Genomic DNA, 111518 nt, shown 5'->3' with positions numbered 1-111518 from the left:
CCTCGGCCATCCCCAGCTCGCGGGCGATCATCGCGGAGGCCTGGCCGACCCGCTCGCTGTGGCCGCGCGTGTAGCGGTCCTTGATGTCGACGGCCTGGACGAGGGCGCGGATGGTGGCCCGGTGGGCGGCGCGCTCGCGGTGGTACTGGGCGAAGACCCAGCAGGAGATGTACATCGGCAGCAGGACCAGGAGCGCGGCCGTCAGCCCGTACGGGCTGCGCCACAGGACGGCCATCATCAGCCCGGCCAGGCCGTGCACGCAGTGCGGGGCGAGGGACCGGGCCAGCGGCCCGCGCCAGACCGTGGCGGCGGAGCGGCGCTCCGCGGTGACCAGGACGCCGGTGTCGAGGGCGGTGAGCACGAGGCAGAAGACGACGACGGCGGCCGCCGCGGGGACCAGGACGTACGGGAAGTCCGCGAGCCACACGCCCGCTTCGGAAGCCGCGGCGGACACGGCGGCCCCGGGTGCGCCCGGAGGCCCGCCCCGCGAGCCGAGCGCGTCCGGCCCGCCCAGCAGCGCGAACGCCTGCCCGGCGGTCCAGGCCGCCATCGCCTGCTGTGCGCCGTGCCAGGCCCGGCGCACCCGGACGGGCGGCTCGGCCACCGTCCCGGCGAGCCCGCCGGGCAGGGCGACGAGCGCGGCGGCCGCGGGCGGCAGCAGGAACACGGCGGCGAGCAGGACGGGGAAGAAGGAGCCGATGCCCTCGGGGACCCGGGAGCCCAGCAGCGGGCAGAACCTGACGAGTTCGCAGCCGAGGTAGAGCGCCGACAGCAGGACCACCGCCGGCCACGGGGTGCCGGCGCCGGTGAATGCGGGCGTGATGCAGGCGAGTGCCGCGAGGACGCCGCAGAGGATGTATCCGCGCGCCGCCGGCGGAAGTGCCCGCATGGCGCTCTCCTCCCGTGTGGCGTCCGAGCCGGGTACCGAATCCGACCGGTACCGAATGGGGAGAATAAGTGGGGCCCCGATGCCGGTGGGCCACATTTCCGCATTGCGCCAAGCGGACGCCCCCGGATTAGCACCTTCGGGTGAACGAAGTGCCCTTCCGGGGGCGGTCGTCGAAACGGGGCCGGGGGCCCGGGACCGGCCGGGTCAGCCGGTGGCCGGGTTGTCGGCGGTGACGTCGTGGTCCGGCACCGCCTGGCCCGACCGGATCAGCTCGATCCGGCCCATGACCTTCGAGCGCAGGTCGCTCGGCACGTCGTCGGACCCGCAGCAGCGCTTGACCAGCTTCTTCACGGCCTGCTCCAGGCCGTACTTCTCCAGGCAGGGGTTGCACTCGCCGAAGTGTGTCTCGAACTTCGTGCAGTCACTGTCGGGCATCTCGTGGTCGAGGAACTCGTACAGGTGGTCCAGGACCTCAGCGCACTCCGTCTCGTGCGGCTCTCCGCAACTCATGAGCCCGAGCCTTTCCTGTCGTTCGACTCTCCCCCGCCGGCGGGTACCAGCCCGCGCTCACGGGCATAGTCCTCCAGCATTCCGCGGAGTTGACGGCGGCCACGGTGCAGTCGCGACATGACCGTACCGATGGGTGTACCCATGATGTCCGCGATCTCCTTGTACGCAAAGCCCTCTACGTCGGCGAGATAGACCGCGATGCGGAACTCCTCCGGAATCGCCTGGAGGGCTTCCTTCACGTCCGAATCGGGCAGGTGGTCGAGCGCCTGCGACTCGGCCGAGCGCAGTCCCGTCGACATGTGCGACTCGGCGCGCGCCAGCTGCCAGTCCTCGATCTCCTCCGCGGCGCTGCGCTGGGGCTCGCGCTGCTTCTTGCGGTAGGAGTTGATGAACGTGTTGGTCAGGATCCGGTAGAGCCACGCCTTCAGGTTGGTGCCCTCCCGGAACTGGTGGAACGACGCGTACGCCTTCGCGTACGTCTCCTGGACCAGGTCCTCGGCGTCGGCCGGGTTGCGCGTCATGCGCAGCGCGGCCGAGTACATCTGGTCGAGGTAGCCGAGGGCGTCCCTCTCGAAGCGCGCGTTGCGCTCCGGGGTCGTCTCCTCCGCGTGGCCTTCGTCGGTCCCGGCGACAGGACCCACCTCCTCCGACAGCGTGGCGGCTCCGAAAGCGGATCCGCTCGAATCGGAGAATAGTCGACCTTCCCGGCCCTCCGCCGCTCGGAGCGAGCTGCGCTTGGGCCCGGGCAGTACCGTCCAGTCCAGGTCAGCGGCCTGCCTGCGGTTCTGGCTGATGGCCTGGGTCATGCGCTTCCTCTCCTGCCGACGAATTGCCGTGCGTTCCGACATCCGGGACAACAGAAGGGCCGTACGGCGCATTCCCCGGCGGGCGGCGGGGTTTCGCACCCCCGTCGCGCCACGGGGCGGCGGGGTGCCGCTCCGCCGCCGCGATCCGCCGCGCGAATGTGTCAGGTCGCGGTCAGGGGGCGAGCCCCTCCAGCCAGGCGCCCACCGCGTCGGTGATCACGTCGAGGGCCTGCTGCTGGGTGGTCGGCGCCCGCTTGGGCACCGCGAAGCCGTGGTCGCCGTCGGGCACCTCGACGAGCTCGTACGGGTCCTGCGCCCCCGGCGCCGGGAACTCCCCGGGGCGGCCGAAGGCGTCCCGGCCGCCCTGGACCACGAGGGCGGGGCGGCCGGCGCCGAGCAGCTCGTCGGCGCGGGACTTCTCGGGGCGGCCAGGCGGGTGCAGCGGGAACGCCAGCGCCAGCACCCCGGCGGCGCCGAGGCCGGCGGCGGTCCGGCAGGCCACGCGTGCGCCGGCGCTGCGGCCGCCCGCGACCACGGGCAGTCCGGGGCGCGCGAGCACCGGCCAGAGCCCGCGCCAGCCCTCGTCCAGCACCTTGGGCGCGGCGGCCACCTTCTTCCCGGCGACCCGCCAGGGCTGCTCGACCAGGGCCACGGTGATCCCGCGCGCGGGCAGGGCGGCGGCCAGCGCCCGGAGGTCGCGGGCCTCGATGCCGCCGCCGGCGCCGTGGCCCACGGCGAGCACGAGGCGGGCGGAGGCGGCGGGGTGCCAGGTCACGCGGGCCTCGCCCGGCGGGGTGTCGACGCTTTCGGTACGCGGGGTCATGGGCCGATCATGCCGGGTCGGCGCCGGTCAGAAGAGCGTCGCCTCCTCCGGCGCGGCCAGCTCGTCCAGCAGTTCGGGCCCGTTGTTGCGGACGTTGCTGACGGCGGTGGAGACGGGGTAGGCCCGCATCAGCCCGCCCGGCGGCGGCGCCAGCAGTTCCCGCAGCCCGTCGGGGTCGGTCCGGGCCGGGTCCAGCCAGGCGTCCCACGTGTCGGGGGCCAGCATGAGCGGCATCCGGGGGTGGATGTCGGCGAGCGAGGCGGGCCCCTCGGCGGGGGCCACGCCCAGCGGGCCGGTCTCGGCCTCGGTGGTGATCACGGAGCAGGTCGCCCACCAGGACCGGGGGTGGTCGGCGGGCAGGGTCGCGTCGCGCCAGAACTCGTATATCCCGGCCATGGCGAAGACGGAGCCGTCGGCGGGGAGCACGAAGTACGGCTGCTTGCGGGCCCGCTTCTTCTTGCCCTCGACCTCCAGCTGCCGCTCGTCGTGGGCGGTGACCCACTCGTAGTAGCCGTCGGCGGGGACGATGCAGCGGCGCTGTGCGAACGGCCGCCGGAAGGACGGCTTCTCGTGCAGGGTCTCGGACCTGGCGTTGATCATCCGGGCGGCGCCGTCGGGGTTCTTGGCCCAGGACGGCACCAGGCCCCACTTCAGGACGCGGAGCTGGCGAACCGGACGCGGATCCGGAGCGTCCTTCACGGGACGGTCGAGGACGACGAGGACCTCCTTGGTCGGCGCCACGTTCCAGTCGGGCTCCGGGGACTCCTCCGGCTCCCACTTCTCGACGCCGAAGGCCTCCACCAGGTCCTCGGGGCTACGACTCGCTGCATACCGTCCGCACATGGCTGCCACACTGCCATGGCACCCGACCACCACCGCAAGGAGTCCGCCACTTCATGGACAGCAGCTCTACGGCCGGCCTCTGGGACCGGCTCACGGGGATACAGACGGCGCCCGACCTGTGGCTGGTGATCGTGACGGGGCTGGCGGCGCTGGCCGCCGTGGGGCCGCGCCCGCTGTGGCGCCTCTCGCGCAACGCGGTCACCATCGCCCACGAGGGCGGGCACGGCCTGCTGGCGCTGCTCACCGGGCGGCGCCTGGACGGCATCCGCCTGCACTCCGACACCAGCGGTGTCACGGTCAGCCGGGGCAAGCCCTCGGGCCTCGGCATGGTCCTGACGGCGGCCGCCGGGTACACCGCCCCCTCGCTGCTCGGGCTGGGCGGGGCCGCGCTGCTGTCCGCGCACCGGATCACGCTGCTGCTGTGGGCGGCGACCGCCCTGCTCGTCGTGATGCTGGTGATGATCCGCAACGCGTACGGGGCCCTGACGGTGATCCTGACCGGCGGAACCTTCCTGCTGGTGTCCTGGCTGGCCCCCGCGGAGGTCCAGGCCGCCTTCGCCTACGCCGTGGTGTGGTTCCTGCTGCTCGGCGGGGTGCGGCCGGTCTTCGAGCTCCAGGCCAAGCGCCGGGGCGGCGCCGCACCGGATTCCGACGCCGACCAGCTGGGGCGGCTCACGCACGTCCACCCGGTGGTGTGGCTGGTCCTCTTCCACGTCGTCGCGCTCTGCTCCCTCGTCGGCGGCGGCCGCTGGCTGCTCGGCCTCTGAGACGGCGTCGCGATCAAGATCCGGCACCGGGCGGAGCCACTAAAGTGGGGGCCATGACCGATTCCCCCGCGCTCCCCGCCCTCTGGCCCGCTCCGCTCGCCGAAGCGGCCGTACACGCCACCGTCACGGTGCCCGGGTCCAAATCGGTCACCAACCGGGCCCTGGTGCTGGCCTCCCTCGCCTCCGAGCCCGGCTGGGTGCGCCGTCCGCTGCGCTCGCGGGACTCCCAACTGATGTCCGACGCCCTGCGCGCGATGGGCGTCGGCATCGAGGAGACCGTCTCCTCCAGCTCCGCCGGCGACGGCGCGAGCGGCGAGGCCTGGCGGGTCATCCCGGCGGCGCTGCACGGTCCGGCCACGGTCGACGTCGGCAACGCGGGCACGGTCATGCGCTTCCTGCCGCCCGTCGCCACCCTCGCCGCGGGCGACATCCGCTTCGACGGCGACCCCCGCTCCTACGAGCGTCCGCTGGGCCAGGTCATCACCGCGCTGCGCACGCTCGGCGCCCGCATCGACGACGACGGCCGGGGCGCGCTGCCGCTGACCGTCCAGGGCGGCGGGGCGCTGGAGGGCGGGGTGGTCGAGATCGACGCGACCAACTCCTCGCAGTTCGTCTCCGCCCTGCTGCTCTCCGCCCCGCGCTTCAACCAGGGCGTCGAGGTGCGGCACGTGGGCACCAACCTGCCGTCCATGCCGCACATCCGGATGACCGTGGAGATGCTGCGCGCGGCGGGCGCCCAGGTCGACACCCCCGAGGCCGGCGGCGAGAAGAACGTGTGGCGGGTCTCCCCCGGCGCCCTGCTGGGCCGCGACATGGTCGTGGAACCGGACCTCTCCAACGCGCAGCCCTTCATGGCGGCCGCCCTGATCACCGGCGGCACGGTGACGATCCCCGACTGGCCGCGCCGCACCACGCAGCCCGGTGACGCGCTGCGCCGGATCTTCACGGAGATGGGCGGCTCCTGCGAGCTGACCGACGACGGCCTGGTCTTCTCGGGCACCGGCAAGATCCACGGCATCGACGTGGACCTCGGCGAGGTCGGCGAGCTCACCCCGGGCATCGCCGCGGTGGCGGCCCTGGCCGACTCGGAGTCCGTCCTGCGCGGGGTCCAGCACCTGCGGCTGCACGAGACCGACCGGCTGGCGGCGCTGACCAAGGAGATCAACGCGCTCGGCGGCGACGTCACCGAGACCGCGGACGGGCTGCACATCCGGCCGCGCCCGCTGCACGGCGGCACCTTCCACACGTACGACGACCACCGGATGGCCACCGCGGGCGCGGTGATCGGCCTGGCGGTGGACGGCGTGCTCATCGAGAACGTGGCGACGACCGCCAAGACCCTGCCGGACTTCCCGGCGATGTGGGCGGACATGCTCGCCGGGGCCTCCGGCGCCCCCACGGCCTCCGCTGCCCCCGCGGCCTCCGGCGCCCCGGGTGCCCGTACGGGCGCGGGTGCGTCCGGGACGTCCTCCGGCGGCCCCTCCCGGGCCGGAGCGGGTGCGGGAGCGTAGGGCCCGTCATGCGCAGGTACGGCAAGAACACCGACGAGGACGACATCCGGTCCCGCCCCAACCGCAAGGGCAACCGGCCCCGGACCACCATCCGGCCCAAGCACGAGGACGCCTCGGAGGGCTTCGTCCTCACCGTCGACCGGGGCAGGCTGACCTGCCTCGTCGAGGACCGCACCGTGCACGCGATGAAGGCCCGCGAGCTGGGCCGCAAGGCGGCGGTGGTCGGCGACCGGGTCTGGATCGTCGGTGACCTGTCGGGCAAGAAGGACACCCTCGCCCGGATCGTGCGCATCGAGGAGCGCCGTTCCGTCCTGCGGCGCACCGCGGACGACGACGACCCGTACGAGCGGGTGGTCGTCGCCAACGCCGACCAGCTCGCGATCGTCACGGCCCTGGCCGATCCGGAGCCGCGGCCGCGCATGATCGACCGCTGCCTGGTGGCGGCGTACGACGCCGGGCTGGAGCCCCTGCTGGTGCTCACCAAGTCCGACCTCACGTCCGCCGACAAGATCCTGGAGATCTACTCGACGCTCGGCGTGAACTACGTGGTGACCAACCGCGAGGAGCTCGCCACGGGCGACGCCGCCGACCGGGTCCGCGAGCGCCTCAACGGGCGGATCACCGCCTTCGTCGGGCACTCCGGCGTCGGCAAGACCACCCTGGTGAACTCGCTGGTCGCCGAGGGCCGCCAGCGCGCCGTCGGACACGTCAACGCGGTCACCGGCCGCGGCCGGCACACCACCACCTCGGCGCTCGCCCTGCCACTGCCCTCGGGCGACGGCTGGGTCATCGACACCCCGGGCGTGCGCTCCTTCGGCCTGCACCACGTGGACCCGTCCCGGGTCATCCTGGCCTTCCCCGACCTGGTGCCCGGTACGGAGGGGTGCCCGCGCGCCTGCAGCCACGACGAGCCGGACTGCGCGCTCGACAAGTGGGTGGAGGACGGCCACGCGGACCAGGCCCGGCTGTACTCGCTGCGGCGGCTGCTGGAGACCCGCGAGCGCCGCGACGGCGACTGACGGGCCCGCTCGCGGGCTGCCCGCGGCCCTCGGCGCGGGCGGCTGCGGCGCGTCCGGCGGGGTTTGCGGACGGCCGCGCCTGGTAAATGCATACTCGCACCGAGTGGCGCGCAGGCCGGGGCCCGGACTCCGGCCCCCGGCCGCGCCACGTGAGGCGGGGAGGCATTCGACATGGCGTGGCTGCTGGTCGTGGTCGCGGGGATCCTGGAGACCGGTTTCGCGGTCTGCCTCAAGCTGTCCCACGGGTTCACCCGGCTCTGGCCGACCATCGCCTTCGCGTGCTTCGCGCTCGGCAGCTTCGGCCTGCTGACCCTGGCGCTCAAGAAGCTGGACGTGGGCCCGGCGTACGCGGTGTGGACGGGCATCGGAGCGGCCGGGACGGCGATCTACGGCATGGTCTTCCTCGGCGACCTGGTCTCCACCCTCAAGCTCGTCTCGATCTCGCTGGTCATCCTGGGCGTCATCGGGCTCCAGCTGTCCGGTTCGGCTCACTGAGCAGGCGCAGCATCTCCCGCGCGTCGGGTTCCTCCCCGGGGGCGACCACGTAGGAGAGGGCGAGCCGTACGACGAGCTCGCACCGCCGGGCGTCCTCCCGCGGGGCCAGTGCTCCGGCGGCCCGGTCGCGCACGGCGCGGGCCAGCTCGCCCGGCCCCGGCGCCCGCCCGGCCGCGGGCAGCGCCGCGTCCCAGGCCCCGGTGAGCAGGGCCCGTACGAGGGGACGGGTGCGCGCCGCCCGTACGGTCCACTCCGCGACGGCGGCGAGCCGTTCGGCGTCCGGGGCCGGCGCGGCCAGGACCCGGTCCACCCCGTCGAGGTAGCGCTCGGCCTCCCGGCGGACCAGGGCGCGGCCCAGCCCCGCCTTGCCGCCGAACTCGTTGTAGAGGGTCTGGCGGGACACTCCGGCGGCCGCGGCCACCTCGACCATCCGGACGGCGGGCCAAGGACGGGCCGAGAGCGCCGCTCCCGCCGCGTCCAGTAAGGACTCCCGGGCTGCCGGCATGGGTCGCCTCCCCCTCCGGGCGTCCCGACGGGCTTTCCCGCCGGACCCCCTCCGCCAGAGTTGACGGGGCGCCAGATCCTGTCAAGGGCGCGTCCCGGGCGCGGAGGCGGCCGCGATACTGTTCGGCCATGTCCGAGTATGACGATGACCTGCGCCTTGCCCTCGACCTCGCCGACGCGGCGGACGCCGCCACGATGGAGCGTTTCCGTGCCCTCGACCTGGTGGTCGAGACGAAGCCGGACATGACGCCGGTGAGCGAGGCGGACAAGGCCGCCGAGGAGATCATCCGGGCCGGGATCGCCGCCGCCCGCCCCGACGACGCGATCCTGGGCGAGGAGTACGGCCTGGAGGGCACGGGCCCGCGCCGCTGGGTCGTGGACCCGATCGACGGGACGAAGAACTACGTGCGCGGGGTCCCCGTGTGGGCCACCCTGATCTCCCTGATGGCCGAGGGCGCCGACGGCGTCTTCCGCCCGGTGGTCGGCGTGGTGTCCGCGCCGGCGCTGGGCCGCCGCTGGTGGGCGGCGCAGGGCGGCGGCGCGTTCGCGGGCGGCGCGCTCGGCGCGACGACGGCGATCGGCGTCTCGAAGGTGGCCGGACTGGGCGACGCCTCGTTCGCGTACTCCTCGCTGTCCGGCTGGGAGGAGCAGGGCAGGCTGCCCGGCTTCCTGGACCTGACCCGGGCCTGCTGGCGCACCCGCGGCTACGGCGACTTCTGGCCGTACATGATGGTCGCCGAGGGCTCGCTGGACCTGTGCGCCGAGCCGGAGCTGAACCTGTGGGACATGGCGGCCATCGCGGTCGTCGTCCAGGAGGCGGGCGGCCGCTTCACCGGCCTGGACGGTGCGGAAGGCGTGCACGGCGGGAACGCGGCGGCCTCGAACGGACTGCTCCACGACGAGATGCTGGACCTGCTGCGCCCGCGCGCCTGATCCCCGCTCCGGCGCGGGCCCGCGGGCCCGGTGCGCGCTACGCGCCTCCTTGCTGACCCTCCGTGTCCGTGGGAATCTAAGGATCCGCCCGCTTGTGCCTTTGTGAACGATTTCTCGATCGGCACCCTTCCAGGCGGGCGGACTCACCCCAGGAGGTGGCTCTCTTCATGCTCGTCCGCGACGCAATGAGCTCCGTGATCCTCACCCTCGGACCAGCGCACACCCTCCGGCAGGCGGCCTGCCTGATGTCCGGCCGGCGCGTGGGCGCGGCCGTCGTACTCGACCCCGAGCACAGCGGGGTCGGCATCCTGACCGAGCGCGACATCCTCAACTCCGTCGGCGCGGGACACGATCCCGACCGCGAGTCCGTGGGGGCGCACACGACCAACAACGTCGTGTTCTGCACCCCGGAAGCCACCGTGGAGGAAGCCGCCGAGGCCATGGCGAACGGGGGCTTCCGGCACCTCATCGTGCTGGAGGACGGCGGCCCGGTGGGCATCGTCTCCGTGCGCGATGTGATCCGCTGCTGGGTCCCGAGCCGGCGCCGCACGGCCGAACTGGCGGGCTGAACGGCGGGAGGGCCGGATCCCGTCGGGGATCCGGCCCTCCTGCTTTTCGACGAGCGGCGGGGTTCTAGCCGCGGAGGGCCTGGACCGCGACGTCCAGCCGCTTGCCGAAGTCGGCGTCCGCCTGGCGGAAGTTGTTGACCGCGCGCTCGACGATGTCGTCGCGGGAGACCTTGGCGATGAAGCCGGCCAGGTTCTCCACCAGGCGGGACTTCTCGTCCTCCGAGTACAGGCGGTACAGGTTGCCCGCCTGGACGAAGTCGTTGTCCTCGCGGTGGACCGGTGCGGCGTGGTTGCCGGTGCCGCCGGTGAGCGGGACGGGCTGCCACAGCGGGCGGTCCGTCTGGTGCGGGCCGCCGAAGCTGTTGGGCTCGTAGTTCTTCGCGCCCTTGTGGCGGCCGTCGTACAGGTGGCCGTCGCGGGAGTGCGTCCGCGCCTCGGTGGCGTGCGGGCGGTTCACCGGCAGGTGGTCGGCGTTGATGCCGACGCGGTAGCGGTGGGCGTCGCCGTAGCCGAACAGGCGGCCCTGGAGCATCTTGTCCGGGGACGGGCCGATGCCGGGCACGAAGTGCGCCGGGGAGAAGATCGACTGCTCGACCTCGGCGAAGACGTTCTCCGGGTTGCGGTTGAGCTCCAGCTTGCCGATCTCGATCGGCGGGTAGTCCTCGTGCGGCCACACCTTGGTGAGGTCGAACGGGTTGAAGCGGTACTCGGCGGCCTCGGCGGCCGGCATGACCTGGACCTGCACGGTCCAGCTCGGGAAGTCGCCGCGCTCGATGGACTCGCGCAGGTCGCGCTGGTGCGAGTCGGGGTCCTCGCCGGCGAGCCGGTTGGCCTCGGCCTGGGTGAGGTTCTTGATGCCCTGGTCGGTCTTGAAGTGGTACTTGACCCAGAAGACCTCGCCGGCCTCGTTGTTCCACTGGAACGTGTGCGAGCCGAAGCCGTTCATGTGGCGGTAGGACGCCGGGATGCCGCGGTCGCCGAACAGCCAGGTCACCTGGTGGGTCGACTCGGGCGACAGACCCCAGAAGTCCCAGACGTTGTCCGCCTCCTGCGAGCCCGTGTACGGGTCGCGCTTCTGGGTGTGGATGAAGTCGGGGAACTTGATGGCGTCCTTGATGAAGAACACCGGGGTGTTGTTGCCGACGAGGTCGTAGTTGCCCTCTTCGGTGTAGAACTTCAGCGCCCAGCCGCGGGGGTCGCGCACCGCGTCGGCGGAGCCGAGGTTGCCGGCGACCGTGGAGAAGCGCAGGAAGGTCTCGGTCTCCTTGCCGACCTCGGACAGGAACGCCGCCCGGGTCCACTGCGAGACGTCGCGGGTCAGCGTGAAGGTGCCGTACGCACCGGCGCCGCGGGCGTGGACCACGCGCTCCGGGATCCGCTCGCGGTTGAAGTGCGCGAGCTTCTCCAGCAGGAGCTGGTCCTGGACCAGAACGGGGCCGCCGACGCCGGCGGTCTCGCTGTTCTGGTTGTCGGCGACCGGGGCTCCGGCCTCCGTGGTGAGCGGTCCCTGCGTCACGTGCGCCTCCTGCGTGGTTCCGGTGTCCTGTCCCTGGCCTGAGCCGTAACCGATCCTACAATGGACATTGTCTAAGTCAAGCAAGCATCCAAGTTCACACCGGTTCGGGAGTTACACGGAGTTCCCCCGCTGTTAGGCTGGCGCTCATGAGTGACCTGCTGGAACGACTTCGCGGACGCGGCTGGCGCATGACGGCCCAGCGACGCGTCGTGGCCGAGGTGCTCGACGGTGACCACGTTCACCTGACGGCCGACGAGGTGCACGCGCGCGCCGTGGCCAAACTTCCCGAGATCTCCCGGGCGACCGTCTACAACACCCTGGGCGAGCTCGTCACCCTCGGCGAGGTCCTGGAGGTGTCCACGGACCGCCGCGCCAAGCGGTACGACCCGAACGCCCACCGGCCGCACCAGCACCTGGTGTGCGCCCAGTGCGGAGCGATCCGCGACGTCCACCCGGCGGGCGACCCGCTGGCCGACCTGCCGGACACGGAGCGCTTCGGCTTCACGGTCTCGGCGGTCGAGGTGACGTACCGCGGGGTCTGCCCGAACTGCGCGGGCGCCTGAACGCGAGACTGACGGAGAAGGGGCCCGGAGCGCATGCTCCGGGCCCCTTCTCCGTCGGACTCACGCGCCCGGAAACGACTCGAGGCCCGGATCCATGGGATCCGGGCCTCGGGCCTTCAGTAGCGGGGACAGGATTTGAACCTGCGACCTCTGGGTTATGAGCCCAGCGAGCTACCGAGCTGCTCCACCCCGCGTCGGTAAACCCGACTCTACGGGGACGCGGACGGCAGATGCAAATCGGTTGGCGGGCAGCCCGCCGATCGCCGCAGGCCGGGCGGCTGCGGACCGTCCCCGGCGGCTCAGGCCGACAGTTCCTCGGCCAGCGCCTCCCGCAGGCGGGCGGCCCGCTCCGAGACCTCGGCCGGGCCCAGCTCCATGGCGCGTACGCACCACTTCTGGCCCTCCGCGAGGTCGCCGTGCCGGGCCGCCAGCAGGCCCAGCCGCAGCGCGGCGCGGCCGTGCCCGGCGACCGCCGCACGGGTCCACCACAGCGCCGCCTCGGGCTCGCTGCCCTCGCGGGCCAGCAGCAGCCCGAGGTTGAACGCCCCGTTGCGGGAGCCCGCCTCGGCCGCCTCCCGGTACCAGCGCGCGGCGACCGCCAGGTCACCGCGGGCGGCGGCCAGCATGCCGACCCGCACCTGCGCCCGGCGGTGCCCCAGCTCGGCGGCCCGCTCGTACCACTCCTCGCTCTCGGTCCGCTCGGTGCCGCCCGCCGACTCGCCCAGCGCCAGCGGCTCCGGCGGCGGGGCCAGCGACTCCAGCAGCGAGGCCAGCCGGAAGGCCGCCTCCGCGCTGCCGCCGCCCGCCGCGCACCGCAGGTGCCGCTCGGCGGCCCGCTCCTCGCCGTCGCGGACCAGGGCGATGCCGACCTGGAGCGCGGCGTCGGTGTGCCCCGCCGAGGCGGCCCGCTCGTACCACTTCAGGGCCGTGCGGTCCTCGTCGCGGCTGGCGAACAGGATGCCGAGGTTGAACGCGGCGTCGACGCTGCCCGCCTCGGCGGCCTTGGAGAACCACGGTTCGGCGCCCTCCGCGTCCCCGCCCTGCAGCAGCAGGATGGCCAGCGCGTTGGCCGCCTCGCGGTGCCCCGCGTACGCCGCCCGCCGGTACCACTGCTCGGCCTGCGCGGTCCGGTCCTGTGCGACGCACAGCAAAGCAAGGTTGTACGCCCCGTTTTGATCGCCCGCGTCCATCGCGGACCGGTACCAGCGCTCCGCGGTCTGGGTCTCCCCGCGCGCGGCGTGCAGCGCGCCCAGCGCGTTGGCGGCGTTGCCGTCGCCGTCCCGCGCGGCCCGGTTCCACCAGGCGGCCGCGCTCTCCTCGTCCCCGGCGTCGCGCAGCAGGAAACCGAGGGCGCACGCGGCGCGCGCCTCCCCCTGCTTGGCGGAGGTGAGGTACCAGCGGCCGGCCTCCTTGAGCTCCCCGCGCGCCTCCAGCAGGGCGCCCAGGTGCAGCGCGGCACGGCGGTGCCCGCGCGCGGCGGCCTGGCGGTACCACTGCTCGGCCTCGGCGGGGTCGCCCTTGCGCAGGTGGCGCGCCAGCCGGTACGCGGCCTCGCGGTGCCCCTGCTCCGCGGCGGCCCGGAACCAGCGCTCGACTCCCTTGTCCCCGCGGTGCTCCAGCAGGTCCGCCAGCCCGTACGCCCCCAGGGCGTGGCCGGATTCCGCCGCCTGGCGGAGCCAGTACTCGGCGGCGGGCTCGTCCCCGCGCTCGCGGAAGTGGCGGCCCAGGGCGTGCGCGGCCGGAGCGGATCCGGCCACGGCCGCGACCCGCCACCAGCCGGCGGCCTCGTCCGGGTAGCCCCGCTGGTGCAGCAGTACGCCGAGGTTGTTCGCAGCGGCGCGGTCGCCCTCGCCGGTCGCCCCGCGCAGGTACGGCTCGGCCCCGTCCAGGTCTCCGCGGCGCAGCAGGAGGGCGCCGAGCACGCTCATGGCCCCGGGGTCGCCCTTGTCGGCGGCCACCCGGTGCCGGGCTTCGAGCTCGGCGTCGCTCGCCGCGTCGGTCTCGGCGAACATGTCCTCCGCGAAATCCGCATCGGTCAGCACGGTCTGCGCGTTGACAGCGGGAACCGTCTCGCCGGCTCCCGTATCCGGCTCGGCCTCCGCCCTCACAAACCGCCCTGTCTCCAGCAGAGTTGACCTGTCCCCCATAAATCCCATCGTCGCATCACCTGCTACCCGCGTACACCTGGTATGTCGCAGCCAGTGAGGTCACTACAGCGTTTTGTCGACATGCCCACAGTTAGCCAAGTCAAACACGCTCCACCCCCAACTCACCCGTCTCAGCGACCCGCGTGTCCCGCCGGACCGCCCCCACGGACCCCGGACGGACCGCAACCGGACCACAGGCGGGCCCGGACGCGACGAAGGCCCGGATCCCATGGATCCGGGCCTTCGTTTTCAGTAGCGGGGACAGGATTTGAACCTGCGACCTCTGGGTTATGAGCCCAGCGAGCTACCGAGCTGCTCCACCCCGCGTCGGTAGACAAACAGTACCACGGACGGGGGACGGTCCCGTACCGACGGTCCGGCCGCGCGGGGGCGCCGCGCGGCCGGACCGTACGGGCTAACCGCTCGGCTGGGGAGTCGTCAGCTTCGCCTCGGCGTCGATCGCCCGCTTCAGCGCCGCCTTGATGTCCTCCTGGGCCTTGCCGAAGGCGGTCCAGTCGCCGGCCTGCCTGGCCTTCTCGGCGTCCTCGATGGCCTTCTGCGCGTCGCCGAGGGCGGCCTTGACCGTCGGGTCCTGGACGACGGGCGGCGTCACCGTGCCCTCGCCCGGGGGCTGCTCCGGCGGAACCGGAACGGTCGGGGCCTCGGCCCCGAAGACCACGTTCAGCGCCTTCTCCAGCGTGTCCTCGAAGGCCGTCTGGCCGCCGTAGGTCACGAGCACCTTGCGCAGCAGCGGGTACTTCAGCCCGGAGCTGCGCACGTAGACCGGCTCGACGTAGAGCATGCCGCCGTCGAGCGGGACCGTGAGCAGGTTTCCGTACTCGACCTCGGAGTCGCCGCCCCGCAGGAGGCGGATGGACTCGGCGATCTTCGGTTCGGACTGGAACTTGCTCTGGACCTGCTTGGGGCCGTCGACCGGCTTGCTGGTCGGCAGCTTCAGCAGGCTGATCTTGCCGTAGTCCGGGGTGCCCGGATCTGCGTTGACCGCCATGAAGGCGCTCAGGTTGTCCCGCTCGTTCGGCGTGAACGTCGTCGTGAGCGAGAAGACCTGGTCCTTCTCGGTCTGGCCCGGCATCTTCATCGACAGGTAGTACGGCGGGACCGCCGTGCCGGCCTTGGTGGTCGGGTCGTCGGGGACGGCCCAGGCCTCACTGCCGCTGAGGAAGGTCTGCGGGTCGGTGACGTGGTAGCGGGTCAGCAGCTCGCGCTGGACCTTGAAGAGGTCCTGCGGGTAGCGCATGTGGTCCATGAGCGGCTTGGAGATGTCGCTCTTGGGCTTCACCGTGCCCGGGAACGCCTTCATCCAGGTCTTCAGGACCGGGTCCTGGGTGTCCCACTGGTACAGGTCGACCGTGCCGTCGTACGCGTCGACGGTGGCCTTCACCGAGTTCCGGATGTAGTTGACCTGGTTCTCCTGGGCCACCACCGCGCGCTGGCTGTTGGTCAGCGAGTCCGCGGTGCTCTGGCCCAGGGTCGTGCGCGAGGCGTAGGGGTAGCCGTTGGTCGTCGTGTACGCGTCGACGATCCACTTGACCTTGCCGTCGACGACCGCCGGGTAGGGGGCGCCGTCGATGGTCAGCCACGGGGCGACGGCCTCGACGCGCTCCTTGGGCGTGCGGTTGTACAGGATGCGCGAGCCGTCGCCGATGGCCCCGGAGTAGAGGATCTGCGGCTCGCTGAAGGTGAGCGCGTAGGCCGCCCGGTTGATCGGGTTCTGCAGGCTGACGCCGGAGTTGCCCTGGTAGCTGGTCTCCTTCTCGCCCTGGTCGTCCGAGTAGTCGAGCTCCTTCTGCGGTCCGCCGACGATCGAGTACTGCTTCGTCTGCTCGCCGTAGTAGATGCGCTGCTCGAAGTCCGTGCCGAACATGCCCTTGGAGGGCAGGTCGGACTGGGTGAAGTCCGGAGCTCCCTGGTCACCGACGGTGGTTCCCTTGGCGGCGACCACGCCGTAGCCGTGCGTGTACTTGAAGTGGTCGTTGATCCAGTTGTTCTTGGGGATGCCGCCGATGTTCAGCTCGCGCAGGCCGATCACCGTGTCCTGGCCGCTGTACCGGTCCACGGCCAGCGTGGACGGGAAGGCGTAGTAGCCCTTGACCTGCTGGAGCTGCTGGAACGCCGGCGAGACGATGTTCGGGTCGAGCAGGCGCACGCTGGCGGTCGTGTCGGCCGCCTGGCGCAGCTTGGCCTTGTCGGTCCCCGCGGCCGGTACGCCGGGGTAGTCCTTCACCTCGGAGTCGGCGACGCCGTAGGCGTCGCGCGTGGCCTTGATGTTCTTCTGGACGTACGGGGATTCCTTGGCCTGCTCGTTCGGCTGGACCTGGAACTTCTGCACGATCGCCGGGTACAGCCCGCCGATCAGGATCGCCGAGAGCACCATCAGGCCGAAGCCGATCACCGGCAGCTGCCAGGTGCGGCGCCACAGCGTCGCGAAGAACAGCACGGCGCAGATCGCGGCGATGGCGACGAGGATCGTCTTGGCCGGCAGGTAGGCGTTGGCGTCGACGTACCGCAGGCCGGTCCAGTTGTCCGCCGCCTTGAAGTCGCTCGACTTCACCGCGAGGCCGTACCGGTCGAGCCAGTACGCGACCGCCTTGAGCGTCACGAACAGGCCGAGCAGCACCGACAGGTGCCCGGTCGCCGCGGCGGTGGCCCGGGCGCCCGGGCTGGTCACGCGCAGTCCGCCGTACAGGTAGTGGACGACGGCCGCGGCGATCACCGAGAGCACGACCGCGGCGAAGCCGAAGCCGAGCATGAAGCGGTACCAGGGCAGGTCGAAGGTGTAGAACGACACGTCCAGGTTGAACTGGGGGTCCTTCTGGCCGAAGGCCACCCCGTTCACGAACATCAGCCAGGTCTTCCACTGGCCGGCCGCCGAGGCGCCCGCGATCAGGCCGACGAGGACGGCGATGCCCAGCAGCAGCCACTTCTTGAACGGGGCGATGCTCATCCGGTAGCGGTCGAGGCTCTGCTGTTCCATCGACATCGCGCTGAGCGGCGGCCGCAGCCGGTGGGCCAGCCAGATGTTGAATCCGACGGCCCCCGCCATCAGCAGACCGAAGACGGCGAAGAGGCCGATCTTGGTCCACAGCGTGGTGGTGAAGACGCTGGAGTACTTCACGGAGCGGAACCAGAGCCAGTCCGTCCAGAAGCCCGCGAACATGATGAAGAGCATGGCCAGGACGGCCAGTACGCCCAGGGTCATGAGGAGAGTGCGGGCTCGCCGGGACGGGCGGCCGACTCTCATCCGTGGCCCCGAAGGGCCTCCGCCGCGGTCCGGCATCTGGAAAGCCAAGGTGCGCACCTCGAAAGTCGCTGTCTGGTAATGAACGGGCCCCCGATCGTAGAGCCCACTCATTGAACTTACTGAGGCTTTAGTCAGTTCCCGGTATCCGGTGGAAAGGAGGCAGGATGTTGCCCATGTCCAACCTTTCTCCTTCCCCCGGCACTCCCATGGCGGCCAGTCCGCTGACCCGTGCCTGTCTCGAGATCGACGAGTACGCGGCCGGACTCGGCTGGGACAGGCCCGCACGGCTGTTCGCCCTCGTCGACACGGCCCGGCTCAAGAAGCAGGAGCCGCGCCTGGCGGGCCAGCTCGGTCTCGACCAGGACGACGCCGGCAAGTCCTCCCTCACCCCGATCGAGCAGGACGAGGTCCCGGCCGGGACCCCGCTCGACAAGTTCCTCGGCACCATCGCGTGGCCGGACGCGGTCGTCGGCTGCGCCCTGACGGTGGAGCGGCTGATGCTGCCGCCGTCGGCGGAGGCCTCCGTGCCGGAGGGGCTGAGCGACAAGCAGCTGTCCCGCTGGGTCGCCGGTCACCCGGAGCGCCAGGAGGTGCGCCTCACGGTGGCCGTGCTGCGCGACGGTTCGCGCGAGTCGGCCGTACGGCTGCGGGAGAAGGACTCCTCGACCGAGGTGCTCACCGGCGGGGGCCTGGTGCCCGGGCTGGCCGAGGCGCTGGCGGCGACCTTCTCGTAGCGGAGCCGGACGGGGGGCCGGTCAGGGCGTGGCGTCGCAGCGCGTGAGCCCGGCCGTGTCCCCCTTGCCGATCTTCTCCAGGGCGGCCGTGGCGTCGCCGATGGTGGAGACCTTCACCAGCGTCAGGCCGTCGGGCACGTCGCGGGCCGCGGCGGCGCAGTTCTCGGCGGGCGTCAGGAAGAACCGGGCGCCGGCCTGGCGGGCGCCGATGGTCTTCATCTGGATGCCGCCGATCGGGCCGACCTTGCCCGCGTCGTCGATGGTGCCGGTGCCGGCGATGAACTTCCCGCCGGTCAGGTTCCCGGGGGTGAGCTTGTCGACGATGCCGAGGGCGAACATCAGGCCGGCGCTGGGACCGCCGACGTCGGCGAGCTTGATGTCGATGGCGAACGGCAGCGTGTGGTCGGTGCCGGCCCGGATGCCGACGATCGCGTGCCCGTCCTCCTCGGCCTTGCCCGCGGTGACGGTGACCTTGGTGGCGCCGGTGGGCTCGCGGTTCGCCTTGGCCGCCTCGGCCGCCTCGGCGGCGGGCACGAGGGTGAACTCGACGGGCTCTCCGGGCTTGTGCTTGGTGACGAGCTTGGCCACGTCCCCGGGGGCCGTGACCGGCGTGCCGTCGACGGCCTTGACCACGTCGCCGGCGTGCAGCCGGCCCTCGGAGGGGCTGTCCTTGACGACCGAGGAGACGATCACGCGGGCGGTGACCGGGATGCCGAGCTCCTTCAGGGCGGCCACCTTGGCGCTCTGCTGCGACTGCGTGAACTCCTCGGCGTTCTCCTGGGTGGACTGCTCGTTCGTCTTGCCGTCGGGGTAGAGGTTCTCGTGCGGCACGACGATGTTGTCGTCGGCCAGCCAGCCGTACACCGCTTCCAGCAGGTTCATGTTGAAGTCCGCGCTGGTCACGCGCACCGTCGTCATGTTGAGGTGGCCGCTGGTGGGGTACGTCTTGCGCCCCGAGATGTTGAGCACGGGCTCGCCGTGCGAGTCCCCCAGTGTGTTCACCGTCGGACCCGGGCTCATCTCCGAGTACGGGACCTTGATGAAGACGCCTGCGCAGAGCAGCGCGAACAGCACGAGGGTGGAGGCGAGCATCGTCGCGGTGCGGCGTGGCATGGATCCGACAGTACGTGACGGGCCTGTCGGGCGGCCCGTGGGGCCGGGCCGTACGGGGGCCCGGCGGGGAAGTCTCAGGGGATTCTCACGGGACGCGTCACACGGCGTCCGAACCGGAGTGGGCCTCCGCCTTCACCCTCGCCCGGTCGGCCGTGCCGGCGGGACCGGCTGCGCCCGTGTGGTCGGTCCTGCCCATGGCCTCGCGGAACCGCGCGTAGCCGGCCAGTTCCGATATGTCGCCTTGGGTGCGGTCGCGTGCCGCCCAGCTGCCCCATATCGCCGCTCCGATCGCGGCGAACAGCGGAATCAGCAACCACGCCAGTGACGCCATGGGCGTGCCTCCCTACCCCGGTGATGCGTGTCGTTGGTGGCTTCAACGCTCGTGCCCGGAAAGGGGTTACGCAAATCGAGGGCGTGTTGCGCGGCCGAACGGGTGCGACGTTACCCCCTGCCGGGGACGGCCCCCCATCCGGGGCCCCGCCCGCGCGGGAGGGGCCCGGGACGGTCGGCGCGGAGCCGTCTCAGCAGGCGCCGACCCACTCTTCCGTGCCGTCCGCGAAGGTCTGGTGCTTCCAGATCGGCACCTCGTGCTTGAGGTCGTCGATCAGCATCCGGCAGGCCTCGAAGGCCTCCCCCCGGTGCGGGCAGGACACGGCGACGACGACCGCCAGGTCGCCGACGGCGAGGTCGCCGACGCGGTGCACGGCGGCCAGGGCGCGGACCGGGTACTTGGCCACGACGCGCTCGGCCACCCGGCGCATCTCGGCCTCGGCGGTCGGGTGGCAGGAGTAGCCGAGGGAGTCGACGTCCGCCCCGCTGTCGTGGTTGCGCACCGTGCCGACGAAGAGCGTCGTACCGCCCGTCGCGTCGTCGCCGACGGCCTGGAATACCTCGTCGATCGAAAGCGGGGTCTCACGGATCCCGAGCAGGCGGATCGGGTCCTGAGCGGCCTGCTCGCCGGGGTGGTCGAAGTGCGGTGCCATGCCGTCCATCGTGCCCTAGGTGCCGACGCGGCGGAATAGCCGATTCGCCCGGGGCACCGCTCCCGCGTTGGGAGCCTCCTACAGGAAACCGCTGGTGGCGGCCGTGTCCGTCCCCCGGCCGGAGGACGGACACGGGACGGACGGGTCCGGGCGGGGCGTCAGATGCCGCGGCGCTTGCGGGCGCGGCGGACCGCCGCCGCGGCGCCCAGCAGGGCCACGGTGGCGCCGGCGGCCCCGGCCGCCGTGGCCGCGTCCTTGCGGCCCAGGCGCCGGCCGGCGACGGTGTGCCGCCCCGCGACCTCCTGGAGGAGCTCGGCGAGCACCTCCTCGTTGGTCCAGCGCGGCCGCCAGCCGGCCGCGTGCAGCCCGCTGACGCTGACCACCCACGGGTGCATGGTGTACGCCAGGTCGCCCGCCGGGGACGGCGTCAGGCCGATCCGGTGCAGCCGGGCCGCCGCGCCCAGCGCGACCGCCGAGGGGAGCTCCATGCGGCGGATGCCGCTGAGCTCCTCGACCTCCTCCTGCTCCAGCCAGCCCTCGCAGCCCACCGCGAGCTCGCCCTCGACCTTCTCCAGGGCGGCGTACTCCAGCGCGCTGACCAGGTCCTCCACGTGGCAGAACTGCCAGGTGGGGCGGGAGCCGGCCACCACGAGCAGCCGCGGGGACTCGAAGTACCGGGTCAGCGCGGTGTCCGTGCCGCCGACCAGGACCGCCGGGCGGACCACGGTGACGTTCAGGCCGGGGTGCGCGCGGGGCGCCCGGCGGCCGAGCCGCTCGATCTCCAGCAGGTCGCCCACGCCGGTGGCCTCGGCGGTGGCCCGCAGCTCGGAGTCCTCCGAGAGCGGGATGTCGTTGTCCGGCAGCGCCCCGTAGACCATGGCGGAGGTGCAGAGCACCACCCGGTGCACGCCGGCCGCCGCGGCGGCCGTCAGCACGGTCTGCGTGCCGCGCACGTTGTACGCGGTGCGGGCCGCCGGGTCGGTTTCGAGGTCGAGGTCCAGGGCGAGGTGGACCACGACGTCCGCGCCGCGCAGCTTTTCGGCGATCGCGGGGTCGCGCACGTCCAGCACGTGCCACTGCGCGTCCGCGCAGTCCCCGCGCCGTTCGTCGATCGCGACGACCTGCTTGACCTCCTCGGAGGCGGCCAGCCGGGTCACCAGGGCCGCGCCGACACCCGACGCGGCGCCGGTGACGGCGATCACGGGGCCCCGCGCGGCGGGGTTTCGCGGCCGGCGAACGCCGTGGGCGCTGTCGCCTGGCTCGGGGCGGATGTCGGCGTCGTCGGTCGCGCGAACCTGTGGATCTGGGGAACTCACCGGGCGTCTCCAGCGGTTGTCTTCAGTGGGGACGCGCCGTGACGCGTACCCACCAGGTGATGTCCATCCTGCCGCAGCCCAGGAGTCGGCGGAGCACCGAGCCCGTAAGCGGCTGTGGTGTCTACGCTGGGTGGTGTTGTCGGACCATTGCCCGTCGGCTCCCGCCGGCGGCCCTACGAGCCGAGGAAACCCGTGAGCGACACCCCATTCGGATTCGGCCTTCCGCCGGAGGAGCCGGAAGACGGCGACGAGGGCAAGAAGAAGGGCAATCAGGGCGGCCAGGGCGGCCCGCCGAATCCGTTCGGGTTCCCCGGCATGGGCCTGCCGGGCGGCGTCGGCGGCCCGGGCGGGGCGGACAACCCGTTCGCCGCCATGTTCGGCTCGATGGACCCGAACGACCTGGGCGCGGCCTTCCAGCAGCTCGGCCAGATGCTGAGCTACGAGGGCGGTCCCGTGAACTGGGACATGGCCAAGGACATCGCCCGCCAGACCGTCGCCCAGGGCACGGCGGACGGGGTCAAGGACACCAGCGTCGGCCTCGCCGAGAAGTCCGCGGTCGAGGAGGCCCTGCGCCTGGCGGACCTGTGGCTGGACGGTGTGACCTCGCTCCCCTCGGGCGCGAACACCGCCGTGGCCTGGAGCCGCGCCGAATGGGTCGAGGCGACCCTCCCGGTGTGGAAGGAGCTCGTCGACCCGGTCGCCGAGCGCGTCGGCGCGGCCATGGGCGGCGTCCTGCCCGAGGAGATGCAGGCCATGGCGGGCCCGCTGCTCGGCATGATGCGCTCCATGGGCGGGGCCATGTTCGGCCAGCAGATCGGGCAGGCCGTGGGCACGCTCGCGGGCGAGGTCGTCGGCTCCACCGACATCGGACTGCCCCTGGGCCCGGTCGGCCGGGTCGCGCTGCTCCCGCTGAACATCGAGGGCTTCGGCAAGGACCTGGGCGTCGCCTCGGACGAGGTGCGGCTGTACCTGGCGCTGCGCGAGGCGGCCCACGCCCGGCTCTTCGCCCACGTGCCGTGGCTGCGCTCGCACCTCTTCGGCGCCGTCGAGGCCTACGCCCGCGGCATCAAGGTCGACACCTCGAAGCTGGAGGACGTGGTCGGCCAGCTGGACCCGTCGAACCCGGAGCAGCTGCAGGAAGCGCTCCAGGGCGGCATGTTCCAGCCCCAGGACACGCCCGAGCAGAAGGCCTCGCTGGCCCGCCTGGAGACGGCGCTCGCGCTGGTCGAGGGCTGGGTCGACGCGGTGGTCCACGAGGCCGCCAAGCCCCGTCTGGCCTCGGCCGACGCCATGCGGGAGACCATGCGCCGGCGACGCGCCTCGGGCGGCCCCGCGGAGCAGACCTTCGCGACGCTGATCGGTCTGGAGCTGCGCCCGCGCCGGCTGCGCGACGCCTCGCGGCTGTGGGCCTCGCTGACCGACGCGCGGGGGGTGGACGGCCGCGACGGCCTGTGGGAGCACCCCGACATGCTGCCGACCGCCTCCGACCTGGACGACCCGGACGGTTTCGTGCACCGCGAGCAGCTGGACTTCTCCGAGATCGACAAGATGCTCGGCGAGGCCGCCCGGAAGCGCGGCGGCGACGCCGGTCCGGCGGACCCGTCCGACCGCGCCGACGGGACCGAGGGGACCGAGGGGACCGACGGGACGGACGGGACCGGGGACGAGACCGGGGGCGAAGAGAAGAAGTGAGCCTGCACGACGAAGCGGTCCTCGCCCTGAAGCGGTACGAGGACCAGCCCGAGCTGCGCGACGTGTACCTGGAGCACCTGGCCGCCCACCCGGACGGGGTCTACAAGCCCTGCACGGCCGGCCACCTCACGGGCAGCGCGCTGGTGGTCGACCCGGACCGCGGACGCGTCCTGCTGACCCTGCACAGGAAGCTGGGCATGTGGCTGCAGATGGGCGGCCACTGCGAGCCCGGTGACGCCACCCTGGCCGACGCGGCGCTGCGCGAGGCCGTGGAGGAATCCGGCATCGCCTCCGGGCTGACGCTGCTGCCCGGCGGCCCGGTGCGCCTGGACCGGCACGCGATCCCGGCCCCGTGCCACTGGCACCTGGACGTGCAGTACGCGGCGCTGGCCCCGGCCGGTGCGGTGGCGGAGATCAGCGAGGAGTCGCTGGAGCTGCGCTGGTTCCCGTACGCGGAGGTGGCGGAGGTGGCCGACACCTCGGTCGTGCGGCTGCTGGAGGCGACCCTGGCGCGACTCGGCGGCCCGGGCCGCTGAGCACCCCCGCCGGGGTGCGGCGAAGGGGCGGTCCCGTGCGGGACCGCCCCTTCGCCGTCGTACCCGGGACGGCTAGTTCCAGGCGTTGTTCTGGTTCTGCGCGTGCGCGCCCTGCTGGCCCATGCCGAACTGCGCGGCGGCGCCCTGTCCGAGCTGGGCGTTCTGCGGCGGCAGCACCTCGCTGGGCTGCACCAGCGCGAAGCCGGTGCCGAGGAAGCTGAGCTCCCAGCCCTCGCCGGTGTTGCCGCGGCGCCGCCAGACTCCGGTGGAGTGGGTCTGGGCCTGCATCTGGACCCGCAGCGACGTGGACCAGGCGACGATGGCGTCCGCGTCGGCGTTGACGTACTTGTCCGGCGTGACCTGCATCATCAGCGGCTGGCCGGAGGTCATGAGGGCGACCTTGCCGCGGCCGGTGATGTTGAGCTGGTACTTGCCGGACCCGGAGATCCCGTACTGGCTGTCCACCGCGATGGCCTCGGTGTGCAGCGTGGAGTCCAGGGCGAGCACGTAGCTGCTGTCGACGGTGAGGCCCTCCTGGTCCACGTCCACGACGTGGACGTACTGGGCCAGGTTGGCGAGGTAGACGGTGCCCTGCCCGGAGCAGCGCATGAGGTCGAGGCCCTCGCCGGTGCGGGCGCGCGCGTTGCGCTGGGTGGAGCTCTGGTACTCGCCGTCGAAGTCGATGATGCCCTGGTAGGCGACCATGGCGCCCTTGCGGGCGAGGACGTCGTCGGTGCCGGTCAGCGAGACCCGCAGCAGCTGCGGGTTCTGGACCGCGTACCGCTCCTGGGACTGTGCCTCGGCGTGGGCGAAAAGTGCGCTCTGCATGATGTGTCCGCTCCCCCTCAGCCCCGGGCCCGGAGCCGGTCGGTGCTGTCCTCGCTGGGCTGTACGACGACGATGCCCTGGCCGGAGAAGGCCATCTGGTAGGCCTCCCCGCTGCCCCGGCCGATCATCGACGAGGCCTTGAAGCTGCGCTTCCCCTTGACCTTGAGGTTCGGGGACCAGGCGACGAGTGCGTCGGGGTCCACGTACGTCTCGTCGTCGCCGCGGCCGCAGTCGACCACGATCGGCGTGCCGCGGGAGGTGATGGCGACCCAGCCGGTGCCGGAGACCTGCACGTTGAACAGGCCCTGGCCGGCGAACTTCGCCATGCCCTTGACCCGCTCGACGCCCCACTGGAGGTGGGCGTCGAAGGCGAGCAGGTTGCTGCCGTTGACCGACAGGGCGTCGTTGTCGAGGTTGATGACGACGACGTCCGCGCCGTAGTCGGCCAGGTAGAGCAGGCCGTCGCCGGTGCACTTCATCAGCGGGGCGCTCTCGCCGGTGAGCCACTGCGAGGCCATCTGGCGCACGGCCGGCGGGTTCGGCTCGTACTGGACGAAGCCCTCGTACGCGACCATCGAGCCGGTGCGCGCGAAGAGGTCCTGGCCGCTCTGCATGGCGACCTTGAGCATGGCCCGGCCGTGGTTCTCCATGCGGGCCGTGACGGGGGTCGGGGCGTAGCCCGCGAGCTGCTGGTTCATTGCGTTCATGTCGGGCTCCCTCAGACCTCGTACGGCTGGACGACGATGAAGTTGCCGGGAGCGCCGCGGAACTGGAGGTTCACGGTCTCCCCGCTGTGACCGGGGTAGGCGTTGCGCCGGAGCCGGACCTGGCTGGAAAGGATGACCTGCGAGGCCGCGGACCAGGCGACGATGGCGTTGCTGTCCGCGAACGTGGTCGGGGTGACGGGCAGGACGACCGGGACGCCGTGCGTCTTGACGATCACCGTGCCGGTGCCCTGGAACTGCATGGTGAACAGGGCGCCGCCGGGGATGCCGTGGCCCTCGATGCGGCGGACCTCGTGCTGCAGCGACTCGTCGAAGGCGAGGACCGCCTCGGCGGAGACGCAGATGGCGTCGCCCTGGAGCTCGATGGCGTGCAGGTGGGCGCCGTTCTCGGCGAGGAAGACCTGGCCGCGGCCGGTGCAGCGCATGAGCTGCATCTCCTGGCCGGTGGCGTTGCCGACGATGCGCCCGGCGAAGCCCGCACCCTTGTAGCTGAAGTCCACCTTGCCCTGGTACAGCACCATGCTGCCCTGGCGGGCGAGGACGGCCTGGCCGCCCATCGACAGGTCGACCCGCATGAGCTGCTGGTTCTGCGGGGTCCAGCGGGCGCCGGTGGGGGCTTCCTTGTACGGCTGGAGCGCGGCGGCCAGTCCAGCTCCGGCGCGCTGCGCGGGGGCGGGCTGCTGGCCGTGGCCGGGGGGCTGGCCCGGGACCTGTCCGTAGCCGGGGGGCTGGCCGTGCCCCGGCTGCTGGCCGTAGCCCGGCTGCTGCCCGTAGGGCGCGGGGGCCGGGGCCGGCGGGGGGACCTGGCCGTACGAGGGCTGCTGCGGCTGCCCGTACGGCGCGGGGGCCGGCGGGGCGAGCGGCGCGGCCATGGTCGGCGCGGCGTGCACCGGGGCCGGGGCGGCGGGCTGCTGGTAGGGCTGCGGCTGGTGGACCGGGGCGGGGGCGGGCGCGCCGAAGGACGGCGCGGGGGCCGGGGCGGCCGGGGCCTGGTGGGCCGGGGCGCCGAACGAGGGCGCGGGGGCGGCGCCCTGCGGGGGCGGGGCGAAGCCGGGGGCGGCGCCGCCCTGGGCCGGTACCTGCTGCTCGGGCTGCGCCTCCTCGGCGACCTCGCCGCCGAAGTTCCGCAGCAGCGCGTCGAGCCCGCCGTCGAAGCCCTGGCCGACGGCGGCGAAGCGCCACACGTCCTTGAGGTAGAAGTCACCGAGCATCACGGCGCGCTCGGTGGTGAACTCGGAGCCGGTGAACGCGTACCGGACGACCTCTTCGCCGCCGGCCACGACGCGGATGTAACCGGGGCCGATCTGCGACATCTGTCCGGCGCCGTCGATGGTGGCGGTGAAGGACAGCTTGTGGATCGAGGCCGGGATGCGGTCCAGCGTCACCCGGAAGGATTCGCTGTCGCCGGCCTGGGCGCCCAGCTGCTGGATGGACTCCTCCGGCGACTTCGGCTGGTTGAAGAAGACGAAGTAGCGGTCGTCCGAAAGCTGCTCGTTCGCGTCGAGGCCGAAGCAGCTGATGTCGAAGGCGAGTCCGGGTCCGGAGATCTGGACGCCCACGTACAGGTCGGTGCCCGCCGTCAAATCACTGATCTTGGCCTTGTGGCCGCGTTGGAATTCCCTGGCCATACGTACGACCGTCCCCCATCCCGACTGTGAATGCGTGCCGCTCAGGCTAACGGCAACGACGGACATCCGGCCAAGTCGGTACCGACCCGGTACATATCACCGTGCGTGACGTCCGGAGGGGTCCGCGTCACTCCTCGGCGTCGGCGGGGACCTTCGGGAGGCGCTCGGCGGCGACCACGCCCTCCAGGTACCCGCGGGCCCGTTCGGTGCGGGGGTAGGCCTCCAGCAGCTCCCAGAACCGGGGGCCGTGGCCGGGTACGAGCAGGTGCGCCAGCTCGTGCAGGAGCACGTAGTCGACGACGTACTCCGGCATCCCCTGGAGGCGGTGCGAGAGCCGGATGCTGCCCTCGGACGGGGTGCAGGAGCCCCAGCGGGTGTTCTGGTTGGTGACCCAGCGGACGGTGCGGGGACGGGCCCGGCCGCCGAAGTACTGCTCGGACAGGCGCTCGGCGCGCGCGGTGAGCTCGGCGTCCCCGAGGGTGCGCCGGCCCTCCTGGGCGGCGAGCTTGTCGAGCATCACGCCCACCCAGCGCTGTTCCTCGGCCTCGGACATCCGGGCAGGGATGAGGACGACCGTACGGTCACCCTCGCGGTAGGCGGATACGGTCCTGCGGCGGCGCGCGCTCCGGCGGACTTCGACGGCGCGCTGCGGTGGATCGGCGGACACGCCACGACGGTACCCGCTCGCCGTCGTGGAAGTCCCGCAGGTCCGGCGTTCGAACAGGACCGATTCGCGGGCCGCGGCCGGAACGCTCCTTTTTCCTGCTCATATGCCTGATACCCCCAGCCTGTGGACGAACTTCCGCAGCGTTCGCGGCGGGCGGGCACTGTGGGTGACGAGACGGGACGTGGGTGCGGGAGCGAATCGAGGGGGCGGCGATGTATCCGAAGGTGAAGCCGGCGCTGGCGCGGGCGTGGCGGGATCTGCGGACGGTGCAGTTCGGGGTGACCCCGGCGCACGCGGTGGTCTTCGGCCCCGTGGACACGGCGACCGGTTCGCTCATCGACCGGATCGACGGGACCCGGGGGATGGACCTGCTGCGGGCCGAGGCCTCGGGGATGGGACTGCCGGCCGGCCGGGCCGACGAACTGGTGCGGCGGCTGGCGGGGGCCGGACTGCTCGACGACGCGACGGCCGGCGGGCCGCGGGCGCAGGCCGTGCGGGGGCGGCCGGAGGAGCTGGAGCGGCTGGGTCCCGATCTGGGCTCGCTGTCCCTGGTGCGCCGGGAGCCCGGCGGGGACCTGCGGGGCGTGGCCGCGCGCCGGGCGGTACGGGTCCAGGTGCGCGGCGGCGGCCGGGTGGGGGCCGTGATCGCCGCGGTCCTGGCGGGCGCGGGCGTGGGCCGGGTCGAGGTGCTCGACGGGGGCCGGGTGGAGCCGGCGGACGTGGCGCCGGGCGGGCTGGGGGCGGCGAGCGTGGGCCGGCTGCGCGCCGAGGCCGCGGGCCGGCTGGTGCGCGAGTCCGCCCCGGGGCGGACTCCGCGGGCCGGGGAGCGGGACGGACCGGAGGCGGGGCTGGCGCTGGTGGTCGTGGCCCCGCGGGACGGCTTGCACGCCTGGGCACCGGACCCGGAGACGGCGGCCGGCTGGGTCGCCTCGGGAGTCCCGCACCTGTACGCGGGGGTGCTGGAGGGCACCGGGCTGGTGGGCCCGCTGGTGCTGCCGGGGGTCACGGCGTGCGCGGGGTGCATGGAGCGCGACCGGGTGGAGCGGGACGGGGCCTGGGCCAGGATGCTGGTGCAGTGGCGCTCCGCCCACCGGCGGCGCGCGACCGCCGCCTGCGACCTGGGGCTGTCGACGGCGACGGCCGGCTTGGCCGCGGCCCACGCGTTGTCCTTCCTCGACGGGGAGCTGCCCGCTTCCACGGGCGCCCGCTGGGAGGCCGCCCTCCCGTCGCTCCACTGGGAGCGCTCCGCGGTCGGCCCCCGGCCCGACTGCCCCTGCGGTGCGGCCGCCGGCCGTCCGGCCGTGCTCGAGCGGACGGGAGGAGGATCGGGAGCCGGCCGGGCCGAGGGGCCATGACAGGATGCCTTGGGTCCGAGGGGTCTTCGCGAACCGCCGCTTGCGGCGCAGCTGTCTGGGAACAGGAGGGGCGCATGTCTGATCTTCCCCGGAAGGCGGTCACCCGCACCGTCAAGCTGGCCGCGCTGCCGCTCGGCATCGCGGGACGGGCCACGTGGGGGCTGGGCAAGCGGATCGGCGGCAAGTCCGCGGAGATCGTGGCGCGCGAGCTCCAGCAGCGCACCGCCGAGCAGCTCTTCAAGACGCTCGGGGAGCTGAAGGGCGGGGCGATGAAGTTCGGCCAGGCCCTGTCGGTCTTCGAGTCCGCCCTTCCCGAGGAGGTCGCGGGGCCCTACCGGGCGGCGCTGACGAAGCTCCAGGAGGCGGCCCCGCCGCTGCCCGCGGCGACGGTGCACCAGGTGCTTGCGGAGCGGCTGGGCGAGGACTGGCGGGAGCTGTTCGAGGAGTTCGAGGACAAGCCGGCCGCGGCTGCCTCGATCGGGCAGGTCCACCGGGCGGTGTGGCACGACGGCCGGCAGGTGGCGGTCAAGGTCCAGTACCCGGGGGCGGGCGAGGCGCTGCTCTCGGACCTGAAGCAGCTGGGGCGGTTCGCGGGGCTGCTGGGTCCGCTCATCCCGGGCATGGACATCAAGCCGCTGATCAAGGAATTGCGCGACCGGGTCTCCGAGGAGCTGGACTACGAGCTGGAGGCCGAGGCCCAGCGCACCCACGCGGACGCGTTCGTGGACGACCCGGACGTGGTCGTGCCGGACGTGGTGCACCAGGGCGACCAGGTGCTGGTGACCGAGTGGATGGAGGGCACCCCGCTGTCGGAGGTGATAGCCGACGGCAGCCGGGAGGAGCGCGACCGCGCGGGTCAGCTGCTGACCCGTTTCCTCTTCTCCGGCCCCGCGCGCACCGGCCTGCTCCACGCGGACCCGCACCCGGGCAACTTCCGGCTGATATCGGGCCCGGACGGCCGGACGCGGTTGGGCGTGCTGGACTTCGGCACGGTCGACCGGCTGCCCGGAGGCTGGCCGGGGCCCATCGGCCGGTCGCTGCGGATGACCGTGGACGGCGACGCCGAGGGGGTCTACGGGCACCTGCGGGCCGAGGGGTTCGTGAAGGAGTCCATCGACCTGGACCCCGACGCGCTGCTGGCGTACCTCAAGCCGATCATCGAGCCGGCCGAGGCCGAGGAGTTCACCTTCACCCGGCCGTGGCTGCGGGGCCAGGCGGCGCGGATCGCCGACCCGCGCTCCCCCGCGCACCAGTTGGGCCGGCAGATCAACCTGCCGCCGTCCTACCTGTTGATCCACCGGGTGACGCTGAGCACCATCGGCGTGCTGTGCCAGCTGGGCGCGACGGTGCGGCTGCGGGACGAACTGGACTCCTGGCTGCCGGGGTTCGCCTCCGCGGAGTGACGCCGTGACGGCGGCTGCGCCGCGGGCGCGGCGGAGGCGGCGGGCGGGTCACCACCAGGAGGAGTCGAGCCGGCCTTCGATCGCCCGGAGGTTGGCCCGGGCGCAGTCGTCGCAGAAGTAGAGCCGGTCGCCGTTCTCCACGGAGCAGGTCCAGGTCGGCGGTGCGCCGTCCGGGGACCGGGCGGCGCAGCTCGCGCAGACGACGGGCTGGGCCTCGGGTCCCCGCGGGGCGGGGTGGGGGGTCGGCTGGTCCACCTCCGGACGATATCCCCGTACCCGGCGGCGGCCGCGCGCAACGCACCGGGGGGACCGGTCCGTTCGGACCGGTCCCCCCGGGACGTGGTGGAGCTCCGTACCGGCCGTCAGTGCATGACGGCCATGGCCAGCGCGCGCCGGGCGCGCAGCGAGACGCGCTCGGCGCGGCGCTGCATCCGGCGGGCGGCGACCAGGCGCAGGGCGTGACGCTCGGCGTCGGCCTCACGCATGCGGTCGTCCATATGGGCACGGGCCAGGGCTTCTGGGATGAGTTGCATTTCGCGGGTCCTGTTCTGACGCGAGGTCATCGCGCCGGCGGTGATGAAGTCTGCGTGGGCGGCGCCGTGCGGCTGCTCGCTCGTGGTGTGAGGGGTCATGGGGGCCTGCTTCAGGGGGTCGTGCGTGAGGGGGCGGTCGATGGTTCCGTGGGCGGTCATGCCGAGACGACCGGGTTCTTGCGGGGACGGCCACGGGGACGCTTGCGGGCGACGACGACGCCCTGGACGAAGAGCTCGCCTCCCCAGACACCCCAGGGCTCGCGGCGCTCGGACGCCCCGGCGAGGCAGGCCTCGACGAGCGGGCAGGTCCGGCAGAGGGACTTCGCGTACTCGACGTCCGCCGGGGACTCGGCGAAGAAGACCTCGGGGTCGAAGGTGCGGCACGGAACGGGTACGCCGAGGTTCTCGATGGCGTCGTCGAGCGCGGTCAGCGCGGTGAGCGGGGTCAAGGCGTGGTCCTCCGGGACTGCGGGCGGGGAGATCGTGTGGGTCTGCGGTACGGACGGGGCGTGCGCTTCGAGTTGCACGGTGGTTTTTTCCTCGTCTTGGTGGCTAGTCGTTCCGGCCGGTCGGCCGGGTTCGGCTGGTCTGCCCTCACACCGACTGGTTCTGCCAGTCCCGAGGCCCCTTCGCTGCGTCGTCCCCGTTCGGGGACAAACAAAAGGGCCGCGGATCCCGGGTGGGGTTCCGCGGCCCTGAAGGCGCCGGCCTGACACAGGTCAGGCTGGATCACTCCAGGGTTCGAGCCCGCGGAAGGCCCACATCAGGTGGTGCTGCTGCTTCTTCGTCTGCGTCGTCTTGGATCCGGCACCGGCCGCGGCGGCAAACCCATAGGCGCCATGTGCCTGGGCTTCCCTTACTGCCGCCAGTGCCTTGATCGGTCGCTCATTGCGCTCACTGACCGGAAGGGTCGCCAGCAGGGCGGCGGGGCTGCCGGCGGAAATCGCAGACAGACCGGTACCCAGGAGCGAGACGGAACCGAGCAGGCAGGAAGCGTCGACCGAGCGATCGGTCATTTTGGTGAAGGTCATGAAGCTGGTCACTGGTCTCGCCTCCTCTCGGCGTCTCGGGGACCGGCCCGGAGGCCCGTCCCATGCGTATTCGGATAAGTACAGCACGGATCAGGGGCTTCGGAGAAGCCACCGTTTCCGTTGCTAAGAACCTATGGGGCTTCGCTGGGCATGTGCAAACTATTTTTCCGACGATTTTCTACGCGTCGTCAGATTCTCCGGTGCCGGGCTCTTGACCTGCACAGATGGCCAGGACATCGGCTCCGTACCGGTCGAGCTTGCGGGCGCCGACGCCGGAGATCATCGAGAGCTCTCCGCCCTCGGACGGCGCGGCCTCCGCGATGGCCATCAGCGTCTTGTCCGTGAAGACGCAGTACGGGGGCAGGCCCTGCTCCTTCGAGCGGGCCGCGCGCCAGCCCCGCAGCCGCTCGTAGAGCCCCTCGTCCATGTCGGAGGGGCAGTCCTCGCAGCGCATCAGTTTCAGCTCGCCGGCCTCGGTCAGCGTCCTCCCGCAGACCCGGCACAGCACCGGCCCGCGCCGGCCGCGCTTGCGGGGGCCGCGCTCGGCCGCGGAGGCCGTCCCGGCGCCCGGGGCCGCGGAGCCCGGCCGCAGGCCGTTCAGGAAGCGGCTGGGGCGCCTGGAGGGCCGTCCGCCCGGAGCGCGGGAGAGCGACCAGGAGAGGTTCAGGTGGTGCCGGGCCCGGGTGACGCCGACGTAGAGCAGCCGGCGCTCCTCCTCGACCTGCTCGTCGGTCTTCGCGTACGTGATCGGCAGCATGCCGTCGGTGAGGCCCACGAGGAACACGGCGTCCCATTCGAGGCCCTTCGCCGCGTGCAGCGAGGCGAGGGTCACGCCCTGCACGGTCGGGGCGTGCTGGGCGGCCTTGCGCTCGTCCAGCTCGACCGTCAGGTCGGCCAGGGTGGCGCCGGCCCGGGCGCGGGCGAAGTCCTCCGCGAGGCGGACGAGGGCGGCCAGCGATTCCCACTGGTCGCGCACGGCGCCGGAGCCGGCGGGCGGCTCGGCGGTCCAGCCGGTGGAGCTGAGCACGGCCCGGACCTGGGAGCCGAGCTCGACGACGTCGTCGAGCAGGGGGTCGTTCCCCCCGGAGCGGGCGGCGCCGCGCAGGGCGAGGATCGCCTTCTGGACCTCGTTCCGCTCGAAGAAGCGCTCGGCGCCGCGGAGCTGGTAGGGGACCCCGGCGTCGGCGAGGGCCTGCTCGTAGACCTCGGACTGGGCGTTGATGCGGAAGAGCACGGCGATCTCGCCGGCCGGCACTCCCGCCGCGATCAGGTCCCGGACGCGGCGGGCCACACCCTCGGCCTCGGCGGGCTCGTCGGGGTACTCGGCGTACACCGGGTCGGGGCCGGCCTCGCGCTGGGAGACGAGCTCCAGGCGGTGCTCGGCGGCCCGGCCCTTCGCCTGGTTCAGCAGTCCGTTGGCGAGGTGGACGACCTGGGGGGTGGAGCGGTAGTCGCGGACCAGCTTGACCACCGTGGCCTGCGGGTAGCGGGTGCGGAAGTTCAGCAGGTGGTCGGGGGTGGCTCCGGTGAACGAGTAGATCGTCTGGCTGGCGTCGCCGACCACGCACAGGCTGTCGCGCTCGCCGAGCCACAGGTCGAGCAGCCGCTGCTGGAGCGGGCTGACGTCCTGGTACTCGTCGACGACGAAGTGCTGGTACTGGGCGCGGATCTGCTCGGCGATGTCGTGGCGGTCCTGGAGGATGGCGACCGTGAGCAGCAGCACGTCCTCGAAGTCGATCATGCCGCGGTCGCGCTTGAGCTGCTCGTACATGGCGTAGATCTGGGCGATCTCGGCCGTGTCCCGGGGGGCTTCGCGGCCGGCCTTCAGGACGGCGGCCGGGTAGTCGGCGGGCACGGTCTGGGTGACCTTGGCCCACTCGATCTCGCCGGTGACGTCGCGCAGCTCGCCCCGGTCGAGCCGGACGCGGCAGCGCGCGCCGGCCTCGGCGACGAACTGGACCTTGCGCTCCAGCAGCCGGGGCATGTCCCCGCCGATGGCTTTGGGCCAGAAGTAGTGGAGCTGGCGCAGGGCGGCGGAGTGGAAGGTCCGGGCCTGGACCCCGCCCGCGCCGAGGCCGCGGAGCCGGCCGCGCATCTCGCCGGCCGCGCGGTTGGTGAAGGTGACGGCGAGCACGCTGGCCGGCATGAGCTGGCCGGAGTGGACGCCGTAGGCGATGCGGTGGGTGATCGCGCGGGTCTTGCCGGTACCTGCGCCGGCCAGCACGCACACCGGCCCGCGCAGGGTCGTCGCGACCTCGCGCTGCTCCGGGTCGAGGCCCAGGAGGACCGCGTCGGCCGGGTCGGCGGCGGCGGGGAAGGACGGGGAGTGCGTTGCTGCTGTCACCCCGCCATGCTGCCAGGTCCGGTGGGGCGGGCGGGAAAGCTGTCCACAGGCGGTCCGTATCCGTCGTACTTACGGGAATGACCGGGCGGTCGCGTACGTTCGACTACTCGGACTCTCGGACCGCCGGGGCCGCACGAAGGAGAGCGCAGCATGCAGGAGACGGGCACCGTCACGATGTACAGCACGACCTGGTGCGGCTACTGCCGCCGGCTGAAGAGCCAGATGGACCGTGAGGGCATCGCGTACAACGAGATCAACATCGAGCTCGACCCGGAGTCCGCGGCGTTCGTGGAGAAGGCCAACGGCGGCAACCAGACGGTTCCCACCGTGCTCGTGAAGTCCTCCGCCGGCAAGGAGTCCGTCATGACGAACCCGAGCCTGGCGCAGGTCAAGCAGGCCCTCGCCGTCTGAGTGCCCCCGCGCCCACCAGAAAGGCCCCCGCCGAGGCGGGGGCCTTCTGCTGTCACGGGCCCGCTGTGAGATGCGTTACGGAGCCCGCGCCCCGGCCGGAGCCGGACCGGGCGCCGGCTACGCGACCGGCCGCGGCAGCGGCTCGCCGTACCAGAGCTCGACGAGGCGCGCCGCGATGGAGACGCCCGACGGGGGCAGCACCTCGCCCTTCTCGATCGCCTCGCGCAGGTCCGCGCGGGAGAACCAGCGGGCCTCCTGGATCTCCTCGCCGTCCACCGTGATCTCGGAGGTGGTGGCGCGGGCCGTGAAGCCCAGCATCAGGCTGTACGGGAAGGGCCACGGCTGGCTGGCCACGTAGGCGACGTCGCCGACCTTGACGCCCGCCTCCTCCCACACCTCGCGGACGACGGACTGCTCGATCGACTCGCCGGGCTCCACGAAGCCGGCCAGCGTCGAGAAGCGGCCCTCGGGCCAGTGCACCTGGCGGCCGAGCAGCGCGCGGTCCTGCGCGTCGGTGACCAGCATGATCACGGCCGGGTCGGTGCGGGGGTAGTGCTCGGCGCCGCAGCCCGGGCAGCGGCGGATGTGCCCGGCGGCCGCGACCACGGTGCGCTCGCCGCAGCGGGAGCAGAAGCGGTGCATGCGCTGCCAGTTCTCCAGCGCCACCGCGTGGACCATCAGGCCGGCGTCGCGCTGGGACAGCAGCAGCCCGGCCTCGCGCAGCCCCGCCGGGCGCGCCGACTGGTCGATGCGGCCCGGCAGCGAGTCCTTCTGCAGCGCGAAGTACCGTACGCCGTCCTCGTCGGTGCCCAGGAAGTAGCGGTGGGTCTCGGTGACCGGGGCCTCGAAGGCCGGGGTCATCACGATCGCGGTGCCGCCGTCGGGGGTGTCGTCGATCAGGACCTGGCCGCCGGAGACCACGAAGACGCGGGTGCTCGGGTGGCTCCAGGCCGCGGCGAGCCACGCCTCGTCCAGGCGGTGGTGCGCCGCGCGGTCGATGCCGCTGGGTGCGGCGAGCGAGATCGGGCGCTCGGGCTCGGTACGGGTGCTCACAGGTACTTCCAACTCCCCCGGTGGTAGGGCATGGCAGGCTCGGCAGGGCGGTGCGACGGGCGCCGGGGCGGCGGGTGCGCCGGGCGCCGGGCCGCGGGTGGCGGGCCTCAGGCGGGTGTGCGGTGGGTGGCGGCCAGGTCGGCCCAGAGGTAGGCGGTCGTCTCGACGCCCTTGAGCAGGAGGTCCAGCTCGACCTTCTCGTTCGGGGAGTGCCAGCCGTCGGAGGGCACCGAGATGCCGAGGAAGAGGACGGGCGCGCCGAGGACGTCCTGGAGGTCCGCGGCGGGCCCGGAGCCGCCCTCGCGGGTGAAGCGGACCTTCTGGCCGAACGCGCGGCCCATGGACCGCACGACCGACCGCAGCGCCGGGTGGTCCAGCGGGGTCAGGCACGGGCGGGTGGGGGCGCCGAAGGTGACGGAGTACCGGATCCCGTCCGGGACCCGGTCCTCCAGCCAGCGCTCGAAGGTGGTCTCCACCTCGTACGGGTCCTGCCCGGACACCAGGCGGAACGACAGCTTCACGTGGGCGGAGGCGGGCACGATCGTCTTGCCGCCGGGGCCCTGGTAGCCGCCGCCGATGCCGTTGACCTCGGCGGTCGGGCGGGCCCAGACCCGCTCCAGGGTGGTGTAGCCGGCCTCGCCGGCGGCCGCGTGGGACCTGGCCGTCCGCAGCCATTCGGACTCGTCGAAGGGGAGCTCCGCGATGAGCTCGCGCTCCGCGTCGGTCAGCTCGGCGATGCCGTCGTAGAAGCCGGGGAGGGTGACCCGCCCGTCCTCGTCGTGCAGCGCGGCGACGACGCGGGCGGCGACGGCGGCCGGGTTGGGCACGGCCCCGCCGAAGGCTCCGGAGTGGATGTCCTGGTCCGGGCCCTGGAAGTCGATCTCGCAGTCGGCGACGCCGCGCATACCGGTGCAGACGGTGGGGGTCGTCTCGGACCACATGCCGGTGTCGGAGACGATCACGACGTCGGCGGCGAGCTCGGCGGCGCGGGCCTCGACCAGCTCGCGGAAGTGGACGGAGCCGGACTCCTCCTCGCCCTCCACGATCAGCTTGAGGTGCACGGCGGGGGCGGCGGCGCCGGTGGCGGCCAGGTGGGCCCGTACGCCGAGGGTGTGGAAGAAGACCTGCCCCTTGTCGTCGGCGGCGCCGCGCCCGTACATCCGGCCGTCCTTGACCACCGGGTCGAACGGGTCGGTGTGCCAGCCGTCGGCGAGGGCCGCGGGCTGCACGTCGTGGTGTCCGTACACGAGGACGGTCGGGGCGTCCGGGTCCTCGCTCGGCCAGTGGGCGAAGACGGCCGGGGCACCCGGGGTCTCCCAGACCTCGGAGACCGGGAAGCCGGTCTCCTTGAGCTTCGCGGCGAGCCATTCGGCGCTGCGGCGTACGTCGCCCGCGTGCTCGGGCTGGGCCGAGACGGACGGGATGCGGAGCCACTCGGCGAGGTCGTCGAGGAAGGCGGCGCGATGGGTCTCGATGTACGTGCGGACGACGCTGTCCGGCTGGCTGTCGCTCATGCCCACGAGCCTAGCCGTCCGCCTGGCGGTCACCGTCCGTGCCCGTTTTGCCTTGGAGGATCCGCTCAAGGCGGGCCCGGTCGGGGAGGTCCCGGGGCCGGATCACGCGCCCGCTGCGGACGTGGAGGAAGACGGCGGCGACCCGGTCGAGGGGGGTGCCGGTGGCTTCCGCCCAGGCGAGGCGGTAGACGGCGAGCTGGAGCGGGTCGGCCTCGGTGGTGCGGCCCGTCTTCCAGTCGACGATCTCGTACGAGCCGTCGGGGTTGGCGTAGACGGCGTCGATCCGGCCCCGGATGACGCGGCCGGCCAGGGTGATCTGGACCGGCGCCTCCATGCGGTGCGGGGGCCGGTCGGCGTACGGGCTGCGCTCGAAGGCGGCCTTGAGGGAGGCGAGGTCGGCCTCGTCGGCGATCTCCTGGTCGGAGCCGGGCAGCTCGGTGGCGGGGTCCAGGACGTCGAGCATCGGGAGCGGGAGCTCGTCGAACCGGGACTCGACCCAGGCGTGGAACCGGGTGCCCTGGCGGGCCGCGGGCTGCGGCGGCTTGGGCATGGGGCGGGCCAGGTCGCGGGCGAAGCCCTGCTCGTCGGCGGCGAGGCGGAGCAGCTGGCTGGCGGACAGCGCCGAGGGCAGCTCGACGTCCCGCACGGCCGCGCGGGCCCGGCGGAGCTCGCCCTCCAGGGCGTCGAGGTCCCGGTCCCAGGAGGCGATGGCGCGGGCGTCCTCCGGGGTCGGGCGGCCCGCGGCGGGCCCGGCGGGCGGTACGTGCGCGTCCCGCGCCCCGGGCCGGGCGGCCCACGGCTCGGTCGCCCAGGCGTCGGTCGCCCAGGGGTCGTCGGCCCCGGGGTCGTCCGCCCCGGGGTCCGCGGCCGGCGGCCCGGCCGGATCCGCGGCACGGGGCCCGGCGGCCCGGGGGCCGGTCGCCCGGAGGTCCTCCGGAGCGGCGGCCCAGAGGTCGTCCTCCCAGGGGTCCTCGGGGTGCGGGCGGGCGTCCGCGGGCCCGGGGGCGTACGGGCCGCCGCCGGGGGCCGCGGAGGCGTGCGGGGCGTCGTCGGGGGCGTACGGGTCGGTGTCCGGCCACGGGGCCTCGTCGTGGGCCGGGTCCTCGCAGTCCGGGGGCCAGAGGTACGGCTCCTCCCCGGCGGGCGCCGGCGGCGGGGCCGCCAGGTAGGACTCCACCAGGGAGGCCGCCGCCCGGCGCAGCCGCAGGGAGTCCGGGTCCAGCGGGAGCGGCCAGGAGTGGTCCGCCTCGGCCTCGCCGGCCAGGGCCGGGTTCTCCGCATCGGCCTCGGGCTCGGGCGCCCAGGCCTCGATCTCCCCGAACCCGGCGGCGCAGTGCCCGTACAGCGCGCTCAGGAACGCGGACGGTCCGCGGCGCTTCTTCTGGGTCGGACCCCACCAGTGGCCGGAGGCCAGGAGGAGGGAGCGCGGGCGGGTGAAGGTCACGTAGCCGAGGCGGAGCTCCTCCACCGCCTTGTGGTCCTTCAGTGCGGCCTTGAAGGCCTTCAGGCCGGCCGAGGTCCACGCCGGGTCCCCCGGCAGGGTGGGGGCGTCCCCGCGCAGCGCGTACGGGAGCACCTTGGCGTACGAGGTCCAGGACTCCGGCGGCTTCTCCTTGGGGAAGGCGCCCGCGCAGAGGTCGGGGACGACCACCACGTCCCACTCCAGCCCCTTGGACTTGTGGGCCGTCAGCACCTTCACCGTGTTCTCGCCGCCGGGCAGCGCGTGGTCCAGGCCCTTCTCGTACTGGGCCGCGGTCCGCAGGAAGGCGAGGAAGGCGAGCAGCGAGGCCTCGCCGTCCAGGGCGGCGAAGCCGGCGGCGACGTCCATGAAGTTCGACAGGGTCTCGCGGCGGCGGGCCGCCAGCGCGTGCGGGGACGCGGACAGCTCGACCTCCAGGCCGGTCGCCGTCAGCACCCGGTGCAGTACGTCCATCAGCGGGTCGGCGAGCGAGCGCCGCAGGTCGCGCAGCTCCTGGGCGAGGTGCGCGAAGCGGACCCGGGCCTCCGGCGAGAAGGGCAGGTCGTCGGGGGCCTGCCCGGCTCCGTCGAGGAAGGTTTCCAGGGCGTCGGCCAGCGACACGATCTCGGCCGGGTCGACCCCTTCGACGGCCGCCGCGAGCCGCTCGTCGGCGTCCGTGCCCGGGCTGCCGGGGGCCCGGCCGATCAGCAGCCGCGCCCGCCGCCCCAGGAGGGCCAGGTCGCGCGGGCCGATCCGCCAGCGCGGGCCGACGAGGAGGCGGACGAGGGAGGCGTTGGCGCCGGGGTCCTGGAGGACCTCGCAGACCGCGACGAGGTCGGCGACCTCGGGCAGGTGCAGGAGCCCGGAGAGGCCGACGACCTCGACGGGGACGTCCCGGTCCACCAGGACGGCCTGGATGCGCGCGAAGTCCCCGGCGGAGCGGCACAGCACGGCGATCTCGCGCGGCTGCGTCCCCGTGCGGACGAGGTGGGCGACGGAGTCGGCGAGCCAGTCCAGCTCCTCGGCGTGCGTGGGCAGCAGGGCGCAGCGGACGACGCCGTCGCGCTCCGCTCCGGGCGCCGGGCGCAGTGCCTCGACTCCCTCGTGCATGGCCCTCAGCGGGGCGGCGAGGCCGTTGGCCAGCTCCAGCAGGCGGCCGCCGCTGCGTCGGTTCTCGCTGAGCGAGAAGCGGGTGGCGGGGCTCCCGCCGGCGTGCGGGAAGTGCTCGGGGAAGTCGTCGAGGTTCGCGACGGAGGCGCCGCGCCAGCCGTAGATCGCCTGGCAGGGGTCTCCGACGGCGGTCACGGCGTGCCCGGTGCCCGCGCCGAAGAGCCCGGACAGCAGCAGCCGCTGCGCGACGGAGGTGTCCTGGTACTCGTCGAGCAGGACCACCCGGAACTCCTCGCGCAGCAGCGCGCCCACCTCGGGCCGGGTGGTGGCGAGCCGCGCGGAGAGGGCTATCTGGTCGCTGAAGTCGAAGAGGTCGCGGGAGCGCTTCGCGGCGCGGTAGCGGGTGACGAGCTCCAGCAGTTCGAGGCGGCCGCGGACGGCCTCCGGCACCTTGCGCAGGTCTTCGTTGGAGAGCTTGGTTCCCGCGAGGGTGTCCAGCAGGGCGGTGTCCCAGGCGCGCAGCTCGGGCGGCTCGACCAGGTGCTCGGAGAGCTCCGCGTCGAGCGCGAGCAGGTCGCTGACCAGGTCGGGGACGGACTTGGTGAGGGAGGGGTACGGGCCGGGGGCCTCGCGCAGCACCTTCGCGGCGAGCTGGAAGCGGGTGGCGTCGGCGAGCAGGCGGGAGCTGGGCTCCAGGCCGATGCGCAGGCCGTGGTCCTTCAGCAGCTGGCCGGCGAAGGCGTGGTACGTGGAGATGCGCGGCTCGCCGCCGGCCGCGTCGGCGTCGGCCGGGGAGGGGTCCGGGTCGGTGATGCCGGCCCGGGCGAGGGCCTTGCGCACGCGCTCGGCGAGCTCGCCGGCGGCCTTGTTGGTGAAGGTCAGGCCGAGGACCTGCTCGGGCGCGACCGCCCCGGTGCCCACGAGCCAGACCACGCGGGCCGCCATGACGGTGGTCTTGCCGGAGCCGGCGCCCGCGACGATCACCTGGGGGGCGGGCGGGGCGGTGACGCAGGCCAGCTGTTCGGGCGTGAAGGGGATGCCGAGGAGCTCCTTGAGCTGCTCGGGGTCGGCGAGGACGGTCGGGCGCGCGGACACGTGAAAAGGCTAGCCGCCCGCACCGACACTCCCCGCCGACCCGGTCGCGCGCCGGGTCCGGACCCCGGGCTTCCCCGCTCCCCCGGCGGCTACCGCGCCTCCCCCGAAGGAAGTCGCGCCCCTCCGCGGATCCCGCGCCGTCCGTGCCGTACGGCGTCACTCCACCGTCTGCCGGCCCTCCGGGCGGGCGCTGCACGAGCTGCGGAAGGAGCAGTGGTCGCAGTGGCGGCCGACGGCGGGCGCGAAGCGTTCGTCCAGGACCCGTCCGGCGGCGGTGGCCAGCAGGTCGCCGACCCATTCGCCGTCGAGCGGCTGCTGCGCCTGGATCCGGGGCACGGTCTCGCCGCCGTCCCGTACGGCCGCGCCCTGGCGGAGCTGGACCAGCTCGGCGCCGCCGGGCGGCGGGCGGCGGCCGTCGAAGGCGTCGTCGACGGCGCCCTCGCGGACGGCGAGCTGGTAGACGGCGAGCTGGGGGTGGCGGGCCACCTCTTCCTTGGTGGGCGACGCCTTGCCGGTCTTGAAGTCGACGACGTACGCGCGTCCCTGCGGGTCCGCCTCGACGCGGTCCATGGAGCCGCGGATGCGGACGGCGTACTCGCCGGCGTCGAGGGTGACGTCGAACTCGTGCTCCGTGGCGACGGCCTCCCGGCCACCCCGGTCGGTGGTGTGCCAGCGCAGGAAGCGCTCCAGGGCGGTGCGGGCGTTCTCCTTCTCCTGGGCGGACTTCCAGGGGGCGTCGAAGGCGAGGGCGTCCCAGACGGAGTCGAGGCGCTCCATGAGGACGGCGAGGTCGGCGGGGGTGCGGCCGGAGGCGACCTCGTCGGCCAGGACGTGCACGACGTTGCCGAAGCCCTGGGCGGCCGTGGAGGGGGCGTCGGCCTTGACCTCGCGGCCGAGGAACCACTGGAGGGAGCACGTGCGGGCGAGCTGCTCCAGGGCGCTGCCGGACAGGGCGACGGGCCGGTCCCGGTCGCGGAGCGGAACGGTGCTGCGGGTGGGCTCGTACAGGCCCCACCAGCGCTGCGGGTGCGCGGCGGGGACCAGCGGGCGGTCCTCGTCGTCGGTGAGCGCGGCGAGCCGGGCGAGGCGGCGGGCGGCCGCGTCGCGCAGGGCGGGCGAGGCCTCGGGGTCGACGGTGGTGGCGCGGAGCTCGGCGACGAGCGCCGGGACGGCGAGGGGCCGGCGGGGGCGGCCGGTGACGTCCTTGGGCGGTACGCCGAGCTCGGTGAGGAAGCGGGAGGGCTGGTCGCCGTCCTCGGCGGGGGCCTTGACGGCGGTGACGACGAGGCGCTCGCGGGCGCGGGTGGCCGCCACGTAGAAGAGCCGGCGTTCCTCGGCGAGCAGGGCGCCGGGGGTGAGGGGCTCGGCGAGGCCGTCGCGCCCGATGCGGTCGGCCTCCAGCAGGGAGCCGCGGCGGCGCAGGTCGGGCCAGAGGCCCTCCTGGACCCCGGCGACGACGACGAGGGACCACTCCAGGCCCTTGGAGCGGTGGGCGGTCATCAGGCGGACGGCGTCGGAGCGGACCGCGCGGCCGGTGAGGGTGTCGGCGGCGATGTCCTCGGCTTCGAGCTGTTCGAGGAAGTTGAGGGCGCCGCGGCCCCCGGTGCGCTCCTCGGCGCGGGCGGCGGTGTCGAACAGGGCGCAGACGGCGTCGAGGTCGCGGTCGGCGTTGCGGCCGCCCGCGCCGCCGCGGCGGGCGCTGCGCTCCAGGCGCTGCGGCCAGGGCGTGCCGTCCCAGAGGGTCCACAGGGCCTCTTCGGCGGTGCCGCCGCCCTGGAGCAGCTCGCGGGCCTTGCGCAGGAGCAGGCCGAGGCGCTGCGCGCCGCGGGCGTAGGCGGGGTCGTGGGCGGTGAGCCGCTCGGGCTCGGCGAGGGCGCGGGCGAGCAGGACGTCGGAGGGCGCGGGCACCGTGACGCCGGCGGCGCGCTCCTCGTCGCGCAGGGCCCGGCCGAGGCGGCGGAGGTCGGCGGCGTCCATGCCGCCGAGCGGCGAGGCGAGCAGCGCGAGGGCCGCTTCGACCCCGACCCACCCCTCGCCCGCCGGGTCACCGGCGGCGGGCCCGGACGGCTCGGCGGGCCCGGACGCCTCGGCGGGCCCTGACGGCTCGGTGTCGGCGGTGGAGGCGGCGCCCTCGGAGGCCGGGGCCTCCTCCTCCGCGTCGCCGGGCGCCGTCTCCGGCGCGGCGGCGGGGTGCGGGGACGCGTCGGCGTCCGGTTCTGCGGCGCGGGGGGACGGGAGGGGGTCCGGAGTGGCGGCCGCGGCCGCGGTGCGCAGGGCCGTCAGCAGGGGGGCGACCGCCGGTTCGTGCCGCAGGGGGGAGCCCGAGGCGTCCGTCTCGGTCGGGACCCCCGCCGTGTTCAGCGCCCGCCGCATCGCCGGGAGGGTGCGGCCGCCGGAGCGGACCAGGACGGCCATGTCCTGCCACGGCACCCCGTCCTCCAGGTGGGCCCGGCGCAGGACGTCGGCGATGTTGTCGAGCTCCGCCCCGGCCGTGGGGTACGTGTACACCTCGACCCGGCCGCCCTCCCGTACGGGCCGGAGCGCGCGGTGGGCCCGTACGGCGGCGGACGGCAGCCGCGGCACCGGCATCCGCGTGGTGAGCAGCCGGGTGGCCTCCAGCAGGGCCGAGCCCGAGCGGCGGCCCACCGTCAGCGCGCGGACCGCCGCGCCCGGGAAGGCCGACTCGAAGTCGAGCACGTTGTTGATGTCGGCGCCGCGGAAGGCGTAGATCGACTGGTCGGGGTCGCCGAAGGCGACCAGCGTGCCCCCGGGGCCGGTCAGCGCCCGCAGCAGGCGCAGCTGCGAGGCGTCCGTGTCCTGGTACTCGTCCACGAGGATCACGTCGTACGCGGAGGCGAGGGACGGGGTGCGCTCCGCGAGGAGGACCGCGCGGTGGAGGAGTTCCGCGTAGTCCAGCGTGCCCTGCATGTCCAGGACGTCCAGGTACTCGGAGAGGAAGGCCGCCGCCGCCTTCCAGTCCGGGCGCCCGGTCCGGGTCGCGAAGGAGTCGAGGGCGGCCGGGCCCAGGCCCAGCTCGCGGGCGCGGGCCAGCACGGCGCGGACCTCGTCGGCGAAGCCGCGCGTGGTCAGCGCGGCCCGCAGGTCGTCGGGCCAGCGGATGGACCTGATCCGGCGCTGGCCCTCCAGCAGGGTGCGGACCATCACGTCCTGCTCGGGTCCGGACAGCAGCCGCAGCGGATCGGCGAAGAGGTCCGTGTCCTGGTGGGCGCGGACCAGGCCGTAGCAGAAGGAGTGGAAGGTGGTGGCCTGCGGCGCCCGCGCGCCGCCGAGCCGGACGGCGGCCCGGTCGCGGAGTTCGACGGCGGCCTTGCGGCTGAAGGTGAGGATCAGGATCCGGGCCGGGTCGGTTCCCGCCTCCACGCGGGCGGCGACCGACTCCACCAGGGTGGTGGTCTTCCCGGTGCCCGGTCCGGCGAGGACCAGCAGGGGTCCGCCGGCGTGGTCAACCACCGCGCGCTGCGCTGCGTCCAGAACAGGGGGATCCACCCGTTCCGGCCCGGTGCGCACGAGGCGGTACGCGTCGGGGGTCCGCGTGCGCCGCCGTGCGGTGCGGTCGGAGGAAGAGGTGATCACGTGAGCTGCCGGTCCTGGTGGGTCTGCGGGTGGTACGGGGGTCGCGGTGCCCGGAGCGGGCGGGCGGTCCGCGCGGTGCGGCGGTGCCGCGGGGGTCCCGGCGGCGGCTGCCGCGACGCCCGCCGCGACGGCCCCGGCCGGGGCCGAAGGGGCAACGCTACGTCAACCGCGTGCCTCCGCGCAGTTCCCCCGCGTCCCCCGTACGGGCCTTCGCACGGGCGCTCGACCGCCCGTCCGGGCCGCGCATGGCCGAAGCTGTCAGGTGTGAGCCTCGTCGCGCTTGTCGTCCCGTCCGGGGTCCGGGCTCCCGTCCCAGCGCGCCCGGCGCATGTCCAGCCGGGGCCCGCCGCCGGCCGTCGGACGCAGCGGCGTGGCCTCGGCCCGGTAGTGCTCCAGGGCGCGCCGCTCGCTCCCCGGGAGCGGTACGCCGTCCGCCCGCACCACGCGCCACCAGGGCACGGCTCCCCCGTACAGGGCCATGACGCGCCCGACTTGGCGCGGACCGCCGTCGCCGAGCCACTCCGCGACGTCTCCGTACGTCATCACCCGGCCGGGCGGAATCCGCTCGGCCACCTCCAGTACGCGCTCCGCGTAGGCGGGCAGTTCCTCGCTCATCCGGCCCATGGTGCAGCACGTCGGGCGCCCGTCCACGGAGGATCGGGTTCCGCACCGGCGCGCACCCTGATGCCCCGCGCTCCCGTCGGTCCGTGCCACCATCTTCCGGGCGGTGACTGGTGATACGTGATCAAGAAGAGACGGAAGTGACGACGAAGGAGCAGGGTGTGAGCCCTCCGGACGGCGCGGATCCAGACGATGGCGCGCGCCCGGACGACGGCCCCGCCCCGCGCCCCGGCCGACCGCGTCCGGACCGCTGGGAGCCGGACCACCGGCGTCCGAACGGCGACCGCGAGAGCGACGGGCCGGACGCCGGCGACGGCCGCGGCGGCCACAAGGGCCCGGCGGGCCCCGGCGGCCCCGCGGGCTCCGGCGAACCCGGCCGCGGCCCCGACCCCGACCGCGACCCCGGTCGCGGCGGCGGAGCCGGTGGCGAACCCGTCCCCGGTTCCGGCGACGAGCCGGAGGGCCCGCACGGCCACGCCCCGACGGAGGCCGACCGCGTCGAGGTCGACGAACCGCTGCTCGCCGCCCGTGTGCACCGCCCCTCCGACCTCGTACGGCTCCTCGTCGGCGTCCTCGGCATCGCCGTCGTGCTCGGCATCTCCGCCTTCGCCCACGGCACGACCGCCGGCCTGCAGGCCGACATCAAGGAGGGCACGGGCGCGGCGCCGGACCTGCTGATCAAGGTCGCGGCCCTGGTGTCGAGCATCGCCGTGCTCCTGCTGCCCGTGGCCTTCGCCATCGAGCGGCTGATCAAGCGCGACGGGCTGCGCATCGCCGACGGCGTGCTGGCCGCCGTCCTCGCGCACGGGGTGACGCTCGCCACCGACCTGTGGGTCTCCCAGGCCGCCCCCTCCACCATCCAGGAGGCGCTGACCCGCCCCGCCGGGGTCGGCGGGGCGCTCACCGATCCGGTGCACGGCTACCTCGCGCCCGTGATCGCGTACATGACCGCGGTCGGGATGACGCGCAGACCCCGCTGGCGGGTCGCCCTGTGGGTGGTCCTGCTGCTCGACGCGTTCACGATGCTGGTCGGCGGCTACACCACCCCCTTCTCGATCATCCTGACGGTGCTGCTCGGCTGGAGCGTCGCCTACGGGACGCTTTACGCGGTCGGCTCGCCCAACGTCCGGCCCACCGGCCAGACCCTCCTCGCGGGGCTGCGCCGGGTCGGGTTCCGCCCGGTCAGCGCGATGCGCGCGGACCAGGGGGACGGGGCCGAGGCGAGCGAGGTCAGCGACCGGGGCCGGCGCTACCACGTCACCCTGGAGGACGGCCCGCCCCTCGACGTCACCGTCGTCGACCGCGAGCAGCAGGCCCAGGGGTTCTTCTACCGGGTCTGGCGCCGGCTCACCCTGCGCGGCATCACCACGCGGCGCAGCCTGCAGTCCCTGCGCCAGGCGCTGGAGCAGGAAGCGCTGCTCGCGTACGCGGCGATCGCGGCGGGCGCGAACGCGCCGAAGCTGATCGCCACCTCCGAGCTGGGCCCGGACGCCGTGATGCTCGTCTACGAGCACCTGGGCGGCCGGACCCTGGACTCCCTGTCCGACGAGGAGATCACCGACGAGCTGAGCCGCAACGCCTGGGAGCAGGTGCGGGCCCTGCAGTCGCGGCGGATCGCGCACCGGCGGCTCACCGGTGACGCCCTCGTGGTGGATCGTTCCGGCAACGTGATCCTCACCGACCTGCGGGGCGGCGAGATCGCGGCCGGGGACCTGGTGCTCCGGATGGACATCGCGCAGCTGCTGACCACGCTCGGCCTGCGGGTCGGCGCGGAGCGGTCGGTGGCCTCGGCGGTGTCGGTGCTCGGCCCGGACGCGGTGGCGGACTGTCTGCCGCTGCTGCAGCCGATCGCCCTGAGCCGCTCCACCCGGTCCACGCTGCGCAAGCTGGCGCGGGAGCGGGCGGAGCGGGAGCGGGAGGCCGTACTGGAGTCCTCGCGGGCGGCGAAGGCGGCCCGCGAGGCGGACGCGGCGGCGAGGTCGGCCTCCGCCGACCGCAAGGCCGAGAAGAAGGCGCTGGACGACGCGCTGGACGGGGCGCGGGAGGAGGACCTGCTGAGCCAGATCCGCCGGCAGGTGCTGCTGATCCGTCCGCAGGCGCCCGTGGAGCCGGCCCGGCTGGAGCGGATCCGGCCGCGCACGCTGGTGTCGTTCATCGCGGGCGCGTTCGGTGCGTACTTCCTGCTGACGCAGCTGGCGCACGTGGAGTTCGGGACGATCGTCGGCGAGGCGCAGTGGGGCTGGGTCGGGGCGGCGATGGCCTTCTCGGTGCTGACCTACTTCGCCGCGGCGATGAGCCTGCTGGGCTTCGTGCCGGAGCGGGTGCCGTTCCTGCGGACGGTCGTGGCGCAGGTGGCCGGGTCGTTCGTGAAGCTGGTGGCTCCGGCGGCGGTCGGCGGTGTCGCGCTGAACACCCGGTTCCTGCAGCGGGCGGGGGTCCGCCCCGGGCTCGCGGTCGCGAGCGTCGGTGCCTCGCAGCTGTTCGGCCTGGCCAGCCACATCCTGCTGCTGCTGTCGTTCGGCTACCTGACCGGCACCGAGAAGACCCCGGAGATGACCCCGTCCCGGACGGTCATCGCCGGTCTGCTGACGGTGGCGGTGCTGGTGCTGGTGGTGACGGCGGTCCCGTTCATGCGGAAGTTCGTGGTGACGCGGGTCCGGGCGCTGTTCGCGGGCGTGGTGCCGCGCATGCTGGACGTGCTCCAGCGGCCGCAGAAGCTGGTGACGGGCATCGGCGGGATGCTGCTGCTGACGGGCTGCTTCGTGATGTGCCTGGACGCCTCGATCCGCGCGTTCGGGGGCGGCCAGGCCATCAGCTACGCGAGCATCGCGGTGGTGTTCCTCGCGGGCAACGCGCTGGGCTCGGCGGCGCCGACGCCGGGCGGCATCGGCGCGGTGGAGACCACGCTGACGCTGGGGCTGATCGCGGCGGGGCTGGAGAAGGAGGTCGCGATCTCCGCGGTCCTGTTGTTCCGGCTGATGACGTTCTGGCTGCCGGTGCTGCCGGGGTGGATCTCGTTCAACTTCCTGACGCGCAAGGAGGCCATCTAGCCACCTGGCCTCCCGGCCGGGGCACCGCACCACCACCGCCGGGGCGCAGCCCCCGCTCCCCTCCCGGGCTGCGCCCCGAACCCCTCGGGGCTGCGCCCCCGAACCCCCTACGGCGTTCCGCGCCGCGCCTCAAACGCCGGCGAGGCTGGATTTGCCCGCCGCGGGACCACTCTGAGCCTCGCCGGCGTTTGAGGCGCGGGATTAGAAGGCCAGGGGCAGGGTCAGGAGGAGCGCCGCCGAGCAGGCGAGTTCGACCGCCCCGACCACGGGGACGCGCAGCCCCCGGCCCGGGAGGGCGGCGGCGCGGGCGAGGTAGGCGGCGAAGGGCAGCGCCAGCCAGGGCGAGAGGCAGGCGGCCACGGCCAGGGCGACCGCGTGGCAGGCGACCGAACCCCGGCGGTAGGCCCGCGAGTTCCGCTCCCGGATCATCGTCTTCACGTACGGGACCGTGCCCGCGAAGTACAGCAGGCAGGCCAGCGCCGGCGCCCACGCGGCGCCCGTGGCTCCGCCGCCCAGCCGCTGCGCGACCAGCAGCATCCCGCAGGCCGGGACCACCGCCGCCAGGCCGTTGACCAGGGCCCGCTCGCGGCCCCGCAGCGCGTGCCAGGTGTTCACCGCCACGAACGGCGCGGCGATCAGCGCCGCCACGACCAGCCAGGGGTGCGCCACCGCGAGCGGGAGCGCCGCCGCCGCGAACGCCGCCCCGAAGACCACGCCCGGCCGGCCGTGCCGCCGGGCCGAGCGCAGCCCGCGCGCGTGCAGCCGGAGCCACTGCTGGGCGTGGAACACGGCGACGTACCCGAGCAGCCAGGCCGTGAACAGCAGCGCGTGCGCCCACCCCGGGCGGGGAGCGAGCAGGGTGCCCGCGAGGAACGGCACGGCCAGCATGGCCCACGCGCCGTGCTGGTCCGGGAGCCACGTGTACCCCCCGCGGCGGCCGCCCGCCCCGCGCTGCGCCGCCGCACCCGTTCTCGTACCCGCTGCCGCTCCCGCTCCCGCTCCCGCCACCGTCCGCCGCCCTTTCCGCCGGGACTCCCCGCAAAGGGGAATTCCATCGCGTAATTTCCCGTCGCCCTCCACGAGTTGGGCCCTTCCAGCCTGACATCCACTCGGCCCGGAAAAGAGCGGAAGGAGGTCACGCCCGTACGGGACCTTTGTCACCGCTTTCACCGATTTCACCGGCGTAGCGTCAGGAGCGGGTCCTCTTGCCCGGACCGCCACTCCTTTCTTTTCTCCGGCCTGGAGGGTCGCCTTGCACGAGCGTCAGGGACATCACGACGCAGTCGATTCGCTCATCAGGGCGGGCAGCTTCTTCACCCGCGCCGAGGTGTCCGGGGACCTGCGCACGGTCCACCGGAAGGGCGGTCGCGAGGCGGAGGCCTTCTACCGGGACCGGTGGAGCCACGACAAGGTCGTGTACTCGACCCACGGCGTGAACTGCACCGGCTCGTGCCGGTGGAAGGTGTACGTGAAGGACGGGATCATCACCTGGGAGACCCAGGCCACCGACTATCCGTCCGTCGGCCCGGACCGCCCCGAGTACGAACCCCGCGGCTGCCCGCGCGGCGCCTCCTTCTCCTGGTACTCGTACTCCCCCACCCGAGTCCGCTACCCGCTCGTCCGCGGCGCCCTCCTGGAGATGTACCGCGAGGCCAAGGGGCGGCTCGGCGACCCGGTCGACGCCTGGGCCGACATCCAGGCCGATCCGGAGCGCCGCCGCGCCTACCAGCGGGCGCGCGGCAAGGGCGGTCTCGTACGGGCCACGTGGGAGGAGGCGTCGGAGATCGTCGCCGCGGCGCACGTGCACACGATCGGGGAGCACGGCCCGGACCGGGTCGCCGGCTTCTCGCCGATCCCCGCGATGTCGATGGCCTCGCACGCCGCGGGCGCCCGCTTCCACTCGCTCATCGGTGCGCCGATGCTCAGCTTCTACGACTGGTACGCCGACCTGCCCGTGGCCTCGCCGCAGGTGTTCGGCGACCAGACCGACGTGCCCGAGTCGGGCGACTGGTGGGACGCCGCGTACCTGATGATGTGGGGCTCGAACGTCCCCGTCACGCGGACGCCCGACGCCCACTGGATGACCGAGGCCCGCTACCGCGGGCAGAAGGTCGTCACCGTGTCCCCGGACTTCGCGGACAACACGAAGTTCGCCGACGAATGGATGCACCCGCACCCCGGAACGGACGGCGCCCTCGCCCTCGCGATGGGCCACGTGATCCTCCGGGAGTTCTTCGTCGAGAAGCAGACCCCCTTCTTCACGGACTACGTCCGCACCTACACCGACCTGCCGTTCCTGGTCTCGCTGCGGGAAACGGACCGGGGACTGGTCCCGGGGAAGTTCGTCACCGCCGCCGACCTCGGCCGGGACACGGAGAACGCCGACTGGAAGACCGTCCTGGTCGACGACGCGACCGGTGAGCCCGTCGTCCCGAACGGCACGCTGGGGCACCGCTGGGGAGAGAACGAGACGCCCGAGTGGAACCTCGACCTCGGCGACACCGTCCCGCGGCTGACCCTCCTCGGGGAGGGCGAGAGCGCCGAGATCGTCCTGCCGCGCTTCGAGGACGACGAGCGCGGCGGGACCGTGCGCCGCGGCGTGCCCGTGCGCCGGCTCGGCGGCCGTCTCGTCACCACCGTCTTCGACCTGATGCTCGCCCAGTACGGGGTCGGCCGGGGCGGCCTGCCCGGCGAGTGGCCCACCGGCTACGAGGACGCGAGCCAGCCCGGCACCCCCGGCTGGCAGGAGTCCCTGACCTCGGTGCCGGCCGCCCAGGCCGCCCGCGTGGCACGGGAGTTCGCGCGGACCGCCGAGGAGTCCGGGGGCCGCTGCATGATCCTGATGGGGGCGGGCACGAACCACTGGTTCCACTCCGAGACCATCTACCGCTCCTTCCTCGCCCTGCTCACCCTCACCGGCTGCCAGGGCCGCAACGGCGGCGGCTGGGGCCACTACGTCGGCCAGGAGAAGTGCCGTCCGGTCACCGGCTGGGCCACCCTCGCCGCCGCGTCCGACTGGTCGCGGCCGCCGCGCCAGATGATCGGCGCGGCCTGGTTCTACCTGCACACCGACCAGTGGCGCTACGACACCCTGCCGGCCGACGCCCTGTCCTCCCCGCTCGCCGAGGGCGCCTTCGAGGGCATGACCGGCTCGGACTGCCTGGCCGCGAGCGCCCGGATGGGCTGGATGCCCTCGTACCCGACCTTCGACCGCAATCCGCTGGAGCTCGGCGCGGCCGAGGACCCGGTGGCCAGTGCCGTCGCGCAGCTCAAGAGCGGCGAGCTCCGCTTCGCCGGCGAGGACCCGGACGCGCCGCGCAACTGGCCGCGCGTGCTGAACGTGTGGCGGGCCAACCTGCTCGGCTCCAGCTCCAAGGGGAACGAGTACTTCCTCAAGCACCTCCTCGGCACCCACTCCAACCTCCCCGCGGACGGCCCGCGCTGCTCCCCGAAGGACGTGGTGTACCGGGACGGCGACGTCGAGGGGAAGCTGGACCTCCTCATGTCGATGGACTTCCGGATGACGTCCACGACGCTCCTGTCGGACGTGGTCCTGCCGGCCGCCACCTGGTACGAGAAGCACGACCTCTCCTCCACGGACATGCACCCCTTCCTGCACGCCTTCACCCCGGCCGTCGACCCTCCCTGGCAGGCCCGGTCCGACTTCGACGCCTTCCGCTGCATCGCCGAGCGCTTCGGCGAGCTGGCCGAAAGCCGGCTCGGGGTGCGCCGCGACCTGGTGGCGACCGCGCTCCAGCACGACACCCCGGGCGGCGAGATGGCCCAGCCCGGCGGGGTCGCCCTCGACTGGTCGAAGGGCGAGTGCGAGCCCGTACCGGGCCGGACGATGTACGACCTGACCGTCGTGGAGCGCGACTACGGGGCCGTCGGCGAGAAGTTCGCCGCGCTCGGCCCGCTGGTCGACACGCTGGGCGTGACGACGAAGGCGATCACCTTCGACGTGGCCGAGGAGGTCGCGTACCTCGGGGAGAAGAACGGCCTGGTGCGCGGCGGGACCGCCGACGGCCGTCCGCGCCTGGACACCGCGCAGCGGGCCTGCGAGGCGATCCTGTCGCTCTCCGGGACCAGCAACGGCCGCCTCGCCACCCAGGGTTTCGAGACCCTGGAGAAGAAGGTCGGCACGCACATGGCCCACCTGGCCGCGGAGGCCGAGGGCAAGCGCATCACCTTCGCGGACACCCAGGCCCGCCCGGTCCCGGTGATCACCTCGCCCGAGTGGTCGGGCTCGGAGGCCGGCGGGCGCCGCTACACGGCCTTCACCGTCAACACCGAGCACCTGAAGCCCTGGCACACCCTGACCGGCCGCCAGCACTTCTTCATCGACCACGACTGGCTGCACGAGGTCGGCGAGTCCCTGCCGGTCTACAAGCCGCCGCTGAACATGCACACGCTGTACGGGGAGCCCGAGCTCGGCACGGTCGACGAGAAGACGAAGTCGGTCGCCGTGCGGTACCTGACCCCGCACAACAAGTGGGCGATCCACAGCCAGTACCAGGACAACCTCTACATGATGACCCTGGGCCGCGGCGGCCAGACGGTGTGGATGTCCCCGCAGGACGCCGACGCGATCGGCGTCCGGGACAACGACTGGATCGAGGCGGTCAACCGCAACGGCGTGGTCACCGCCCGCGCGATCGTCTCCCACAAGATGCCGCCCGGCACCGTCTACATGAACCACGCGCAGGAGCGGACGGTCGGCGTCCCCAAGACCGAGAGGACGGGCCGCCGCGGCGGCATCCACAACTCCCTCACCCGGGTGATGCTCAAGCCCACCCACCTCATCGGCGGCTACGCCCAGCTCACCTGGGCCTTCAACTACCTCGGCCCGACCGGCAACCAGCGCGACGAGGTGACGGTCATCCGCCGCCGCGACCAGAAGGTGGAGTACTAGGACATGAAGGTCATGGCACAGGTCGCGATGGTCATGAACCTCGACAAGTGCATCGGCTGCCACACCTGCTCGGTCACCTGCAAGCAGGCGTGGACCAACCGGCAGGGCACCGAGTACGTCTGGTTCAACAACGTCGAGACCCTCCCCGGCCAGGGGTACCCGCGCCGCTGGGAGGACCAGGAGAAGTGGAAGGGCGGCTGGGAGCGCACCCGCTCCGGCCGGCTCCGCCTCAAGGCGGGCGGCCGGCTCGCCAGGCTGGGCAGGATCTTCGCCAACCCGGACCTCCCGCAACTCGACGACTACTACCAGCCCTGGACGTACGAGTACAAGAACCTCACCGAGGCCCCGGCGGGCGACGACATGCCCACCGCCCGGCCCGTCTCGCAGGTCACGGGCGAGCCGATCGACACGATCGAGTGGGGTCCCAACTGGGACGACAACCTCGGCGGCGCCCCGGCGCACGCGCCGAGGGACCCGATCGTCGAGAAGATCCGCGACGAGGTCGGCGAGAAGATCCGCTTCGAGTTCGAGCAGAGCTTCATGTTCTACCTCCCGCGCGTCTGCGAGCACTGCCTCAACCCCGCGTGCGTCTCCTCCTGTCCCTCGGGCGCGATGTACAAGCGCGAGGAGGACGGCATCGTCCTGGTCGACCAGGACCGGTGCCGCGGCTGGCGCATGTGCGTGACCGGGTGCCCGTACAAGAAGGTGTACTTCAACCACCACACCGGCAAGGCCGAGAAGTGCACGTTCTGCTTCCCGCGCATCGAGGTCGGCATGCCGACCGTGTGCTCGGAGACGTGCGTGGGCCGGATGCGCTACCTCGGCGTGATGCTCTACGACGCCGACCGGGTCGCGGAGGCCGCCGCCGTCGAGGACGAGCACGACCTGTACCCCTCCCAGGTCGAGTGCTTCCTGGACCCGGACGACCCGGCCGTGATCGCCGCCGCCCGCGCGGCCGGCATCACCGACGAGTGGCTCGACGCGGCGCGGCGCTCCCCCGTCTACGACCTGATCGCGACCTATCAGGTCGCCCTCCCGCTCCACCCGGAGTACCGGACGATGCCGATGGTCTGGTACGTCCCGCCGCTCTCCCCCGTCGTCGAGGCGGTCGCCGCCACCGGCAGCGACGGCGAGGACGCCGGCAACCTCTTCGGGGCCATCGACGCGATGCGCATCCCCGTGGAGTACCTCGCCGCGATCCTCACCGCCGGTGACGTCCGGCCGGTGGAGGCGGTGCTGCGCCGGATGGCCGCGATGCGCTCCTACATGCGCCGGGTCAACCTGGGCGAGGAGCGGGACGAGTCGATCGCGCGGGCCGTCGGGCTGTCGGGCCGGGAGATGGAGGACATGTTCCGCCTCCTGGCCGTCGCCAAGATCGAGGACCGCTTCGTGGTCCCGAGCGCCGCCCGCGCCGAGGCCGACGCGCTCGCCGGATCCCACCCGCCGGACCCCGCCGGGCAGGAATGCCCGGTGGGCGCACTGCCCGAGCCCCGGGTGATGCTCAACCTCGGCGCCACCAGGAGGAGCGCGTGAGCCGGTACGCGATGAGCGGCGACGCCCTCGTACGACTGGTCGCGGGCTGCGTGCTGCAGTACCCGGGCGACCGCTTCCACGACGAGCTCCCCCGGCTCCGTGCGGCCCTCGCCGGGGCGCCCGCCGAACCGGCCCGGCTGCTCGGCGCGTTCCTCGACGAGGCCGGACCGCAGACCCCGATCGAGCTGTGCGCCCAGTACACCTCGACCTTCGACACCCGCAACCGGCGCTGCCTCTACCTCACCTGGTGGGTGGACGGCGACACCCGCCGGCGCGGGCTGTCCCTGGTCCGGCTGAAGCGGATCTACCGGGACTTCGGCCTGGAGTTCGCGGGCGAGGAGCTGCCCGACTTCCTGCCGGTGGCCCTGGAGTTCGCCGCCCGCGAGGAGGCGGCCGGCACCGAACTGCTCCAGGAGCACCGGGCCGGGCTGGAGCTGCTGCGGCTCGCGCTCACCGAGTCCGCCTCCCCGTACGCCCGGGTCCTGGAGGCCGTCTGCGCGACGCTGCCCGGACCATCCCCCGAGACCAGGGCGGAGGCGAAGGCCCTCGCGAAGAACGGGCCGCCGCAGGAACTGGTGGGGGCGGGCTCGGCGCTCGAACCCTTCGGTCCGGGCCTCGACATGCCGTTCACCGCGGTGCACCGGGGCGGCCCGTCCGCGGCCCCGGCCGACCTCCCGTGGCCCACCGCACCCGCCGCACCCGCCGCACCCGAAAGGATGCCCGCCTGATGGACCTCCTCCTGTGGGGCGTCGTCCCGTACGTCTCGATCGCCCTGCTCGTCGCGGGCACGGTCTGGCGGGGCCGTTTCGACCGGTTCGGCTGGACCACGCACTCCTCGCAGCTGCACGAGTCGCGGCTGCTGCGCATCGGCTCGCCGCTCTTCCACTTCGGCATGCTCTTCGTGGTCCTGGGCCACGTCGTGGGGCTGCTCGTGCCCAAGAGCTGGACCGACGCGGCGGGTCTGAGCGATCACGCGTACCACCTGGTCGCCCTGGCGACCGGCACGGTCGCGGGCGTCGCGGCCGCCGTCGGCATCGGGATCCTGGTCCACCGGCGCTTCTCGGTGCCGGCCGTGCGCAGGGCGACGCTGCGCAGCGACCACGTGATGTACGCGTGCCTGCTCGGCGCGATGGCGCTCGGGCTGACCGCCACGCTGCTGAACTCGGCCGGTATGACGGACGGGTACGACTACCGCGAGGGCATCTCCCTGTGGTTCCGCAGCCTGTTCACCTTCACCCCGGACCACCACCTGATGGCGGCCGCCCCGCTGGCCTTCAAGCTCCACGTCCTCTTCGGCTTCGTCCTGTTCGCGCTGATCCCCTACTCGCGCCTGGTGCACATGTTCTCGGCGCCGCTGACGTACCTGTTCCGCCCGTACGTGGTCTACCGCCGGCGCGACCCGGAGCTGCTCGCCAACCGCCGCCCCGAGCGCGGCTGGGAGCGCGTGTCGTGACCCGGCGCCCCGGTCGCACCGTCGTCCGCCGGCCCCGGCACGCGGTCTCCGAGCGGCCCTTCATCGTGATCTGGGAGGCGACCCGGGCCTGCCCGCTGGCCTGCCTGCACTGCCGGGCCGAGGCGCAGACCGCCCGGCACCCGGACGAGCTCGACGGCGCGGACGCCCGGCGGGTGATGGACCAGACCGCCGCGTTCGGCACGCCCGGCCCGCTGTTCGTGATCACCGGCGGGGACCCCTTCCAGCGCGCCGACCTCACCGACCTCGTCGCGTACGGGACCGGGCTCGGGCTGCGGGTCGCGGTCTCCCCCTCCGGTACGCCGACCCTGACCCGGGAGAACCTGGCCGCGGTCCGGGACGCGGGCGCGGTCGCCCTGTCGCTCTCCCTGGACGGTGCGACCGCCGCGCGGCACGACGCCTTCCGCGGCGTGCCCGGGGTCTTCGACTGGACCCTGGACGGCTGGCGGGCGGCCCGCGAGCTGGGCCTCAAGGTGCAGGTGAACACCACCGTGGCGCGGGAGAGCCTGGAGGACCTGGCCGACATCGCGGCGCTGGTCCGGGGCGAGGGCGCGATGCTGTGGTCGGGCTTCGTCCTGGTCCCGGCGGGGCGCGGCGGCGACCTGGAGCCCCTCGCCCCGGCCGAGATCGAGGACGTCCTGCACTTCCTCTACGACTGCGGTGCCGTGCTGGCCACCAAGACGACGGAGGGGCACCACTTCCGGCGGGTCGCGCTCCAGCGCACCGTCCTCGACGCCCGCGGGGAGCGCCCGGTGCTCGGGCCGCTGTACGAGCGCCTCTCGGCCCGCGCCGCGGAGCTCGGGCTCTTCGAGGGCGAGGGGCGGGCCGTGCGCCGGCCGCCGATGGACGTCTCCTCGGGGCGCGGCTTCGTCTTCGTCTCCCACACCGGCGAGGTGCACCCCAGCGGGTTCCTGCCGGTGTCGGCGGGCAACGTGCGCCACCACGCGCTGACCGACATCTACCGCGGTTCGGCGCTCTTCACGACGCTGCGGGACCCGGCGCTGCTGCGCGGGCGGTGCGGGGCCTGCGAGTTCAAGGCGGTGTGCGGCGGTTCGCGGTCGCGGGCGTACGGCTTCACCGGGGACGTCCTGGAGGCGGACCCGTACTGCGCGTACGAGCCGGGCAGCTTCCCGTACCAGGACGAGGTGCGGGCTCTGGCCGAAAGCACGAGGCGCTGACGCCCACCAGTCCCATATGTTTCATATGGGAACATACCGGCCGCGGGAGAAGACAATGCGTGCAGTGCGTTCAGTGATCGTCATCGGTGGCGGCATCAGCGGTCTGGCCGCCGCGTGGCAGCTGCGCGGCCGGGCCGACGTCACCGTGCTGGAGAGCCACACCAAGGTCGGCGGCAAGCTGCGCACCGGCACCATCGCCGGGATCACCGTGGACGAGGGGGCGGAGTCCCTCATGGCCCTGCGGCCCGAGGCCGTGGAACTGGCCGCCGCCGTCGGGCTCGGCAACGCCCTGTGCGATCCGGCGAAGGCGCCGACCACGGTCTGGACCCGCGGCGCCCTGCGCCCGCTGCCGGCCGGGCACGTGATGGGCGTCCCCACCGACCCCGCGGCGCTGGCCGGCACCGGCCTGCTCTCGCCCGAGGGCGTGGCCAGGGCGGCCGCCGAGGAGACCCTGCCGGCGGAGCCTCTGACCGGGGACTGCTCGGTGGGCGGCTACCTCGCCGCCCGCTTCGGCCGCGAGGCCGTGGACCGGCTGGTGGAACCCCTGCTGGGCGGGGTCTACGCGGGCCGCGCCGACTCCCTCTCGCTGCGCGCGGCCATGCCCCGGATCGCGGCCCTCGCCGAACAGGGCGGCCCGCTGCTGCCCGCGCTGCGCCGGATGCGGGCGGCGGGCGCCCCCCGCTCGGCGGCCGTGGCCGTCCAGGGCGTGGCCGGCGGCACCGGCCGCTTCCCGCAGGCCGTCGCCGCGGCCTGCGGGGCCCGCATCCTCACCCAGACCACCGCCCGCTCGCTCCAGCGGCTGCCGGGCGACCGGTGGCGGGTCCAGGCGATGACGGACGACGGGCCGCTGACGATGGAGGCGGACGCGGTGGTCCTCGCCCTCCCCGCCTTCGCGGCGGCCGAGCTGCTGCGCCCGCACTCACCGCTCGCCGGGGACGGGCTGGCCGGCATCGCGCACGCCTCGACCGCGGTCGTCACGATGGCGTTCTCCCGGTCCCGGGCCCACTTCCTCCCGGAGGGCAACGGATTCCTGGTCCCTCCCGTGGACGGGCACACCCTCAAGGCCGCCTCCTTCCTGTCCAACAAGTGGGCGTGGCTGCACGCGGCCGCACCCGACACGTTCGTCCTGCGGGCCTCCATCGGCCGGATCGGCGAGGACGACCTCCTGGCCCGTCCCGACCGGCACCTGGTCCGCTCCGCGATCGCCGAACTCCACCACGCCGTCGGCCCGATGGGCGAGCCCCTGGCCGCTCGGGTGACCCGCTGGGACCGCGGCCTGCCCCAGTACGGCGTCGGCCACCGCGACCGCGTCGCCCGTATCCGCGGCGCGGCCGCCGAGCTCCCCGGGCTGGCCCTGTGCGGGGCGGCGTACGAGGGCGTGGGCGTGGCCGCCTGCGTGGCGACGGGCCGGGCCGCCGCCCGGCAGCTGCTCCCCGCGCGCTGATCCGCGCCCGGCCACCCGGGACCCCCGTTCGGGTCATCGCGGGGGCGGGCTCGGCGAAGCGCGCACAGGATGGGCGCATGTCGAGAAACGCCTTGCGGGCCACCGCTGCCGCCGCCCTCGCCGCCGCACTGCTCACCACGAGTGCCTGTTCCGACAGCGGCGACGGGGAGAAAACGAAGGCCGGCGGCGCCAAGGGTGCCGAACCCCTCGAGTGGGGCGAGTGCGAGGCCCCGACCGCCGCCGAAGGGGGCGGACCGGCCCCGGGCAAGGACTGGCAGTGCGCCACCCTCGACGTCCCCCTGGACTACGCGAAGCCCGAGGGGGAGACGATCCCGCTCGCCCTGATCCGCGCGAAGGCCCGCGACGAGAAGAACCGCCTCGGCTCCCTCGTCTTCAACTTCGGCGGCCCCGGCGGCTCCGGCATCACCACCCTCCCGGGCGCCGCCAAGGAGTACGAGGCCCTGCGCGCCCGGTACGACCTGGTGAGCTTCGACCCCCGCGGGGTGGGCCGCAGCGCCCCCGTCCGCTGCGAGGACGACAAGCAGCTGGACGCCTACTACGCCCAGGACTCCTCGCCGGCCACGCCGGAACAGGAGAAGGCGTTCGTCGACAACATCAAGAAGTACCAGCAGGCCTGCGAGACGAACTCCGCGAAGGTCCTCCCGCACGTCGGCACCTCCAACGCCGCCCGCGACCTGGACCGCGTCCGCCAGGCCCTCGGCGACGAGAAGCTCAACTACTTCGGCATCTCCTACGGCACCGAACTCGGCGGGGTCTACGCCCACCTCTTCCCCAAGAACGTCGGCCGGGCCGTCTTCGACGCCGTCGTGGACCCGACCAAGACCTCGGAGGAGGGGGCGCTGGGCCAGGCCGAGGGCTTCCAGCTCGCCCTCGGCAACTTCGCGCAGGACTGCGTCGACCGCGGCGACGCCTGCCAGCTCCAGGGCAGCACCGCCAAGGAGATCGAGGAGAACGTCATCAAGCTCCAGAAGTCGCTGGCCGCGAAGCCGATCGCGGGCATCGGCGACCGGATGCTCACCGAGAGCGCCGCGACGAACGGCATCGCCCAGGCCCTGTACTCCAAGGAGCTGTGGCCCCTGCTGGAACAGGGCCTGGACGAGGCGGGCGGCGGCCAGGGCCAGCTCCTGATGGCCCTGTCGGACGCACTCAACGGCCGCGACCAGCAAGGCCGTTACAGCAACATCGGCGCCGCGAACACCGCGATCAACTGCGCGGACTCCAAGGAGCGCTACACCCTGGCGCAGACCAAGGCCAAGCTCCCGGCGTTCCGCGCGGCCTCGCCCGTCTTCGGCGACTTCCTGGGCTGGGCGATGATGGGCTGCACCGACTGGCCCGTCGACGGCGCCTGGGAGACCCCGGACGTGTCCGCCCCGGGATCCGCCCCGATCCTGGTGATCGGCAACACCGGTGACCCGGCCACCCCGTACGAGGGCGCCCGCAAGATGGTGGAGCGCCTCGGCCCCGGCGTCGGCGTGGAGCTCACGTACAAGGGCGAGGGGCACGGCGCCTACAACAGCGGCGACGCGTGCGTCCAGCAGGCGGTGAACACCTACCTGCTGGACGGGAAGACCCCGCCGGCCGGCACCGTGTGCACCGCGGCGCCGGACCCCACGGGAACGCCCGTGGCCCCGCAGCAGCCGCAGAGCGGCTGAACGGTCCGGGAACGCCGCAGGGGCCGTACGGCGCTTCGAGCGCGGTACGGCCCCTGCGGGTTCACCGGGTACTGCGGGTGCGGGCGGGCGGGCGGGCCTAGTAGACCGGCTTGTCCGGCTCGATCTGGTGGACCCAGCCGATGACGCCGCCGCCGACGTGCACCGCGTCCGAGAAGCCCGCGGACTTCAGGACCGCGAGGACTTCCGCACTGCGGACACCCGTCTTGCAGTGCAAGACGATGCGCTTGTCCTGCGGCAGGTCCTGGAGGGCCGTGCCCATCAGGAACTCGCCCTTGGGGATCAGCTTCGCGCCGGGGATCGAGACGATCTCGTACTCGTTGACCTCGCGGACGTCGATGATCTCGATCGGCTCGTCGGTGTCGATCCACTCCTTGAGCTGCTTGGGAGTGATCGTCGAGCCGGCGGCCGCCTCCTGGGCCTCCTCCGACACGACGCCGCAGAAGGCCTCGTAGTCGATGAGCTCGGTGACGGTCGCGTTCGGACCGCAGACCGCGCAGTCGGGGTCCTTGCGGACCTTGACCTGGCGGTACTGCATCTCCAGCGCGTCGTAGATCATCAGGCGGCCGACCAGCGACTCGCCGACGCCCGTCAGGACCTTGATGGCCTCGGTGACCTGGATGGACCCGATGGACGCGCAGAGCACGCCCAGGACGCCGCCCTCGGCGCAGCTCGGGACCATGCCCGGCGGGGGCGGCTCGGGGTAGAGGCAGCGGTAGCACGGGCCGTGCTCGGACCAGAAGACCGAGGCCTGGCCGTCGAAGCGGTAGATCGAGCCCCACACGTACGGCTTGTTCAGCAGCACGCAGGCGTCGTTGACCAGGTAGCGCGTGGCGAAGTTGTCCGTGCCGTCGACGATGAGGTCGTACTGGCTGAAGATCTCCATCACGTTCTCGGCTTCGAGCCGCTCTTCGTGAAGGACCACGTTCACGTACGGGTTGATGCCCAGCACGCTGTCGCGGGCCGACTCGGCCTTGGAACGGCCGATGTCCGCCTGGCTGTGGATGATCTGGCGCTGCAGGTTCGACTCGTCGACCTCGTCGAACTCCACGATGCCCAGCGTGCCGACACCGGCCGCGGCCAGGTACATGAGGGCGGGCGAGCCGAGGCCGCCCGCGCCCACGGCCAGCACCTTGGCGTTCTTCAGGCGCTTCTGGCCGTCCATCCCGACATCCGGGATGATCAGGTGGCGGGAGTACCGACGGACCTCGTCAACGGTGAGCTCAGCAGCTGGCTCTACCAGGGGTGGCAGCGACACGGGGACTCCGTAGATGTGAACGTCTGAACGGTGGTTCTTTCCGTAACACTGCCACGCCCTCCTTCATTCCGAGACACCCGGTCCGATCCGCGAGACGATTTCGTCCCAGTACCCGGGCATCGAGGCCCACGGATCCCGGGCCGGCGTGCTGCGCCGGTCCGTGAACCAGACGGTCGCGGCCCCCTGCCAGCGGGCGATCCGCGTCGCCTCCTCCAGGTGCGTGCGGGGCACGCCGTGGACGAGGTGACAGAACCGCTCCGGCGGGTGGTCGGCGGTCCACTCCGCGACCTGGGACCAGCGGTAGTCGGCCCAGGCCCCGGAGAAGGTGACCAGCTGGTCGGCGGCCTCCACGTAGCCCTCGCACGGGTGCGTGCCCTGTCCGAGCACGATCAGCACGTCCTCGCCGAGCCCGCGCAGGGCGTCCGACACCCGGCGCACCGCGGCCAGTTCGGCCGGTCCGGCCGGGGCCTGCGCCAGGTAGAAACCGCCCACCCCGTACCAGTCGCGGAAGCGGTGGGCGTCGGAGAGCAGCTCCCCGAAGGACCGCTTTCCGTCCCGCATCGCGAGATGTCCGAGGACCGTGCCGCCCGAGCGGCGCAGTTTCACGGCGGCCTCGGTGCAGTGCGGATCGGGGCGTCCGCCGGGACCGTCGGCGACGTTGAGCACCGCCCAGTGCAGTGGGGTGCCGGGGCGGGTCAGCTCGGCCCATTCGACCGGCGCCAGGAGCGGGTGCGCGTAGCCGGGGATGCCGAGGCCCAGGCGGCCGGCCTCGGTCCCCTCGGCCAGCGCGGCCCCCGGCGGCGTGGTCAGATGCGGCACGCCGCCTCCATCCAGATGTCCGCCAGGGACTCCTCCAGGTTGATCCGCGGCCGCCAGCCGAGCCGGTCGCGGGCCGTGCGCACGTCGGCCTGCTGCCAGGCCCCGCAGCCGTCCGGGTACGGGTACGGCTGGGGCGCCTGCGCGGCGAGCTGTTCGGCCGTCGCCTCGGAGCGGGGGGATCCGATGGCGGCGAGGCCGGCCGGCCGGCCGGGGTGGGCGTGCGCCTGCGGTCCGCCGTGCGGGACGTCCAGCTCGTGCAGGGCGCCCCCGTACCCGGCGACCCGGGCCAGGACGGCGGCGGCGTCGCGCAGCCGGACCGCGCGGCCGGTGCCGATGTTGACGACGCCCTGGGCGGCGGAGAGGGAGGCGGCGTGCACGGCGCGCGCCACGTCCCGTACGTCCACGAAGTCGCGCTGCACGCCGAGCCCGCTGAGCTTGAGCTCGCCGTCCCCGGACTGCATCGCGCGGCGCATGGCCTCGGCGAGGCGGCCGAGCGGGGAGCCGGCCGGGGTGCCGGGGCCGACGGGCGAGAAGACCCGCAGGACGACGGCGTCCAGGCCGGAGCCGAGCACCAGCTCGGTGGCGGCCAGCTTGCTGACTCCGTACGGTCCGCCGGGTCTCGGCACGGCGTCCTCGGCCGTGGACGAACCGGGCTGGCTGGGCCCGTACTCGGCGGCGCAGCCGAGCTGGACCAGGCGGGCGCCGCAGCCGCTGCGGCGCAGGGACTCGCAGATGGTGGCGACGGCGACGGTGTTGTGCCGGGTGAGGTCGCGGGCTCCGCCGCGGGTGGCTCCGGCGCAGTTGACGACGACGCCCGGGTGGACGGCGTCGAGGAAGCGGGTGAGCGCACCGGGGCTGCCGGTGGCGAGGTCGAAGCGGACGTCGGCGTCGTCGCCGCGGCCGAGCGCGGTGAGCTGGACGGCCGGGTCGGCGAGCAGCCGGTCGGCGACGTAGCGGCCGAGGTATCCGTTGGCTCCGATCAGCAGCACCCTCATCGCGTGGCCCCTTGGTTGGTTGGCTGGCCGGTCATGTCCTGTGTCTCCTTGCGGGTGGGTGGATGGGGCGTGGACAGGGGTACGCGCTCCGGCGTCGGCTCCGAAGTGCGGTGGCCGTCACGGGGACGGGGCTCAGGGCCGCGCATGGGCGGACGCGCGGGACAGGGTGAGGAAGGCGTGTACGAGGAGCCCCGCCGCGGCGGCGACCGCCGCGGCCGGGACCGGGACCAGGGCGAGGACGAGCGCGGCGGCGACGGGGCGCCGCTCGGCGCCGTGCCGCAGCAGCATCCGGACCAGGAACAGCAGCACCGCGAGCGGCACGGCCGCGGCGAGGCCCGCCCCGGCGAGCGCGGCGGCCCCGGCGGCGGCCGCGGTGAACACCGCCGCGCTCCCGGCGAGCAGCGGCCGGGCCCGGTCGGCGAACTCCCCGAGGCCGCGGCTCCCGGCCAGCCGGGCCCGGGCCCGGGCGGCGAACGCGGCCGCCACCAGGTGTCCGGGGGCCACGGACAGCGCGAGCGCGACGGCGAGGGCCGGGCCGTGGCGGTACGCGGCCCAGCCGACGACGGCCGCGGCCAGCAGGTGCGCGGTCAGGGGGAAACGGCCGGCGGCGCGACCGGGCCACACGAGGGCGGCGACGGCGGCGGCCCCCGCGGCGGCCCCCGTCCAGGGCTGCCCGGCGCCGGCCGCGCCGAGCGCGAGCACCCCGGGCAGCAGCGCGAAACCGAAGCCGCGCAGGGCCCGGGGGCCGGGGGCGGCCCGGCCGGCCGGGAGCGGCGCGACGGCGGGCGCGGCGGCCTCGCCGCGGGGGGTACGGGCGTACAGCTCGTCGGCGAGCGAGAAGACGTCGCGGTGGCGGAACCGGGCGGCCGTGCGGTCGGTGATGCCGTGGGCTTCGAGCCCGGCGGCGATCTCCAGCGGGTCGACGGCCCGTTCGCACAGGTCGCGGTGGCGGTGCAGGAGCGCCTTGACGGGATCCCCGCCGGACCGCCGCCGCCCGGGACCAGGAGCGGGAACGGGACCGGGAGCGGGAACCGGAGCGGGACCGGGAGCCCGAACGGGACCGGGAACCGGAGCGGGACCGGGAGCCCGAACGGGACCGGGAACCGGAGCGGGACCGGGAGCCGCATCCGGACCCGGCACCGCGGCCGGAGCAGCCACCGCGGCCGGCCCCGGCGCCGCCCCGTGCTCCCCCGCCGGGAGCGGGTCCGGTACCGCGGCCGCGTCCGCGTCCGCGGCCGCGCGTTCGTCCAGGGTGGTCATGCGGTCGCCTCCGGCACGGGGGCCCAGGTCGGGGTGGTCCAGTGGCCGGGGACCCGGGCCTCCGGGGGCTGCGCGAAGGGGACCTCGCCGTCCGGGCGGGCGGAGCCGCGGGCGAGCAGGCGCAGGTAGACCTCCTGGAAGGCGGCGACGTTCTGCTCGACGGTGAAGAGTTCCAGGGCCCGCGCGCGGGCCGCCGAGCCGAGCCGCTGGGCCCGCTCGGGGTCCCGCAGCAGGGAGAGGCAGGCGTCGGCGAGGGCGCGCGGATTGCGGGGCGGGACGACGAGGCCGGTGCCGCCGATGACCTCCTGGACCGCGCCGACGTCCGTGGAGACGGTGGCCCGACCGCAGAACATCGCCTCGGCCAGGGTGATCGGGAAGCCCTCGATGACGGAGGAGAGCACGACGACGCGTCCGGAGCCGTACGCCTCGGCCGTCGAAGGGGCGTCGGGGCCGCCGATCTCCTCGAAGGTGACGGGGTTCTCGCCCGCGGTCACCGCGTCGACGGCCTCGTCGGGAAAGAGCTGCGCGGCCAGCGACCGGCAGTCGGCGAGGTACTGGGGGGCCACGGCCGTCGCGAAGATCCGCAGGCGGGACCGGGGTTCGGCTCGCCGCACCTCGGCGAAGGCGTGCAGCAGCGCGATGAGGTCCTTCGCGGGCTCTATCCGGCCCACCCACACCAGCGTGTCGGGGTCCCCGCAGTCCGCGGCCTCCCCGACCGTGGCGAATCGGTCCGCCTCCATGCCCGGGTAGACCGTCCGGAGCTTCTCGCGCGCGGCTCCGCAGCGCTCCTGCCAGCGCCGGGCGTGCGCGTTGCCCGGGGTGAGCAGGTCGGCCCGGTCGTAGATCTCGCCGGCCAGCCGTACGTGGAAGGCGGCGAGCAGCGCCCGGGCGGCGGGCCGGGCCTCGGGGCCCTGCTCCAGGTAGTGGGCCCGCAGGTGCACCCCGTACTCGGTGACGAGCAGCGGCACTCCGAAGAAGCGTTTGGCCAGCAGTCCGGGGAGCGCTGCCACTCCGCCCGCCGCCGCGTGGCTGATGTCGACCTCGCCGAGCCCGGACTCCCCGTACCAGTCGAGCGACAGCGGGCGGAGCATCCGTTCCAGTGCGTCCACGAAGTCGAGCATGTCCGGGACCTGGGCGGCCCGGACCGCGCTGCTCGCGCCCGTCGCCCGGCACGCGGACTCCACGGCCCGCACCGCGGACTCGGAGCGCAGGGCCGCGTACAGCCCGCCCTGCTCGCGGGCGAGTTCGGCCAGCCCGTACAGCCCGGCCGCGAAGGGCGCGGCCCCGGCGGCGCAGACCCCGTGGACCAGCTCGCGGAAGCATCCGGCGAAGCGGCGCCGCTCCCGCCGGGAGTACGTCCGGCCGTCGTCCGCCGGGGCCCACAGGGGGGCCGTGCGGACCCGGGTGACGTGCTCGGGCAGCGGGACCCGGGCGCGCTCCTGCTCGGCGCTGCGGCTCAGCGCGTACAGCTCGAACTCGTGCTGCGGGAGCCCGCGCACGAGCCGGTCGCACCACAGCCTGGCCTCTCCCGTGGCATACGGATAACCACCTTCCGTGAGCAGTCCGATCCGCACGAGTGGCACCCCCGATCTCCCGTTCAGGCGGTCGCCGTCGGTCCGGTGACCCGCCGCGGATGAACTCAAGCGGATATGCCGAAGGCGCGACGGACGGTTGTCCGTCGCGCCACCGGAAGGGGTGAAGAGTCGTAACTTTCCCGTACGGTTCGCGTTCGAGCACGCTAGAAATGGGTGCGCCTACGCGAAGACCTCCCGCCGCACGGTGCGGCGCTCGGCGGCCAGGCCCGGGTCCAGTGCCGGTACGGCGGCCAGCAGCCGGCGGGTGTAGGCGTGGGCGGGGCGGTCGTAGACCTCGTCCACCGGCCCCTCCTCCACGATCTCGCCTCCGCGCATGACGGCGACCCGGTCGCTGACCTGCCGGACCACCGCCAGGTCGTGCGCGATGAACACCAGGGCGACGCCCAGCTCCCGCTGGAGCCGCGCCAGCAGGGCGGTGACCTGCGCCTGCGTGGTCACGTCGAGCGCCGACACCGGCTCGTCGCAGACGATCAGCCGGGGCGCGGGGGCGAGTGCGCGGGCGATGCCCACGCGCTGGCGCTGGCCGCCGCTGAACTCGTGCGGATAGCGGTCGTAGTGGCCGGGCTCCAGCCCCACGCGCCGCAGCAGCTCCGCGACCCGGGCGCGGAGCACGGCACCGTCGCGCTCTCCGGCCGCGCGCAGCGGGTCGGCGATGGACTCCCCCACGGAACGGCGCGGGTTGAGGGAGGAGACGGGGTCCTGGAAGACCATCTGCGCGCCGGGGGCCACCCCGGTCGTCTCCCGGCCGGCGTGCCGGACCTGCCCGGAACTCGGTTCGAGCAGGCCCACCAGCATCCGGCCCAGCGTGCTCTTGCCGCTGCCGCTCTCGCCGACGATCCCCAGGGTCTCCCCGGCGTGTACGGCCAGGGACACTCCGCCGACGGCCGTGACGGCCCGCTTCCCGCGCCCGAACTCCCGCCGCAGGGCGAAGGCCTCGACGACGGGCGGGCCGCCCTTCCCGTGGAGCGGCGCCGGGTCCCCGGTCCGGTCCCGGTTCTCCCGCGGGGCGTCCAGCCGCGGCACCGCCGCCAGCAGGGCCCTGGTGTACGGGTCGGAGGGGGCGGACAGGACCTCGGACACCGGACCGCGTTCCACGGCGGCGCCGTCCCGCATCACCAGCAGTTCGTCCACGTTCTCGGCGGCGACGCCCACGTCGTGCGTGACCAGCAGCAGTCCGAGGCCGCGCTCTTCGCGCAGCCCGTGCAGCAGGTCCAGGATCTGCGCCTGGACGGTGACGTCGAGGGCGGTGGTGGGCTCGTCGGCGATCAGCAGCCGCGGCTCGCAGGCCAGGGCCATGGCGATGAGCGCGCGCTGGCGCATGCCGCCGCTGAACTCGTGCGGCCGGGCCCGGGACCGGCGTGCGGCGTCGGGGATGCCGACCCGGTCCAGCACCTCGACGGCCCGCGCCCGCGCCGCCCGCCGGGAGACGTCCGCGTGCACCCGGTGGACCTCGGCGATCTGGTCGCCGATGGCGTAGTACGGGTCGAGGGAGCTCAGCGGGTCCTGGAAGACCATGGCGGCGGTCCCGCCCCGCAGCCGGCGCAGTTCGGCGGGCGTCGCGGCGGCCACGTCCGTCCCGCCCACCCGGACGGTGCCGGCGAGCCGGGCGCCCGTGCCGCGGTGCAGCCCCAGCAGGGCCGCCGCGACGGTGGACTTGCCGCTTCCGGACTCGCCCACGATGCCCAGGGCGCGTCCCGCGCCGAGGGTGAAGGAGATGCCGTCCACCGCCCGGACCCGCTCCCCCGGTCCGCCGACCGGGAAGTCGACCACGAGGTCCCGTACCTCCACCAGCGTCCCGGTCATGCGAGGGCCACCCTCCGGTCGGCTGCGGCGTGGAGCAGGTCGGCGATCGCGCCGGCGACGACCACGGCGGTGCCGATGGTCAGGACGACGCCGACCACGACGGGCAGGTCGACGACCCGCACGCCCTCGATCAGGGTCTTGCCCAGGCCGGGGATCCCGAAGAGCGACTCGGTCAGTACGGCTCCGCCGATCATCGTGCCGAAGTCCACGGCGCTGAGCGCGATCACGGGGGCGACGGCCCCGCGCAGCGCGTGCCGGGTGACGACGGCCCGCTCGCCCACGCCGTACGCGCGGAAGGTCCGGATGTGGTCCTCCGCGAGGGTCTCCAGGGTGGAACTGCGGGTGAGGCGCGCGTACTTGGCGCTCTCGAAGACGCCGAGCGTGACCCAGGGCAGCAGCATGTTCCAGGCCCACTGCTCGGGGTCCTCGCCCAGCGGCACGTAGGTCGGGAAGGGCAGCCACTGGAGGTACGCGCACACCGCCATGAGCAGCAGCAGTCCCAGGATGAAGACGGGGGTGCCGGTTCCGGCGAGGGTGAGGACGGTCAGCGCCCGCTCGGTGAGGCCGCCCCGGCGCAGTGCGGAGAGCAGGCCGGTGCCGACGCCGACGACGAGCCAGATCACCAGCGCGCCGAGGGCCAGCGACAGGGTGGCGGGCAGCCGGTCGAGGATCAGCTCGGTGACCTGCCGGTCGTTCTGGTACGAGAATCCGAGGCAGGGGGCGTCGCAGTGCAGGACGAGCCCGGCGCCGCCGGAGTAGTCGCGGCCGGCCAGCAGTCCCTGGAGGAAGTGCAGGTACTGGACGGGCACCGGGTCGCCCAGTCCGAGCTGCGCGCGCACCTGGGCGATCTGCGCCGGGTTGCAGCGCTCTCCGCAGGCGAGGCGGGCGGGGTCGCCGGGGGCGACGTAGAAGAGGAGGTAGACGATCACGGAGAGGGCGAGGAGCACGAACAGTGCGCCGCCGGTCCGTTTGAGCACGAAGCGGATCACGCCGTGCGCTCCTTTCTGGTGCCGACCCGCAGGCGCGAGCCCTCGCGCGGGTCGAGGGCCGTGCGGACGGCGTCGCCGAGCACGGTGAACGCGAGCACGGTGACGAAGAGCAGCCCGGCGGGGAGCAGGACGTAGGCGGGGTCGGCGCGGAACCAGGTCTGGGCGCTGGACAGCATCTGCCCCCAGGACGGGGTGGGCGGTTTGACCCCGACGCCGAGGAAGGAGAGGGAGGCCTCGGCGACGATGTTGGCCGGGACCTGGATCGCGGCGTAGGTGATGACGGGCGCGGCCAGGGAGGGCAGCAGCTCGCGGCGGGCGATCCGCAGGGTGCTGTTGCCGGACAGCCGGGCGGCGGAGACGAAGTCCAGGTCGCGCAGGGCGAGCGTCTGGGCCCGCACCATCCGGGCGGTGCCGCCCCAGCCCAGCAGGCCGATGACGAGGATGAGCAGCAGCGGCCGGGGGAAGTCGGGCGGGACGACGGCGGTGAGCGCGATGCCGAGCACGAGCATGGGCAGGGCGATCATCACGTCGGTGAGCCGGCCGATGAGCCGGCCGGCGAAGCGGCTGCCGAGGGCGGCGGCGAGTCCGGCGGCCAGCCCGGCGAGGATCTGCACGGTGGTCGCGCCGAGGGCGACGAGCAGCGAGATCTGCGCCCCGTACAGCAGTCGGGTGAGCAGGTCGCGGCCGGTGCCCGGTTCGACGCCGAGCCAGTGGTCGGCGGAGACGCCGCCGAAGGAGCCGAGCGGGACGCCGCCGCGGGCGGAGTCGACGAGGTCGTCGTGGTAGGCGTGGGGGTCCTGGCCGGTGAGCCCGGCGACCAGCGGCGCGGCCAGGGCGAGGAGGACGAGCAGCGCCAGGACGGTGGCGGCCGCGAGGGCCGCGGGGCTGCGGCGCAGCCGCCGCCCGACCTGGCGCGCGGCGCCCGCGCCCGGGGGGACGGCCCCGGGCGCGGTCACCGACTGCGGTGCGGCGACGGTCACTTGACGGAGACCTGCGAGATGTCGAGGACGCCGGTCCAGTCGCTGATGACGACGTTCTTGACGTCCTTGCCGACGAGCCGCTTGTAGACCGGGTGGAACAGCGGGACGTCCAGGGCCTGTTCGCCGATCTTCTTGTCGAGGGCGCCCCAGCGCCTGCCCGCGGCGGCGAGGTCGGTGAGCTTGGCGATCTCGTCGATCTCGGCGTTGACGGCCGGGTCGTCGAGCTGCGCGTGGTTGTAGTTGGAGCCGTTCGCCACGATCTGCCGGCCGTCGAAGATCGGGGCGAGGAAGGGGCCGCCGGAGGGCCAGTCGGCGCCCCAGCGGGAGAGGAAGAATCCGGGGGTGTTCTTGACGTCCCAGCGCTTCTCGTTGAAGGCGTTGTTCTCCAGGCCCTCCAGCTTGACCGTGATCCCGGCGGCGGCGAGGGCCTGCTGGACGGCGGTCGCGACCTCGGGGCTGGTCTGCCGGTTCTGGGCGGTGGAGTGGGTGAGGGTGACGGTGACGCCGTCGGGGAAGCCCGCCTCCTTCAGGAGTTCCTTCGCCTTGGCCGGGTCGCCCGTCTTGCCGGCGGGGAAGTGGTCGTAGGGCGTATGGCCGAAGGCCTCGCGCTCGGGCAGGAAGGTGGTGGCCGGCTCGGCGAGGGCGGAGCCGCCCGCCGCGTTGACGACGCTGGTGCGGTTGATCGCGTAGGAGATCGCCTGGCGGACCTTCGGGTTGTCGAAGGGGGCCACCTTCGGGTTGAAGGCGAGGTAGTTGACGTAGCCGAAGTGGCCGGTGCCGACGCGTCCCTCCAGCTCCTTGTCGGAGCCGATCTGGGAGAGTTCGGCCGGGCCCAGGTTGGTGTCGGTGGTGATGGCGGCCGCGTCGGGACCGGAGCTGGTGGTCAGGCGCTGGTTGATGACCGCGGAGTCCAGGCCGGAGCGGACGTCGATCGTGTCCGGGTAGGCCTTGCGCTCCTCGTCGGTCTTCTCGTCCCAGTGCTCGTTGCGCTCCAGGGTGAGGCGCTCGCCGTCGTTCTCGTTCTTGACGACCTTGTACGGGCCGGAGGAGACGGGGTGCTCCTCGTACGTGACGCCGTTGTCCTTGGCCTTGGGGACGGGTGCGAACTGCGTCTGGGTGGCGACGAAGGGGAACTCGCCCTCGGGCTTGCGGAGCGTGAACACGATGGTCTTGGCGTCGGGCACGGCGATCGAGGCGAGGCCCTTGCCGCCGTCCTTGTACGGGCCCTCGTAGGTGTCGCCGCCGACGAGCCAGTCCCGCAGGTAGGGGGCGCCGCCCGACAGTTCGGCGGCGAAGGACCGCTCGATGCCGTACTTGATGTCGGCGCTGGTGATCGGGGAGCCGTCCTCGTACTTCAGCCCGTCCTTCAGGGTGTACGTCCACTCGGTGGCGTCGGCGTTGGGCCGGCCGGTGTCGGTGGCCAGGTCGGGCACGACCTTGGTGCCGGGCGCGCCGTCCTCGCGGTTGCGGGTGGTCAGCGTGCGGAAGACCAGCGAGGGGACGTTGCCGCCGCCCGAGGTGTAGAGGCGGGCCGGGTCGAAGTCGCTCTGCGGCTCGGCGTTCAGGACGGTCAGGGTGCCGCCCTTCTGGGGCGCGCCCCCGGCGGCGCCTGGCTTGCCGCCTGCGGCTCCGGCCTTGTCCGCACCGTCCTTGGGCCCGCAGGCCGCGGCGCCCCCGGCCAGTACGAGGCTGACGGCGACCGCGGCCGCGCGGCGCGATATGTGGGACTGACGGAACATCGGAAGAGGACCTCTCGGCGTGAAGGAAGGGCGGAAGGGCCACGCGAGGGGCAGCGGTCAGCGGTCGGTCGGTGCCGGAACCAGGGCACCGTGACAGGGGAGGGCCGCGCCTGCGGGCATGCGTACACCCGGGCGCGGCGGTGATGACGAAAGGGTCGCGGCGCTTGCGGGCAGGCGTCAGCGACAGAAGATGTCGGCCACGCTGTGCGCGGTCACACCAAGCAGCGCCAGCTCAATGGCGGCGCTCGCGTTCATGGTGTGGAGGTGCGACATGCGGAGAACCATGACCGATGATCGGACAGGTTGTCAACGCGGGTGTGCGCTCCCACCGGCGCACATCCGCTCCCTACCCCTCAACCGCCGGGAAACACCCAGGGGTTGGGCTTGCACTGGATTCCGTCGATGTCGAGGGACTTCGTCTGCTGCTGCATGATCGGCGCGAGCGATCCCGGAGTGCGGCAGCTCACGTGCCCGTTTCCGAGCCGGTGGCCGACCTCGTGGTTGATGAGCATCTGCCGGTACGCGAACATCTGGTCCGGCCCGTACGTCGCCGAGCCCTGCGCCCACCGGAAGGCGTTGATCATCACGCGGTCGGTGGAGGCCGAGTCGCAGGAGACGTTGTCGACGGTGGTGTCCAGGCCGGACTTGGCGCACCAGACGCCGGTGGTCCCGGGGCTGGCGAGGGTGATCACGAAGTCGGCCGCGCCGCCCGGCACCCGCTCGAAGGTCCGGGCGCCGCCGTGGCTCCAGCTGCGCGGGTCGTTGAGGGTGCGGTGGACGGCCTCGGCGAACAGCTGCGGGTCCATTCCCAGCCCCTGTTCCACGTCGACGCGGTAGCGCACGAGCCTGCCCTTGCCCGGCGCCTTGGCGACGCCGGGCACGGTGTCGAAGGTCCCGGGCCCGGCCAGCTTCGGGTCGATGGGCAGTTGCTGGGCCATCTTCTGCTCGTACGTGAGCTCGGGCGCCGGGGCGGGCGCCGCGGACGCGTCCGGTGTGACGCGCTCCTCGGAGCGGGATCCGGCGACGTGGCTGTCGGAGGCGCGCGTCGGCGCTCCGCCGGGGGCGGCCATCGGGCCGGGCCTGACGGCGTCGTCCTCGGAGGCCACTTGGCCGGCGATGACGACGGCGAGGACGGTGGTGACGGCCACGGCCGCCAGTCCGGTGTACGTACGGACCCTCAGGCCCCGCCCGGAGCCGCGCCGTTCGTCCGCGGCCTCGGCATCGACCGCGACGGGCTCGGCGAACGCGGGCTCCACGAACGCGGGCTCGGCGAACGCGGGCTCGGCGAACGCGGGCTCGGCGAACGCGGGCTCGGCGAACGCGGGCTCGGCGAACGCGGGCTCGGCGAACGCGGGTGCCGCGCCCGGCCTGCGCGGCCCCGGCACCCGGCGGTGGGACCCGGTGGAGGTGACGGGATCGGGGCCGGCCTGCGGAAGCCGCGCCACCGACGGGGTCAGCGGCACCGAGGGCGTGAGGGTGACCTGCGGGAAGCCGACCGCGGGCGTGCCGAAGGCGGGGGTGTCGGAGTCCAGGACGGCGGAGCGGGCCGGGCCCGGGGCCGTGCCCGGGGTCGCGTGGACCGAGGCCGGCGCCCCGGTGCGGACGGTGGCGCGCGGGACGCCCTGCCAGTCGCCGTACACGGAGTCGGGTGCCGAGCCCGAGCCGGAGCCCCAGGCGCCGCCGGACTCGTGCTGCTCGGGGTGGCCGCCGGAGCGCGCCCCGGCCGCGGGCCGCTCCCGGGGCGCGAACCCCTGGTGGGCGACGGTGGGTTCGGGCCGCCGCCGGGCGAACGGGTCCTCGAAGGGGTCGTCGTACGGTTCCGGGTCGGGGTACCGGTCGGGGTACGCGGACGGGCCGGCCTCCGGGAAGGCCGGAGCGGCCGCCGGAGCGGGTGCCGCCGCCGCACGGGCGGGGGCGGGGTCCTTGCGACTATGTCGTCCCACGGTCCTCAGCCTCTGCCGTCTTCGGTATGTCGGTCGGTGTCACCCGCACCGGTGTCGGTGTCGCCCGCACCGGGGTCGGTGTCGCGCAGCAGCTCCCCGAACGCGGCGGCCACCACCTCGGGGTACTCCATCATCGCCACGTGCCCCGCCTCGGGAAGACACAGCAGCCGCGATCCCCGGAAGGCCGCGGCGGCCTTGCGCGCCATACGGTACGAGACCAGTTGGTCCCGGCCACCGTAGACCAGCAGCGTCGGGGCGAGAACCCGCTGGGCCTGCCGCCACAGCCCGTGCTGGCCGCCGAGGGTGTAGGCGTCGACGATCCCGCGGGAGGAGCGGGTCATCGCGTCCCAGAAGTACGGAAGGGCCATCCGCCGTTCCATCTCCTCCACGGCGGCCCGGAAGCCGTCCGCCGTCACCCGGGAGGGGTCCCCGTAACAGAGCTCCGTCACCCCCCGGGTGCGCTGCTCGGCGGTGAACCCGCGCGTGAGGCGGCCGAAGAGCGCGGCCGTCCCCGGCAGGGCGAGCAGCGCGGTCGGTACGGCCGACCGCTGCACGCGCAGCTCGGGCAGGGCCGGCGAGACCAGCGTGAGGGTCCGCACGAGGTCGGGCCGGACGGCGGCGACCCGGGTGGAGACGGCCCCGCCGAGGGAGTTCCCGAAGAGGTGGACCGGCCCGCGCCCCGCGGCGTCGAGGTGGCGGATGACCACGCGGGCCAGCCCGGTGACGGAGTAGTCCCGGTCGGCCGGCGGCGGGGACCAGCCGAAGCCGGGCAGGTCGACGGCCTCGCCGTCGACGGTGGCGGCCAGCCGCTCCATGAGCGCCGACCAGTTCTGCGAGGAACCGCCGAGCCCGTGCACGAACAGCGCGGGCGGCAGGCCCGTGCGCAGCGGCGGCCGGCTCCGGACGGCCAGTTCCAGCCCGGGGAGCACGGCGGTGCGCATCTGCTCCCCTTCGGCCACCCGGACCGCTCCCACCAGGGAGGACGGCTCGGCGGTGGACCGTACACCCGGCAGCTCGGTCGAAGACATGCGGGCAATGTTACGAGACGATCACGTCGCACCTCTTGTGTTCGCGGTCACAGGGGTCGTACGGGCCCGCCTCGCGGGGCCTGCGCGATCCTCCTAGGCTCGGAGGAGAAGAGGAGAAGGAAGCGAGGGGAGCGCTATGACTGTCGACCCTGCGGAGCCGGACACCTTCCGGAAGCGGGACCCCGGGAACCACGACCCCGAGGCGCCCGAGGCGGACGTCGCGGAGCAGCTCGCGGACCTGGTGCCCGGCGAGGACGACCCGGTCACCGGCGTGGACGCGGGCGAGGCCGCGGACGGCGACGCCGCCGAGCAGGCGCGGGTGGTGCCGCTCGACGAGGACGACTACCGCTGACCAGCGCCTCCGGGCGGTCCGTACCGCGAGAAAACTCGGCTTGAACCCTCCAGATTCGATTACCGAAAAGTACGATGGCGGCGCGGCGCAGAGCGCACTGTGTTCTTAGAGAAAGTGGGAGGCGGCGTGACAGCCATCGAGCAGACCGAAGCAGCGCGTCCGCGGGGCACGCGACTGCCGCGCCGAGCCCGACGCAACCAGCTGCTGGGCGCGGCCCAGGAGGTCTTCGTCGCGCAGGGCTACCACGCGGCGGCGATGGACGACATCGCCGAGCGCGCCGGAGTCAGCAAGCCGGTGCTGTACCAGCACTTCCCGGGGAAGCTCGACCTCTACCTGGCGCTGCTGGACCAGCACTGCGAGTCCCTGCTGCTGGCCGTGCGCACCGCGCTCGCGTCGACGACGGACAACAAGCTGCGCGTCGCCGCCACGATGGACGCCTACTTCGCGTACGTGCAGGACGAGGGGGGCGCCTTCCGCCTGGTCTTCGAGTCCGACCTGACGAACGAGCCCGCGGTGCGCGAGCGCGTCGACCGGGTCTCGCTCCAGTGCGCCGAGGCCATTTCGGACGTGATCGCCGAGGACACCGGCCTGTCGAAGGACGAGTCGATGCTGCTGGCCGTGGGCCTCGGCGGGGTCTCGCAGGTGGTGGCCCGCTACTGGCTGTCCAGCGAGAGCCCGGTCGCCCGGGACACGGCGGTCGGCCTGCTGACCTCGCTGGCCTGGCGCGGCATCGCCGGCTTCCCGCTGCACGGCACCGAGGCCGGCGCCGAGGGCTGACCGGCCCGGACACGGCCGCTGTTCGCTGCCAGCGTGTCCGCTCCGCGCAATTCCGCTCCGCTCTCCGGGCTAATGTGGACCGCGTACGGCGCGGCTGATCGCGCGCAACGGACCGTCGGAGGGACAAAGCCGTGGAGGTCAAGATCGGCGTGCAGCACGCACCCCGGGAGATCGTTCTGGAGAGCGACCTGAGCGCCGAGGAGCTGGAGGGCATCGTCGTCGCCGCCCTGTCCGGCACGGCGCCGCTGCTCAGCCTCACCGACGTCAAGGGCCGCAAGGTCCTGGTGCCGTCCGACCGCCTGTCCTACGTGGACCTGGGCGAGCCGAGCAGCCGCAGGGTCGGCTTCGGCGCACTCTGACGCGGCGGCCCGCGGAGGCCGAGAACTGAGGGGAACGGCCCGGTGGTTGATGCCACCGGGCCGTTTCTCTTTGTTCCGCTTCGGGTAGGAGGCCAGTGACCGGTTTGCCCCGACGTATGGGAGGGACTTCAATGCCGCTGATGGAAGCGCTCGGCTCTGCTCTGCTGGGACTCCTCTTGTCCGGAGCGGCCGCGCGAGTGCTCGCCCGGCGGTTGCCCTCTCGCAGAGTCGTGCTGGTCAGCGGGGTGCTGGGCGCGCTGTTCGGCGCGTACCTCACGCACTTCGCGCTGGGCCCCGGGCACATCACCCTGACCGCGTCGCTGGTCGGCGCCGGTCTGGTGTCGGCGGTGGTGCTGTCGCTGCTGCTGCGGCCGGCCCCCGGATCCCGCGGCCGCGCGCACCGGCCTCCGTTTTCGCTCCCCTCGCGGGGCTGAGCGGGACGACTGACGACTGAAGACGCGCGACTGAAGACGTACGCCGGCCCCCGGCGCGGAGCCATCCGCGCCGGGGGCCGGCGTGTGGAGCGGTTCGGGCGGGCGCCCGGCGGGCCTAGGCGGCGAGGCCGAGGGCCGCCATCCGCTTGGTGTGGGCCTTGGTGATCCGGGTGAACATCTCGCCGACGGCCGCCAGGTCGAAGCCGGCCGCCATCCCGTCGACCCCGCCGACCAGCATGGTGGAGAGCGCGTCGCGCTCGGCGACCACGCGCTGGGCCTGCGACAGGGCCTCGCCCATCAGCCGCCGGGCCCACAGGGCGAGGCGTCCGCCGCAGCGCGGGTCGGCCTCGATCGCGGCGCGGACCTTCTCGACGGCGAAGCCGCCGTGGCCCGTGTCGTCGAGCACGCCGACGACGAGGGCGCGGGTGTCGGTGTCCAGGTGGGTGGCGACCTCACGGTAGAAGTCGCTGGCGATCGAGTCGCCGACGTACGCCTTGACCAGGCCCTCCAGCCAGTCCGACGGCGCGGTCTGGCGGTGGAAGTCGTCCACGCCCTTGGCGAAGGGCTGCATGGCGGAGGTGGGCTCGACGTCGATCGCGGCGAGCCGGGCGCGCAGCCGCTCGAAGTGGTGGAACTCGGCGGAGGCCATCGCGGCGAGCTCGGCCTTGTCGTCGAGGGTGGGCGCGAGCTTCGCGTCCTCGGCGAGGCGCTCGAAGGCCGCGAGCTCCCCGTACGCGAGCGCGCCGAGCAGGTCCACGACGGCGGCCCGGTACTGCGGCGAGGCAGAGGCGGTCGCCCAGTCCTGAGCGGCGATGCCCGCGGCTTCCGCGGCGGCGCTGTCGTCGGCGGGCGAGGCGTTTTCTACGGTCGACATGCTCCGCACAATAGCCCGCCGAAAGGCGCGCCAAGGCACCACATCCGCTCACTGCCGACCCGGGTAAACACGCCTACCCGGTGAATTCACCCGACACAGCTGCGCGATTCCGGGGTACAGTGGTAATGCGCCTGCCGGAAACTCGGCGGGCCATCCTGAATGAGGATGCCCGGTCGGTGGCCCGATCGGCTCCAACCGACCCGCCCTCGGTGTGGTGCGTGCGCGTCTGCGCACAGCCGCCGCACGAGGGGCCCCCTCAGCGGCACAAGCGCTTGAGCGAAGGCTTAGTGGTCCCGCGCAGCTTCGTACGTACGTCGCAGTACTGCAAGCCAGGCACGGTACGACCCCCCTCGCCGCCTCGCGCCGCGTCTCACAGAAGAGGCAGCACCCTGACTACGTTCCGAGACCTCGGGATCCTTTCCGAGACCGCCGAAGCCCTTGAAGCCGTCGGCATCGTGTCCCCCTTCCCGATCCAGGAGATGACCCTCCCCGTCGCCCTTTCCGGCACGGACGTCATCGGCCAGGCCAAGACCGGTACCGGCAAGACGCTCGGTTTCGGCCTTCCCCTGCTGGAGCGGGTCACCGTCCCCGCGGACGTCGAGGCGGGCCGGGCCCGTCCCGACCAGCTGACCGACGCCCCGCAGGCCCTCGTCGTGGTTCCGACCCGCGAGCTCTGCACCCAGGTGACCAACGACCTGCTGACCGCGGGCAAGGTCCGCAACGTCCGCGTCCTCGCCATATACGGCGGTCGCGCGTACGAGCCGCAGGTCGAGGCGCTCAAGAAGGGCGTCGACATCATCGTCGGCACCCCGGGCCGCCTGCTGGACCTGGCCGGGCAGAAGAAGCTCGACCTGTCGCACGTCCGGGCCCTGGTCCTGGACGAGGCCGACGAGATGCTCGACCTGGGCTTCCTGCCCGACGTCGAGCGGATCATGAGCTACCTGCCGCCGAAGCGTCAGACGATGCTGTTCTCGGCGACCATGCCGGGCGCGGTCATCAACCTGGCCCGCCGGTACATGACGCAGCCGACGCACATCCGCGCCGTCTCCGAGGACGGTGAGGGCGCGACCGTCGCCAACACCACGCAGCACGTCTTCCGTGCGCACAACATGGACAAGCCGGAGCTCGTCTCCCGCATCCTGCAGGCCGAGGGCCGTGGCCTGGCCATGATCTTCTGCCGCACCAAGCGCACGGCGGCCGACATCGCCGAGCAGCTGGAGAAGCGCGGGTTCGCCTCGGGCGCCGTCCACGGCGACCTGGGCCAGGGTGCGCGCGAGCAGGCCCTGCGCGCGTTCCGCAACGGCAAGGTCGACGTGCTGGTGTGCACCGACGTCGCCGCGCGCGGCATCGACGTCGAGGGCGTGACCCACGTCATCAACTACCAGACGCCGGAGGACGAGAAGACCTTCCTGCACCGTGTGGGCCGCACCGGCCGCGCGGGCAAGAAGGGGATCGCCGTCACCCTGGTCGACTGGGACGACATCCCGCGCTGGCAGCTGATCAACAAGGCGCTGGAGCTGGACTTCCACGACCCGGTCGAGACGTACTCCACGTCTCCGCACCTGTTCGAGGAGATGAACATCCCGGCCGGCACCAAGGGCACCCTGCCGCGCTCCGAGCGCACGCGGGCCGGCCTGAAGGCCGAGAACCTGGAAGACCTGGGCGAGACCGGCGGCCGCGGTGGCCGTGGCGGTCGGGGCGGCGCACCCGCCGCCGCCGCCCCGGTGGCCGAGGAGCGTCCGGCCCGTACCCGTACGCCGCGCCAGCGCCGCCGTACGCGGGGCGGTTCCGACCTCGGTGCCGAGACCGCGGCCGTGGCCGCTCCGGTGACCCCGGTGGCGGACTCCCCCGAGGTCCCGGCCGCCGACGAGCCGCGCAGGCCGCGCCGCCGCCGCACCCGTGGCTCGGTCCCGGCCGCCGCGCCGGCTCCGGCCGTCGAGGTCGCCGTGGCCGCCCCCGTCGCGGTCGCGGCTCCGGTCGCGGTCGCCGCTCCGGTCGCCGTGGTGGAGGCCCCCGTGGCCGTCGCCGCGGTCGTGGCCGAGGAGGCTGCGGTCAAGCCGAAGCGCACCCGGACCCGCAAGGCCGTCGCCGCGGTCGCCGAGGCCGCCGTGGTCGAGGCTCCCGTCGCGGTGGAGGTCGCCGAGGACGCTCCGGTCAAGCCCAAGCGCACCCGGACCCGCAAGGCCGTCGCCCCGGCCGCGGACGCCGTCGTCGCCGAGGCCCCCGCGGTCGCCGAGGAGGCCCCCGCGAAGCCGAAGCGCACCCGGACCCGCAAGGTCGCCGCTCCGGCCGTCGAGGCCGCCGCCCCGGCCGAGGTCGCCGAGGAGGCTCCGGTCAAGCCGAAGCGCACCCGTACCCGCAAGGCCGCTGCCGCCCCCGAGGCGTAGGCACCCTCCGACGGCCCGGTCCCCCGCTCAAGGGGGGCCGGGCCGTCGGCGTGTCCGCGGGGCGACCGGCCAGTAACGTGAGCCGCATGAGCAAGCCCCCGCGCCTCACCCTGCCGCCCGCCGCCCGTGCGCACCGCCTCGTCACGGACCGCGGCGCCTTCGCCGTGCACGAGGCCGGCGAGCCCGTCCGCGGCACCGCCCTGCTGGTCCCGGGCTTCACGGGCAGCAAGGAGGACTTCGTCGCCCTGCTGGAGCCGCTGGCCGCGGCCGGGTACCGGGTGGTCGCCGTCGACGGGCGCGGGCAGTACGAGACCCCGGGGCCGCGCCGGGAGGAGGCGTACGCGCTGGAGGAGCTGGCGCGGGACGTCCTGGCGCAGGTCCGGGCGCTCGGGGCGGGCCGGGTGCACCTGGTCGGCCACTCGCTCGGCGGGCTGGTCTCGCGCGCCGCGGTCCTGCGCGATCCGGTCCCGTTCGCCTCGCTGACCCTGATGAGCAGCGGCCCCGCCGCCATCGACGAGGTCCAGCGGGGGCGTACGAAGCTGCTGGTGGCGGCGCTGGAGGCGCTCCGCGAGGACATGGACGCGGTGTGGGCGGCGATGCGCGCCCAGGACCCGCGGGACGCCGCCGTGGATCCGCCCGAGCTGACGTCCTTCCTGCGCGAGCGGTGGCTGGCGACCGTGCCCGAGCAGCTGATCGCCACCGGCCGGGCGCTGATCTCCGAGCCCGACCGGGTGGACGAGCTGGCCCGGGTCGCGCTGCCGAAGCTGGTGCTGTCCGGTGTGGTGGACTACGCGTGGCCGGTACCGCTGATGGACGACATGGCCCGTCGGCTGGGCGCGGCCCGGGTCGTCGTGGAGGCTGCCGAGCACTCCCCCAACGCCGAGAATCCGCAGGTCACAGCAGGTGCATTGGCCTCGTTCTGGGACTCTTGCCCGGGTTAATCCTTAGCGAGTGAAAAAATTTCCTTAGCGTAGGGAATGTTTGCCACCTACACTTCGTTGGAACCTGTGCAAGGAGAAACACCGACGAAGGGAGAAGCCCCATGCGCTTCGAGATTCTGCGCCTGAACGACGTCGACGGATCCGCCGTGGACAGCACCGTCGTGGACGCGGCCTCCGTCAACCGGATCGTGCAGCACGCCGCATCTGTCGGCCAGCGCATTCTGATCCGCCCGGCAGGCACGGCGTCCTGACGCCCCGCACACCGCCCGTACGCCCGCGCCCCCGCCACCGTCACCGGTGCGGGGGCGTTCGCATGCGTACGACGGCGCACGGGCCGGCGGAAGCGGACCGGGGCGGGGCGGGTCAGGCGCCGCGCACGACCTGGAGCACGCCGTTGATGATCTGCTGGACGGCGATCGCGGAGAGCATCATGCCGGCGAGGCGCGTCACGAGCACGACACCGCCGTCCTTGATGACCCGGATGATCACCAGCGAGTAGCGCATGGTGATCCACAGCACCACGTGCATGGCCACGATCGCGGCCCACACGGAGACCTGGCCGCTGACCCCGTCCGCCTTCTGCACGGCGAGGATCACGGAGACGATCGCGCCGGGCCCCGCCAGCAGCGGCATGCCCAGTGGCACGAGGGCGACGTTGACGTCCTTGGTCTGCTTCGGCTCGTCGGTCTTGCCGGTGAGCAGGTCCAGCGCGATCAGCAGGAGCAGCAGGCCGCCCGCGATCATCAGCGCCGGGACCGAGACGTGCAGGTAGTCCAGGATCTGCTGGCCGCAGAGGCCGAAGACGGCGATGACGCCGAAGGCCACGCAGACGGCCTGCCACGCCATGCGGCGCTGCACCTTCGCGGGACGCCCGGAGGTCAGGGCGAGGAAGATCGGCGTGATCCCCGGGGGGTCCATAATCACGAAAAGGGTGAGAAAGAGGGATCCGAAGACGGCGAAATCAAACACAGTGATGCCTTGCAGGAGAGAGGGGTGGTGCGAAGGGGGAAAAGGGGCGCGACGGGTCGAGCGGACGGCCGGGGCCGGTCCTACCGGACGCCTCCGCCGGCGCCGGGCACGGGGAAGGCGCCGGTCGCACGGCGCGTGATCTCGCCGTAGATCTCGGGGTCGGTCGTGTACTCGCCGAGGCGGCAGGTCTTGCGGCTGCCGTGGTAGTCGCTGGACCCGGTGGTGAGCAGCCCGAGGTCCCCCGCCAGGGCGCGCAGGCGCGCCCGCGTGGCGGTGTCGTGGTCCATGTGGTCCACCTCGATGCCGTCCAGCCCCGCGGCCGCCAGCTCCGCGATCACGGCCTCGGGCACGCACCGGCCGCGCTTGACGGCGGCGGGGTGCGCGAAGACGGTGACGCCCCCGGCCGCCTTGACCAGGCGGATCGCGTCGAAGGGGTCCAGCTCGTGCTTCCCGGCGTACGCCCGGCCGCCGTCGGCGAGCCAGTCGGGCGTGAAGGCGTCCGAGACGGTCGGTACGACGCCCAGCTCCACGAGCGCGCTCGCCAGGTGCGGGCGGCCCACGGAGCCGTCGCCGGCGATCCGGGCGACCTGCTCCCAGGTGATGTCGACGCCGAGCGCCCGGAGCTTTCCGACCATGGCCTGCGCGCGGGGGGTCCGGTCGTCCCGGACGAGCTCGCGCTCGCGGGAGAGCTCGGGCTCCTCGGGGTCGAAGAGGTAGGCCAGCAGGTGCATCCCGACGCCGTCGAGGCGGCACGACAGCTCGGCCCCGGTCACCAGCGTCAGGCCGGCGGGCAGGGCCGCGAGGGCCTCGGTGTGTCCGCCGACGGTGTCGTGGTCGGTCAGGGCGACCACGTCCAGACCGGCGTCGGCGGCGTTGCGCACGAGCTCGGCGGGGGTGTCCGTACCGTCGGAGGCCGTGGAGTGGGTGTGCAGGTCGATGCGCACAGCCGGGCTCCATGGGTCGTACGGACGGGGGGACACTCCAGGATAACCGCGCGGCGGCCTCCTCCCGGCCGCCCCCGGACGGCGCCGAGCCCCGGACCCGGCGGCCGGTCCGGGGCATCGCCGGAACCCGGCGTCCGGGGGTCAGGACGGGCCGAGGACGCGCGGGCTCAGGGCGCCGCAGGGCAGCAGTTCCACCTCGGCACCCGCGTCCCGCAGGTCGGTGAGGACCAGTTCGTCGTACATCAGCAGCCCGGACTGCTCCGGCCAGACGATCGCCCAGAGCCACAGCCCGCGCGCCTCGCCCGCGAAGACGGCCCGGTCGTCGGGAGCGCCCTTCACGTGCCACAGCGGGGACGGGCGGCCCGCCGCGACCACCTTGGCGTGCGGCGGCGCCGACATGTCGATGTGCGCGCCGGGGTCGGGGCCGTCGATCCCCGCGTACCGCGCGCCGAGGCCGACGCCCAGCTCCTCGGCCACCAGCAGCAGCTCTCCGAGGCCGCCGAGCGGCCCGGGGCCGGTGCAGGCCACGGCCGTGGCCCGGCCCCCGCTGCGGTCGTCACCGGCGGACGCGACCCCGGTGAACAGCCAGCCCACCGGCAGCGGCCACGGCATCCACACCGGCACGCGCGCCCGGTGCACCACCACGCCCAGGCCCTCGACGCTGGGCGGGATCACCGGCTGCAGGGGGTGGACGGTGCCGTGCACGGCGCACTGCCAGGAGTCGGAGAAGAGGCCGGGCGCCCTGACCCGGCCACCGCACTTCGGGCAACTCGGTTCGCCCCTCATAGAAGGCCACGCTCCTCCCCGCCCGGCGCGCCGTCAAGACGCGATCACCCGTCCGGGCGCCGGGTCTGCCGTCTCAGTCCAGTGCGACCGCCGTACGCAGAGGGTCCCGCAGATCCGTGCCGCGCGCGAGCCAGCGCTCCTGGAGCGCCGCCGCGCCGTGCACCCGCTTCCAGGCGGCCTCGTTCGCCGTCATCGGCAGCAGCGGCAGGAAGTGCACCGGGTCCATGGGCTCGTCGAGCTCCAGGTCCTCCACCAGCCCGCCCGGCTCGGCCACCAGGACCGAGCTGAACGGCGCCCCCTCCCAGAGCGGTTCACCCACGTCGAGCGAGGCCCCGGGGGCCACGACCAGCCCTTCCACCTGCGGGGAGGCGCCCAGCACGGCGAGCGGGCGGAGCAGCTTGTCGGTGGGCGCGAGCCCGGCCCGCACGGTCAGTACGAGCTCGGCGCGCGGTCCCCGTACGGGGTCGGCGACCACGGCGGTCGGGTCGGTCATCGGGTGCGCGGACATCCCGAGGGTCGCGTACCGCACGAGGTCGCCCTCGGCGAAACGGAGTACCTCGATGCGGTCGGTGCCCAGGAAGGTCACGGCGGCGCGGGCGTCGGGGTCCCCGAACGCGCTGCGCAGCCGGGCTTCGACGAGGGCCAGAATTTCTGCCATGGATCGAGCATAGGACTCGCATGAGACGGGTAAAGGGCGGGTCTTGACCATCCGTCGGCTGATAGTGTTGACAGCTGTTCGGGGCCGCACGCAGAAGCGTTGTTTCGGTGCCCCGGCGAGGACGTCCCCCACGGGGGACCGGCCGGAGGAGGTGGGGCTGCGGTGCATCGAAGTCGATCGTGCAGTAGTACCAATCGCTCTTCCGCTGCGGTGACGGGCTCCTCCCGCCCCCTCTGATCTTCCGATCGGCAGAAGAGCGACGGCAGAACTCCGTCCTCCCGTCCTGCTGACGTCCCCCGGCCCGGTCCGCCCGCCCGCAGCGGTCGCGCCGCCCCGGAGGGGCCTCCCACCCGTACGGTCCGCAGCCGTGCGCGCGAAGGAGCCACCATGTCGATGCTGCCCTACCTGCGTGCGGCCGTCCGCCCGGCGCTGCGCAAGAACGCCCCCGCCCAGTCCGGCTACGACACCACCCGCGACCCGTCCGCGAGCAGCGCGGTCGTCGACTGCGCCGTGTACCGGGACGGCCGGCGCGCGGCGCCCGGCCTGGGGGCGGCCTGCCTGACGCCCCGTGAGGCGATGCGCCGGGTCCGCGAGGACGGCGGTTTCGCCTGGATCGGCCTGCACGAGCCGACCGAGGCCGAGTTCGCGGGGATCGCCGCCACGTTCGGGCTGCACCCGCTGGCGGTCGAGGACGCGGTGCACGCGCACCAGCGGCCGAAGCTGGAGCGGTACGACGACACGCTCTTCACCGTCTTCAAGACGATCCACTACGTCGACCACGCCCAACTGACCTCCACCAGCGAGGTCGTGGAAACCGGCGAGGTGATGTGCTTCACGGGCCCCGACTTCGTGATCACCGTCCGGCACGGCGGCCAGGGCTCCCTCAAGGGCCTGCGCCACCGCCTCCAGGGCGACCCGGACCTCCTGTCGAAGGGCCCTTCGTCGGTCCTGCACTCCATCGCCGACCACGTCGTCGACGGGTACGTGGCGGTCGCCGCGGCCGTCCAGGACGACATCGACGAGGTGGAGAGCGCGGTGTTCGCCGCCCCCGCCAAGGGCGCCGCGCGCGGCGGTGACGCGGGCCGCATCTACCAGCTCAAGCGCGAGGTGCTGGAGTTCAAGCGGGCGGTCGCGCCCCTGCTGCGCCCGATGGAGCTGCTGAGCGAGCGCCCCATGCGGCTGGTGGACCCGGACATCCAGAAGTACTTCCGGGACGTCGCCGACCACCTGGCGCGGGTGCACGAGCAGGTCGTGGGCTTCGACGAGCTGCTGAACTCGATCCTCCAGGCCAACCTCGCGCAGGCGACGGTCGCCCAGAACGAGGACATGCGCAAGATCACCTCCTGGGCCGCGATCATCGCCGTGCCCACGATGATCTGCGGGGTCTACGGGATGAACTTCGAGCACATGCCCGAGCTCCAGTGGAAGTACGGCTATCCGATGGTGATGGCCTCGATCGTCGGCATCTGCTTCACCATCCACCGCGCACTGCGCCGCCACGGCTGGCTCTAGGGCACACCTCCCGGGGGCCCGTCCGGATCGGGCCGCGGGCCGCGCCGGGTCACCCCCTACTCTGGGGCGCATGACTCTCAGCGCACTCGACCTGGCCCTCGTCGAGGAGGCCACCAAGAAGTCCGGTCTCGTCTGGGTCCGCGGCGCCGGCGCCGACCGCGCCCTGTGGCACGCCTGGGTGGACGGGGCCGCGCACGTGCTGGGCGACGGGCCCGGCGAGCAGCCGTTCCCCGGGCTGGCGGACGGCGCGAGCGCCGAGGTGACCGTACGCAGCAAGGACAAGGGCGGCCGGCTGGTGGCCTGGACGGCGACGGTGCGCGAGCTCCCGCCGCGCGGCGAGGAGTGGGCGGCCGCGGTCGCCGAGCTCAAGGGCAAGCGGCTGAACGCGCCCGACTCCGAGGACATGACCGAGCGGTGGGCCCGCGAGTGCCGGCTGCTGCGCCTGGAGCCCGAGTCGGTCCGCGCGGAACTGCCGACCGGTTCCCTGGCCGCGGCCCCGACGGGCTCCCCGGCGACGACCCGCGAGCCCGTGCCGGCGGCCCTGCCGAAGCTGCTGCTGAAGCGGAAGCGGGCGGCCCGCCGCTAGGTGCCGGGGGCGGTTTCAGGGGCTCGTGGGGTTCGATCCCTGGCCCGCGCCCTGCCCGGCGCTCTGGCCCGCGCCCGGGCTCCGGGACGGGGCCGGGGCGGTGCCGCCACCGCCCTGGTCCTTGGTCGTCGGCAGCTGCGATCCGTAGTCCACCGTCTGGTCCTGGGCGGGCGGGTCGAGCGGGAACGCCTTGCCCCACTCGGCGAGCTCCACCCGGCCGGCGCCGCCCGCGCGCTCCAGGAGCAGCGGGTACGGGGTCCCCTCCAGGGACACGGCGAGCCTGCCGCCCTTGCCCTTGTCCCCCGTCACCTGGACGGCCCGCGTGTGCCCGACCTTGGTGTAGGAGCCCTTGGCCAGCTTGCCCTGGAGGCCGAGCAGCCCGTCCAGCAGCACGTCCATGTCGGTGAAGCCGCGGAACTGCTTGTACGTGGGGTCGCTCTCCGGCACTTTCACGTACTTGTCGCCGAGCTTCCCGGCGGAGTCGGACTGGCCCCAGAAGGCCGCGCTCGCCTTCAGGTAGAGCTGCTCCCCCACCCGCAGCACCTGGAAGGTGTCCTCCTGCGACTTCACCTCGCCGGAGCCGCCGTCGGACTTCAGCCGCATGTCGAGGGTGAAGGTCTTGCCGCCGCTCACCAGCGTGCCGGACAGGTGGACCGAGTCGGCGCCGGTCGCCGCGGCCTTCGCCTTCGCCTCGATCTTGTCGGCGGAGAGCTTGCCGACCCCGTTCGTCCCCTCGTCCGGGTCTTCCCCGCAGCCCGTACCGGTGACGGCGAGGCCCGCGCACAACGCACCGACGAGGGCGGCCCGGCGCAGCCGCGCAGCAGGGAAGTAGGCGGTCACGGGCACGTGCCTCTCGTCGGTCGTCTGCGGCCAGCAGGCAGCGTACCCGGCCGTGGCACGGCCCCCGGAGGCCCCCCGGGCAGGGCCGGGCCGGCCCCGGCCGGACCGCCCCACCAGGACGCTTTCCCGGGGCACGGGCTAGCCTGAGGGGCGGCAGGACTGTTGATTGACGCTCTAGGAGGCGCTCGGATGGCTGCAGGCGCCCCGCGGATCTTCGTCTCGCATCTGTCGGGTGTGCCCGTCTTCGATCCCAACGGCGACCAGGTCGGCCGCGTCCGCGACCTGGTCGCGATGCTGCGCGTCGGCGGCCGGCCGCCCCGGCTGCTGGGCCTGGTGGTCGAGGTGGTCAGCCGGCGCCGGATCTTCCTGCCGATGACCCGGGTCACGGGCGTGGAGTCCGGACAGGTGATCACCACGGGTGTCGTGAACATGCGGCGCTTCGAGCAGCGGCCCACCGAGCGGCTGATCCTCGGCGAGCTGCTGGACCGGCGGGTGCGCCTGGTCGCGGACGAGGAGGAGGTCACCGTCCTGGACGTGGCCATCCAGCAGCTCCCGGCCCGCCGGGACTGGGAGATCGACAAGATCTTCGTACGGAAGGGCAAGGCGGGCGCGCTGCGCCGGCGCGGCGAGACCCTGACGGTGGAGTGGTCGGCGGTGACGGGCTTCTCGCTGGAGGAGCACGGGCAGGGCGCCGAGAACCTGGTCGCCACCTTCGAGCAGATGCGCCCGGCCGATGTCGCGAACGTCCTGCACCACCTGTCGCCCAAGCGGCGCGCCGAGGTGGCGAGCGCCCTCGACGACGACCGGCTCGCGGACGTCATGGAGGAGCTGCCCGAGGACGAGCAGGTGGAGATCCTCGGGAAGCTGAAGGAGGAGCGGGCCGCCGACGTCCTGGAGGCGATGGACCCGGACGACGCGGCCGACCTGCTCTCCGAGCTGCCGGAGGACGACAAGGAGCGGCTGCTGACGCTGATGCGGCCCGACGACGCGGCCGACGTGCGGCGCCTGATGTCGTACGAGGAGCGCACGGCGGGCGGTCTGATGACCACCGAGCCGATCGTGCTGCGGCCGGACGCGACGGTCGCCGACGCGCTGGCCCGCGTGCGCCAGGCGGACCTCTCGCCGGCGCTGGCGGCCCAGGTGTACGTGTGCCGGCCGCCCGACGAGACGCCGACGGGCAAGTACCTGGGCACGGTGCACTTCCAGCGGCTGCTGCGGGACCCGCCGTTCACCCTGGTCAGCTCGATCGTCGACACGGGCCTGCCGCCGCTGCGCCCGGACGCCTCGCTGCCGGTGGTGACCAGCTACCTGGCCGCGTACAACATGGTGGCCGTCCCGGTGGTCGACGAGAGCGGCTCGCTGCTGGGCGCGGTCACGGTGGACGACGTACTGGACCACCTGCTGCCGGACGACTGGCGGGAGACGGACTTCCATTCCGAGGAGGCCGTCGGTGGCCACTGAGCGGGGACGCGGGGAGCAGGGGCGCGAGCGCCGCCGGGAGCAGAACCGGGAGCGGCGCGAGCAGGCACGGGCGCGCGGGCGCGACCACGGGCTGTCGGACCGGCTGGAGGACGCGGCGGACCGGGTGCGGGAGCGCGGCGAGCGGGCCGAGCGCGCGGAGCGGGCCGAGCAGCGGGCCGAGCGGGCGAAGGCGGCCGCCGCGACGGGCGCGAACGCGCTGACGCGCCAGCGGGTCCGCCTGGACCAGCCGCGGGCCCCGCGCCGGTCGCTGCTGCCCGAGTACGACCCGGAGGCGTTCGGGCGGCTGTCGGAGCGGGTGGCCCGCTTCCTCGGCACCGGCCGGTTCATCGTCTGGATGACCCTGGTCATCATCGTCTGGGTGCTGTGGAACATCTTCGCGCCGGACGACCTCCGGTTCGACCAGTACCCCTTCATCTTCCTGACGCTGATGCTGTCGCTGCAGGCCTCGTACGCCGCTCCGCTGATCCTGCTCGCGCAGAACCGGCAGGACGACCGCGACCGCGTCAACCTGGAGCAGGACCGCAAGCAGAACGAGCGCTCCATCGCCGACACGGAGTACCTGACGAGGGAGATCGCGGCCCTGCGGATGGGTCTGGGCGAGGTCGCCACGCGCGACTGGATCCGCTCGGAATTCCAGGACCTGATCAAGGAGATGGACGAGCGCAGGCTGTTCCCCGACGAACGTGACGAAGCCGACCGCTAGCGAGCTTTCCCGAGCCGTGCTACCGAGCCGTACCATCGGGGCATGGCTACCGACACAAGCTCCGCCGACGCCGCCGTTCCGGAGCAGGACGCGATCCTGGACGCGCTGGCGACGGTGAACGACCCCGAGATCCACCGGCCGATCACCGAGCTCGGCATGGTCAAATCGGTGGAGATCGGCGACGGCGGCGCCGTCGCGGTCACCGTGTACCTGACGGTGTCGGGCTGCCCCATGCGCGAGACCATCACGAAGAACGTCACCGAGGCCGTGGAGCGGGTCGCCGGGGTCACCTCCGTCGCCGTCACCCTCGACGTGATGAGCGACGAGCAGCGCAAGGACCTGGCGACGACCCTGCGCGGCGGCACCGCCGAGCGCGAGGTCCCGTTCGCCAAGCCCGGTTCGCTGACCCGCGTCTACGCGGTCGCGTCCGGCAAGGGCGGCGTCGGCAAGTCCTCGGTCACCGTCAACCTGGCCGCGGCCATGGCCGCGGACGGGCTGAAGGTCGGCGTGGTCGACGCGGACATCTACGGGCACAGCGTGCCCCGGATGCTCGGCGTCGAGGGCCGCCCCACCCAGGTCGAGAACATGATCATGCCGCCGTCGGCGCACGGCGTGAAGGTCATCTCCATCGGCATGTTCACCCCGGGCAACGCGCCGGTGGTGTGGCGCGGTCCGATGCTGCACCGGGCCCTGCAGCAGTTCCTGGCCGACGTGTTCTGGGGCGACCTGGACGTGCTGCTGCTGGACCTGCCCCCGGGCACCGGCGACATCGCGATCTCGGTGGCCCAGCTGGTCCCGAACGCCGAGATCCTCGTGGTCACCACCCCCCAGCAGGCCGCGGCCGAGGTCGCGGAGCGGGCCGGGTCGATCGCCGTGCAGACCCACCAGAAGATCGTCGGCGTCGTCGAGAACATGTCGGGCCTGCCCTGCCCGCACTGTGACGAGATGGTGGACGTCTTCGGTTCGGGCGGCGGCCAGAAGGTCGCCGACGGGCTGACCAAGACCGTCGGCGCGTCGGTGCCCGTGCTGGGTTCGATCCCGATCGACGTCCGGCTGCGCGAGGGCGGCGACGACGGCACTCCCGTGGTCCTGTCCGACCCCGAGTCCCCGGCCGGTGCGGCCCTGCGGGCGATCGCGGGCAAGCTGGGCGGCCGCGCGCGCGGACTGTCGGGCATGTCCCTGGGCATCACCCCGCGCAACAAGTTCTGAGGCCGGGCGGGCCGGGCCCGTCACCGGACGTGCGAAAGGCACCGCGGGGTTTCCCGCGGTGCCTTTCGCGTGGTGCGTGTCGGGTGGTGTCCCCGCCCCTTCCGGGGCCGGTCCGGGGCTACTCGTAGGTGCCGAGGTCCTCGATCGCGGCGAAGCCGATCCCGTACGCGCTCATGCCGCGGCCGAAGGCTCCGAGGTGCACGCCGCTGCCGGTGGAGCCGGCCAGCACCCACCCGAACTCCGACTCGCGGTAGTGGAAGGGCGTCGGCTCCCCGTCGACCGGCAGGGACAGCATCGACCAGTCCTCGCCGTCGAGGTCGTCCGCGAGCTCCCACGCGGCCTCGGTCTGCTGGTCGAGCCAGTCGCTGCGCAGGGAGTGGTCCATCTGCCCCGGCCAGCTGTACGCCAGCAGCCCCGAGCCGGCCAGCCAGGCCGCCGAGGAGACCGAGGTGGCCTCCAGGACACCGGTGCCGTCGGCGCTGCGGCGCAGCGGGTTGCTCGCGACGGTGACGACCACCGCGAAGCGCTCCTTCTCGCCGGTGGCGATCTCGCCGCGGGCGGACGGCTCGTCGCCGTGCCCGGTCGAACCGTGCTCCACCGTGCCGTCGGCGGCGGTGCCGACCTGCATGAGCCAGCGCCGTCCGGCGAAGGCGTCGTCCAGCCCGTACCAGGGGAAGTCGGCGGCGAGGAAGCCCTCGGCCGTCCGGCGGGCCGCCGGGACGGGAGCGGCCCCGTCCTGCGGCTGTACGGAGGGGTCCTGCGGGTCCTGCGGGTCCTGCGGTGCGGCGGCGGGGGCGTCGGCTGGCTGCGTCCCTACCCGGCTACTGCTCGTCGTCTCCATCTGCGCGGCCTCTCGTTCCGTCGGGTCCGTCGGCGGCCCGCCCCCCTCGGGCGTCCTGCGTCCGGACAGATGGAGGATAGCCACCGGACCCGGGTTCACCGGGCAGGGCGCGGCTCAGGTGGCGTCGGCGTCGAAACGGGCGGGCTGCTCGGCGGCCGGGGCGGCGGGCTTCTTCAGCAGGTCCGGGCCGGTGCCGGCGGGCGTGGCGGCCGGGGTCGCGGGGGCCGGAGCGGCCTCGGTCTCGCGGCTGTTGACGGCGTCGGTGACGTCGTTCAGTTCCTTGCGGAGATCGAAGCTGCTGCGGATCTCCTTGAGGTCCTCGTTCTCGCCCAGCTGCTTGCGGATGAAGGTCTTCGGATTCAGGTCCTCGAACTCGAAGTCCTTGAATTCGGGGCCGAGTTCGGAGCGGATGTCCTGCTTCGCACTGTCCGAGAAGGAGCGGATCTTCCGGATGATGCCGGAAACGTCCTGAATGACCTTGGGCAGCTTGTCGGGGCCGAAAATGAGGATGGCGAGCACCACGATCGTGACAAGTTCGAGTGCGCCTATGTCGTTGAACACCTTGCCGCTCCTCGGCTCTCTTCACTTCGGGCCTGGACACACGGTACCCGCCGTTCTCCGCGGGCCCATACCTGCGTACCGCATCGACCACGGTTTCACCCGGACGTCAGGCGCGCCTCACGAGCCGTTCGCCGATCCGAGGACCACTTCCAGGGTGCGCTCGCGGCCCTCGCGCAGCACGGTGAGGGTCAGCGGATCTCCCGGACGGTGGGCGCGGATCTTGATGATGAGCTCGTCACCACCGCGTACGCGCTGCCCGTCCACCTTGGTGATCACGTCCCCGGCCCGGATCCCGGCGCGCGCGCCCGGCCCGTCGGCGACGACGGACGGCTTGCCGTCGGCGCCCTTGTCCCCGACCCGGGCTCCGTCGCCCTTGTACTGGAGGTCGAGCGTGACCCCGATGACGGGGTGGGTGGCGCGGCCGGTGCGGATCAGTTCCTCGGCGACGCGCTTGCCCTGGTTGATGGGGATGGCGAAGCCGAGGCCGATGGAGCCGCCCTGCCGGTCGGGATCGTCCTTGTCGGCGCCCCGGATCGCGCTGTTGATGCCGACCACGTGGGCCTTGGCGTCGAGGAGGGGGCCGCCGGAGTTCCCGGGGTTGATGGGGGCGTCCGTCTGGAGCGCGTCGACGTAGCTGACGTCGCTGCCGTCGCCCTTGTCGCCGCCCGCGGTGACGGGCCGGCCGGTGGCGCTGATGATCCCGGCGGTGACGGTGTTGGAGAGGTCGAACGGGGCTCCGATGGCCACCACCGGGTCGCCGACCTGGACGTTCTCCGAGTTCCCGAGGCTCAGCGGGCGCAGCCCGCGCACCCCGCTGACCTTGACCACCGCCAGGTCGTACCCGGTGTCGCGGCCCACCAGCTCGGCGCTGACGCTCTCGCCGGTGCTGAAGGTGACGCCTATGTCCTTGGCGTCGCCGACGACGTGGTTGTTGGTCAGGATGTGGCCCTGGGCGTCGAGGACGAATCCCGTGCCGGTCCCGCTCCCGTCGGTGGACCGCACGTGCAGGGTCACCACGCCGGGCAGGGCGGTGGCCGCGATCCCGGCCACGCTCCCGGGCGCCCGGCCCGCGGCCGCGACGCCCGCCTGCGGCAGTTCCAGCCGGGTGCTGCTCTGCCGCTCGGCGACCACGCCGAGGTACCCGCCGATGCCGCCGGCGAGCACGGCGACCCCCACGCCGAAGGCCACCAGCTGCCACGGGCCGACCCCGCGGCGCTGCCGGCCCCGGTCCACGACCTGGAGGGGCTGGTCGCCCCAGGGGTCGTACCGCACCACGGGCGCGGCCGGAGCGTCCGGCTCGGCCCCGAGGGCCGCACCGGTGTCCGCACCGGGTTCGGGACCGGCCTGCGGTCCGGACTCCGGACGCGGTGCGGGGACCCCCTCGCGGCGGAGTTCCGCCGTGCCCTCGGGCCGGCTCCACCACAACGGTGCCGGATCGGTCTGCTGGCTGTCGGCCATGGGTGCTCCCCGCCTACCTGTGCACATGTGCCGCAGATTCAACCAGGTCCCGGGTCAGCGCAGGAGGGAGACCGGTCGAGCCGATGCCGGCGGGGAGGGGTGGAGCGGCGGGAGCGGCGTCGGCAGGGACGCCAACAGGCTGGGCCCGGGGACGGCTGCGGGCGTGGGACGGCGGTCGCGGACGACCGCGTCGGCCACGGACACGGCCGGTCCGGGTCGGGTGGCGGGGACGGGGGACTCACCGCGGACGTTCGGGTCCGCGGCCTCCAGCGGCAGCGAACCGCCCAGGGCGAGCGCCGCCAGCGAGACGGCTCCGGCGGCCACGAAGGCCAGTCGGCGGCGCGGTCGGCCCACCTCGTGGATGCGGAACCCCTGCTGCTCGGACCGGGGCGCGGCCGGCAGGGCGTACGCGAACGACCCGAACGGATCGGCGCCCGGCGCAGCTCCCGGGCCCGCGGGACCGGAGGGGCCCTCGGGTCCGCTGCCCGGCAGGCCCTGGAGCCGCGCGAGCAGCCCCGCGGACAGCGGCGGCGGCGCGCTCTCGACGAACATGGTCTTCAGACGGCGCTGGGCATCGGCCTCGGCCTTGCACTTGGCGCAGGTGGCCAGGTGGGCGAGGACCCGGTCGCGCGCGTCGTGCTTGAGCTCCCCGTCCACCAGGGCGGCGAGGCGGTCGCCCAGGTGCTGTTCCGCGGGGGACGGACTGGCTCCGCTCACTCGGCTCCGCCCTCTCCCCCGGTGCCCGGCGCGCCCACGGACACGCCGGCCAGCGCGCGCTGCTCGGCGCGGGCCTCGGGAGACCGGTGCTTGAGCGCCTTGCGCAGGTGGGAACGGCCGCGGTGGATGCGGCTGCGCACGGTGCCGAGCTTCACGCCGAGGGTGGCGGCGATCTCCTCGTACGACAGGCCCTCGATGTCACACAGCACCACGGCGGCACGGAACTCCGGCGCGAGGGTGTCCAGCGCCTGCTGGACGTCCGCGTCGAAGTGGGTGTCGTGGAGCACCTGCTGGGGGGACGGCTCCCGGCTCGGCAGCCGCTCGGCGGCGTCGTCCCCGAGCGCGTCGAAGCGGATCCGCTGCTTGCGGCGGACCATGTCCAGGAAGAGGTTGGTGGTGATCCGGTGCAGCCAGCCCTCGAAGGTGCCGGGCGTGTAGGTGGACAGCGAGCGGAAGACGCGGACGAAGACCTCCTGCGTCAGGTCCTCGGCGTCGTGCTGGTTGCCGGTCAGACGGTAGGCGAGGCGGTAGACCCGCGCGCTGTGCGTGCTGACGATCTCCTCCCACGAGGGAGGGGTCCACGCCTGCGAGCCCGCATCGGCGGCAAAGGTCGCGGTGGGTGCGGTGTCGGCGGTGTGGAAGCGGTCAGCAATGTCGGTCACGGATTTCGGCTCACCCGCCGACCGGAAGAGACGCCGGATGACGCCCCCACGATCCACAGGCGCAGCCGCACCTCCCCTGTCGGCTCTGGTGGTGTCCAGTGGATTCCCTACCATAGCCACCCCCTCCGTCAGCTTGGGATAAGCGTTTTTGCATTAACTTTGCACGGGGCCCGGTCCCCAGAACGGCCCGGATCGCCGATCTGCCCGGCGCCGTCCCTTCTGATCCCGTCTCCACCCTTCACAACGCCCGGTCCCATCTGCGGGTTCCCGACCTCAGCGGATACAGTCACCGTTGCGCCAACTATGGGGACAGGAGAGGGTCATTACCGGCAACCGGCAGACGAGCTGGGCGTTCGCCGACGCGTTTGTCGCCGAGGACGACGCTCTGCGATGGGCCCGTGACCGGTCCAGGGAAGCGGGCCTGCGCTCCGTCTCCCCCGGAACCGGGGCTGCGCTGCGCCTGCTCGCCGCCACGGCGGACGCCAAGGCGGTCGCCGAGATCGGTACGGGGACCGGTGTTTCGGGCATCCACCTGCTGCACGGGATGCGCGCCGACGGGGTGCTGACCACGGTCGATCCCGAGGGCGACCGGCAGGCCTTCGCCCGCCAGGCGTTCCGCGCCGCCGGTTTCGCGGGCAACCGCGCCCGCTTCATCCCGGGCCGCGCGCTGGACGTGCTCCCCCGCCTCGCCGACGGCGGGTACGACCTCGTGTTCTGCGACGGGGACCCCGCCGAGTCCCTCGACTACCTCGCCGAATCGTTGCGCCTGCTGCGCCCCGGTGGGCTGGTCTGCTTCGAGGGGGTCTTCTCCGACGGCCGTACGGTCGACTCCGCGGCCCAGCCGGTGGAGGTGCTCCGGGTCCGCGAGCTGCTGCGCAGCGTCCGCGAGAGCCCCGCGCTGGAGGCCGCCCTTCTCCCGGTGGGCGACGGCCTGCTGTGCGCCGTGCGGCGCTGAGCGGCCGGCGCCGTACGCCGCGTCAGCGCAGCAGGGCGAAGGTGAGCGCCGCCGTGCCGCCCAGGGCGGCGCCGGCGAGGAGCTGGGCCGGGGTGTGCGCCCGCAGGACGAGCCGGGACCAGGCCATGGCCGCGACGACCGGCGCGGCGGCCAGCGCGGCCGGGCCGAAGACGAGGAACAGGATCACGACGGTGCCGCCGGCCACCGACAGGTGGAGGGATATCTGCCAGCCGATCGTGACCAGCAGCGAGGCCACCAGGCCGACGAGCATCGCGACGACCAGCGCGAACACGTCCGCCGGGGCTCCGAGGACCCGTAGCAGGGTGATGCCGGCGACGACGGAGACGAGGCTGAGGGCCATCGGGACGATCCGCTGCCGGCGCACCCGGATGTGCTGGTCGGTGAGCGCGCCGCGCCGGACGCCGAGGGAGATGATCCCGATCGGGACCGCTCCGCAGAACAGCGCGGCGAGCAGCCCCCAGCCGAGCCCGGCGGGGGATCCGGTGCTGTGCCGGCCGATCAGCAGGAGCTGGGCCACCACCAGGTTCGCCGGCGCGAGCACGTCGGAGAGGATCCGCGCGGCCTTCTCGCGCGCGGTGCAGTCGGCGAAGGCGGGCGGCGCGGGCGGCGCGAAGGTCACGTGGGCTCCGGCGTACGGGGACGGACGGGCAGGCAGGCAGGCAGGCGGACGGACGAACGGAGACGGGCGGACGGGCCGGGACACAGCACTGCCCCGGCCGCTCGTCGGGACGAGCGGCCGGGGCAGTGCGGAGAACGCAGAGGGTGCCGACGTGTCAGCCGACGACCTTCTTCAGGGCGTCACCCAGGGCGTCCGCTTCGTCGGGGGTCAGCTCGACGACAAGCCGACCGCCGCCCTCGAGCGGTACGCGCATGACGATGCCCCGCCCCTCCTTGGTGACCTCGAGCGGGCCGTCGCCCGTCCGCGGCTTCATGGCCGCCATGCTCGTTCCCCTTCCTGAAACCACATCGTCAGCCGACGGCACCGTTCAGGCGCCTAGTACCCGGCATCGAACACATTGCTTCTTGGCCATTATCCCGCATGTCAGGACCCGATGACCAACATCGGCTGTGAACGGTTGGGCAACGCGCTCGACCAAAACCACTCATTTCGGGGACCCGCCTGCGATACTTCGCCGCTGCCCCCTGGTATCGGCATCCGCTTTCTTTGACGCACATCACATGTGCGCGTGCGGCCCGGTCCGCCATGCTGGCCCTTGCACCCGCCGATACCGGCCGGTAGCCAAGCCCGCGACGAAGGGGGACCCCCTGCCATGGCCGACAGCGTGCTCTACGAAGTGACCGACGGACTCGCCACCATCACGATCAACCGTCCGGACGCGATGAACGCCATGAACACCGAGGCCAAGGTCGCCCTGCGCGACGCGGTCCGGGCGGCGGCCGGGGACACCGCGGTGCGCGCGGTGCTGCTCACGGCGGCGGGGAACCGGGCCTTCTGCGTCGGCCAGGACCTCAAGGAGCACATCGGCAGCCTCGCGGCGGACCGCGAGAGCGGCTCCTCGAACACCATGAGCACGGTCGCCGAGCACTACAACCCGATCGTCCGGGCGCTGACCGAGATGCCCAAGCCGGTGGTCGCCGGAGTGAACGGCGTTGCGGCCGGTGCGGGCTTCGGGTTCGCCCTGGCGGCGGACTTCCGGGTCGTCGCCGACACCGCCTCCTTCACCACCTCGTTCGCCGGCGTGGCCCTGACCGCCGACTCCGGTGTGTCCTGGACGCTCCCCCGCCTGATCGGCGCGTCCCGCGCGAGCGACCTGCTGCTGTTCCCGCGTCCGGTCCGCGCCCAGGAGGCGTACGAGCTGGGCATCGCCAACCGCCTCGTGCCCTCCGAGTCCCTGCACGCCGAGGCCGAGGCCCTGGCGCGCACGCTGGCCGCCGGCCCGACGGTGGCGTACGCCGCGCTGAAGGAGTCCCTCGCGTACGGGGCCTCCCGCTCCCTCCCGGAGGCGCTGGAGCGCGAGGAGGCCCTCCAGGCCCGCGCGGGAGCCTCCGAGGACCACGCCATCGCCGTCCAGGCCTTCCTGGCGAAGCAGCCGCCGGCGTACCTGGGCCGCTGACGTGCCGGGCCGCTGACCGGGGCGTCTCCCGGCGGGGCTCAGGCCCCGCGGGAGACGCAGTCCGCGAGGTGGTCGTCGACCAGCCCGCAGGCCTGCATGAGGGCGTAGGCCGTGGTCGGGCCGACGAAGCGGATGCCCGCCTTCTTCAGGGCCTTCGCCAGGGCCGTGGACCCGGGGGTCACCGCCGGGACGTCGGCCGTCGACCGCGGGGCCGGACCGGGTTCCTCGGGGGCGTACGACCAGACGAGCGTGTCGAGCTCGCCCGGCTCCCATCCGGCCAGCACCTTCGCGTTGGCCAGGGTGGCCTCGATCTTGGCCCGGTTGCGGATGATCCCCTCGTCGGCCAGCAGGCGCGCGGCGTCCGCCGGGCCGAACTCCGCCACCTTCGCGATCTCGAACGAGGCGAAGGCCGTGCGGAAGCCCTCGCGGCGGCGCAGGATCGTCAGCCACGACAGCCCGGACTGGAAGGCCTCCAGGCACAGCCGCTCGTACAGCGCGTCGTCGCCGTGGACCGGTCGGCCCCACTCCGTGTCGTGGTACGCCACGTAGTCCGGGGTGGACAGCCCCCACGGGCAGCGCAGGCCGCCGTCCGGACCGGCCACCGCGCCGGTCATCGCCCGGCGTCCTTGGTCAGGTCGACGTGCCCGCCGGTCAGGTCGACGGCTCCGGCGGCGGCCGGGCCCGCCGCGTCGGCGGGCTCCTCACCGGCCGCGGCGCCGGGCGCGGCGCCGTCCCGGTCCGCGGTCAGCAGGGCGATCCGCGCGTCGCGCTCCGCCAGCTCCGCCGCCAGGCGTTCCAGTACGTCGTCCACCTCGGCCATCCGGTAGCCGCGCGGCGCGACGGGCAGCCGCAGCGCGTCGATGTCCGCCCGTACGACGGGCCGGGTCTCCGGCAGCCCGTCGGCCACCCGGTCCGGCTCCGCTTCCGGCAGGACGGCCTCCGAGCCGCCGCCGACCACCGCGAGGGTGACCGCTGCCACGACCACGACCAGCGCGATCATCAAGAAGAAGAACACGATCAACTCCCCTGAGAGACTCCGGCCACCAGGTTAAGGTCGCAGGCGAGGCGCGAGGGCCGCCGAAGGAGGAAAGAGCAGGATGCTGCGACTGGGCAGGCACGAGTTCGACACCCACGAGCCGGTGATCATGGCCATCGTGAACCGGACTCCTGACTCCTTCTACGACCAGGGCGCGACGTTCCGCGACGAGCCGGCGCTGGCGCGGGTCGAGCAGGCGGTGGCCGAGGGCGCCGCCATCATCGACGTCGGCGGCGTCAAGGCGGGCCCGGGCGAGCACGTGGACGCGGTCGAGGAGGCCCGGCGCACGGTCGGCTTCGTGGCCGAGGTCCGGCGCCGCCACCCGGACGTGGTGATCAGCGTGGACACCTGGCGGCACGAGGTCGGCGAGGCGGTCTGCGAGGCCGGGGCGGACGTGCTGAACGACGCCTGGGGCGGGGTCGACCCCCGCCTCGCCGAGGTCGCCGCCCGCTACGGCGCGGGCCTGGTCTGCACCCACGCGGGCGGGGTGGAGCCGCGCACCCGGCCGCACCGGATCGCGTACGAGGACGTGATGGAGGACATCCTGCGCGTCACCGTGGGCCTGGCGGAGCGCGCCGCCGCCCTCGGCGTGCCGCGGGAGTCGATCATGATCGACCCGGGCCACGACTTCGGCAAGAACACCCGGCACTCCCTGGAGGCCACCCGGCGGCTGACCGAGATGGCGGACACGGGCTGGCCGGTGCTGGTCTCGCTGTCGAACAAGGACTTCGTCGGCGAGACCCTGGACAAGCCGGTCAAGGAGCGCCTGCTCGGCACCCTGGCCACCACGGCCGTCTCGGCCTGGCTGGGCGCGCAGGTCTACCGCGTCCACGAGGTCGCGGAGACCCGGCAGGTCCTGGACATGGTGGCCTCGATCCAGGGCCACCGGCCCCCCGCGGTCGCCCGCCGGGGCCTGGCCTGAGCGCGGGGCCTGGCCTGAGCGCGGGGCCTGGCCTGAGCCCGGGGGCGGGACGCATCCGGGGCGGGGCTGATCCCGGGGCGGGGGCCCGCCCCGGGGGCGGGTCCTACTTCCCGACTTCCTTCGTCACCAGCGCGATGGCCTCGTCCACGTCGTCCGTGACGTGGAACAGGTAGAGGTCCTTCTCCGAGGCCTTGCCCTGGGCGATCACCGTGTTCTTCAGCCAGTCGATCAGACCGCTCCAGTACTCCGTGCCGAACAGCACGATCGGGAAGCGGGTGATCTTCTGCGTCTGCACCAGGGTGAGCGCCTCGAACATCTCGTCCAGCGTGCCGAGACCGCCCGGCAGCACCACGAAGCCCTGGCTGTACTTCACGAACATCGTCTTGCGGACGAAGAAGTACCGGAAGTTCAGGCCGAGATCGACGTGCTCGTTGAGCCCCTGCTCGAAGGGCAGCTCGATGCCGAGGCCAACGGAGATGCCGTTGCCCTCGCGGGCGCCCTTGTTGGCCGCCTCCATCGCGCCCGGGCCGCCGCCGGTGATGACGGCGAAGCCGGCGTCGACCAGCGCGCGCCCGATCCGTACGCCCGCTTCGTACTCGGGCGAGTCGACCGGGGTCCGCGCCGAACCGAACACGCTGATCGCCGGGGGCAGCTCGGCGAGCGTGCCGAAGCCCTCGATGAACTCCGACTGGATGCGCAGGACCCGCCAGGGATCGGTGTGCACCCACTCGGAGGGGCCGGCCGAATCCAGCAGCCGCTGGTCCGTCGTACTGCCCGCCTGCACCTGGCTGCGCCTCCTCAGCACCGGTCCGAGCTGCTGCTCCTCGGGCCGGTGACGAGCGGACGCGTCGGGATTGCCGTGGTTGCCCATGATGTGCTCCCTCCTGCTGATCGTTGGATCAGGGTAGGCGCACGAAGGTGACGAGAAGCGGAATTCAGGAGGTCAGCCAGGTCCGGAGTCGTTCTTCGCAGTGCAGGATCGCCTTCGTCTCCACGCGCTCGTCCACCTTGTGGGCCAGCAGGGCGTCGCCCGGGCCGTAGTTCACCGCCGGAACGCCCAGCGCGCTGAAGCGCGAGACGTCCGTCCAGCCGAACTTCGGCATGGCGCGGCCGCCGACGGCCTCCATGAAGGCCGCCGCGGCCGGGTGGCCGAGGCCGGGCAGGGCGCCGCCCGAGGAGTCGTCGACCTCGAACGCGGCGATGTCGCAGTCCGCGAAGACCTCCCGCACGTGGGCGAGCGCGTCGGCCTCGCTCCGGTCGGGGGCGTAGCGGAAGTTGACCGTCACCGTGCAGGCGTCGGGGATGACGTTGTTGGCGACGCCGCCCTCGATGCGGACCGCGTTGAGGCCCTCGTGGTACTCCAGGCCGTCGATGACCGGCCTGCGCGGCTCGTACGCCGCCAGCTTCGCCAGGATGGGGCCCGCGGTGTGGATGGCGTTGGAGCCCATCCAGCTGCGCGCGGAGTGGGCGCGCTCGCCGGCCGTGCGGAGCAGGACGCGCAGGGTGCCCTGACAGCCGCCCTCGACCTCGGCGTTCGAGGGCTCCAGCAGCACGGCGAAGTCGCCGGTGAGCCAGTCGGGGTGGGCCTCGGCGACCTTGCCCAGGCCGTTGAGGTCGGAGGCGACCTCCTCCTGGTCGTAGAAGACGAAGGTGAGGTCGCGGTTCGGCTCGGGCACGGTCGCGGCGATCCGCAGCTGCACGGCCACGCCTGACTTCATGTCGGTCGTTCCGCAGCCCCACAGGACGCCGTTCCCGTCGAGGCGGGAGGGGACGTTGTCGGCGATCGGCACGGTGTCGAGGTGCCCCGCGAGGACGACGCGCTCGTCGCGGCCCAGGTGGGTGCGGGCGACGACGTTGTTCCCGAAGCGGTCCACGGTCAGGTGCGGGAGGCCGCGCAGCGCGTGTTCCACGAGGTCGGCGAGTACCTTCTCGTCGCCGCTCACGGACGGAATGTCGACGAGCCGGGCGGTCAGCTCGGCGGCGTCCAGGGTGAGGTCCAGCTCGGATTCGGACATGGAACCGACCCTAGCGCCCGGGACTGCGCGCAGTCCGCGTCGTCCGGCCGATGGACGCGTCACACGCCTCAAGTACGGTGGGCGGCGTGTCCGAGAACCGTCCTCCCCGCTCCCGCCGCCGCAGACCGCTGCGGGTGGCCGTCGGTCTCCTCGTGCTGTTCGCGGTGATCGGGTACTTCGCCGCCCAGCGGAACTCCAACGGCGGCGGCGCCCCCTACTGCACGGCCTCCGCGGCAGGGGCCGACCCCGAGGAGTACGAGCTGTCCCCGGAGCAGGCCTCGAACGCGGCGACGATAGCGGCGGTCGGGATCTCCAAGGGGCTGCCGGACCGGGCGGTGACCATCGCGCTGGCCACGGCGATGCAGGAGTCGGCGCTGCGCAACCTCGACCACGGGGACCGGGACTCGCTCGGCCTGTTCCAGCAGCGGCCCTCGATGGGCTGGGGCACGCCGGAGCAGATCACGGACCCGGTCTACTCGGCCGCGATCTTCTACGACCACCTCGTCGAGGTCCCGGGGTACTCGCGGCTGCCGCTGACGGTCGCCGCGCAGAAGGTGCAGCGCAGCGGCTTCCCGCAGGCGTACGCCAAGCACGAGCCGGACGCGACGGTCCTGACGGCCGCCTTCGGCGGGGCCGGAACCCTGGTGTGCTCGGGTCCGGTTCCGGCGGGCGGCGATCCGGAGCGGGTGCGGACGGAGCTGGTACGGGCCTTCGGCGAGGGCGCGCTGGGCGGCGGTCCCGGCGGGGCGGCCGCCGACGCCGCGGCCGCGGACGGGGCTGTGCAGGACCGGGGCCGGGTCGACGTACGGCTGAAGCGGGACGGCGGCGCGGCCGAGGAGCGGCGCGGCCGGGCCGTGGCCCACTGGGCGGTGGCCCGGTCCCAGGAGCTGGGGATCGCGCGGGTCTCGTACGGCGGCGGCGACTGGACCGGCGGCCGGGCCGGCCGGGCGTGGCGGTCCGGGGGCGCGGACGGCGCACCGGAGGGCGGCGAGCGGCAGGCCGCCCCCGCGGGCGAGGTCCGCATCTTCACCGCCCGCTGAGGGCGGCCGCGTCCGCACCGCGCGCCGAAGGCGGCCGGGACGGCCCGGAAGCCCGCCGGAAGGCACCCGGCCGCGCGTACGAGGCGTCACCCGCCCGGGGGTGTCCGGTGCCGGGGCCGGGAGGGTCCCCGGAGGTACAGAAGGCCTGGTGGGCGCGTGCTGAATGCATTTATCACGCAGGCCGATTAAACGATGCGTTACCGATCCTTTACCCGGGGCATCCGCAACTCCACCCGCCCCGCGAGCGGTTGTACACGGCGTACTCAGCCGCTACCGCTTAGGAGCAACATGTCCCTCCCCCTGACCCGCCGGATCGCCCGTGCCGCGCTGCTCCTCGCAGCCGGGGCAGCGCCCGTGGTCGGTGCGGCCGGCGCGGCCAGCGCCGCGGGCCTGGAGTCCGTGCCGCAGCTGGACGCGCTCACCGCCCCCCTCACCGCCCCCGACGCCGCCGGCGCGACGGCGGCCACGGACACCGCCACCGAGGCCGTTCCGGCCGCCGCCGCGCCCGCCGCCGACCTGGTGGGCACCGCCGCGCCGATGCTCGGCGGGCTGCCCGCCGCGAAGGACCTTCCGGTGGGCTCGCTGCCCACCGGCGAGCTCCCGACTGGCTCGCTGCCGACCGGCTCGCTGACCGGGGCCCTGCCGCTCGGCGGACTGCCGCTCGGCGGCTGACCGCCGCAGGACACCGAAGGGGCCGGGAGCACGAACTCCCGGCCCCTTCGGGCTGTTCCGGTGCGGCGGGTGCGGGCCCCGCTCAGCCGAGGCGCTTGACGGCCGCCGCGACGCGCTCGTCGGTGGCGGTGAAGGCGACGCGCACGAACCGCGCGCCCGCCTCGCCGTAGGTGTCCCCCGGCGCGACCAGGATGCCGAGCTCCGCGAGGTGGGCGACGGTGTCCCAGCAGGGCTCGTCCCGGGTCACCCACAGGTAGAGGCTGGCCTCGCTGTGCTCGACGCGGAAACCGTGCGCCTCCAGGGCGGTGCGCAGCGCGGCGCGGCGGGCGGCGTAGCGCTCGCGCTGCTCGGCCACGTGCGTGTCGTCGCCGAGGGCCGCCACGGTGGCCGCCTGCACGGGGGCGGGGGTCATCATCCCGCCGTGCTTGCGGATCTGCAGCAGCTCGCCGAGCACGGCCGCGTCGCCGGCGGCGAACGCCGCCCGGTAGCCGGCCAGGTTGGACCGCTTGGAGAGGGAGTGGACGGCGACGAGGCCCTCGTAGGAGCCGCCGCAGACGTCGTCGTGGAGGACGGAGACCGGCTCGGCCTCCCAGCCCAGCTCCAGGTAGCACTCGTCGCTGAAGATCAGGATGCCGTGCTCGCGCGCCCAGGCCACGATCCGGATCAGCTCCTCCTTGGGGAGGACCTTCCCGGTGGGGTTGGACGGGGAGTTGAGCCACAGCAGCCGGACGCCGGCCGGGTCCAGCTCCGTCGGGTCGTCGTACACGACGGGCTCCGCGCCGCACAGCCGCGCGCCGACCTCGTACGTGGGGTAGGCGAGCCGGGGGTAGGCGACCTTGTCGCCGGCGCCGAGGCCCAGCTGGGTCGGCAGCCACGCCACCAGTTCCTTCGAGCCGACGACCGGCAGGACGTTGGCGTGTCCGGCGGCGCTCGCGCCGAGCCGTCCGCGCACCCAGCCCGTGATCGCGTCGCGCAGGGCGACCGTGCCCCACACCGTGGGATAGCCCGGCGAGTCGGCGGCGTCGGTGAGGGCCTGCCGGATCAGCCGGGGCACCGGGTCCACGGGCGTGCCGATCGACAGGTCGACGATGCCGTCCGCGTGGGCCGCCGCCGTGGCCTTGTACGGCTCCAGCTTGTCCCAGGGGAAGACGGGAAGACGGTCGGATACTGCGGCCACGGGGGTCTCTGCTCTCTCTGGGTGGGGGCGCGAAACACCTCGGCCCCGTGCGGCGGGCAGGCCGCACGGGGCCGAGGGGGTGCTTCTGCCGTGAAAGGTCAGTGTTCGCCGTTGATGCCGGCGGGAAGCGCGGCGACGAAGGGGTGGTCGCGCTCGATCAGGCCGAGCTTGGAGGCACCACCGGGCGAGCCGAGCTCGTCGAAGAACTCGACGTTCGCCTTGTAGTAGTCCTTCCACTCCTCGGGAGTGTCGTCCTCGTAGAAGATGGCCTCGACCGGGCAGACCGGCTCACACGCACCACAGTCGACGCACTCGTCCGGGTGGATGTACAAGGACCGCTGGCCCTCGTAGATGCAGTCGACGGGGCACTCTTCGATGCATGCCTTGTCCTTGACGTCGACACAAGGCTCCGCGATGACGTAGGTCACGCTCTCGTTCCTCCTCGGTAGGGCTTCCATATCGCGCGGGAGCGCGGCGTCGTCGATGCCCGCACCTAGTATCTCCGTTCCCGGGCACGATCCGAACAGGAGGGGCGGACAGAGCTGTGGAAATCGCTGCAGGCGGACGGCTGGAGATCCGTATCACCCCGGCTGACGTGGGTAAACGAGTCTCTGTACGACGGGTGGAGCCGAGGGCGGGCGGATCACCCGAGTTCGCGGACACGGTAGGGGTTCTCACATCCTGGTACGAGGGTGTGCTGCTGATCACAAAGAAGAACGGCCAGGCGGTCCGCATTTCGGAATCTTCGCTGGTGGCGGGCAAGGTCGTGCCCGCCGCGCCGGCCCGCCGGCGGGGTCCCGCGGCCTCCTTCGAGGAGCTCGCGCGGATCACCGCGCGGTCCTGGCAGCCGCTGGAGAGCGAGCCGCTGGGCGAGTGGACGCTGCGGGCGGCCGCCGGATTCACCCGGCGCGCCAACTCGGTCCTGCCGCTCGGCGATCCGGGAATGCCGCTGGAGGATGCACTCGCGCGGGTGACCTCCTGGTACGCGCGGCGCGGCCTCCCGGCGTACGTACAGGCCGCCACGGGCGCCGCCGGCACCCAGGAGCTGCTGTGCGCGGAGCTGGAGCGGCGCGGCTGGGCGGCCGAGGTCTCGGCGGAGGTGCGGATCGGTGCGCTGGCCCCGGTGGGCGACGCGGACGCGCCGGCGGCCGCGGAGATACGCCTGACGCGCACCCCGGACGAGGAGTGGCTCGGGCGCTACGGGAAGGTCGAGGACCCGGAGCTCGCCCGGCGGATGCTGGTCGAGGGGCCGTCGGTGTGGTTCGCGGCGCTGCCCGGCGGCCGCGCGGTCGGCCGGTGCGTGGTGGACGGGCGGTGGGCCGGCTTCGCAGCCGTGACGGTCGACCCGGCGCACCGGCGGGAGGGGCTGGCGACGGCGGTGATGGCGGCCCTGGCCCGGCGGGCGCTGGAGGAGGGCGCGTCGGCGGCCTGGCTCCAGGTGGAGACGGACAACGCGGCCGCACGGGCCCTGTACGACGGCCTGGGCTTCGCCACGCACCACGGCTACCACCACTACCGGCAGCTGCGGGAGGCGGCGTGACGTCCGCCTGGCGGGAGCAGTTCGCGGCGGAGGCCCGGTCGGAGCGCCCGGACCTTGCCCTGATGTGCCTGCTGCTGGCGGCGGAGGGTGACCCGGACCTGGACGAACGCGCCATGGACTGGGCGCAGATCGAGCTGGACCGGCTCGCGGGGATGCTGCCGTACGGGCTGCGGGGCGGGCGGGCGTGGGCCTCGGCGGTCACGGAACTGCTGGGCGGACGGCTCGGCTTCCACGGCACGCCGGCGGACTACGACCGGCTGGAGTCCTCGCTGCTGCACGAGGTGCTGAGGCGGCGGCGCGGGCTGCCGATCCTGCTGTCGGTGGTCTGGCTGGAGGTCGCGCGCCGGGCGGGTGCGCCCGTGTACGGGCTGGGGCTGCCGGGGCACTTCGTGGTGGGCTTCGGGGACCCGGAGGAGGGCGTGGTGGTGGATCCGTTCGCGGGCGGCGCCTCGCTGGGGACGGGGCCGGCGGAAATGGCCGACGGGCCGCGGACCCCGGCGCGCACCCGGGACATCGTGCTGCGGATCCTGAACAACATCCGGGCGTGGGCCTCGGCCCGGCCCGAGCACTCCGGGGTGGCGCTGTGGGCGCTGGACCTGTCGCTGCTGCTGCCGTCGCACCCGGCGTCGCTCCGGTACGAGCGGGCGCGGCTGCTGGTGGAGCGGGGCGCGTTCCAGGAGGGGGCCGCCGAGATGGAGTCCTACGCGACGGTGGTGGACGCTATCGACGTCACCGCGGCGGGCCGCATCCGCGCGGAGGCCGCGTCGGCCCGCGCGCTGCTGAACTGACCTCCGGCGCGCCCGCCCCGGCCTCCGGGGCCGGGGCGGTGCCCCGGCCCCGGACGGTCAGGACGGGTTGGTGTCGACGACGACGGTCCGCTCGGCGGTGGTCTTGCCGCGCAGGGCCTCGCCGAGGGCGCCGGCCACGTCCTGCGGGGTGACCGCGGTCTTGGAGCCGTTGCCCCGGGCGATCAGGATCCCGTCGAAGGTGTTCCCGTAGACGTCCTTGAGGGCTTCCAGGTCGAACTTCGGGACGAGGTGGCCCTCCACCGGCTGCATGCTGAGGATCTTCGGCAGGGACTTGGAGCCGAAGGCCAGGGGCTTGCCGCCGATCTTGACGACGGCGTTGGCCGACATCGCGGGCTCGGCGAACTCCTTCATGGCACGGTCGAGTTCGGCCTGGTCGATGACCGGCGCCTTGGCGGTGACCGGCAGTTCGACCGGGGCGGACTTGCCGGTGGCCATCATGTCGCGGAAGGCCTTGGTGACCTGGGCGACCGAGGCGTCGGCGTCGAGGGTGGTGCCGGGGGTGCCGGGCACCGCGACGGGCTTGCCCGTGTCGAAGGTGATGGTGCCCTCGGTGACCGAGCCGGCCGTGCCCGCGAGTTCCTGGAGGGCGACCTGGAGCTTCTCCTCGTCGACCGGCATCACGGGGGTCGCCTCGCGCTCCTGGCCGAGGAGGGAGCCGATGACGGTGACCGGGTTGTAGTCGCTGCCGGCCGCGTTGCGGACGGTGGTCTGGCTGTCCAGCGTCAGGCCGGCCTTCTCCGGCTTCAGCTCGACCTGCTTGCCGCCGACGGTGAGCTGGAGCGGTGCGGCGGCGCGGGCGCCGAAGGCCGTCTGGAGCTTGGCCACGGCCTCGTCGCGGCTGCCGCTGATGTCGACGCCGAGGACGACGGTGCCCTTGGGGACGTCGGAGTGGTTCAGCAGCAGCCCGGCGCCGTAGGCCACGCCGAGGACGCCGAGGAGGCCGACGCACAGGAGGAGGAGCTTGGAGCGTGCCTTCTTCACTGGCTTGGCCGGGGCCTTCTGCTTCGGGGGCGTGGGACTGGGCACCGCCGCGGGGGCGGGGACCGGCGCGGGCACCGGCGTCCGTACGGGGGCGGGGCCCTCCGCCTCGGGACCGGGCCAGCGGGGCACCGCGTCCGCGCGGGGGGCGCCGGCGGGAGCGCCGGGGCCGCCCGCGGCGCCGACCGGGCCGGGGCCGCCGGGGGGCCCGCCGACGGGCCCGCCGACCGGGCCGCTGCCGAAGCCGTGGCCGCCGGTGGGTCCGGCGGGGCCGCCGGGGCCGGGGCCGCCGTAGGCGGGGAACGCCTCGGTGACGGGCCCCGCGTCGCCCTGGTCGCCCGGGTATCCGGGGTAGCCCTGGGGCGTCCCGGTGCCGGGGCCGCCGGGCAGCGGGCCGGCCGGGGCGGGCGGCTGCGGGGCGTAGTCCGGGCTGTAGCCCGACGCGGGCGCGCCCGCGGAGCGCGGCGGCGCGAAGCCGCCCTGCGTCGCCGGAGGCTGCGGGGTGCGTCCCGGGAGCGGGGCCGCGGGCGGGGCCTGGAACGGGCCCTGGCCCTGCCCCTGGCCCTGCGGGCCTCCGGCCGGGAGTCCGGGTGCCCGGCCGGGCGCCGGCGGCTGCGGCGGGGCCTGTCCCTGCGGCGGGGCCTGCGGGCCCGACTTGCGCGGGGCGAACCAGTTGCTGGCCGCCTCCCCGCCCTCGGCCGGCCCGCCCTGCGGGGCGGACGGCTCCTGCGCGGCCTCGATCCGGGTCGGCAGGGGCTGCTTGGGCCTCGGCGCGGGCTGCGCGGAGGGTGCGGCGCCCGGGGCCCGGGACTGCGGCGGCGCCGGCTCGGCGCCCGCCTCGTCGGCGGAGGCCCCCATCGGCTTGCGCACGACCACCGGCGGGATCGGCCGCGAACCCGGGATGTTGATCCGGATCCGGGTCGTCAGGGTGGTCTCGGTCTTGGGCCCGTCGGATTCGGGCGTGGACGGCTTCGAGGTCACAGGGTTCTCCTCCGGGGCGGTCGGCGCGCCGGGCCCGGTCGGCACAGTCGTGGACGGATACTGGCCGGTTCCATACGGCGGGGTACCCGAGGGGTAGGCGGCTCCACCGCGCCCCTGGGGCCCGGAGGACGAACTGTCAGTTTCACGACTCAAGGCAGGTTCTCCCGGTTGGCTCCGCCGCCCGTCATACCGTGCGCGGGCAGCTCGGCGGCCCGTCCACCATACTGGCCGTCGCCCGTACGCAACTGACCGCCGGGAATCAGCGGTTCCTCACGGGCCCCGCAAATCCCCCCGCAAGCACCTTTCGCGGCCTGTTCCGGCCCCGGTGCGCCGGCCCTCCGGCGATGTCCAACGCCACGTCACTTGGCGGACGGTGCGGCCGAAACCGGCCGATCCGGGATCGCGCGCATCGTGGCACACATCACAGCCAGCACGGTTCCCCCCAAAAGGTAGGCGTACATACCGATTCCGGACGAACTCAACAGGAAGTCGCCCTCGGGGCGCGGGATGCCGAGCATCACGTACGCGAGGAACCACCCGCCCGCCGCGCCGCCCACGCCGAGCCCGGGTCCGAGGGCGATCCGCCCGCCGAGGAACAGCCCGAAGAGGGCCAGCAGGGCGAGCAGCAGCCCGCCGGGGAACCACAGGTCCACCACCAGCCAGCCGGCCGTGCCCGTCAGCACGCCCGCGACCAGCAGGCCCAGGCAGCCGGCGATCCGGCCCGGCCCCGTCGCCCCGGTCACGCCTGCACCCCCGCGAAGAGGTCGTGCTCGCGCTCGCCGGCCGGCACGCCGGGCCGACCGTCGACGAGTTCGTAGTACTCGCTGGTGAACAGCGGCTGCCCGAGGTCGTTGGAGAGGGCGAAGAAGGGCCCGTCCACGGCGATCTGGGTGGCGTGGGCCCGCATGGCGGCGGTCTTGGCGGCCACGAAGACCTCCTCGCCGCCGATCTCGGCGGTGATCCGCCCGTCGTCGACGACCCCCGGCACGTCCTGGGGGGTGGCCGTCCCGGGGAACGGGACCGTGCGGTCCGCGCGCAGCCGGGCGAAGCCCGCCTCGGCCACGGACAGCGGGACCCGGTTCCAGTAGACCTTCCCGATCCGGTGCGGCCCGCCGAGTTCGGGGCGGTACCCGCGCTCCGCGGCCAGTTCGGCGGCGCGCGTGGCGACGCGGTGGGCCTGGACGTGGTCCGGGTGGCCGTACCCGCCGTCGGGGTCGTAGGTGACGAGCACCTGCGGGCGCACTTCGCGGATCACCTCGACGAGGTGGCCGGCGGCCTCGTCCACGTCGGCGGACCAGAAGGCGCCGGGCCGGGTGTTCTGCGGCGCGCCCATCATTCCGGAGTCCCGGAAGCGGCCGGGGCCGCCGAGGAACCGGTGGTCGGTGACGCCCAGTTCGGCCATGGCCGCGGCGAGTTCGCCGATGCGGTGGGCGCCGAGGGCGTCGTCGCGGTCGGCCGCCAGGTGGGCGAGGCCGGGCGGGATGACCTCACCCTCCTCGCCGAGGGTGCAGGTCACCAGGGTGACGTGCGCGCCCTCGGCCGCGTACTTCGCCATGGTGACGCCGTTGTTGATCGACTCGTCGTCGGGGTGCGCGTGCACGAACAGCAGACGACGGGCGGGAAGACCGTTCATGGGGCCAAGCCTAGGCGGAGCGGCCTAGAACTTGAGCCCGCTGATCATGCTCGCCACGTTGGAAGTGAGCTGGCTGAGGGTGGGGGCGATGGTGGAGCTCGCCAGGTAGAAGCCCAGCAGTACGCAGACCACCGCGTGTCCCGCCTTCAGGCCCGACCTGCGGACCAGCAGGAAGACGACGATCGCCAGCAGCACCACGGCCGAGATCGAGAGTGCCACGGCGTTTCACCTCCACGTCGAGCGGACATCGGTACGCGTATTCGTGCTCGGCGAGATGCATACCCACCATGCGCTACGAATCATAACTATCCGTGCCAGCCCACCGATCGAATTCCGGCAGCGCGAGGGGCGTACGTGGTGCACGGCCGGGGTCACGGGGGAGGCCGGCCGGGGAGGCTGTGCGCCTCCCCGGCCGGCTGTCGGCACCCGCACGGCCGCACCCGGCCCAGGCTGCCCGCCTGATATCTCGGGGCAGATACGGTCAAGTTGCCCCCGTGTTAACGGAGTTGCCCGGGTGGCGGCGGTCGCGCGGGTGCCCGCGCGCGGGTGGCGGGAAATGATCGTCCCCGGGCGCCCCCTGTCCGCTCCGTGGACAGCCGAACGGCGGCCCACCGGGTTCCCGGGCGGCGCGGCGGCCGTCCCGGGAGGCCGGAGGCTAGGCCGTGTCCTCCGGGGGCGGCGGGACCACCTGCTTCTCCGCCGCGAAGTGACAGGCCGACGGGTGGGCCGCCGGTCCCGAGGGGAAGACGGCCGGGACGGCCAGCAGGGGGACCTCCGTGGCGCAGCGGGATTCGGCCTTCCAGCAGCGGGTGCGGAAGCGGCAGCCGGACGGCGGATTGGCCGGGGAGGGGACGTCGCCGGAGAGGATGATCCGCTCGCGGTGCGCGCGTGCTCCGGGGTCGGGGACCGGGACGGCCGAGAGCAGGGCCTGGGTGTACGGGTGGGTGGGGTGGTCGTAGATCTGGGTGTCGGTGCCGATCTCGACGATCCGGCCGAGGTACATGACGCCGACCCGGTCGGAG

Annotated in this window: 103 protein-coding genes, 2 tRNA genes and 2 pseudogenes (2 of these 107 running past the window's edge); 41 read left to right on the top strand and 66 right to left on the bottom strand. The window is 73.7% G+C overall.

Going from position 1 to position 111518, the window contains the following annotated elements:
- The 5 genes from ACZ6S8_RS00780 to ACZ6S8_RS00760 all read right to left on the bottom strand — a co-directional run.
- Window positions 1-889, bottom strand: partial view of an HD-GYP domain-containing protein gene (locus ACZ6S8_RS00780; RefSeq protein WP_469451210.1) — the 5' portion only. The gene continues 701 nt to the left of window position 1, outside the view; 889 of the gene's 1590 nt are visible here — the first part of the coding sequence; it begins with the start codon at window positions 887-889; the stop codon falls past the left edge of the window.
- A gap of 204 nt (window positions 890-1093) precedes the next feature.
- Complete coding sequence (rsrA, locus tag ACZ6S8_RS00775; RefSeq protein WP_267718020.1) at window positions 1094-1399, bottom strand: mycothiol system anti-sigma-R factor; 306 nt, start codon at window positions 1397-1399, stop codon at window positions 1094-1096.
- On the bottom strand, window positions 1396-2040 hold the full coding sequence (locus tag ACZ6S8_RS00770) for a sigma-70 family RNA polymerase sigma factor (RefSeq protein WP_267718386.1): 645 nt from the start codon (window positions 2038-2040) through the stop codon (window positions 1396-1398). The genes rsrA and ACZ6S8_RS00770 overlap by 4 nt, the downstream gene beginning before the upstream one ends.
- Before the next feature lie 337 nt (window positions 2041-2377).
- Complete coding sequence (locus ACZ6S8_RS00765) at window positions 2378-3028, bottom strand: alpha/beta hydrolase family protein (protein ID WP_469451208.1); 651 nt, start codon at window positions 3026-3028, stop codon at window positions 2378-2380.
- A gap of 27 nt (window positions 3029-3055) precedes the next feature.
- A complete protein-coding gene (locus ACZ6S8_RS00760) occupies window positions 3056-3871 on the bottom strand; it encodes an SOS response-associated peptidase (protein WP_469451206.1) in 816 nt (271 codons plus the stop codon).
- 53 nt (window positions 3872-3924) lie between these two features.
- Between ACZ6S8_RS00760 and ACZ6S8_RS00755 the strand changes: the two genes are divergently transcribed.
- The 4 genes and pseudogenes from ACZ6S8_RS00755 (at window position 3925) to ACZ6S8_RS00740 (ending at window position 7663) form a co-directional block, all read left to right on the top strand.
- Complete coding sequence (locus ACZ6S8_RS00755; protein WP_469451205.1) at window positions 3925-4638, top strand: M50 family metallopeptidase; 714 nt, start codon at window positions 3925-3927, stop codon at window positions 4636-4638.
- A gap of 53 nt (window positions 4639-4691) precedes the next feature.
- Window positions 4692-6014 (top strand): annotated as a pseudogene (gene aroA, locus ACZ6S8_RS00750) (3-phosphoshikimate 1-carboxyvinyltransferase); the annotation flags it as partial.
- A 143-nt stretch (window positions 6015-6157) separates the two neighbouring features.
- Window positions 6158-7168 carry a ribosome small subunit-dependent GTPase A gene (rsgA, locus tag ACZ6S8_RS00745; RefSeq protein ID WP_469451203.1) on the top strand — a complete coding sequence of 337 codons (1011 nt, stop codon included), beginning with the start codon at window positions 6158-6160 and terminating at the stop codon, window positions 7166-7168.
- A 171-nt stretch (window positions 7169-7339) separates the two neighbouring features.
- Complete coding sequence (locus tag ACZ6S8_RS00740; protein WP_030225858.1) at window positions 7340-7663, top strand: DMT family transporter; 324 nt, start codon at window positions 7340-7342, stop codon at window positions 7661-7663.
- Here the strand turns inward: ACZ6S8_RS00740 and ACZ6S8_RS00735 are convergent.
- On the bottom strand, window positions 7629-8168 hold the full coding sequence (locus ACZ6S8_RS00735; RefSeq protein ID WP_469451201.1) for a TetR/AcrR family transcriptional regulator: 540 nt from the start codon (window positions 8166-8168) through the stop codon (window positions 7629-7631). The two genes, ACZ6S8_RS00740 and ACZ6S8_RS00735, sit on opposite strands and share 35 nt — an antisense overlap.
- A 128-nt stretch (window positions 8169-8296) precedes the next feature.
- On the opposite strand from ACZ6S8_RS00735, the gene hisN reads away from it, so the two are divergent.
- Together hisN and ACZ6S8_RS00725 are read left to right on the top strand one after the other, a co-directional pair.
- Window positions 8297-9100 (top strand): histidinol-phosphatase, encoded by an 804-nt coding sequence (hisN, locus tag ACZ6S8_RS00730; RefSeq protein ID WP_469451198.1) that lies wholly within the window; start codon window positions 8297-8299, stop codon window positions 9098-9100.
- 167 nt (window positions 9101-9267) lie between these two features.
- Window positions 9268-9669: a CBS domain-containing protein gene (locus ACZ6S8_RS00725; protein ID WP_469451197.1), complete on the top strand. Its 402-nt coding sequence runs from the start codon at window positions 9268-9270 to the stop codon at window positions 9667-9669.
- 64 nt (window positions 9670-9733) lie between these two features.
- On the opposite strand, the gene ACZ6S8_RS00720 is transcribed toward ACZ6S8_RS00725, so the two are convergent.
- Window positions 9734-11185: a catalase gene (locus tag ACZ6S8_RS00720; RefSeq protein ID WP_469451195.1), complete on the bottom strand. Its 1452-nt coding sequence runs from the start codon at window positions 11183-11185 to the stop codon at window positions 9734-9736.
- 146 nt (window positions 11186-11331) lie between these two features.
- On the opposite strand from ACZ6S8_RS00720, the gene ACZ6S8_RS00715 reads away from it, so the two are divergent.
- Entirely contained in the window at window positions 11332-11748 is a 417-nt protein-coding gene (locus ACZ6S8_RS00715) for a Fur family transcriptional regulator (RefSeq protein WP_386522699.1), read from the top strand.
- 120 nt (window positions 11749-11868) lie between these two features.
- On the opposite strand, the gene ACZ6S8_RS00710 is transcribed toward ACZ6S8_RS00715, so the two are convergent.
- The 4 genes from ACZ6S8_RS00710 to ACZ6S8_RS00695 all read right to left on the bottom strand — a co-directional run bounded on the left by ACZ6S8_RS00710 (window position 11869) and on the right by ACZ6S8_RS00695 (window position 17193).
- Window positions 11869-11942, bottom strand: a tRNA-Met gene (locus tag ACZ6S8_RS00710).
- A gap of 105 nt (window positions 11943-12047) precedes the next feature.
- On the bottom strand, window positions 12048-13904 hold the full coding sequence (locus ACZ6S8_RS00705; protein WP_469451193.1) for a tetratricopeptide repeat protein: 1857 nt from the start codon (window positions 13902-13904) through the stop codon (window positions 12048-12050).
- Between the two features lie 244 nt (window positions 13905-14148).
- Window positions 14149-14222, bottom strand: a tRNA-Met gene (locus ACZ6S8_RS00700).
- A gap of 88 nt (window positions 14223-14310) precedes the next feature.
- Window positions 14311-17193 carry a UPF0182 family membrane protein gene (locus ACZ6S8_RS00695; RefSeq protein WP_469451857.1) on the bottom strand — a complete coding sequence of 961 codons (2883 nt, stop codon included), beginning with the start codon at window positions 17191-17193 and terminating at the stop codon, window positions 14311-14313.
- A 128-nt stretch (window positions 17194-17321) separates the two neighbouring features.
- Here ACZ6S8_RS00695 and ACZ6S8_RS00690 point away from each other — a divergent pair, with 128 nt between their 5' ends.
- Window positions 17322-17891, top strand: a complete 570-nt coding sequence (locus ACZ6S8_RS00690; protein WP_383932672.1) for a PPA1309 family protein — start codon at window positions 17322-17324, stop codon at window positions 17889-17891.
- Between the two features lie 21 nt (window positions 17892-17912).
- Here ACZ6S8_RS00690 and ACZ6S8_RS00685 read toward each other — a convergent pair whose 3' ends face one another.
- From ACZ6S8_RS00685 to ACZ6S8_RS00670, 4 genes are all read right to left on the bottom strand, one after another.
- A complete protein-coding gene (locus ACZ6S8_RS00685; RefSeq protein WP_469451191.1) occupies window positions 17913-19004 on the bottom strand; it encodes a YlbL family protein in 1092 nt (363 codons plus the stop codon).
- Between the two features lie 97 nt (window positions 19005-19101).
- A complete protein-coding gene (locus ACZ6S8_RS00680) occupies window positions 19102-19335 on the bottom strand; it encodes a hypothetical protein (RefSeq protein WP_469451189.1) in 234 nt (77 codons plus the stop codon).
- 190 nt (window positions 19336-19525) lie between these two features.
- Window positions 19526-19987 carry a molybdenum cofactor biosynthesis protein MoaE gene (locus tag ACZ6S8_RS00675; protein ID WP_469451187.1) on the bottom strand — a complete coding sequence of 154 codons (462 nt, stop codon included), beginning with the start codon at window positions 19985-19987 and terminating at the stop codon, window positions 19526-19528.
- A gap of 158 nt (window positions 19988-20145) precedes the next feature.
- Complete coding sequence (locus tag ACZ6S8_RS00670; RefSeq protein ID WP_469451185.1) at window positions 20146-21303, bottom strand: SDR family oxidoreductase; 1158 nt, start codon at window positions 21301-21303, stop codon at window positions 20146-20148.
- Between the two features lie 192 nt (window positions 21304-21495).
- Here ACZ6S8_RS00670 and ACZ6S8_RS00665 point away from each other — a divergent pair, with 192 nt between their 5' ends.
- On the top strand, window positions 21496-22995 hold the full coding sequence (locus ACZ6S8_RS00665) for a zinc-dependent metalloprotease (protein ID WP_469451183.1): 1500 nt from the start codon (window positions 21496-21498) through the stop codon (window positions 22993-22995).
- Window positions 22992-23531: an NUDIX hydrolase gene (locus ACZ6S8_RS00660; protein ID WP_469451181.1), complete on the top strand. Its 540-nt coding sequence runs from the start codon at window positions 22992-22994 to the stop codon at window positions 23529-23531. The genes ACZ6S8_RS00665 and ACZ6S8_RS00660 overlap by 4 nt, the downstream gene beginning before the upstream one ends.
- A 72-nt stretch (window positions 23532-23603) precedes the next feature.
- Here ACZ6S8_RS00660 and ACZ6S8_RS00655 read toward each other — a convergent pair whose 3' ends face one another.
- The 4 genes from ACZ6S8_RS00655 to ACZ6S8_RS00640 form a co-directional block, all read right to left on the bottom strand.
- Complete coding sequence (locus ACZ6S8_RS00655; protein ID WP_469451179.1) at window positions 23604-24359, bottom strand: AIM24 family protein; 756 nt, start codon at window positions 24357-24359, stop codon at window positions 23604-23606.
- A 17-nt stretch (window positions 24360-24376) separates the two neighbouring features.
- A complete protein-coding gene (locus ACZ6S8_RS00650) occupies window positions 24377-25057 on the bottom strand; it encodes an AIM24 family protein (RefSeq protein WP_267718389.1) in 681 nt (226 codons plus the stop codon).
- Window positions 25058-25077: 20 nt separating this feature from the next.
- Window positions 25078-26712: a TerD family protein gene (locus ACZ6S8_RS00645; protein WP_469451177.1), complete on the bottom strand. Its 1635-nt coding sequence runs from the start codon at window positions 26710-26712 to the stop codon at window positions 25078-25080.
- Window positions 26713-26839: 127 nt separating this feature from the next.
- Window positions 26840-27379: a M48 metallopeptidase family protein gene (locus ACZ6S8_RS00640; RefSeq protein WP_469451176.1), complete on the bottom strand. Its 540-nt coding sequence runs from the start codon at window positions 27377-27379 to the stop codon at window positions 26840-26842.
- Between the two features lie 212 nt (window positions 27380-27591).
- Here ACZ6S8_RS00640 and ACZ6S8_RS00635 point away from each other — a divergent pair, with 212 nt between their 5' ends.
- Both ACZ6S8_RS00635 and ACZ6S8_RS00630 read left to right on the top strand, forming a co-directional pair.
- On the top strand, window positions 27592-28734 hold the full coding sequence (locus tag ACZ6S8_RS00635; RefSeq protein ID WP_469451174.1) for a ThiF family adenylyltransferase: 1143 nt from the start codon (window positions 27592-27594) through the stop codon (window positions 28732-28734).
- Window positions 28735-28808: 74 nt separating this feature from the next.
- Window positions 28809-30137 (top strand): ABC1 kinase family protein, encoded by a 1329-nt coding sequence (locus ACZ6S8_RS00630; RefSeq protein WP_469451172.1) that lies wholly within the window; start codon window positions 28809-28811, stop codon window positions 30135-30137.
- A 48-nt stretch (window positions 30138-30185) separates the two neighbouring features.
- Here ACZ6S8_RS00630 and ACZ6S8_RS00625 read toward each other — a convergent pair whose 3' ends face one another.
- The 5 genes from ACZ6S8_RS00625 to ACZ6S8_RS00605 all read right to left on the bottom strand — a co-directional run bounded on the left by ACZ6S8_RS00625 (window position 30186) and on the right by ACZ6S8_RS00605 (window position 34045).
- Window positions 30186-30392, bottom strand: coding sequence for a hypothetical protein (locus ACZ6S8_RS00625; RefSeq protein ID WP_469451170.1), 207 nt, complete (start codon window positions 30390-30392; stop codon window positions 30186-30188).
- 107 nt (window positions 30393-30499) lie between these two features.
- Window positions 30500-30829 carry a hypothetical protein gene (locus ACZ6S8_RS00620; protein ID WP_469451169.1) on the bottom strand — a complete coding sequence of 110 codons (330 nt, stop codon included), beginning with the start codon at window positions 30827-30829 and terminating at the stop codon, window positions 30500-30502.
- Window positions 30826-31197: a WhiB family transcriptional regulator gene (locus ACZ6S8_RS00615; protein ID WP_469451167.1), complete on the bottom strand. Its 372-nt coding sequence runs from the start codon at window positions 31195-31197 to the stop codon at window positions 30826-30828. Before ACZ6S8_RS00615 ends, ACZ6S8_RS00620 begins: the two co-directional genes overlap by 4 nt.
- A gap of 192 nt (window positions 31198-31389) precedes the next feature.
- Window positions 31390-31701 carry a hypothetical protein gene (locus ACZ6S8_RS00610; RefSeq protein WP_469451856.1) on the bottom strand — a complete coding sequence of 104 codons (312 nt, stop codon included), beginning with the start codon at window positions 31699-31701 and terminating at the stop codon, window positions 31390-31392.
- Between the two features lie 178 nt (window positions 31702-31879).
- Complete coding sequence (locus tag ACZ6S8_RS00605; protein WP_469451165.1) at window positions 31880-34045, bottom strand: ATP-dependent DNA helicase UvrD2; 2166 nt, start codon at window positions 34043-34045, stop codon at window positions 31880-31882.
- Window positions 34046-34195: 150 nt separating this feature from the next.
- Here ACZ6S8_RS00605 and ACZ6S8_RS00600 point away from each other — a divergent pair, with 150 nt between their 5' ends.
- Window positions 34196-34456, top strand: coding sequence for a mycoredoxin (locus tag ACZ6S8_RS00600; RefSeq protein ID WP_267718075.1), 261 nt, complete (start codon window positions 34196-34198; stop codon window positions 34454-34456).
- A gap of 117 nt (window positions 34457-34573) precedes the next feature.
- On the opposite strand, the gene nudC is transcribed toward ACZ6S8_RS00600, so the two are convergent.
- From nudC to ACZ6S8_RS00575, 5 genes are all read right to left on the bottom strand, one after another.
- Window positions 34574-35521: an NAD(+) diphosphatase gene (nudC, locus tag ACZ6S8_RS00595; RefSeq protein WP_469451163.1), complete on the bottom strand. Its 948-nt coding sequence runs from the start codon at window positions 35519-35521 to the stop codon at window positions 34574-34576.
- A gap of 95 nt (window positions 35522-35616) precedes the next feature.
- Window positions 35617-37023: a dipeptidase gene (locus ACZ6S8_RS00590; protein WP_469451161.1), complete on the bottom strand. Its 1407-nt coding sequence runs from the start codon at window positions 37021-37023 to the stop codon at window positions 35617-35619.
- A 10-nt stretch (window positions 37024-37033) separates the two neighbouring features.
- Window positions 37034-40687 carry an ATP-dependent helicase gene (locus tag ACZ6S8_RS00585; RefSeq protein WP_469451159.1) on the bottom strand — a complete coding sequence of 1218 codons (3654 nt, stop codon included), beginning with the start codon at window positions 40685-40687 and terminating at the stop codon, window positions 37034-37036.
- 156 nt (window positions 40688-40843) lie between these two features.
- Window positions 40844-44278, bottom strand: a complete 3435-nt coding sequence (locus ACZ6S8_RS00580) for an ATP-dependent helicase (protein ID WP_469451854.1) — start codon at window positions 44276-44278, stop codon at window positions 40844-40846.
- A gap of 261 nt (window positions 44279-44539) precedes the next feature.
- On the bottom strand, window positions 44540-44905 hold the full coding sequence (locus tag ACZ6S8_RS00575; protein WP_469451852.1) for an MGMT family protein: 366 nt from the start codon (window positions 44903-44905) through the stop codon (window positions 44540-44542).
- A gap of 110 nt (window positions 44906-45015) precedes the next feature.
- Here ACZ6S8_RS00575 and ACZ6S8_RS00570 point away from each other — a divergent pair, with 110 nt between their 5' ends.
- Entirely contained in the window at window positions 45016-47952 is a 2937-nt protein-coding gene (locus tag ACZ6S8_RS00570; protein ID WP_469451157.1) for a lysylphosphatidylglycerol synthase transmembrane domain-containing protein, read from the top strand.
- A gap of 201 nt (window positions 47953-48153) precedes the next feature.
- Here ACZ6S8_RS00570 and ACZ6S8_RS00565 read toward each other — a convergent pair whose 3' ends face one another.
- Window positions 48154-48960 carry a YwiC-like family protein gene (locus ACZ6S8_RS00565; protein WP_469451155.1) on the bottom strand — a complete coding sequence of 269 codons (807 nt, stop codon included), beginning with the start codon at window positions 48958-48960 and terminating at the stop codon, window positions 48154-48156.
- A gap of 244 nt (window positions 48961-49204) precedes the next feature.
- Between ACZ6S8_RS00565 and ACZ6S8_RS00560 the strand changes: the two genes are divergently transcribed.
- From ACZ6S8_RS00560 to ACZ6S8_RS00530, 7 genes are all read left to right on the top strand, one after another.
- Window positions 49205-52864, top strand: a complete 3660-nt coding sequence (locus ACZ6S8_RS00560; RefSeq protein ID WP_469451154.1) for a nitrate reductase subunit alpha — start codon at window positions 49205-49207, stop codon at window positions 52862-52864.
- A 3-nt stretch (window positions 52865-52867) separates the two neighbouring features.
- The gene (gene narH / locus ACZ6S8_RS00555) at window positions 52868-54397 is read left to right on the top strand and encodes a nitrate reductase subunit beta (protein ID WP_469451152.1); all 1530 of its coding nucleotides are present in this window, start codon (window positions 52868-52870) and stop codon (window positions 54395-54397) included.
- Between the two features lie 11 nt (window positions 54398-54408).
- Window positions 54409-55125, top strand: a complete 717-nt coding sequence (gene narJ, locus ACZ6S8_RS00550) for a nitrate reductase molybdenum cofactor assembly chaperone (protein ID WP_469451850.1) — start codon at window positions 54409-54411, stop codon at window positions 55123-55125.
- A complete protein-coding gene (gene narI, locus ACZ6S8_RS00545) occupies window positions 55125-55850 on the top strand; it encodes a respiratory nitrate reductase subunit gamma (RefSeq protein ID WP_469451150.1) in 726 nt (241 codons plus the stop codon). The genes narJ and narI overlap by 1 nt, the downstream gene beginning before the upstream one ends.
- Window positions 55847-57046: a TIGR04053 family radical SAM/SPASM domain-containing protein gene (locus ACZ6S8_RS00540; protein ID WP_469451148.1), complete on the top strand. Its 1200-nt coding sequence runs from the start codon at window positions 55847-55849 to the stop codon at window positions 57044-57046. The genes narI and ACZ6S8_RS00540 overlap by 4 nt, the downstream gene beginning before the upstream one ends.
- A 55-nt stretch (window positions 57047-57101) precedes the next feature.
- Window positions 57102-58490: a protoporphyrinogen oxidase gene (gene hemG / locus ACZ6S8_RS00535; RefSeq protein ID WP_469451147.1), complete on the top strand. Its 1389-nt coding sequence runs from the start codon at window positions 57102-57104 to the stop codon at window positions 58488-58490.
- 77 nt (window positions 58491-58567) lie between these two features.
- The gene (locus ACZ6S8_RS00530) at window positions 58568-60163 is read left to right on the top strand and encodes an alpha/beta hydrolase (RefSeq protein WP_469451145.1); all 1596 of its coding nucleotides are present in this window, start codon (window positions 58568-58570) and stop codon (window positions 60161-60163) included.
- Between the two features lie 97 nt (window positions 60164-60260).
- Here the strand turns inward: ACZ6S8_RS00530 and moeZ are convergent, their stop codons facing one another.
- The 11 genes from moeZ to ACZ6S8_RS00475 all read right to left on the bottom strand — a co-directional run bounded on the left by moeZ (window position 60261) and on the right by ACZ6S8_RS00475 (window position 72557).
- On the bottom strand, window positions 60261-61439 hold the full coding sequence (gene moeZ, locus ACZ6S8_RS00525) for an adenylyltransferase/sulfurtransferase MoeZ (protein ID WP_469451143.1): 1179 nt from the start codon (window positions 61437-61439) through the stop codon (window positions 60261-60263).
- A 63-nt stretch (window positions 61440-61502) separates the two neighbouring features.
- Entirely contained in the window at window positions 61503-62258 is a 756-nt protein-coding gene (locus ACZ6S8_RS00520; protein WP_469451142.1) for a spherulation-specific family 4 protein, read from the bottom strand.
- Entirely contained in the window at window positions 62246-63253 is a 1008-nt protein-coding gene (locus ACZ6S8_RS00515; protein ID WP_469451140.1) for an NAD-dependent epimerase/dehydratase, read from the bottom strand. Before ACZ6S8_RS00515 ends, ACZ6S8_RS00520 begins: the two co-directional genes overlap by 13 nt.
- A gap of 132 nt (window positions 63254-63385) precedes the next feature.
- Window positions 63386-64513: a hypothetical protein gene (locus tag ACZ6S8_RS00510; protein WP_469451138.1), complete on the bottom strand. Its 1128-nt coding sequence runs from the start codon at window positions 64511-64513 to the stop codon at window positions 63386-63388.
- Window positions 64510-66087 (bottom strand): GT4 family glycosyltransferase PelF, encoded by a 1578-nt coding sequence (gene pelF / locus ACZ6S8_RS00505; RefSeq protein WP_469451136.1) that lies wholly within the window; start codon window positions 66085-66087, stop codon window positions 64510-64512. The genes ACZ6S8_RS00510 and pelF overlap by 4 nt, the downstream gene beginning before the upstream one ends.
- Before the next feature lie 180 nt (window positions 66088-66267).
- Window positions 66268-67911, bottom strand: a complete 1644-nt coding sequence (locus tag ACZ6S8_RS00500) for a dipeptide ABC transporter ATP-binding protein (protein ID WP_469451134.1) — start codon at window positions 67909-67911, stop codon at window positions 66268-66270.
- Window positions 67908-68900, bottom strand: coding sequence for an ABC transporter permease (locus ACZ6S8_RS00495; RefSeq protein ID WP_469451132.1), 993 nt, complete (start codon window positions 68898-68900; stop codon window positions 67908-67910). Before ACZ6S8_RS00495 ends, ACZ6S8_RS00500 begins: the two co-directional genes overlap by 4 nt.
- Window positions 68897-69880, bottom strand: coding sequence for an ABC transporter permease (locus ACZ6S8_RS00490; protein ID WP_469451131.1), 984 nt, complete (start codon window positions 69878-69880; stop codon window positions 68897-68899). The genes ACZ6S8_RS00495 and ACZ6S8_RS00490 overlap by 4 nt, the downstream gene beginning before the upstream one ends.
- Window positions 69877-71619 (bottom strand): ABC transporter substrate-binding protein, encoded by a 1743-nt coding sequence (locus ACZ6S8_RS00485; protein WP_469451130.1) that lies wholly within the window; start codon window positions 71617-71619, stop codon window positions 69877-69879. Before ACZ6S8_RS00485 ends, ACZ6S8_RS00490 begins: the two co-directional genes overlap by 4 nt.
- A gap of 177 nt (window positions 71620-71796) precedes the next feature.
- Window positions 71797-71892, bottom strand: coding sequence for an Ms4533A family Cys-rich leader peptide (locus ACZ6S8_RS00480; RefSeq protein ID WP_469451128.1), 96 nt, complete (start codon window positions 71890-71892; stop codon window positions 71797-71799).
- Between the two features lie 80 nt (window positions 71893-71972).
- The gene (locus tag ACZ6S8_RS00475) at window positions 71973-72557 is read right to left on the bottom strand and encodes a DUF3152 domain-containing protein (RefSeq protein ID WP_469451848.1); all 585 of its coding nucleotides are present in this window, start codon (window positions 72555-72557) and stop codon (window positions 71973-71975) included.
- On the opposite strand from ACZ6S8_RS00475, the pseudogene ACZ6S8_RS00470 reads away from it, so the two are divergent.
- Window positions 72538-72921 (top strand): annotated as a pseudogene (locus ACZ6S8_RS00470) (hypothetical protein); the annotation flags it as partial. The gene ACZ6S8_RS00475 and the pseudogene ACZ6S8_RS00470 sit on opposite strands and share 20 nt — an antisense overlap.
- A gap of 646 nt (window positions 72922-73567) precedes the next feature.
- On the opposite strand, the gene ACZ6S8_RS00465 reads toward ACZ6S8_RS00470, so the two are convergent.
- On the bottom strand, window positions 73568-74590 hold the full coding sequence (locus tag ACZ6S8_RS00465; protein WP_469451126.1) for an alpha/beta fold hydrolase: 1023 nt from the start codon (window positions 74588-74590) through the stop codon (window positions 73568-73570).
- A gap of 136 nt (window positions 74591-74726) precedes the next feature.
- On the opposite strand from ACZ6S8_RS00465, the gene ACZ6S8_RS00460 reads away from it, so the two are divergent.
- The 4 genes from ACZ6S8_RS00460 (at window position 74727) to ACZ6S8_RS00445 (ending at window position 76512) form a co-directional block, all read left to right on the top strand.
- Entirely contained in the window at window positions 74727-74942 is a 216-nt protein-coding gene (locus ACZ6S8_RS00460; protein WP_383927845.1) for a hypothetical protein, read from the top strand.
- Window positions 74943-75068: 126 nt separating this feature from the next.
- A complete protein-coding gene (locus tag ACZ6S8_RS00455) occupies window positions 75069-75719 on the top strand; it encodes a TetR/AcrR family transcriptional regulator (protein ID WP_469451125.1) in 651 nt (216 codons plus the stop codon).
- Between the two features lie 131 nt (window positions 75720-75850).
- Entirely contained in the window at window positions 75851-76078 is a 228-nt protein-coding gene (locus tag ACZ6S8_RS00450; protein WP_469451124.1) for a DUF3107 domain-containing protein, read from the top strand.
- Between the two features lie 131 nt (window positions 76079-76209).
- Entirely contained in the window at window positions 76210-76512 is a 303-nt protein-coding gene (locus ACZ6S8_RS00445; protein WP_469451122.1) for a hypothetical protein, read from the top strand.
- A 115-nt stretch (window positions 76513-76627) separates the two neighbouring features.
- Here ACZ6S8_RS00445 and ACZ6S8_RS00440 read toward each other — a convergent pair whose 3' ends face one another.
- Entirely contained in the window at window positions 76628-77386 is a 759-nt protein-coding gene (locus ACZ6S8_RS00440) for a ferritin-like fold-containing protein (protein WP_469451121.1), read from the bottom strand.
- A gap of 455 nt (window positions 77387-77841) precedes the next feature.
- On the opposite strand from ACZ6S8_RS00440, the gene ACZ6S8_RS00435 reads away from it, so the two are divergent.
- The 3 genes from ACZ6S8_RS00435 to ACZ6S8_RS00425 all read left to right on the top strand — a co-directional run bounded on the left by ACZ6S8_RS00435 (window position 77842) and on the right by ACZ6S8_RS00425 (window position 80965).
- Window positions 77842-79773, top strand: a complete 1932-nt coding sequence (locus ACZ6S8_RS00435) for a DEAD/DEAH box helicase (protein ID WP_469451120.1) — start codon at window positions 77842-77844, stop codon at window positions 79771-79773.
- 86 nt (window positions 79774-79859) lie between these two features.
- Window positions 79860-80714 carry an alpha/beta fold hydrolase gene (locus ACZ6S8_RS00430; RefSeq protein WP_469451118.1) on the top strand — a complete coding sequence of 285 codons (855 nt, stop codon included), beginning with the start codon at window positions 79860-79862 and terminating at the stop codon, window positions 80712-80714.
- 101 nt (window positions 80715-80815) lie between these two features.
- Entirely contained in the window at window positions 80816-80965 is a 150-nt protein-coding gene (locus tag ACZ6S8_RS00425) for a hypothetical protein (RefSeq protein WP_351275618.1), read from the top strand.
- A 112-nt stretch (window positions 80966-81077) separates the two neighbouring features.
- On the opposite strand, the gene ACZ6S8_RS00420 is transcribed toward ACZ6S8_RS00425, so the two are convergent.
- The 4 genes from ACZ6S8_RS00420 to ACZ6S8_RS00405 all read right to left on the bottom strand — a co-directional run bounded on the left by ACZ6S8_RS00420 (window position 81078) and on the right by ACZ6S8_RS00405 (window position 84071).
- Window positions 81078-81683, bottom strand: coding sequence for a MarC family protein (locus ACZ6S8_RS00420; RefSeq protein WP_469451116.1), 606 nt, complete (start codon window positions 81681-81683; stop codon window positions 81078-81080).
- Between the two features lie 80 nt (window positions 81684-81763).
- Window positions 81764-82627 carry a PHP domain-containing protein gene (locus tag ACZ6S8_RS00415; RefSeq protein ID WP_469451115.1) on the bottom strand — a complete coding sequence of 288 codons (864 nt, stop codon included), beginning with the start codon at window positions 82625-82627 and terminating at the stop codon, window positions 81764-81766.
- Between the two features lie 141 nt (window positions 82628-82768).
- On the bottom strand, window positions 82769-83413 hold the full coding sequence (locus tag ACZ6S8_RS00410) for a DUF6758 family protein (protein ID WP_386522797.1): 645 nt from the start codon (window positions 83411-83413) through the stop codon (window positions 82769-82771).
- A 73-nt stretch (window positions 83414-83486) separates the two neighbouring features.
- Window positions 83487-84071 carry a suppressor of fused domain protein gene (locus ACZ6S8_RS00405; RefSeq protein ID WP_469451113.1) on the bottom strand — a complete coding sequence of 195 codons (585 nt, stop codon included), beginning with the start codon at window positions 84069-84071 and terminating at the stop codon, window positions 83487-83489.
- A gap of 387 nt (window positions 84072-84458) precedes the next feature.
- On the opposite strand from ACZ6S8_RS00405, the gene ACZ6S8_RS00400 reads away from it, so the two are divergent.
- Both ACZ6S8_RS00400 and ACZ6S8_RS00395 read left to right on the top strand, forming a co-directional pair.
- The gene (locus tag ACZ6S8_RS00400) at window positions 84459-85583 is read left to right on the top strand and encodes a magnesium and cobalt transport protein CorA (RefSeq protein ID WP_469451112.1); all 1125 of its coding nucleotides are present in this window, start codon (window positions 84459-84461) and stop codon (window positions 85581-85583) included.
- 70 nt (window positions 85584-85653) lie between these two features.
- A complete protein-coding gene (locus ACZ6S8_RS00395; RefSeq protein WP_469451110.1) occupies window positions 85654-86169 on the top strand; it encodes a hypothetical protein in 516 nt (171 codons plus the stop codon).
- Window positions 86170-86184: 15 nt separating this feature from the next.
- On the opposite strand, the gene ACZ6S8_RS00390 is transcribed toward ACZ6S8_RS00395, so the two are convergent.
- On the bottom strand, window positions 86185-87009 hold the full coding sequence (locus tag ACZ6S8_RS00390; protein ID WP_469451847.1) for a hypothetical protein: 825 nt from the start codon (window positions 87007-87009) through the stop codon (window positions 86185-86187).
- Between the two features lie 189 nt (window positions 87010-87198).
- Between ACZ6S8_RS00390 and ACZ6S8_RS00385 the strand changes: the two genes are divergently transcribed.
- From ACZ6S8_RS00385 to ACZ6S8_RS00375, 3 genes are all read left to right on the top strand, one after another.
- Window positions 87199-88470, top strand: a complete 1272-nt coding sequence (locus ACZ6S8_RS00385; protein WP_386522809.1) for a magnesium transporter MgtE N-terminal domain-containing protein — start codon at window positions 87199-87201, stop codon at window positions 88468-88470.
- A gap of 217 nt (window positions 88471-88687) precedes the next feature.
- Window positions 88688-89194, top strand: a complete 507-nt coding sequence (locus ACZ6S8_RS00380) for a DUF1003 domain-containing protein (protein ID WP_469451845.1) — start codon at window positions 88688-88690, stop codon at window positions 89192-89194.
- 42 nt (window positions 89195-89236) lie between these two features.
- Complete coding sequence (locus tag ACZ6S8_RS00375; RefSeq protein ID WP_383917939.1) at window positions 89237-90403, top strand: Mrp/NBP35 family ATP-binding protein; 1167 nt, start codon at window positions 89237-89239, stop codon at window positions 90401-90403.
- 118 nt (window positions 90404-90521) lie between these two features.
- Here ACZ6S8_RS00375 and ACZ6S8_RS00370 read toward each other — a convergent pair whose 3' ends face one another.
- The 5 genes from ACZ6S8_RS00370 to sigE form a co-directional block, all read right to left on the bottom strand.
- Window positions 90522-91244: a hypothetical protein gene (locus ACZ6S8_RS00370; RefSeq protein ID WP_469451108.1), complete on the bottom strand. Its 723-nt coding sequence runs from the start codon at window positions 91242-91244 to the stop codon at window positions 90522-90524.
- A gap of 114 nt (window positions 91245-91358) precedes the next feature.
- The gene (locus ACZ6S8_RS00365) at window positions 91359-91805 is read right to left on the bottom strand and encodes a sec-independent translocase (RefSeq protein ID WP_469451106.1); all 447 of its coding nucleotides are present in this window, start codon (window positions 91803-91805) and stop codon (window positions 91359-91361) included.
- 117 nt (window positions 91806-91922) lie between these two features.
- Complete coding sequence (locus tag ACZ6S8_RS00360; protein ID WP_469451105.1) at window positions 91923-93263, bottom strand: S1C family serine protease; 1341 nt, start codon at window positions 93261-93263, stop codon at window positions 91923-91925.
- Between the two features lie 54 nt (window positions 93264-93317).
- Entirely contained in the window at window positions 93318-93980 is a 663-nt protein-coding gene (locus tag ACZ6S8_RS00355; RefSeq protein ID WP_469451104.1) for a zf-HC2 domain-containing protein, read from the bottom strand.
- Window positions 93977-94756, bottom strand: coding sequence for an RNA polymerase sigma factor SigE (sigE, locus tag ACZ6S8_RS00350; protein WP_469451102.1), 780 nt, complete (start codon window positions 94754-94756; stop codon window positions 93977-93979). The genes ACZ6S8_RS00355 and sigE overlap by 4 nt, the downstream gene beginning before the upstream one ends.
- Before the next feature lie 178 nt (window positions 94757-94934).
- On the opposite strand from sigE, the gene ACZ6S8_RS00345 reads away from it, so the two are divergent.
- Window positions 94935-95597, top strand: coding sequence for an O-methyltransferase (locus tag ACZ6S8_RS00345; RefSeq protein ID WP_386522826.1), 663 nt, complete (start codon window positions 94935-94937; stop codon window positions 95595-95597).
- 22 nt (window positions 95598-95619) lie between these two features.
- Here the strand turns inward: ACZ6S8_RS00345 and ACZ6S8_RS00340 are convergent, their stop codons facing one another.
- Both ACZ6S8_RS00340 and ACZ6S8_RS00335 read right to left on the bottom strand, forming a co-directional pair.
- A complete protein-coding gene (locus ACZ6S8_RS00340; protein ID WP_469451101.1) occupies window positions 95620-96237 on the bottom strand; it encodes a hypothetical protein in 618 nt (205 codons plus the stop codon).
- A 154-nt stretch (window positions 96238-96391) separates the two neighbouring features.
- Entirely contained in the window at window positions 96392-96559 is a 168-nt protein-coding gene (locus ACZ6S8_RS00335; protein WP_003966491.1) for a DUF3117 domain-containing protein, read from the bottom strand.
- A gap of 330 nt (window positions 96560-96889) precedes the next feature.
- Here ACZ6S8_RS00335 and chcB point away from each other — a divergent pair, with 330 nt between their 5' ends.
- Window positions 96890-97693 carry a 2-cyclohexenylcarbonyl CoA isomerase gene (gene chcB, locus ACZ6S8_RS00330; protein WP_469451099.1) on the top strand — a complete coding sequence of 268 codons (804 nt, stop codon included), beginning with the start codon at window positions 96890-96892 and terminating at the stop codon, window positions 97691-97693.
- A gap of 38 nt (window positions 97694-97731) precedes the next feature.
- Here the strand turns inward: chcB and ACZ6S8_RS00325 are convergent, their stop codons facing one another.
- A complete protein-coding gene (locus tag ACZ6S8_RS00325; RefSeq protein ID WP_469451098.1) occupies window positions 97732-98307 on the bottom strand; it encodes a DNA-3-methyladenine glycosylase I in 576 nt (191 codons plus the stop codon).
- Window positions 98304-98714 (bottom strand): DivIVA domain-containing protein, encoded by a 411-nt coding sequence (locus ACZ6S8_RS00320; RefSeq protein WP_469451097.1) that lies wholly within the window; start codon window positions 98712-98714, stop codon window positions 98304-98306. Before ACZ6S8_RS00320 ends, ACZ6S8_RS00325 begins: the two co-directional genes overlap by 4 nt.
- A gap of 76 nt (window positions 98715-98790) precedes the next feature.
- On the opposite strand from ACZ6S8_RS00320, the gene folP reads away from it, so the two are divergent.
- Complete coding sequence (folP, locus tag ACZ6S8_RS00315; protein ID WP_469451095.1) at window positions 98791-99651, top strand: dihydropteroate synthase; 861 nt, start codon at window positions 98791-98793, stop codon at window positions 99649-99651.
- A 103-nt stretch (window positions 99652-99754) separates the two neighbouring features.
- On the opposite strand, the gene ACZ6S8_RS00310 is transcribed toward folP, so the two are convergent.
- Together ACZ6S8_RS00310 and dapE are read right to left on the bottom strand one after the other, a co-directional pair.
- A complete protein-coding gene (locus ACZ6S8_RS00310; RefSeq protein WP_267718180.1) occupies window positions 99755-100522 on the bottom strand; it encodes an LOG family protein in 768 nt (255 codons plus the stop codon).
- A 64-nt stretch (window positions 100523-100586) separates the two neighbouring features.
- Window positions 100587-101666 carry a succinyl-diaminopimelate desuccinylase gene (dapE, locus tag ACZ6S8_RS00305; RefSeq protein WP_469451094.1) on the bottom strand — a complete coding sequence of 360 codons (1080 nt, stop codon included), beginning with the start codon at window positions 101664-101666 and terminating at the stop codon, window positions 100587-100589.
- A 50-nt stretch (window positions 101667-101716) separates the two neighbouring features.
- Between dapE and ACZ6S8_RS00300 the strand changes: the two genes are divergently transcribed.
- Together ACZ6S8_RS00300 and ACZ6S8_RS00295 are read left to right on the top strand one after the other, a co-directional pair.
- Window positions 101717-102706, top strand: coding sequence for a hypothetical protein (locus tag ACZ6S8_RS00300; protein ID WP_469451092.1), 990 nt, complete (start codon window positions 101717-101719; stop codon window positions 102704-102706).
- A gap of 288 nt (window positions 102707-102994) precedes the next feature.
- Window positions 102995-103378 carry an ATP-binding protein gene (locus ACZ6S8_RS00295; RefSeq protein ID WP_469451090.1) on the top strand — a complete coding sequence of 128 codons (384 nt, stop codon included), beginning with the start codon at window positions 102995-102997 and terminating at the stop codon, window positions 103376-103378.
- An 82-nt stretch (window positions 103379-103460) separates the two neighbouring features.
- Here the strand turns inward: ACZ6S8_RS00295 and dapC are convergent, their stop codons facing one another.
- Window positions 103461-104555, bottom strand: coding sequence for a succinyldiaminopimelate transaminase (dapC, locus tag ACZ6S8_RS00290; RefSeq protein WP_469451089.1), 1095 nt, complete (start codon window positions 104553-104555; stop codon window positions 103461-103463).
- Between the two features lie 98 nt (window positions 104556-104653).
- The gene (gene fdxA / locus ACZ6S8_RS00285; protein WP_030011906.1) at window positions 104654-104983 is read right to left on the bottom strand and encodes a ferredoxin; all 330 of its coding nucleotides are present in this window, start codon (window positions 104981-104983) and stop codon (window positions 104654-104656) included.
- 116 nt (window positions 104984-105099) lie between these two features.
- On the opposite strand from fdxA, the gene ACZ6S8_RS00280 reads away from it, so the two are divergent.
- Both ACZ6S8_RS00280 and ACZ6S8_RS00275 read left to right on the top strand, forming a co-directional pair.
- Complete coding sequence (locus tag ACZ6S8_RS00280) at window positions 105100-106095, top strand: GNAT family N-acetyltransferase (protein WP_469451087.1); 996 nt, start codon at window positions 105100-105102, stop codon at window positions 106093-106095.
- A 62-nt stretch (window positions 106096-106157) separates the two neighbouring features.
- Window positions 106158-106883, top strand: a complete 726-nt coding sequence (locus tag ACZ6S8_RS00275) for a transglutaminase family protein (protein ID WP_469451843.1) — start codon at window positions 106158-106160, stop codon at window positions 106881-106883.
- Between the two features lie 57 nt (window positions 106884-106940).
- Here ACZ6S8_RS00275 and ACZ6S8_RS00270 read toward each other — a convergent pair whose 3' ends face one another.
- The 5 genes from ACZ6S8_RS00270 to ACZ6S8_RS00250 form a co-directional block, all read right to left on the bottom strand.
- Complete coding sequence (locus ACZ6S8_RS00270) at window positions 106941-108863, bottom strand: peptidoglycan binding domain-containing protein (RefSeq protein WP_469451085.1); 1923 nt, start codon at window positions 108861-108863, stop codon at window positions 106941-106943.
- A 359-nt stretch (window positions 108864-109222) separates the two neighbouring features.
- Window positions 109223-109606 (bottom strand): DUF6113 family protein, encoded by a 384-nt coding sequence (locus tag ACZ6S8_RS00265; protein WP_469451083.1) that lies wholly within the window; start codon window positions 109604-109606, stop codon window positions 109223-109225.
- Complete coding sequence (mshB, locus tag ACZ6S8_RS00260; RefSeq protein WP_469451081.1) at window positions 109603-110496, bottom strand: N-acetyl-1-D-myo-inositol-2-amino-2-deoxy-alpha-D-glucopyranoside deacetylase; 894 nt, start codon at window positions 110494-110496, stop codon at window positions 109603-109605. Before mshB ends, ACZ6S8_RS00265 begins: the two co-directional genes overlap by 4 nt.
- A 24-nt stretch (window positions 110497-110520) precedes the next feature.
- Window positions 110521-110715, bottom strand: coding sequence for a hypothetical protein (locus ACZ6S8_RS00255; protein WP_053677094.1), 195 nt, complete (start codon window positions 110713-110715; stop codon window positions 110521-110523).
- 436 nt (window positions 110716-111151) lie between these two features.
- Window positions 111152-111518, bottom strand: the final stretch of a protein-coding gene (locus ACZ6S8_RS00250; protein WP_469451079.1) for an ABC transporter ATP-binding protein. It continues 671 nt past the right edge of the window; the window shows 367 of its 1038 coding nt (coding positions 672-1038); its start codon lies off the right edge, out of view — the gene reads right to left on this strand; it ends in the stop codon at window positions 111152-111154.

This window comes from Streptomyces sp. NPDC048461, assembly GCF_055587105.1.
Note: the sequence above shows the minus strand (reverse complement) of the source record. Positions and strands in the feature narration are given on the sequence as shown.

What these genes read in the sequence shown, in the direction of transcription:
- rsrA (WP_267718020.1), bottom strand. Translation starts at nt 1,399, where the DNA reads ATGAGTTGCGGAGAGCCGCACGAGACGGAGTGCGCTGAGGTCCTGGAC.
- ACZ6S8_RS00765 (WP_469451208.1), bottom strand. Translation starts at nt 3,028, where the DNA reads ATGACCCCGCGTACCGAAAGCGTCGACACCCCGCCGGGCGAGGCCCGC.
- ACZ6S8_RS00760 (WP_469451206.1), bottom strand. Translation starts at nt 3,871, where the DNA reads ATGTGCGGACGGTATGCAGCGAGTCGTAGCCCCGAGGACCTGGTGGAG.
- ACZ6S8_RS00755 (WP_469451205.1), top strand. Translation starts at nt 3,925, where the DNA reads ATGGACAGCAGCTCTACGGCCGGCCTCTGGGACCGGCTCACGGGGATA.
- rsgA (WP_469451203.1), top strand. Translation starts at nt 6,158, where the DNA reads ATGCGCAGGTACGGCAAGAACACCGACGAGGACGACATCCGGTCCCGC.
- ACZ6S8_RS00740 (WP_030225858.1), top strand. Translation starts at nt 7,340, where the DNA reads ATGGCGTGGCTGCTGGTCGTGGTCGCGGGGATCCTGGAGACCGGTTTC.
- ACZ6S8_RS00735 (WP_469451201.1), bottom strand. Translation starts at nt 8,168, where the DNA reads ATGCCGGCAGCCCGGGAGTCCTTACTGGACGCGGCGGGAGCGGCGCTC.
- hisN (WP_469451198.1), top strand. Translation starts at nt 8,297, where the DNA reads ATGTCCGAGTATGACGATGACCTGCGCCTTGCCCTCGACCTCGCCGAC.
- ACZ6S8_RS00725 (WP_469451197.1), top strand. Translation starts at nt 9,268, where the DNA reads ATGCTCGTCCGCGACGCAATGAGCTCCGTGATCCTCACCCTCGGACCA.
- ACZ6S8_RS00715 (WP_386522699.1), top strand. Translation starts at nt 11,332, where the DNA reads ATGAGTGACCTGCTGGAACGACTTCGCGGACGCGGCTGGCGCATGACG.
- ACZ6S8_RS00705 (WP_469451193.1), bottom strand. Translation starts at nt 13,904, where the DNA reads ATGGGATTTATGGGGGACAGGTCAACTCTGCTGGAGACAGGGCGGTTT.
- ACZ6S8_RS00695 (WP_469451857.1), bottom strand. Translation starts at nt 17,193, where the DNA reads ATGCCGGACCGCGGCGGAGGCCCTTCGGGGCCACGGATGAGAGTCGGC.
- ACZ6S8_RS00690 (WP_383932672.1), top strand. Translation starts at nt 17,322, where the DNA reads ATGTTGCCCATGTCCAACCTTTCTCCTTCCCCCGGCACTCCCATGGCG.
- ACZ6S8_RS00685 (WP_469451191.1), bottom strand. Translation starts at nt 19,004, where the DNA reads ATGCCACGCCGCACCGCGACGATGCTCGCCTCCACCCTCGTGCTGTTC.
- ACZ6S8_RS00680 (WP_469451189.1), bottom strand. Translation starts at nt 19,335, where the DNA reads ATGGCGTCACTGGCGTGGTTGCTGATTCCGCTGTTCGCCGCGATCGGA.
- ACZ6S8_RS00675 (WP_469451187.1), bottom strand. Translation starts at nt 19,987, where the DNA reads ATGGCACCGCACTTCGACCACCCCGGCGAGCAGGCCGCTCAGGACCCG.
- ACZ6S8_RS00655 (WP_469451179.1), bottom strand. Translation starts at nt 24,359, where the DNA reads ATGCAGAGCGCACTTTTCGCCCACGCCGAGGCACAGTCCCAGGAGCGG.
- ACZ6S8_RS00650 (WP_267718389.1), bottom strand. Translation starts at nt 25,057, where the DNA reads ATGAACCAGCAGCTCGCGGGCTACGCCCCGACCCCCGTCACGGCCCGC.
- ACZ6S8_RS00645 (WP_469451177.1), bottom strand. Translation starts at nt 26,712, where the DNA reads ATGGCCAGGGAATTCCAACGCGGCCACAAGGCCAAGATCAGTGATTTG.
- ACZ6S8_RS00635 (WP_469451174.1), top strand. Translation starts at nt 27,592, where the DNA reads ATGTATCCGAAGGTGAAGCCGGCGCTGGCGCGGGCGTGGCGGGATCTG.
- ACZ6S8_RS00630 (WP_469451172.1), top strand. Translation starts at nt 28,809, where the DNA reads ATGTCTGATCTTCCCCGGAAGGCGGTCACCCGCACCGTCAAGCTGGCC.
- ACZ6S8_RS00620 (WP_469451169.1), bottom strand. Translation starts at nt 30,829, where the DNA reads ATGACCGCCCACGGAACCATCGACCGCCCCCTCACGCACGACCCCCTG.
- ACZ6S8_RS00610 (WP_469451856.1), bottom strand. Translation starts at nt 31,701, where the DNA reads ATGACCTTCACCAAAATGACCGATCGCTCGGTCGACGCTTCCTGCCTG.
- ACZ6S8_RS00600 (WP_267718075.1), top strand. Translation starts at nt 34,196, where the DNA reads ATGCAGGAGACGGGCACCGTCACGATGTACAGCACGACCTGGTGCGGC.
- ACZ6S8_RS00590 (WP_469451161.1), bottom strand. Translation starts at nt 37,023, where the DNA reads ATGAGCGACAGCCAGCCGGACAGCGTCGTCCGCACGTACATCGAGACC.
- ACZ6S8_RS00575 (WP_469451852.1), bottom strand. Translation starts at nt 44,905, where the DNA reads ATGGGCCGGATGAGCGAGGAACTGCCCGCCTACGCGGAGCGCGTACTG.
- narH (WP_469451152.1), top strand. Translation starts at nt 52,868, where the DNA reads ATGAAGGTCATGGCACAGGTCGCGATGGTCATGAACCTCGACAAGTGC.
- narJ (WP_469451850.1), top strand. Translation starts at nt 54,409, where the DNA reads ATGAGCGGCGACGCCCTCGTACGACTGGTCGCGGGCTGCGTGCTGCAG.
- narI (WP_469451150.1), top strand. Translation starts at nt 55,125, where the DNA reads ATGGACCTCCTCCTGTGGGGCGTCGTCCCGTACGTCTCGATCGCCCTG.
- hemG (WP_469451147.1), top strand. Translation starts at nt 57,102, where the DNA reads ATGCGTGCAGTGCGTTCAGTGATCGTCATCGGTGGCGGCATCAGCGGT.
- ACZ6S8_RS00530 (WP_469451145.1), top strand. Translation starts at nt 58,568, where the DNA reads ATGTCGAGAAACGCCTTGCGGGCCACCGCTGCCGCCGCCCTCGCCGCC.
- ACZ6S8_RS00515 (WP_469451140.1), bottom strand. Translation starts at nt 63,253, where the DNA reads ATGAGGGTGCTGCTGATCGGAGCCAACGGATACCTCGGCCGCTACGTC.
- ACZ6S8_RS00510 (WP_469451138.1), bottom strand. Translation starts at nt 64,513, where the DNA reads ATGACCACCCTGGACGAACGCGCGGCCGCGGACGCGGACGCGGCCGCG.
- ACZ6S8_RS00500 (WP_469451134.1), bottom strand. Translation starts at nt 67,911, where the DNA reads ATGACCGGGACGCTGGTGGAGGTACGGGACCTCGTGGTCGACTTCCCG.
- ACZ6S8_RS00485 (WP_469451130.1), bottom strand. Translation starts at nt 71,619, where the DNA reads ATGTTCCGTCAGTCCCACATATCGCGCCGCGCGGCCGCGGTCGCCGTC.
- ACZ6S8_RS00480 (WP_469451128.1), bottom strand. Translation starts at nt 71,892, where the DNA reads ATGTCGCACCTCCACACCATGAACGCGAGCGCCGCCATTGAGCTGGCG.
- ACZ6S8_RS00475 (WP_469451848.1), bottom strand. Translation starts at nt 72,557, where the DNA reads ATGGCCCAGCAACTGCCCATCGACCCGAAGCTGGCCGGGCCCGGGACC.
- ACZ6S8_RS00465 (WP_469451126.1), bottom strand. Translation starts at nt 74,590, where the DNA reads ATGTCTTCGACCGAGCTGCCGGGTGTACGGTCCACCGCCGAGCCGTCC.
- ACZ6S8_RS00460 (WP_383927845.1), top strand. Translation starts at nt 74,727, where the DNA reads ATGACTGTCGACCCTGCGGAGCCGGACACCTTCCGGAAGCGGGACCCC.
- ACZ6S8_RS00445 (WP_469451122.1), top strand. Translation starts at nt 76,210, where the DNA reads ATGCCGCTGATGGAAGCGCTCGGCTCTGCTCTGCTGGGACTCCTCTTG.
- ACZ6S8_RS00440 (WP_469451121.1), bottom strand. Translation starts at nt 77,386, where the DNA reads ATGTCGACCGTAGAAAACGCCTCGCCCGCCGACGACAGCGCCGCCGCG.
- ACZ6S8_RS00430 (WP_469451118.1), top strand. Translation starts at nt 79,860, where the DNA reads ATGAGCAAGCCCCCGCGCCTCACCCTGCCGCCCGCCGCCCGTGCGCAC.
- ACZ6S8_RS00425 (WP_351275618.1), top strand. Translation starts at nt 80,816, where the DNA reads ATGCGCTTCGAGATTCTGCGCCTGAACGACGTCGACGGATCCGCCGTG.
- ACZ6S8_RS00410 (WP_386522797.1), bottom strand. Translation starts at nt 83,413, where the DNA reads ATGAGGGGCGAACCGAGTTGCCCGAAGTGCGGTGGCCGGGTCAGGGCG.
- ACZ6S8_RS00405 (WP_469451113.1), bottom strand. Translation starts at nt 84,071, where the DNA reads ATGGCAGAAATTCTGGCCCTCGTCGAAGCCCGGCTGCGCAGCGCGTTC.
- ACZ6S8_RS00400 (WP_469451112.1), top strand. Translation starts at nt 84,459, where the DNA reads ATGTCGATGCTGCCCTACCTGCGTGCGGCCGTCCGCCCGGCGCTGCGC.
- ACZ6S8_RS00395 (WP_469451110.1), top strand. Translation starts at nt 85,654, where the DNA reads ATGACTCTCAGCGCACTCGACCTGGCCCTCGTCGAGGAGGCCACCAAG.
- ACZ6S8_RS00385 (WP_386522809.1), top strand. Translation starts at nt 87,199, where the DNA reads ATGGCTGCAGGCGCCCCGCGGATCTTCGTCTCGCATCTGTCGGGTGTG.
- ACZ6S8_RS00375 (WP_383917939.1), top strand. Translation starts at nt 89,237, where the DNA reads ATGGCTACCGACACAAGCTCCGCCGACGCCGCCGTTCCGGAGCAGGAC.
- ACZ6S8_RS00370 (WP_469451108.1), bottom strand. Translation starts at nt 91,244, where the DNA reads ATGGAGACGACGAGCAGTAGCCGGGTAGGGACGCAGCCAGCCGACGCC.
- ACZ6S8_RS00360 (WP_469451105.1), bottom strand. Translation starts at nt 93,263, where the DNA reads ATGGCCGACAGCCAGCAGACCGATCCGGCACCGTTGTGGTGGAGCCGG.
- sigE (WP_469451102.1), bottom strand. Translation starts at nt 94,756, where the DNA reads ATGGTAGGGAATCCACTGGACACCACCAGAGCCGACAGGGGAGGTGCG.
- ACZ6S8_RS00335 (WP_003966491.1), bottom strand. Translation starts at nt 96,559, where the DNA reads ATGGCGGCCATGAAGCCGCGGACGGGCGACGGCCCGCTCGAGGTCACC.
- chcB (WP_469451099.1), top strand. Translation starts at nt 96,890, where the DNA reads ATGGCCGACAGCGTGCTCTACGAAGTGACCGACGGACTCGCCACCATC.
- ACZ6S8_RS00325 (WP_469451098.1), bottom strand. Translation starts at nt 98,307, where the DNA reads ATGACCGGCGCGGTGGCCGGTCCGGACGGCGGCCTGCGCTGCCCGTGG.
- folP (WP_469451095.1), top strand. Translation starts at nt 98,791, where the DNA reads ATGCTGCGACTGGGCAGGCACGAGTTCGACACCCACGAGCCGGTGATC.
- ACZ6S8_RS00310 (WP_267718180.1), bottom strand. Translation starts at nt 100,522, where the DNA reads ATGGGCAACCACGGCAATCCCGACGCGTCCGCTCGTCACCGGCCCGAG.
- dapE (WP_469451094.1), bottom strand. Translation starts at nt 101,666, where the DNA reads ATGTCCGAATCCGAGCTGGACCTCACCCTGGACGCCGCCGAGCTGACC.
- ACZ6S8_RS00300 (WP_469451092.1), top strand. Translation starts at nt 101,717, where the DNA reads ATGGACGCGTCACACGCCTCAAGTACGGTGGGCGGCGTGTCCGAGAAC.
- ACZ6S8_RS00295 (WP_469451090.1), top strand. Translation starts at nt 102,995, where the DNA reads ATGTCCCTCCCCCTGACCCGCCGGATCGCCCGTGCCGCGCTGCTCCTC.
- ACZ6S8_RS00275 (WP_469451843.1), top strand. Translation starts at nt 106,158, where the DNA reads ATGTGCCTGCTGCTGGCGGCGGAGGGTGACCCGGACCTGGACGAACGC.
- mshB (WP_469451081.1), bottom strand. Translation starts at nt 110,496, where the DNA reads ATGAACGGTCTTCCCGCCCGTCGTCTGCTGTTCGTGCACGCGCACCCC.